This window comes from Streptomyces sp. M-16 (assembly GCF_052114405.1).
Lineage (GTDB): Bacteria > Actinomycetota > Actinomycetes > Streptomycetales > Streptomycetaceae > Streptomyces.
The window spans coordinates 1-100,076 of the sequence record NZ_JBFRER010000029.1 but is presented as its reverse complement, the minus strand read 5'-3'; the positions used below and the strand labels follow the sequence as shown (position 1 = coordinate 100,076).

General features: G+C 71.9%; 88 protein-coding genes, 1 tRNA gene and 1 pseudogene. 54 read left to right on the top strand and 36 right to left on the bottom strand.

The features are described from left to right. Window positions 1–52: 52 nt before the first annotated feature. The 3 genes from AB4039_RS16185 to AB4039_RS16175 all read right to left on the bottom strand — a co-directional run bounded on the left by AB4039_RS16185 (window position 53) and on the right by AB4039_RS16175 (window position 2,890). Window positions 53–1,279, bottom strand: coding sequence for a sensor histidine kinase (locus AB4039_RS16185; protein ID WP_266842283.1), 1,227 nt, complete (start codon window positions 1,277–1,279; stop codon window positions 53–55). Continuing rightward, complete coding sequence (locus tag AB4039_RS16180; RefSeq protein ID WP_266842285.1) at window positions 1,276–2,022, bottom strand: hypothetical protein; 747 nt, start codon at window positions 2,020–2,022, stop codon at window positions 1,276–1,278. The genes AB4039_RS16185 and AB4039_RS16180 overlap by 4 nt, the downstream gene beginning before the upstream one ends. A 220-nt stretch (window positions 2,023–2,242) precedes the next feature. Beyond that, window positions 2,243–2,890 (bottom strand): hypothetical protein, encoded by a 648-nt coding sequence (locus AB4039_RS16175; RefSeq protein ID WP_266842286.1) that lies wholly within the window; start codon window positions 2,888–2,890, stop codon window positions 2,243–2,245. Window positions 2,891–3,078: 188 nt separating this feature from the next. Here AB4039_RS16175 and AB4039_RS16170 point away from each other — a divergent pair, with 188 nt between their 5' ends. Beyond that, entirely contained in the window at window positions 3,079–3,879 is an 801-nt protein-coding gene (locus tag AB4039_RS16170) for a nuclease-related domain-containing protein (protein WP_266842288.1), read from the top strand. 188 nt (window positions 3,880–4,067) lie between these two features. Here AB4039_RS16170 and ku read toward each other — a convergent pair whose 3' ends face one another. Then, a complete protein-coding gene (gene ku / locus AB4039_RS16165; protein ID WP_266842289.1) occupies window positions 4,068–5,258 on the bottom strand; it encodes a non-homologous end joining protein Ku in 1,191 nt (396 codons plus the stop codon). 31 nt (window positions 5,259–5,289) lie between these two features. Between ku and ligD the strand changes: the two genes are divergently transcribed. Continuing rightward, complete coding sequence (ligD, locus tag AB4039_RS16160; protein WP_442271018.1) at window positions 5,290–6,174, top strand: non-homologous end-joining DNA ligase; 885 nt, start codon at window positions 5,290–5,292, stop codon at window positions 6,172–6,174. Next, entirely contained in the window at window positions 6,174–7,064 is an 891-nt protein-coding gene (locus AB4039_RS16155) for an ATP-dependent DNA ligase (protein WP_442271021.1), read from the top strand. The genes ligD and AB4039_RS16155 overlap by 1 nt, the downstream gene beginning before the upstream one ends. A 143-nt stretch (window positions 7,065–7,207) precedes the next feature. On the opposite strand, the gene AB4039_RS16150 is transcribed toward AB4039_RS16155, so the two are convergent. Both AB4039_RS16150 and AB4039_RS16145 read right to left on the bottom strand, forming a co-directional pair. Beyond that, a complete protein-coding gene (locus tag AB4039_RS16150; RefSeq protein ID WP_266842292.1) occupies window positions 7,208–7,612 on the bottom strand; it encodes a DUF6479 family protein in 405 nt (134 codons plus the stop codon). Window positions 7,613–7,739: 127 nt separating this feature from the next. Continuing rightward, window positions 7,740–8,729 (bottom strand): XdhC family protein, encoded by a 990-nt coding sequence (locus AB4039_RS16145; protein ID WP_442271017.1) that lies wholly within the window; start codon window positions 8,727–8,729, stop codon window positions 7,740–7,742. Between the two features lie 260 nt (window positions 8,730–8,989). Here AB4039_RS16145 and AB4039_RS16140 point away from each other — a divergent pair, with 260 nt between their 5' ends. The 3 genes from AB4039_RS16140 to AB4039_RS16130 all read left to right on the top strand — a co-directional run bounded on the left by AB4039_RS16140 (window position 8,990) and on the right by AB4039_RS16130 (window position 14,769). Next, a complete protein-coding gene (locus AB4039_RS16140) occupies window positions 8,990–10,207 on the top strand; it encodes an MFS transporter (protein ID WP_442271016.1) in 1,218 nt (405 codons plus the stop codon). Between the two features lie 524 nt (window positions 10,208–10,731). Further along, window positions 10,732–12,165: an ATP-binding protein gene (locus AB4039_RS16135; RefSeq protein ID WP_442271020.1), complete on the top strand. Its 1,434-nt coding sequence runs from the start codon at window positions 10,732–10,734 to the stop codon at window positions 12,163–12,165. A gap of 123 nt (window positions 12,166–12,288) precedes the next feature. After that, window positions 12,289–14,769, top strand: coding sequence for a helicase-associated domain-containing protein (locus tag AB4039_RS16130; protein WP_442271015.1), 2,481 nt, complete (start codon window positions 12,289–12,291; stop codon window positions 14,767–14,769). A 48-nt stretch (window positions 14,770–14,817) separates the two neighbouring features. Here the strand turns inward: AB4039_RS16130 and AB4039_RS16125 are convergent, their stop codons facing one another. Both AB4039_RS16125 and AB4039_RS16120 read right to left on the bottom strand, forming a co-directional pair. Then, window positions 14,818–15,165 (bottom strand): DUF6119 family protein, encoded by a 348-nt coding sequence (locus AB4039_RS16125; RefSeq protein WP_442271014.1) that lies wholly within the window; start codon window positions 15,163–15,165, stop codon window positions 14,818–14,820. A 274-nt stretch (window positions 15,166–15,439) separates the two neighbouring features. Continuing rightward, window positions 15,440–15,511: transfer RNA gene (locus tag AB4039_RS16120), tRNA-Arg, on the bottom strand. A 52-nt stretch (window positions 15,512–15,563) separates the two neighbouring features. Between AB4039_RS16120 and AB4039_RS16115 the strand changes: the two genes are divergently transcribed. The 25 genes from AB4039_RS16115 to AB4039_RS15995 all read left to right on the top strand — a co-directional run bounded on the left by AB4039_RS16115 (window position 15,564) and on the right by AB4039_RS15995 (window position 41,838). Then, window positions 15,564–16,085, top strand: coding sequence for a response regulator (locus AB4039_RS16115; protein ID WP_442271019.1), 522 nt, complete (start codon window positions 15,564–15,566; stop codon window positions 16,083–16,085). Between the two features lie 148 nt (window positions 16,086–16,233). Further along, complete coding sequence (gene nrtL / locus AB4039_RS16110; protein WP_442271013.1) at window positions 16,234–17,232, top strand: ArgS-related anticodon-binding protein NrtL; 999 nt, start codon at window positions 16,234–16,236, stop codon at window positions 17,230–17,232. Window positions 17,233–17,251: 19 nt separating this feature from the next. Continuing rightward, window positions 17,252–18,643 (top strand): diaminopimelate decarboxylase, encoded by a 1,392-nt coding sequence (gene lysA, locus AB4039_RS16105; RefSeq protein WP_442271012.1) that lies wholly within the window; start codon window positions 17,252–17,254, stop codon window positions 18,641–18,643. 169 nt (window positions 18,644–18,812) lie between these two features. Beyond that, window positions 18,813–20,105 carry a homoserine dehydrogenase gene (locus AB4039_RS16100; RefSeq protein ID WP_266842322.1) on the top strand — a complete coding sequence of 431 codons (1,293 nt, stop codon included), beginning with the start codon at window positions 18,813–18,815 and terminating at the stop codon, window positions 20,103–20,105. 6 nt (window positions 20,106–20,111) lie between these two features. After that, window positions 20,112–21,182, top strand: a complete 1,071-nt coding sequence (gene thrC / locus AB4039_RS16095) for a threonine synthase (protein WP_266842323.1) — start codon at window positions 20,112–20,114, stop codon at window positions 21,180–21,182. Window positions 21,183–21,519: 337 nt separating this feature from the next. Continuing rightward, the gene (gene thrB, locus AB4039_RS16090) at window positions 21,520–22,458 is read left to right on the top strand and encodes a homoserine kinase (protein WP_442271011.1); all 939 of its coding nucleotides are present in this window, start codon (window positions 21,520–21,522) and stop codon (window positions 22,456–22,458) included. 427 nt (window positions 22,459–22,885) lie between these two features. Continuing rightward, window positions 22,886–25,048, top strand: coding sequence for a transcription termination factor Rho (gene rho / locus AB4039_RS16085; RefSeq protein ID WP_442271010.1), 2,163 nt, complete (start codon window positions 22,886–22,888; stop codon window positions 25,046–25,048). 312 nt (window positions 25,049–25,360) lie between these two features. Beyond that, window positions 25,361–26,461: an LCP family protein gene (locus AB4039_RS16080; RefSeq protein ID WP_442271009.1), complete on the top strand. Its 1,101-nt coding sequence runs from the start codon at window positions 25,361–25,363 to the stop codon at window positions 26,459–26,461. A 172-nt stretch (window positions 26,462–26,633) separates the two neighbouring features. Continuing rightward, window positions 26,634–26,852, top strand: a complete 219-nt coding sequence (gene rpmE / locus AB4039_RS16075) for a 50S ribosomal protein L31 (RefSeq protein WP_007266580.1) — start codon at window positions 26,634–26,636, stop codon at window positions 26,850–26,852. 118 nt (window positions 26,853–26,970) lie between these two features. After that, a complete protein-coding gene (gene prfA / locus AB4039_RS16070) occupies window positions 26,971–28,050 on the top strand; it encodes a peptide chain release factor 1 (RefSeq protein ID WP_266842327.1) in 1,080 nt (359 codons plus the stop codon). Window positions 28,051–28,113: 63 nt separating this feature from the next. Next, window positions 28,114–28,959 carry a peptide chain release factor N(5)-glutamine methyltransferase gene (prmC, locus tag AB4039_RS16065; RefSeq protein ID WP_266573933.1) on the top strand — a complete coding sequence of 282 codons (846 nt, stop codon included), beginning with the start codon at window positions 28,114–28,116 and terminating at the stop codon, window positions 28,957–28,959. Window positions 28,960–29,011: 52 nt separating this feature from the next. Further along, a complete protein-coding gene (locus AB4039_RS16060) occupies window positions 29,012–29,659 on the top strand; it encodes an L-threonylcarbamoyladenylate synthase (RefSeq protein ID WP_266842328.1) in 648 nt (215 codons plus the stop codon). Further along, entirely contained in the window at window positions 29,656–30,318 is a 663-nt protein-coding gene (locus AB4039_RS16055; RefSeq protein ID WP_266842329.1) for an arsenate reductase/protein-tyrosine-phosphatase family protein, read from the top strand. Before AB4039_RS16060 ends, AB4039_RS16055 begins: the two co-directional genes overlap by 4 nt. Before the next feature lie 184 nt (window positions 30,319–30,502). After that, window positions 30,503–31,735: a serine hydroxymethyltransferase gene (glyA, locus tag AB4039_RS16050; protein WP_442271008.1), complete on the top strand. Its 1,233-nt coding sequence runs from the start codon at window positions 30,503–30,505 to the stop codon at window positions 31,733–31,735. Window positions 31,736–31,838: 103 nt separating this feature from the next. Beyond that, window positions 31,839–33,173, top strand: a complete 1,335-nt coding sequence (locus AB4039_RS16045) for an MraY family glycosyltransferase (protein ID WP_266844035.1) — start codon at window positions 31,839–31,841, stop codon at window positions 33,171–33,173. A gap of 274 nt (window positions 33,174–33,447) precedes the next feature. Beyond that, complete coding sequence (locus tag AB4039_RS16040; RefSeq protein ID WP_266842331.1) at window positions 33,448–33,885, top strand: hypothetical protein; 438 nt, start codon at window positions 33,448–33,450, stop codon at window positions 33,883–33,885. A gap of 210 nt (window positions 33,886–34,095) precedes the next feature. Then, a complete protein-coding gene (gene atpB, locus AB4039_RS16035; protein WP_266844036.1) occupies window positions 34,096–34,935 on the top strand; it encodes a F0F1 ATP synthase subunit A in 840 nt (279 codons plus the stop codon). 79 nt (window positions 34,936–35,014) lie between these two features. Further along, on the top strand, window positions 35,015–35,248 hold the full coding sequence (gene atpE, locus AB4039_RS16030) for an ATP synthase F0 subunit C (RefSeq protein ID WP_079429787.1): 234 nt from the start codon (window positions 35,015–35,017) through the stop codon (window positions 35,246–35,248). A 52-nt stretch (window positions 35,249–35,300) separates the two neighbouring features. Further along, window positions 35,301–35,831 (top strand): F0F1 ATP synthase subunit B, encoded by a 531-nt coding sequence (locus AB4039_RS16025; RefSeq protein ID WP_266573929.1) that lies wholly within the window; start codon window positions 35,301–35,303, stop codon window positions 35,829–35,831. After that, window positions 35,828–36,643 carry a F0F1 ATP synthase subunit delta gene (locus AB4039_RS16020; RefSeq protein ID WP_442271007.1) on the top strand — a complete coding sequence of 272 codons (816 nt, stop codon included), beginning with the start codon at window positions 35,828–35,830 and terminating at the stop codon, window positions 36,641–36,643. The genes AB4039_RS16025 and AB4039_RS16020 overlap by 4 nt, the downstream gene beginning before the upstream one ends. A gap of 129 nt (window positions 36,644–36,772) precedes the next feature. Next, window positions 36,773–38,368: a F0F1 ATP synthase subunit alpha gene (gene atpA / locus AB4039_RS16015; protein ID WP_442271006.1), complete on the top strand. Its 1,596-nt coding sequence runs from the start codon at window positions 36,773–36,775 to the stop codon at window positions 38,366–38,368. A 20-nt stretch (window positions 38,369–38,388) separates the two neighbouring features. After that, window positions 38,389–39,306 carry a F0F1 ATP synthase subunit gamma gene (locus AB4039_RS16010; protein ID WP_266842333.1) on the top strand — a complete coding sequence of 306 codons (918 nt, stop codon included), beginning with the start codon at window positions 38,389–38,391 and terminating at the stop codon, window positions 39,304–39,306. After that, window positions 39,306–40,748 (top strand): F0F1 ATP synthase subunit beta, encoded by a 1,443-nt coding sequence (gene atpD, locus AB4039_RS16005; RefSeq protein ID WP_266842334.1) that lies wholly within the window; start codon window positions 39,306–39,308, stop codon window positions 40,746–40,748. The genes AB4039_RS16010 and atpD overlap by 1 nt, the downstream gene beginning before the upstream one ends. Window positions 40,749–40,886: 138 nt before the next feature. Then, the gene (locus AB4039_RS16000) at window positions 40,887–41,261 is read left to right on the top strand and encodes a F0F1 ATP synthase subunit epsilon (protein ID WP_008738187.1); all 375 of its coding nucleotides are present in this window, start codon (window positions 40,887–40,889) and stop codon (window positions 41,259–41,261) included. Between the two features lie 130 nt (window positions 41,262–41,391). Further along, the gene (locus AB4039_RS15995) at window positions 41,392–41,838 is read left to right on the top strand and encodes a DUF2550 domain-containing protein (protein ID WP_266842335.1); all 447 of its coding nucleotides are present in this window, start codon (window positions 41,392–41,394) and stop codon (window positions 41,836–41,838) included. 71 nt (window positions 41,839–41,909) lie between these two features. Here AB4039_RS15995 and AB4039_RS15990 read toward each other — a convergent pair whose 3' ends face one another. The 3 genes from AB4039_RS15990 to AB4039_RS15980 form a co-directional block, all read right to left on the bottom strand. Next, on the bottom strand, window positions 41,910–43,766 hold the full coding sequence (locus tag AB4039_RS15990) for a glycosyl hydrolase family 18 protein (protein WP_442271005.1): 1,857 nt from the start codon (window positions 43,764–43,766) through the stop codon (window positions 41,910–41,912). 158 nt (window positions 43,767–43,924) lie between these two features. Next, window positions 43,925–44,611: a response regulator transcription factor gene (locus AB4039_RS15985; protein ID WP_266842337.1), complete on the bottom strand. Its 687-nt coding sequence runs from the start codon at window positions 44,609–44,611 to the stop codon at window positions 43,925–43,927. Beyond that, window positions 44,608–45,798, bottom strand: a complete 1,191-nt coding sequence (locus AB4039_RS15980; protein WP_266842338.1) for a histidine kinase — start codon at window positions 45,796–45,798, stop codon at window positions 44,608–44,610. Before AB4039_RS15980 ends, AB4039_RS15985 begins: the two co-directional genes overlap by 4 nt. A 171-nt stretch (window positions 45,799–45,969) precedes the next feature. Between AB4039_RS15980 and AB4039_RS15975 the strand changes: the two genes are divergently transcribed. Continuing rightward, complete coding sequence (locus tag AB4039_RS15975; protein ID WP_442271004.1) at window positions 45,970–46,554, top strand: hypothetical protein; 585 nt, start codon at window positions 45,970–45,972, stop codon at window positions 46,552–46,554. Window positions 46,555–46,564: 10 nt separating this feature from the next. Here AB4039_RS15975 and AB4039_RS15970 read toward each other — a convergent pair whose 3' ends face one another. Continuing rightward, entirely contained in the window at window positions 46,565–47,137 is a 573-nt protein-coding gene (locus AB4039_RS15970) for a cob(I)yrinic acid a,c-diamide adenosyltransferase (RefSeq protein ID WP_266842340.1), read from the bottom strand. A 224-nt stretch (window positions 47,138–47,361) separates the two neighbouring features. On the opposite strand from AB4039_RS15970, the gene AB4039_RS15965 reads away from it, so the two are divergent. The 3 genes from AB4039_RS15965 to AB4039_RS15955 all read left to right on the top strand — a co-directional run bounded on the left by AB4039_RS15965 (window position 47,362) and on the right by AB4039_RS15955 (window position 51,460). Next, window positions 47,362–48,210 (top strand): 3-hydroxyacyl-CoA dehydrogenase family protein, encoded by an 849-nt coding sequence (locus AB4039_RS15965; protein WP_030235820.1) that lies wholly within the window; start codon window positions 47,362–47,364, stop codon window positions 48,208–48,210. A 157-nt stretch (window positions 48,211–48,367) separates the two neighbouring features. Then, window positions 48,368–48,691, top strand: a complete 324-nt coding sequence (locus AB4039_RS15960; RefSeq protein ID WP_030235822.1) for an STAS domain-containing protein — start codon at window positions 48,368–48,370, stop codon at window positions 48,689–48,691. Between the two features lie 219 nt (window positions 48,692–48,910). Continuing rightward, window positions 48,911–51,460 carry an ATP-binding protein gene (locus AB4039_RS15955; RefSeq protein ID WP_442271003.1) on the top strand — a complete coding sequence of 850 codons (2,550 nt, stop codon included), beginning with the start codon at window positions 48,911–48,913 and terminating at the stop codon, window positions 51,458–51,460. 99 nt (window positions 51,461–51,559) lie between these two features. Here AB4039_RS15955 and nucS read toward each other — a convergent pair whose 3' ends face one another. Continuing rightward, entirely contained in the window at window positions 51,560–52,231 is a 672-nt protein-coding gene (nucS, locus tag AB4039_RS15950; protein ID WP_266842342.1) for an endonuclease NucS, read from the bottom strand. A gap of 220 nt (window positions 52,232–52,451) precedes the next feature. Between nucS and AB4039_RS15945 the strand changes: the two genes are divergently transcribed. After that, window positions 52,452–52,844 carry an SCO5389 family protein gene (locus AB4039_RS15945; protein ID WP_030235830.1) on the top strand — a complete coding sequence of 131 codons (393 nt, stop codon included), beginning with the start codon at window positions 52,452–52,454 and terminating at the stop codon, window positions 52,842–52,844. A gap of 106 nt (window positions 52,845–52,950) precedes the next feature. Here the strand turns inward: AB4039_RS15945 and AB4039_RS15940 are convergent, their stop codons facing one another. Further along, window positions 52,951–53,982, bottom strand: a complete 1,032-nt coding sequence (locus tag AB4039_RS15940) for an LLM class flavin-dependent oxidoreductase (RefSeq protein WP_266842343.1) — start codon at window positions 53,980–53,982, stop codon at window positions 52,951–52,953. A 243-nt stretch (window positions 53,983–54,225) separates the two neighbouring features. Here AB4039_RS15940 and AB4039_RS15935 point away from each other — a divergent pair, with 243 nt between their 5' ends. Beyond that, entirely contained in the window at window positions 54,226–54,552 is a 327-nt protein-coding gene (locus AB4039_RS15935; RefSeq protein WP_030235836.1) for a hypothetical protein, read from the top strand. A 12-nt stretch (window positions 54,553–54,564) separates the two neighbouring features. On the opposite strand, the gene AB4039_RS15930 is transcribed toward AB4039_RS15935, so the two are convergent. From AB4039_RS15930 to mce, 7 genes are all read right to left on the bottom strand, one after another. After that, window positions 54,565–55,419: an ABC transporter permease gene (locus AB4039_RS15930; protein WP_266842344.1), complete on the bottom strand. Its 855-nt coding sequence runs from the start codon at window positions 55,417–55,419 to the stop codon at window positions 54,565–54,567. Then, the gene (locus AB4039_RS15925; RefSeq protein WP_266842345.1) at window positions 55,416–56,540 is read right to left on the bottom strand and encodes an ABC transporter ATP-binding protein; all 1,125 of its coding nucleotides are present in this window, start codon (window positions 56,538–56,540) and stop codon (window positions 55,416–55,418) included. The genes AB4039_RS15930 and AB4039_RS15925 overlap by 4 nt, the downstream gene beginning before the upstream one ends. A gap of 179 nt (window positions 56,541–56,719) precedes the next feature. Then, window positions 56,720–57,496 carry an ABC transporter permease subunit gene (locus AB4039_RS15920; RefSeq protein WP_442271002.1) on the bottom strand — a complete coding sequence of 259 codons (777 nt, stop codon included), beginning with the start codon at window positions 57,494–57,496 and terminating at the stop codon, window positions 56,720–56,722. 2 nt (window positions 57,497–57,498) lie between these two features. After that, the gene (locus tag AB4039_RS15915) at window positions 57,499–58,491 is read right to left on the bottom strand and encodes an ABC transporter ATP-binding protein (RefSeq protein WP_442271001.1); all 993 of its coding nucleotides are present in this window, start codon (window positions 58,489–58,491) and stop codon (window positions 57,499–57,501) included. Window positions 58,492–58,569: 78 nt separating this feature from the next. Beyond that, window positions 58,570–59,508 carry a cellulose-binding protein gene (locus AB4039_RS15910; protein WP_266573907.1) on the bottom strand — a complete coding sequence of 313 codons (939 nt, stop codon included), beginning with the start codon at window positions 59,506–59,508 and terminating at the stop codon, window positions 58,570–58,572. A gap of 194 nt (window positions 59,509–59,702) precedes the next feature. Next, a complete protein-coding gene (gene scy / locus AB4039_RS15905) occupies window positions 59,703–64,358 on the bottom strand; it encodes a polarized growth protein Scy (protein ID WP_266842348.1) in 4,656 nt (1,551 codons plus the stop codon). Between the two features lie 180 nt (window positions 64,359–64,538). Beyond that, entirely contained in the window at window positions 64,539–64,967 is a 429-nt protein-coding gene (gene mce, locus AB4039_RS15900) for a methylmalonyl-CoA epimerase (protein ID WP_030235855.1), read from the bottom strand. 135 nt (window positions 64,968–65,102) lie between these two features. On the opposite strand from mce, the gene AB4039_RS15895 reads away from it, so the two are divergent. Both AB4039_RS15895 and meaB read left to right on the top strand, forming a co-directional pair. Then, complete coding sequence (locus AB4039_RS15895; protein WP_266842349.1) at window positions 65,103–66,305, top strand: acetyl-CoA C-acetyltransferase; 1,203 nt, start codon at window positions 65,103–65,105, stop codon at window positions 66,303–66,305. An 8-nt stretch (window positions 66,306–66,313) separates the two neighbouring features. Continuing rightward, window positions 66,314–67,165, top strand: a pseudogene (meaB, locus tag AB4039_RS15890) (methylmalonyl Co-A mutase-associated GTPase MeaB); the annotation flags it as partial. 119 nt (window positions 67,166–67,284) lie between these two features. On the opposite strand, the gene AB4039_RS15885 reads toward meaB, so the two are convergent. From AB4039_RS15885 to AB4039_RS15870, 4 genes are all read right to left on the bottom strand, one after another. Further along, complete coding sequence (locus AB4039_RS15885; RefSeq protein ID WP_266844038.1) at window positions 67,285–67,761, bottom strand: MarR family transcriptional regulator; 477 nt, start codon at window positions 67,759–67,761, stop codon at window positions 67,285–67,287. Between the two features lie 67 nt (window positions 67,762–67,828). Next, a complete protein-coding gene (locus AB4039_RS15880; protein WP_266844040.1) occupies window positions 67,829–68,632 on the bottom strand; it encodes an AIM24 family protein in 804 nt (267 codons plus the stop codon). 11 nt (window positions 68,633–68,643) lie between these two features. Next, on the bottom strand, window positions 68,644–69,294 hold the full coding sequence (locus AB4039_RS15875; RefSeq protein WP_442271000.1) for an AIM24 family protein: 651 nt from the start codon (window positions 69,292–69,294) through the stop codon (window positions 68,644–68,646). Further along, window positions 69,294–69,932: an AIM24 family protein gene (locus AB4039_RS15870; protein WP_266842352.1), complete on the bottom strand. Its 639-nt coding sequence runs from the start codon at window positions 69,930–69,932 to the stop codon at window positions 69,294–69,296. Before AB4039_RS15870 ends, AB4039_RS15875 begins: the two co-directional genes overlap by 1 nt. A gap of 163 nt (window positions 69,933–70,095) precedes the next feature. Between AB4039_RS15870 and AB4039_RS15865 the strand changes: the two genes are divergently transcribed. Together AB4039_RS15865 and AB4039_RS15860 are read left to right on the top strand one after the other, a co-directional pair. Further along, window positions 70,096–70,440, top strand: coding sequence for a DUF3817 domain-containing protein (locus tag AB4039_RS15865; RefSeq protein ID WP_266842353.1), 345 nt, complete (start codon window positions 70,096–70,098; stop codon window positions 70,438–70,440). After that, window positions 70,437–70,733 (top strand): MTH1187 family thiamine-binding protein, encoded by a 297-nt coding sequence (locus AB4039_RS15860; protein ID WP_266842354.1) that lies wholly within the window; start codon window positions 70,437–70,439, stop codon window positions 70,731–70,733. The genes AB4039_RS15865 and AB4039_RS15860 overlap by 4 nt, the downstream gene beginning before the upstream one ends. Window positions 70,734–70,748: 15 nt before the next feature. On the opposite strand, the gene AB4039_RS15855 is transcribed toward AB4039_RS15860, so the two are convergent. Further along, entirely contained in the window at window positions 70,749–71,747 is a 999-nt protein-coding gene (locus AB4039_RS15855) for a DUF5937 family protein (protein WP_442270999.1), read from the bottom strand. Between the two features lie 70 nt (window positions 71,748–71,817). On the opposite strand from AB4039_RS15855, the gene AB4039_RS15850 reads away from it, so the two are divergent. The 4 genes from AB4039_RS15850 (at window position 71,818) to AB4039_RS15835 (ending at window position 76,147) form a co-directional block, all read left to right on the top strand. Continuing rightward, window positions 71,818–73,422 (top strand): MFS transporter, encoded by a 1,605-nt coding sequence (locus AB4039_RS15850; RefSeq protein ID WP_442270998.1) that lies wholly within the window; start codon window positions 71,818–71,820, stop codon window positions 73,420–73,422. A gap of 43 nt (window positions 73,423–73,465) precedes the next feature. Then, window positions 73,466–74,020: a MarR family transcriptional regulator gene (locus tag AB4039_RS15845; RefSeq protein ID WP_266842356.1), complete on the top strand. Its 555-nt coding sequence runs from the start codon at window positions 73,466–73,468 to the stop codon at window positions 74,018–74,020. A gap of 10 nt (window positions 74,021–74,030) precedes the next feature. Then, window positions 74,031–74,360: a DUF3817 domain-containing protein gene (locus AB4039_RS15840; protein WP_030235898.1), complete on the top strand. Its 330-nt coding sequence runs from the start codon at window positions 74,031–74,033 to the stop codon at window positions 74,358–74,360. Window positions 74,361–74,446: 86 nt separating this feature from the next. Beyond that, complete coding sequence (locus tag AB4039_RS15835; RefSeq protein ID WP_442270997.1) at window positions 74,447–76,147, top strand: acyl-CoA mutase large subunit family protein; 1,701 nt, start codon at window positions 74,447–74,449, stop codon at window positions 76,145–76,147. A 129-nt stretch (window positions 76,148–76,276) separates the two neighbouring features. On the opposite strand, the gene AB4039_RS15830 is transcribed toward AB4039_RS15835, so the two are convergent. After that, window positions 76,277–76,915, bottom strand: coding sequence for a TetR/AcrR family transcriptional regulator (locus tag AB4039_RS15830; RefSeq protein ID WP_266842358.1), 639 nt, complete (start codon window positions 76,913–76,915; stop codon window positions 76,277–76,279). Window positions 76,916–77,153: 238 nt separating this feature from the next. On the opposite strand from AB4039_RS15830, the gene AB4039_RS15825 reads away from it, so the two are divergent. From AB4039_RS15825 to AB4039_RS15810, 4 genes are all read left to right on the top strand, one after another. Further along, the gene (locus AB4039_RS15825) at window positions 77,154–78,146 is read left to right on the top strand and encodes a tetratricopeptide repeat protein (protein ID WP_266842359.1); all 993 of its coding nucleotides are present in this window, start codon (window positions 77,154–77,156) and stop codon (window positions 78,144–78,146) included. Window positions 78,147–78,733: 587 nt separating this feature from the next. Next, on the top strand, window positions 78,734–79,384 hold the full coding sequence (locus AB4039_RS15820; protein WP_442270996.1) for a DUF6230 family protein: 651 nt from the start codon (window positions 78,734–78,736) through the stop codon (window positions 79,382–79,384). A 104-nt stretch (window positions 79,385–79,488) separates the two neighbouring features. Next, complete coding sequence (locus AB4039_RS15815) at window positions 79,489–80,043, top strand: DUF6114 domain-containing protein (RefSeq protein WP_442270995.1); 555 nt, start codon at window positions 79,489–79,491, stop codon at window positions 80,041–80,043. After that, window positions 80,033–81,355, top strand: a complete 1,323-nt coding sequence (locus AB4039_RS15810) for a hypothetical protein (protein WP_442270994.1) — start codon at window positions 80,033–80,035, stop codon at window positions 81,353–81,355. The genes AB4039_RS15815 and AB4039_RS15810 overlap by 11 nt, the downstream gene beginning before the upstream one ends. A 70-nt stretch (window positions 81,356–81,425) precedes the next feature. On the opposite strand, the gene AB4039_RS15805 is transcribed toward AB4039_RS15810, so the two are convergent. From AB4039_RS15805 to pta, 4 genes are all read right to left on the bottom strand, one after another. Next, window positions 81,426–81,761, bottom strand: coding sequence for a hypothetical protein (locus AB4039_RS15805; protein WP_442270993.1), 336 nt, complete (start codon window positions 81,759–81,761; stop codon window positions 81,426–81,428). A gap of 488 nt (window positions 81,762–82,249) precedes the next feature. Further along, complete coding sequence (pyk, locus tag AB4039_RS15800) at window positions 82,250–83,680, bottom strand: pyruvate kinase (protein WP_266842367.1); 1,431 nt, start codon at window positions 83,678–83,680, stop codon at window positions 82,250–82,252. Between the two features lie 62 nt (window positions 83,681–83,742). Then, window positions 83,743–84,957, bottom strand: coding sequence for an acetate kinase (locus AB4039_RS15795; protein WP_266842368.1), 1,215 nt, complete (start codon window positions 84,955–84,957; stop codon window positions 83,743–83,745). A 35-nt stretch (window positions 84,958–84,992) separates the two neighbouring features. After that, window positions 84,993–87,083, bottom strand: coding sequence for a phosphate acetyltransferase (gene pta, locus AB4039_RS15790; protein WP_442270992.1), 2,091 nt, complete (start codon window positions 87,081–87,083; stop codon window positions 84,993–84,995). Between the two features lie 312 nt (window positions 87,084–87,395). On the opposite strand from pta, the gene AB4039_RS15785 reads away from it, so the two are divergent. After that, a complete protein-coding gene (locus tag AB4039_RS15785) occupies window positions 87,396–88,421 on the top strand; it encodes an ATP-dependent 6-phosphofructokinase (RefSeq protein WP_266842370.1) in 1,026 nt (341 codons plus the stop codon). Between the two features lie 116 nt (window positions 88,422–88,537). Here AB4039_RS15785 and AB4039_RS15780 read toward each other — a convergent pair whose 3' ends face one another. Then, on the bottom strand, window positions 88,538–89,161 hold the full coding sequence (locus AB4039_RS15780; RefSeq protein ID WP_266844044.1) for a helix-turn-helix domain-containing protein: 624 nt from the start codon (window positions 89,159–89,161) through the stop codon (window positions 88,538–88,540). 410 nt (window positions 89,162–89,571) lie between these two features. Here AB4039_RS15780 and AB4039_RS15775 point away from each other — a divergent pair, with 410 nt between their 5' ends. Together AB4039_RS15775 and AB4039_RS15770 are read left to right on the top strand one after the other, a co-directional pair. Next, the gene (locus AB4039_RS15775) at window positions 89,572–90,012 is read left to right on the top strand and encodes a MerR family transcriptional regulator (RefSeq protein ID WP_266842371.1); all 441 of its coding nucleotides are present in this window, start codon (window positions 89,572–89,574) and stop codon (window positions 90,010–90,012) included. 36 nt (window positions 90,013–90,048) lie between these two features. Further along, window positions 90,049–90,408: a thioredoxin domain-containing protein gene (locus tag AB4039_RS15770; RefSeq protein WP_266842372.1), complete on the top strand. Its 360-nt coding sequence runs from the start codon at window positions 90,049–90,051 to the stop codon at window positions 90,406–90,408. Here AB4039_RS15770 and glgB read toward each other — a convergent pair. From glgB to AB4039_RS15750, 4 genes are all read right to left on the bottom strand, one after another. Continuing rightward, window positions 90,398–92,692: a 1,4-alpha-glucan branching enzyme gene (glgB, locus tag AB4039_RS15765; protein WP_266842373.1), complete on the bottom strand. Its 2,295-nt coding sequence runs from the start codon at window positions 92,690–92,692 to the stop codon at window positions 90,398–90,400. The two genes, AB4039_RS15770 and glgB, sit on opposite strands and share 11 nt — an antisense overlap. Beyond that, window positions 92,689–94,125: a maltokinase N-terminal cap-like domain-containing protein gene (locus AB4039_RS15760; RefSeq protein WP_266842374.1), complete on the bottom strand. Its 1,437-nt coding sequence runs from the start codon at window positions 94,123–94,125 to the stop codon at window positions 92,689–92,691. The genes glgB and AB4039_RS15760 overlap by 4 nt, the downstream gene beginning before the upstream one ends. Before the next feature lie 156 nt (window positions 94,126–94,281). Then, window positions 94,282–95,988 carry a maltose alpha-D-glucosyltransferase gene (gene treS / locus AB4039_RS15755; protein WP_266842375.1) on the bottom strand — a complete coding sequence of 569 codons (1,707 nt, stop codon included), beginning with the start codon at window positions 95,986–95,988 and terminating at the stop codon, window positions 94,282–94,284. Further along, window positions 95,985–97,979, bottom strand: a complete 1,995-nt coding sequence (locus tag AB4039_RS15750) for an alpha-1,4-glucan--maltose-1-phosphate maltosyltransferase (RefSeq protein WP_266842376.1) — start codon at window positions 97,977–97,979, stop codon at window positions 95,985–95,987. Before AB4039_RS15750 ends, treS begins: the two co-directional genes overlap by 4 nt. Window positions 97,980–98,314: 335 nt before the next feature. On the opposite strand from AB4039_RS15750, the gene AB4039_RS15745 reads away from it, so the two are divergent. Both AB4039_RS15745 and AB4039_RS15740 read left to right on the top strand, forming a co-directional pair. After that, a complete protein-coding gene (locus tag AB4039_RS15745) occupies window positions 98,315–98,899 on the top strand; it encodes a GNAT family N-acetyltransferase (RefSeq protein WP_442270991.1) in 585 nt (194 codons plus the stop codon). A 597-nt stretch (window positions 98,900–99,496) separates the two neighbouring features. Further along, window positions 99,497–100,076: hypothetical protein (locus AB4039_RS15740; RefSeq protein WP_442270990.1), on the top strand; the 580-nt coding region annotated here is incomplete at its 3' end.

The following is a 100,076-nucleotide window of genomic DNA, read 5'->3' as shown; positions in this document are numbered from 1 at the left end:
GGCTACGGCCCCGCGCCCGCCGAGGGCACCCCCCGACCCCGCCCGGCCAGGGCTACGGCAACGTCAGTACCGCCAGCGCCCCGCCCCCCTCCGCCTCCCGGAACTCCAGCCCCGCACCGATCGCCTCCGCCTGCCCCACCGCGATCGTCAGACCCAGCCCGTGCCCCTTCCCCCCGCTCCGGAACCGCTGCGGCCCGTGCGCGAGCAGGTAGTCCGGATACCCGTCCCCGTGGTCCCGTACGGTCACCACCGGCCCGTCCACCGTCACCACCACCGGCCCCCGCCCGTGCTTGTGCGCGTTCGCGACCAGGTTCCCCAGCACCCGCTCCAGCCGCCGCCGGTCCGTCTCCACGTGCGCGTCCCTGACGACGACGACCTCCGTGTCCGTCCCCGACGCCCGCACCACCCTCCGCGCCAGCCGCGCCAGCTGGTGCAGATCCGTGTCCACCCGCTCGCTCCCCGAATCCAGCCTGGAGATCTCCAGCAGGTCCTCGGTCAGCTGCCGCATCGTCCGCACGCGCTCCCGCACCAGCTGCGTCGGCCGCCCCTCCGGCAGCAGCTCCGACGCCGCCTGCAGCCCGGTCAGCGGCGTACGCAACTCGTGCGCGACATCGGCCGTGAACCGCTGCTCGCTCAGCAGCTTCGCCTGGAGGGTGCCCGCCATCGTGTCCAGTGCCCCGGCCACCGTGGAGACCTCGTCCTGGTGCCGCGAGGGATCGGTCGTGCGCCGGTCGCCGACCCGCGCGTCCAGGTCGCCGGCGGTGATCCGCCGGGCGACCGTCGCCGTCTGGTGCAGCCTGCGCGTCACGCGGGTCACGGCGAAGGCGCCCACCAGCAGCGTTCCGCCGATGGCCAGCATCGAGGAGCCGATGATGGCGTTGTCCAGCCCCCGGATCGTCCGTGCGCTCTGCCCGTAGTCGATCGCGGTGGCCAGCGCCCGCCCGTCCGCCGGGGCGGCGGCCCACATCACGGGCTCCCCCAGGTGGTCCGCGACGACGGTGGCCCGCTGCCCGCTCACCGCCAGGGCCCGCAGCTCCGGCGGCAGCCCTGGCGGATCGATGCCCGAATCGGGTGGCAGGGCCTCGCCCGCCTCGTAGGCGCGGGCGGCGTCGTGCAGTTTCGCCAGCGCCTTGTCGCGGGCGGTCGCGACGGTCTGCCGGGTCACCTCGGCGTGCACGAGCAGTCCCAGCACGGCCGCCAGCGAGCAGCACATCACCACGATGAAGCACGCCGACTTCCAGGTGAGCGTGGCCGTCCACGCGGGCAGCACCCGCCTCACGGCGCACTCCCGGCACCCGTACCGGCACCCGCACCGGCCGTCACGGACGCCCCTGGCGATGGCGCCGCGGGCACCCGTACGATCTGCTCCCACGTCGGCAGCATCGTCTTCTGCCCCTCGTCCCAGGACCAGGCGGTGATCAGTTCGTACCCCGGGTTGCCGCTCGGCGCCCGCAGGATCACGTCCCCTCCGGCCAGCTCGACGGCGATGACGGTCTGGGTGGTCGCCATGATGCGGTTGAGCCGGCCGTCGGGGTCGGCCGTGTAGACCCGCACGGACATCATCTTGTCCGGGAGCTCGATGCCCACCACGACCTCGTCCTTGCCGTTCCCCGTGAGGTCCCGGTAGTACGGCCGGCGCACCGGGCACTGCCCCGGCTCCTGGCCCGCGGTCCCGCACGCCCTGATCGCCGCAGCGGTCTCCGCCGGCATCCCGTCGGCCCCGGTCACCTTCCCGGGCCGTGCCCTCAGCTCCGCCTGGACCAGGGCCACCGGGTCGACGCCGCGCACGTCCTGGTCGACGACCCGCGGCAGGCCCTGGACGTACTCCGGCGGCGCGCCCCCGGGATCGGCGGGCGGCACCTCGGCGCCCGCCCGCTCCGGCCACAGGTGTACGGGTCCGCTCGCCGTCGGGGTGGGCCCGGCGGTGGCGAGCCCGCCGGTGTTCCCGCAGCCCGCGAGCAGCGGAAGCGGCAGCAGGAGCCCGCACAGGGCGGCACCCGCACGCGACAGCGGTATTCGCACGGTGACGGGCCCTCCTCGGCGCTGCGTACGATCGACTCCGGTCGAAGCAACCTTATGCGGAGGTACATCCCTTTTGCCGCCCTGTCCGCGGTACGGACTCCACGGCGGCCGCACCCGACGGCACCCGTCGGGCACCCGGCGACAGCGATCAGCGGGGACCGGTGCGACCCGGCGGAACCCGACGGCACCCGGCAGCCCGGGGCCCGGCCCGGCCGCGCGCTCAGCCGTCCGTCCGCCCCCGCCGCAGCATCGCGAAGCCCAGCCCGGCCGCGCCCACGGCCGCGATACCGCCGCCCGCGGCGAGCAGCAGCGCGCCGTCGCCGGGCCCGTCGGCCAGCGTGTTCAGCCGCAGGGTCTGCACGGTCCCGGTAGCCGTGCCGGTTCCCGCGCCGGTCCCCGTACCGCCCCGCCCGCCGCCGTCCTCGACGGAGGCGGGCAGCACCCGGCCGCCACCCGCACCGCTCCCGTGCCGGGTCCCGGTCTTGTACCCGTCGCCGGCCACCGCGTGGGAGCCGTCCTGCGGGCGGGTCTCGCCGACCCAGGAGGACAGCCGCCCGTCGGGCCGAAGCGCGGCGTGCAGCTCGCCGGACCCGCCGAAGCCGGTGGTTCCGTCCCGGCTGGTCAGCGTGGCCACCGTGGAGCCCGAGCGCATGATGTCGGCCTGGTACGCGTCCTTGGCGAGGCGGTACACCTTCGCGGTCGAGCGGCCGTCCGCCAGGGAGATGCTCTTGACCAGCGTCCGCTGTGCCCCCGACGCCGCCGGCCTCCCCTCGGCGACGGCCGTGGCCGCGGGCAGCGCCAGCAGACCGGCGACGCATGCGGTCACGGCGGCGGCGCGAACGGTCGAGCGGCGGCTGAGGGTACTCACGGGATTCCTTCGGCATGGGTCAGGGAGGCCCGGAGGGTCCGGGCGCCATAAAAATAGGCGCCGGCCGTTGCGGGGGAGCGATGGTCTTGTAACGGGCAGGCCGCAAGGAGCCGACGGAGCTGTTACACAACGGAGGGATTGCCGTAGGCCGCCCCGGCTGCTCCCATGGACGACGGGGGGTGAGGCCGATGAGTGGACTCAAGGTGCTTCCGAGCGGCCGGCCCGGCCGCGGCCGGCTCTACGTCAACGGTTCCGACGGCCGCGCGGTGGCCTGGTACGACCGGCGGACCAACCGGATCAGCGTCCTCGCGGACGACCGGCGCGCGGCGGTCCTGGCGGCCCTGCGCCCGTACTTGAGCGGGGACTGGACCATCGGGCCGCCGCCGGTCCCCACTGCCGCCGAACTGCTCCGGCTCACCCTCCCGCCCGACCGGGACCTGGCCCCGAACCGCCCCGGGGAGACCCTGCTCGGCGAACTCGCGTACGGATCGCCCGGCAGCCGGGCCCGGCACCGGATGCGTCAGGAACTCCAGGCGCGGCAGCGGATCGGGGCGGAATCCGACGCCCTGGAGGAAGAGGACTGGCGGGCCCTGCACGACATCCCGCTGCCGGGCCTCGGGATGCTGGACCACCTGCTCATCGGGCCCCCGGGCGTGTTCGCCGTCCGCACGGTCCCGGGGCGCCGCCAGCGCGCCAAAGTCGGCGACCTGCTGCTGACGGTGGGCCGTGCCGAGCCGCGTCCGGACCCCCGGTGGATCCGCCGGGCGGCGGCCCGCGCGGGCCGGGCGCTGACCGCCCAGGTCACTCCCGTCCTGGCGCTCGCGGACGCCTCCCGGGTCGACGTGGCCCCGACGGTCCGGGACATCCTCGTCCTCCAGCCCGCCACCTTCTCCGCCGTCCTGACGGCCGCCCCCGCCACCCTCAAACTCCCGGACGTGGAGGCCCTCTTCACCCTGGCCCGCACCCACCCCACCTGGTCCACCCCGTAGGCCGGACCACCGAGTCCGGATCCGCTCGGGCTTGGGGTCCGGGCCGGACCGCTCGGGCTTGGGGTCCGGGCCGGACCGCTCGGGCTTGGGGTCCGGGCCGGACCGCTCGGGCCTGGTGTCCGGGCCGGACCGCTCAGGCCTGGTGTCCGGGCCGGATTCCTCGGGCCCGGGGCCCGAGTCCGGACGCCTCAGGCCGAACTCCGCTTGCGGGGCGCTGCCTTCTTCGCGGCGCCCGCGCCGGAGGCCGAAGCCCTGCCGGTCCCGGCCGACTTGGCGGCCGAAGCCGATTTCGCGGTGGAGGTGGACTTGGTGGTCCGGGTCCGGGACCCCGCCCCTGCACCGCCTCCGGACTTGGCCCCCGACCCGGCCGTGCCTGCGCCCTTGGCCGTGGCGGCCCTCTTGGCCGTGGAGGTGCTCTTCTTCCCCCCGGCGGCCGCCTTCGCCCCGGCCGCCGTCTTCTTCGCCGCGCCCGTCGACGCCGTCGACTTCTTCCCGCCCACCGCCTTGGGCGCGGGAGCGCTCGCCGCCGGCGTCCTGCGGCCGCGGATCGGCGTCACCTCCGCCGGAGCCCCGGACTCCGAGGAGTCCCCGGAACCCCCGGCCCGGGACGCCCTGGCCGCCCGTACGCTGCTCTCCAGCGCCGCCATCAGGTCGATCACCTGGCCGCCGGCCGGCTCCACCACCGCCTCCGCCGGCTCGAACCCCTCGCCCGTCTTCGCCGCGAGCATGGCCTCCACGGCATCGCGGTAGTCGTCGTGCAGCGAGGCGATCTCCACCTCGCCCAGGGTGGCCATCAGGGCGTCGGCCAGGTCGAGTTCGGCCTCCCGTACGGTCACCGACGCCTCGGGGGCCACGCCCTCAGGCTGCCGGATCTCGTCCGGCCACAGCAGCCCGTGCATGGCGATCACGTCGTCGACGACCCGCAGCATGCCGAGCCGCTCCCGCCCCCGCAGCGCGTACTTGGCGATCGCCACCTTCCGGCTCCGCTTCAGCGCCTCCCGCAACAGCGTGTACGGCTTCGCCGCCGTGGCGCCGTTCGCCGCGAGGTAGTAGGCGGCGTCCATCTGCAACGGATCGATCTCCTCGGCCGGCACGAACGACACGATCTCGATCGTCTTCGCGGTCGGGATCGGCAGCCGCGCCAGGTCCTCGTCCGTGATCGGGACGATCGACCCGTCGGCCTCCTCGTACCCCTTGCCGATCTCGGCGGCCGGCACCTCCTCGCCGTCGAGTTCGCACACCTTGCGGTAGCGGACGCGGCCGCCGTCGGTCACATGGATCTGACGGAAGGAGATCGAGTGGCTCTCGGTGGCGTTGACGAGCTTGATCGGAATGCTGACCAAGCCGAAGGAGATCGCCCCGTTCCAAATGGATCGCACGGTTCCTCCTGATTCGTGGCAATCTCATCGTATGACGCCGATCACCATGGTGGAGGGGCGTCGCATCGCGCTCAGCAACCTGGACAAGGTCCTGTACCCGCGGACCGGCTTCACCAAGGGCGAGGTGCTGCACTACTACGCCACGGTCGCGGACTCCCTCCTCGCGCACATCCGCGACCGGCCGGTCTCCTTCCTGCGTTATCCCGACGGTCCGGACGGACAGCTCTTCTTCACCAAGAACCCGCCACCCGGTACGCCCGCCTGGGTGAGGACCACCCCCGTGCCCCGCTCCGAGGACGAACGGGCCGAACAGGTGGTCGTCCGCGACCTGCCCACCCTCATGTGGGCCGCCAACCTCGTCGTGGAGTTCCACACCCCCCAGTGGACGGCCGGCCGGCCCGCCGTCGCCGACCGGATCGTCTTCGACCTCGACCCCGGCCCGCCCGCCACCGTCGTCGAGTGCTGCGCCGCCGCCCGCTGGCTGCGCGGGCGCCTCGCCGCCGACGGCCTCGACGCCTACGCCAAGACCTCCGGCTCCAAGGGCCTGCACCTGGCCGTCCCGATCGAGCCGACCCCGTCCGCGCGCGTGTCCGCGTACGCCAAGACCCTCGCCCAGGAGGCCGAGGCGGCCCTCCCCGGCCTGGTCGTGCACCGGATGGCCAAGGCCCTGCGCCCCGGGAAGGTGTTCGTGGACCACAGCCAGAACGCCGCCGCCAAGACCAYCGCCGCCCCCTACACCCTGCGCGCGCGGGAGCTGCCCACCGTCTCCGCACCCGTCTCCTGGGAGGAGGTCGAGGGCTGTCGGACCGCCGCCGACCTGGTCTTCCTCGCCGACGACATGGCGCCCCGGCTGGCCCGCGACGGCGATCTGCTGGCCCCCCTGACCGACCCCGCCCGTGCCGGGAGGCTGCCGTGATCCGGGTGGCGCTGGCCGCGGCCGTGCGCACCCTGCCGCGCGGGGCAGGGCTGGCGTACGAGCCGAAGTTCGACGGGCACCGCCTCGTCGTCGTGCGCACGGCGCAGGACGTGGTCCTCCAGGCCCGATCCGGCCGGATCGTGACCGCCGCCTTCCCCGACCTGGCCGCCGCCGCCCGGGAACTGCCCGCCGGGACCGTACTGGACGGGGAGGTGGTGGTGTGGCACGCGGGCCGTACGGACTTCGCGCTGGTCCAGCGGCGCGCCGCGGCCCCGAGCGCGGCCCGCGCGGCGGTGCTCGCGCAACGCCTGCCGGCCTCGTACGCGGCCTTCGACGTGCTGGAACTGGCCGGACTCGACGTCCGCGCCCGCCCCTACGAACGCCGCCGGGCGCTCCTGGTCGATCTGCTCCTGCCCCTGGGCCCGCCGTTCCAGCCGGTGCCGATGACCACCGACCCCGAGCTCGCCGAGACCTGGTACGCGACCCTGCCCGCCAGCGGCATCGAGGGCCTGGTCGTGAAGCGGCTCGACGAGTCCTACCCCGCCGGCCGGCGCTCCTGGCGCAAGCTGCGCCACACCGACATCGCGGACGCGGCGGTGATCGGCTTCACCGGCACCCCGCGCCGCCCGCTGGCCCTCGTCCTGGTGCTGCCGGGAGAGGACGACGAGGCGCCGCTGGTGTCGAGCCCGCTCTCCGCCGGGCTGCGTACGGAGATGGCGGCGGCCGTCGCGACCCTCGGGGAGGTGGCCCCCGCCGCGGCCACGGTCACCGCGATCGGGCTCGGCGAAGTACCGTTCCGCCCGCTGGACCCGCCCCTGGCCGCCGAGGTCCGGCGCAGCTCGGCCCGGCATCCGCCGCCGGAGGTGCTCCGGCTCCGGACGGACCTCTGACCCGCGGGGCCGCGGGTCAGAGGCCGGAGCGCGAAGGTCGCCGGGCGCGGGTCGGGTCGGGTCGGTCGGACGCGGGCCGGTCGGGCGCGGGCCGGCTCAGGCGTGGGCCGGCTCAGGCGTGGGCCGGTCGGGCGCGGGCCGGCTCAGGCGTGGGCGCCGCGCCCCGCGTTCGGGGGAGATCCGGGCTGCGCGTGCGGTCCGGGCCCCTTGGGGAGCTCGTAGCCGGCCTCCCGCTCGGCGCGGGCGTCGTCCGGATGGCTGTGRGTGCGGGAGCCGAAGTTGCCGTACCCCTGCATTTCGTGGGGGCGCAGGCCGCCCTCGGGGATCTCGACGTAGTCCCGCTCCTCGCGCACCTCGTACACCGCACCGCCGTCGGGCAGGTGGGGCTGGCTCTCGGGGGTGGGGGGCGGGGGTTCGTGGTCGCGCACCCTCCGGCCCAGTGCGAAGCCGCCGAGCAGGACTCCGACGACGCCGAGCCCGACGAACAGGAACCATGCGATCTGGCCCAGTGTCGTGTCCGCCGCGAGGGGGATCAGGGTCGTATTCATACGTCCTATTTTCCCGCGTTTGGTCGGATTTCATGCAATCGGCCGAAAGAATCTTCGAACCGCGGGGGAGCGGACCGCCGGGCCGGCCCCGTCCGGTCCGCCCGCCCCTGCCCCCTCGACGGATCCGTCACCTCAACGGTCCGTCGGAATCCCGCAGCCCCTGCGCCTCCCGCCCGCCGAGCACCCCGAGGATCTCGGCGCAGATCGCCAGGGCGGTCTCCGCCGGGGTCTTGGCGCCCAGATCGAGCCCGATCGGCCCGTGCACCCGGGCCAGTTCCGCCTCCCGGATTCCGGCCGCGACCAGCCCCTCCCGGCGCCGCGCGGTGGTCCGCCGCGACCCGAGCGCCCCCACGTACGGGATCCCGAGCGCGAGCGCCGTCCGCAGGGCCGGCACGTCGAAGTCGGGCTCGTGGCTGAGCAGCACCAGGCAGGCGGCGTCCCGGTGGGCGGTCAGCACCTTCTCCGCCTCGGCCGCGCCCTCCACGCACACCGCCTCCCAGCCCAGCAGCGCCGCCTGGGCCGAGATGACGTCGGCCAGCTCCCCGGCCCCGCCGATCACCACGTGCGGCGCCGACGGGTACGCCTCCACGAGCACCAGCCCGGATCCCCCGTACAGCGCGTCCCGGCCGGGCCGGCGCGTACCGAGCAGCTCCCCGGCCCGGCGCTCGGCGTCGTCGCCGGGCGTCCCGCCGGCCCGCACGACCCGGCTCTCCGCCCGGTCGGCGTCCTCGTTCAGCCGGGTCACCAGCGCCACCCCGGCCCCCGCCCCGAGCAGCTCCCACCACTCGGCCGGGATCGCCGCGAGCGGCTGCAACAGCACCTCCGCCTGCCCGCCGCAGGTCAGCCGGGCCTCCACGGCCTCGCCCGCCCCGACGGACAGCTCGCACACCCGGGCCCCCTCCGCGTTCCCGGCCGCGCCCAGCGCCGCCGCCTCGGCGACGAGCTCGGCGTCGAACACCCCGCGGTACAGGGCCCCCACGCACTCGCCCCGCGCGTCCACGAGCACGGCCCCGGCCGGATCGCGCGGCCCGAACCCCTGCTCGGTCACCGGCCGCGCCAGGAACGCGACCCGCCCCTCCGCCACCCACTGCCGTGCGGTCTCCGTCAGCTCACGCATCCTCGTCGCCCCATCCTCCACGCGCTGCTTTCCCGCAAATGCCCTGGTCAGCGGCACAATGCGGCCTGTCCGACCACCCTACGCAGGCCCCCGCCCCGCACCCACCCCCCAAACCCACCAACCCCGCCCCACCCCCCTCGTACGGACCACCGGAAGTGGCCGGAACACCGTCACGAGAAAGAATCGAGTGGGCGGGACCACCGTGTTCCCAGGTGTGCCGCCGAGCCCGTGCGGCGCCGTGGAAGGGGAACAGCCGAACCGTGGAGACCTTGAGACGCACCTTCCAGTCCCTCTCGGTGCGCAACTTCCGGCTGTTCGTCCTCGGACAGCTCCTCTCCGTCACGTGCACCTGGATGATGGTCATCGCCCAGGACTGGCTGGTCCTGGAACGCTCCGGCGACTCGGGCACCGCCCTGGGGATGGTGACGGCCCTGCAGTTCACCCCCGTCCTCCTGCTGACCCTGTACGGGGGCCGGCTCGCCGACCGGCACAGCAAACGCAGCCTCCTGATGCTCGCCAACGGCGCGTCCGGGGTGCTCGCGCTGGCGCTGGGCCTGTGGATCCTCCTGGGCGAGGTGCGGCTCTGGCACATCTGGCTCTTCGCCCTGGCCCTGGGCACCGTCAACGCGGTGGAGGCTCCCACCCGGATCTCGTTCGTCGGCGAGATGGTCGGCGGCGAACTCCTGCCGAACGCCTCGGCGATGAGCGCGGCCTACTTCAACGTCGCCCGCGTGGTGGGCCCGGCGATCGCGGGCTTCCTCATAGCCCGCCTCGACGTCGCGGCCGTCGTCCTGATCAACGCCGTCAGCTACCTCGGCACGGTCGCCAGCGTCGCCCTGATGCGCCCGGCGGAACTGCACGTACCGGCGGCGCGGCCGGCCGCGCCCAAGGTCGCGGACGGACTGCGCTACGTCGGCCGGCGCCCCGACCTCGTACTGCCGCTGGCACTCCTCGGCGTGGTGGGCCTGGCCGGGTTCAACTTCCAGCTGACCCTGCCCCTGCTGGCCAAGACGGAGTTCCACACCGACTCCACCGCCTTCGGCCTGCTCGGCAGCTCCCTCGCGGCGGGCTCCCTGCTGGCCGCCTTCGCCACCACCGCCCGCCGCGGCCGCCCGTCGGCCCTGGTGGTGACCGGCTCGGCACTGGCCTTCGGCGCGACGGAGGCCCTCGCGGGCCTGGCCCCGACCCTGACCACGGCCTGCCTGCTCCTGACCCTGACCGGCTTCACGATGATGTACTTCGCCCAGGCGTCGAACCACCGCGTCCAACTGGGCACCGACCCGGCCTACCGGGGCCGGGTGATGGCCCTCTACACGGTGATCTTCCAAGGCGGCACCCCCCTGGGCGCCCTCCTCACGGGCCTGCTCGCGGAACACCACGGCCCCCGCTGGGCCCTCGCCACAGGCGGCCTCATCACCCTGACCGCGGCAGCCGCCACCCTGGCCACCCGCCCCCGCCCGGCGTCCCCCACCACGTAAGCCCCCTGACCTCCGTTCGGCAGCCTGCCGCGTGCGCGGGCCGCGCCACAACACAGCGGTGGAGCCGGACGAAGCCGCCCCGGGCCGCCACGCCCCGTACGGGTCGCGGCGTGACGACCGCTGAGGCGGGCCGATTCCTCAAGCGCTGTAGCCGGAGAGTGCGCAATGGGTCCGCAACACCCACCCCAAGGAGCCGGGTTACACCTGGAGTGACGGCTTCCATCACCTCGGCCTGCGTGAGCCCGAGACATTCGTCGAGGGCCTGCGCATCGGCGGCCTCTGCCGTGGCGACACCAAGCCGCCCGAACGCCGGGCGGTCCAGTTCTGCACGAACATCTCCGCACGCGCGTTCCAGCCCGGCACCACCCGCATCTATCCCGGGCGGGCAGCGACGCAAACATCGACAAGCCGCCGGGGAGCCACTGAGGTGCTGGGGGTGTCCCGGAAGCGAGCTAGTATCTAAGTAAGATTCAATCTACGTAATATCGAATATATGTTTCATGGGCGCTGGGGATGTGACGCTGATGGAGTTCAAGGGCAGGTCTGCTGACCTGGACCAGCTGGCTCGGCAGCTGGGCCTGGTGGCCGATGGTACGGGCGCCACCCGCGGTCGGGCTGTGATCGTGACGGGGCGGCGCCGGGTGGGCAAGTCTCGTCTGGTCCAGGAGTTCTGCGACCGTTCCGGGCTCCCGTACGTGGTCTTCCAGGCGACCCGGGGACGCAACGCCGTGACCGAGCGGGCGGACTTCGCCGCGACGCTGGCACATTCCGCTCTGCCCGGGGCAGAGCTGGTGGCCGGGCTGCAGGCCGCCGACTGGAACCAGGCCCTGCGTTCCCTGGCGGTCGCGGTTCCGGACGACACCCCGAGCATTGCGGTGATCGACGAGGTGCCGTGGCTGGTGGAACAGGACGGCGAGTTCGAGGGGGCGCTGCAGACGGTCTGGGACCGGCACCTGTCCGCCAAGCCGGTCCTGCTGATCCTGGTCGGCAGTGACATGTCGGTGATGGAGGCGCTGCAGTCCTATGGCCGCCCGTTCTTCGGCCGGGCGGCCAAGATGACCGTACGGCCGCTGCATCTGGCCGATGTGCAGGCGATGACCGGTCTGGACGCGGCGGAAGCGGTGGACGCGCTGCTGATCACCGGAGGGTTCCCGGAGATCGTTCAGTCCTGGCGGCCGGGGATGGGCCGCAGAGATTTCCTGCGCGAGGCTGTGTCCAACCCACTTGCGCCGCTGTTGGTGGCGGGCGAGCTGTCGCTGCTGGGGGAGTTTCCCGAGGCGTCCCACTCGCGCGCGATCCTGGAAGCGGTCGGCAGTGGCGAGCGGACCTTCTCCACCATTGCCGCGCAAGCCGGTGGTGCCGGCGCGCTGCCCTCGGGCACGCTGTCTCCGCTGTTGAACACGCTGCTGGCCAAGCGGGTCCTGGCCGCTGACCTGCCGCTCTCAATCAAGGCGGACAGCAAGAACAAGCGCTACCGCATCGCCGATCCCTATCTCCGGTTCTGGCTGGCCTTCCTGCAGCGCGGGATCCCGCTCATCGAGCGCGGCCGCGGTGATCTGGCGCTGGAGCGCATTGAGCGGTCGTGGACGACCTGGCGGGGCCGGGCCGTCGAGCCGGTCGTCCGTGAGTCGCTGCTGCGCCTGCTGCCCGATGAGAGGTGGCCGCAGACGGAGGCGGTCGGCGGTTGGTGGAACCGGCAGAACAACCCGGAGATCGACCTGATCGGAGCCGACCGTGAACCCGTGGCAGGGCGGGTCCACTTCATCGGCTCGGTGAAGTGGTTGGAGTCGCAGCCGTTCGGCCGGCGTGAGTACGACGCTCTGGTGCGGGACATGCTCGCCGTGCCCGGCGCCGAGCCGGGCACGGCGCTGGTGGCGGTGTCCCGTTCTGGTGTCGAGGCCGGTCTGCCTCTTGCGGCGCACTGGGGTCCGGAAGACCTTGTTCGTGCTTGGCAGTAGTCAGGGAAACCGCCGGGGCAGGCATGGTGATGTACCTGCGCCGCCACTGAGCGCGGCGGTCTGAGGGGACGGGCACGGCCGGTTCACCCCCGAGGGGTGATCGGGCGGCGCTAGCCTGGCCGGGTGAATGCGCGTACCGCCCTCGCGAAATGGCTGGGCACCCTGGACCCCGAGCGGCTGACCGCGTTGCTGGAGGAGCGGGATCTGCCGCTCGCCGCCGGGTACCGACGGATCACCACCCTCCGCGAGCTCGCCGAACACTTGCTCACCGACGAGTCGGTGGGCCAGGGCCTGATGGCGGGCACCGCCGGAGAACTGGAATTGCTCGCTTCCATCGCCGCCCTTGCTCTGGAGCGGCACGGCCCCGCAGTCGGTGGCGAGGCCGAGGACGGGCCCGGATATCCCTGGCAACAGCGGAAGCCCGTTCCCCCGGTGGAACCCGCGGACCGACTGGTGCCCGAGCGGGACGTACTGGCCTGGTTCGAGCCGGGGGAGAAGCGGCAGCGGGCGGAACACACACTCACCCGACTGCGGGAGCGCGCGCTGTTGCTCCCCGCGCCCAAGGGGAAACTGGCGCTGCCGCCGCTGTTGCTTGTTCGGGCCACGGGGTTCGACGGTTACGGGCGCACCGCCAACCGGCTGCTGACCTGCGCCTACAACGCCCCCGAGATCAAGCGGATCGCCGCAAACCTCTTCGGCGAGGGCGCGGCCCGTACCCGTGACGAGGCCCAGGAGCTGATCGTCGCTCTGCTCGCCGATCCCGTCCGGGTGCGGGTACTGGTGGCGGACGCCCCGGCCCGGGCACTGGAGTTGCTGGACCACCTGGTACCCGGTCCGCCGCTGCTGCGGACCCACTGCTTCGTCGGCCGGTACGGGTCGCAGTACGCGGGCCCGGACGCCAAGTACGTCTTCCGGGAGGGCGGCAGCGGCGACGAGGGCACCGACTGGCTGGCCGAGCGCGGACTACTGGTCCCCGTCGATCTCGACCTGGTGGAGCTTCCGTACGAGGTCGCCCGTGCGCTCCGCGAAGGTGGCGCGGCACCCAGCCCCCGGCTGGAACCAGAGCCGTTCACCGCCACCGCGCCGCTGCCGTCCGGCTGGGAGGGTGAGGGCGGCACGGCCGCCGCGGCGGCCGCCTGGCGGGCCGAACTGGTCCTGCGGGCGCTGGCCGCCGAGCCGGTCGCGATCCGGAAGGCGGGCGGGATCGCCGTACGGGACACCCGGAGGCTGGCCAAGGCGGCCGGGGCCGATGAGGTCGGCACCCGGCTGTGGCTGGACCTCGCGGTGAACGCAGGCCTGGCCGCGCCGCAGGACGACGAACCGGCCCCCGCTCCCCGGGGCCGCCGGAACCCCAAGGCCCCCAAGCCCTCCGCCCGGCTGCTGCCCAGCGACCGCTACGACGCCTGGGCCGCCGCTTCGCCCGCGGGCAAACTGCTGCCGCTCCTGGCAGCCTGGGCCGTGGTCCCCGAAGTACTCAGCCACTGGCCGGACCCCGACGAGACCCCGGTCGCGCTCATCAGCCCGCAGGACGAGGACGCCGTGACCCTCCGCGCCGGGGTCCTGCGAGCGCTTGCCATCCTCCCCGACGGACACGGGCTGACCGCGAACGCGCGCGGATACACCGAACTGCTCGCCCTGGCCGCATGGTTCCAGCCCGCCCTGCGCGCTCACCTGGCCGCAGACGCCACGGGGGAACTGACCGGCCTGGACGGAGTCCTCGACCGCATGGCGGCCACCCTGGCAGAGGCGGCCCTGCTCGGCGTGGTCGCTCACGGCGCGCTCACCCCCGTCGGGCGGGCCCTGTGCCGACTGCTGGAGGCGGGAGCCGCCCACCACTACCCGGCAGTGCCCGGCGCGGACTCCGACCCGTCCGCCCGTGGCTCGGAGGGCCTGGGCGAAGACCTCTCCCTCCGCCCCACCCTGGCGAAGGCGGTGACCACCCTCCGCGAGGAGCTGTACGCAGCGCTGCCCGAGCCCAGCGACACGGCCCGGTTCCAGAGCGACCTGACCGCCACGGTCACCGGGGCGCCCGCGCCCGCCCTCGCCGACCTGCTCTCTGCGGTCGGGGACATCGAGTCCGAGGGTCACGCGGTGGTCTGGCGCATCACGGCAACCTCCATCCGCCGGGCCCTGGACGCCGGCTGGAGCGCAGACGAACTACTCGACCGCCTCACGGCGGCAAGCGAGCGCGACACCCCCCTCCCCCAACCACTGGCCTACACGATCAAAGACACCGCCCGCACCCACGGACAACTCAAGGTCGTCCGCTCCGCCTGCTGCATCCGCTCGGACGACACCGCCCTGATCGCCGAGGTGGCCCAGGCCCGCGGCCTGGCCAAACTCCGCCTGCGCCGCATCGCCCCCACGGTCCTGATCTCCACAGCACCCCCCGAGGAGACCCTCACCGCCCTCCGTACCGCGGGCTACGCCCCCACCCAGGAGGCCGAAACCGGCACCACGCTCCTCGACCGCGCCCCCACCGACCGCGCCCCGAGCCTCTTGCCCACCCTGGACCAGGCTCACGCCGTCTACGGTGAACCGGCCCGCGGCGTCCCCGCGAGCGCCCGCGTGCTGGCCGCCGCACTCACCTCGGTCGGCCACTGAGGTTGAACTCGTGGAGGAAGGCGGTCCAAGTGGCGCGCTTCACATGGATCAGGGTGCCGACCGGGGCCAGGAGGTCAGCCGCCTCAAAACCGTCTGGATGCTGGGGGTCCTGATGAGTTGTCGGTTCAGCCAGAGGTAACCGTGTTTCGCCGCCTCCAGGTTGTAGACACCCTCCGTCTTGAACTCGGACGTCCAGGCCGGGAGCCGAGACCGGCCGGAGTCGTCAGCAGGGTGTCGACTTCCCGCCATGCCTTCCAGGTGCTGATCCCCGAACTCGAACCAGCGCCCCTCGTGGTGGAAGTAGCGGCTGGAACCGAGCGAGATCTCGGCCGCGATCCACTTGTGCGCCTTCACCAGGGCGCTCACGAGGTCGGCGCCCTCTTCGTCCCGGCGCATCTGTATGTACCCGTCCGACCGAGGGGCGGGGCAGCGGGGTCCTTCATGCCACCCGCCCGTCCGTGCCTGGCGCAAGGCCCGCGAACTCGCCTTCTTGCCGGGCTTGGTGGCGCCACCCCTTGCCGCCCGCCCTTGCGACCTGTGTGACTCGACCCTGTACACCTGGCTGAACGCCGGTGTCGATCCCACCGAGATCGCCGAACGCGCGGGTAAACAGAAAGCCCCCGACTTGCATTTCTGCAGGTCAGGGGCTTCTTGGGCACTTCTTGCGAAGTGCCCCCGGCAGGATTCGAACCTGCGCACACGGCTCCGGAGGCCGTTGCTCTATCCCCTGAGCTACGGGGGCGTGTCGTTCGCGTTGCGGCGACGGGTTGAACACTACCAGCTTCCGTGGGGTGATCAGGAACCCATTTGGGCGGGAGAGGGGGGTCGGTCGCCCGGAGGGGGTGGAAGTGGCGAAAACCCGGACGCGGGGGCTTAGGGCGACCTACCCTCAAGTTGTGCCAGGCGCCTCGGGCCGGGTGCTTGTTGTCGACGACAACAAGGTCATCCGGCAGCTGATCAAGGTCAATCTCGAGCTGGAGGGCTTCGAGGTCGTGACCGCGAGCGATGGTGCCGAGTGTCTGGACATCGTTCACCGGGTGCAGCCCGATGCGATCACCCTTGATGTGGTCATGCCGCGGCTGGACGGGTTCGGGGCGGCCGCGCAGTTGCGGGCCGATCCGCGGACGCGGCACCTGCCCGTCGCCATCGTGAGTGCCTGCACCCAGCACGAGGTCGAGGCCGGGATCGCCGCCGGGGTCGACGCGTTCCTCGCCAAGCCCTTCGAGCCCGCCGAGCTGGTGCGCATCGTGCGCAGGCTCGTCGAGCGCAAGGACCGCCGTGAGCGGAAGGGCGCGCCGGCCGGCAGAGGGGCCTGAGGGCTCCTTTTCGCGCGGCCGGCCGGGGGCGGTTCGGGGGGCGGTTCAGGGGTCTGTTCGGGGGTCTGGTCCCGGGTCCGTTCACATGGCTGTTCACATGGCGAAACCCGGTGCGGGCCGACGGGGCTTCTCCCCTAGGCTGGGTGACGTGATCCCCGCCGACCTCTCTCGTGCCGTCGTACACGCCGTACGCCGTGCCGTCGAGAGCGGTGAGCTGGGCGGTGGGTGCGTGCCCGAGCGGGTCGTCGTCGAGCGGACGCGGCCCGGCGGGGTGGGGGAGTACGCCACACCCGTCGCCTTCCACGTGGCCAAGGGGGCCGCCCGCGTCCCCCGCGACGTGGCGGACGTGCTGGCCCGGCTGCTCGCCGAGGAGCCCGGGATCGCACACGTCGACGTCACCGGAGCCGGGTTCCTGAACTTCACCCTCGCCGCCCGCTCCGAGGCCGCCCTCGTACGCGAGGTCCTGAGCGCCGGGAACCGGTACGGGTACGCGGACGGCGGCGGCGAGGCCGACCCCTTCTGCTGGGCTCCCCGCGTCGGGCCGCGCGAACGGGCCGTGCGCGAGGCCGTCGGGCGGATCATGAGGTCCCAGGGGCAGGAGCAGGGCTCCGGGATCACCCCCCTGGCCCCCGTCGCCCGGCGTGACGGCGACGTGATCGCCGCCTACGGGCAGGACGCCGCCCGCTGGGCCATGCTCTGCGTCCCGGCCCGGGAGACCCCCGCCTTCGGGCCCGGCCTCCTCGTCCAGGACGAGTCCAACGAGCTCTTCCGGGTGCGGTACGCCCACGCCCGCGCCCGCGCCCTGGGCCGCAACGCCGCTCTGCTCGGGTTCGAGGCCGAACCCGGAGAGAGCGGAGAGAGCGGAGAGAGCGGAGAGAGTGGAGTCGGTCGCGAGCTGGTGCGGGTGATCGCCGAGTACCCGCTCGTCCTCGAAGCCGCCGCGCACCACCGGGCCCCCGAGCGGCTCGTCCGGCACCTCGTCACCGTCGCCGACGTGCTCCTCGACCACCAGCACCACGTCCTGCCCCGAGGGGACGAGAAACCCTCGGCCGCCCACCGTGCCCGGCTGGCCCTCGCCGAAGCCGCCGGGACGGTGCTGGCCGGCGGCCTGGCCCTGCTCGGCGTAGACGCCCCCGACTTCCTGTGACCCGCGAAGAGAGATTCCGATGAGCCGTTCCGCGCACCCCGCCGGGCCCCGCCACGCCGACGTCCTGCCCGAGGGCCACTACGCCCCGCCGCCCGCCGACCTGAACGTGCTGGACGAGAAGGTCTGGGCGCGTACCGTCACCCGCAACGACGACGGGGTGGTCCGCGTCGGCGGGATGGAAGTGACCCGGCTGGCCGAGGAGTTCGGGACCCCCGCCTACTTCCTCGACGAAGAGGACTTCCGTGCCCGCTGCCGCGCCTGGGCGCACGCCTTCGGCAAGGACGCGGACGTCTTCTACGCCGGCAAGGCGTTCCTCTCCAAGGCCGTCGTGAAGTGGCTGAAGGAAGAGGGGCTGAACCTGGACGTGTGTTCCGGCGGCGAACTGGCGACCGCCCTCGCCGCCGAGATGCCCGCCGCGCGGATCGCCTTCCACGGCAACAACAAGTCCGAGGCCGAGATCCGCCGGGCCGTCGAGGCCGGCGTCGGCCGTATCGTCCTCGACTCCTTCCAGGAGATCGCCCGCGTCGCGCACATCGCCCGTGAGCTGGGCGTGCGCCAGCCCGTGCAGATCCGGGTGACCGTGGGCGTGGAAGCGCACACGCACGAGTTCATCGCGACCGCGCACGAGGACCAGAAGTTCGGCATCGCCGTGGCCGACGGGTCCGCCGCCGAGGCCGTGCGGCGGGCGCTCGGGCACGAGAGCCTCGACCTGCTCGGGGTCCACTCCCACATCGGCTCCCAGATCTTCGACATGGCCGGCTTCGAGGTGTCCGCCAAGCGGGTCATCCAGCTGCTGGCCGCCGTACGCGACGAGCACGGCGTCGAGCTGCCCGAGATCGACCTCGGCGGTGGCCTCGGCATCGCCTACACCTCCGCCGACGACCCCCGCGAGCCGCACGAGATCGCCAAGGCCCTCACCGAGATCGTGGCGCGGGAGTGCGAGAGCGCCGGGCTCAAGGCGCCCCGCATCTCCGTCGAACCCGGCCGCGCGATCGTCGGCCCGACGGCGTTCACCCTGTACGAGGTGGGCACGATCAAGCCCCTCGAAGGCCTGCGCACCTACGTCTCCGTCGACGGCGGCATGTCCGACAACATCCGCACCGCCCTCTACGACGCCGAGTACGGGGTCACCCTCGTCTCCCGCGTCTCCGACGCCGAGCCCATGCTGGTCCGCGTCGTCGGCAAGCACTGCGAGAGCGGCGACATCGTGGTGAAGGACGCGTTCCTGCCGGCCGACCTCGCGCCCGGGGACCTCCTCGCCGTGCCCGCCACCGGGGCGTACTGCCGCTCCATGGCCAGCAACTACAACCACGCCCTGCGCCCGCCCGTCGTCGCCGTGCGCGACGGCGGGGCGCGGGTGATCGTCCGGCGCGAGACGGAGGAAGATCTCCTGCGTCTCGACCTCGGATGATTCCCATATTTCTGGGGAAAGCCCCCGGACCCCCAAAATAGGTATCTCAACGGGTGTCTCACTCAATGGACCGAGGATGGAAAGTCCTGTCCATTGAGTGAGACTGGTTCAGGACCCGCGCGCAATCCGCGCACGGGTTACGGATGGAAGATCGAAAGGCGTAGGTCGAATGATGCGTACGCGTCCGCTGAAGGTGGCGCTGCTGGGCTGTGGAGTGGTCGGCTCAGAGGTGGCGCGCATCATGACGACGCACGCCGACGATCTGACAGCCAGGATCGGCGCGCCCGTCGAACTCGCCGGCGTGGCTGTGCGCCGTCCCTCCAAGGTGCGCGAGGGCATCGACCCGGCGCTCGTCACCACCGACGCCACCGCCCTCCTCAAACGCGGCGACATCGACGTGGCCATCGAGGTCATCGGCGGCATCGAGCCCGCCCGCACGCTGATCACCACCGCCTTCGAGAACGGCATCTCCGTCGTCTCCGCGAACAAGGCGCTGCTCGCCCAGGACGGCGCCGCGCTGCACGCCGCGGCCGAGACGCACGGGCTCGACCTCTACTACGAGGCCGCCGTCGCCGGCGCCATCCCGCTGGTCCGCCCGATGCGCGAGTCCCTCGCGGGCGACAAGATCAACCGCGTGATGGGCATCGTCAACGGCACGACGAACTTCATCCTCGACAAGATGGACTCGACCGGCGCCGGCTACCAGGAGGCCCTCGACGAGGCCACCGCCCTCGGCTACGCCGAAGCCGACCCGACCGCCGACGTAGAGGGCTACGACGCTGCCGCCAAGGCCGCGATCCTGGCCGGCATCGCCTTCCACACCCGGGTCCGCCTGGACGACGTGTACCGCGAGGGCATGACCGAGGTCAGCGCCGCGGACTTCGCCTCCGCCAAGCGGATGGGCTGCACCATCAAGCTCCTCGCGATCCTGGAGCGCGCCGCGGACGGCGAGTCCGTCACCGCCCGCGTGCACCCGGCGATGATCCCGCTCAGCCACCCGCTCGCCTCCGTCCGCGAGGCGTACAACGCCGTCTTCGTCGAGGCGGAGGCCGCCGGGCGGCTCATGTTCTACGGACCCGGCGCGGGCGGCGCTCCGACCGCGTCCGCGGTCCTCGGCGACCTCGTCGCGGTCTGCCGCAACAAGCTCGCCCAGGCAACGGGGCCCGGCGAGTCGGCATACACCCAGCTGCCGGTCAGCCCCATGGGGGACGTCGTCACCCGCTACCACATCAGCCTCGATGTGGCGGACAAGCCGGGCGTCCTCGCCCAGGTGGCGACGACCTTCGCGGAGCACGGTGTGTCCATCGACACCGTCCGTCAGCAGGGCAAGGACGGCGAGGCCTCCCTCGTCGTCGTCACCCACCGCGCGCCCGACGCCGCCCTTTCGGGGACCGTCGAGGCGCTGCGGAAGCTGGACACCGTGCGCGGTGTCGCCAGCATCATGCGTGTTGAAGGGGAGTAAGGACCCATGAGCAGCAATCGCACCCACCAGTGGCGCGGCATCATCGAGGAGTACCGGGACCGCCTGCCGGTGACGGACACGACCCCGGTGGTCACGCTCCGCGAGGGCGGCACTCCCCTCGTCCCCGCCCAGGTGCTCTCCGAGCGCACCGGCTGTGAGGTGCACCTCAAGGTGGAGGGCGCGAACCCCACGGGGTCCTTCAAGGACCGCGGCATGACCATGGCCATCACCAAGGCCAAGGAGGACGGCGCCAAGGCCGTCATCTGCGCCTCCACGGGCAACACCTCGGCCTCCGCCGCCGCCTACGCGGTGCGCGCCGGCATGGTCTGCGCGGTGCTCGTGCCCCGCGGCAAGATCGCGCTCGGCAAGATGGGCCAGGCGCTCGTGCACGGCGCGAAGATCCTGCAGGTTGACGGCAACTTCGACGACTGCCTGGACCTGGCCCGCGCGCTGTCCGACAACTATCCGGTGGCGCTGGTCAATTCCGTCAATCCGGTCCGCATCGAGGGCCAGAAGACGGCCGCGTTCGAGATCGTGGACGCGCTCGGCGACGCCCCCGACATCCACGTCCTGCCGGTGGGCAACGCGGGCAACATCACCGCGTACTGGAAGGGCTTCAAGGAGTACAAGGCCGACGGCCTGGCCTCCCGCACGCCCCGTGTGTGGGGTTTCCAGGCCTCGGGCTCCGCGCCGATCGTGCGCGGCGAGGTCGTCAAGGAGCCGCACACCATCGCCACCGCGATCCGCATCGGCAACCCGGCCTCCTGGGACTACGCCCTGCAGGCCCGGGACGAGTCGGGCGGCTTCATCGACGAGGTGACGGACCGCCAGATCCTGGCCGCCTACCGCCTGTTGGCCGCGCAGGAGGGCGTCTTCGTCGAGCCCGCCTCGGCCGCGTCCGTGGCCGGTCTGCTGAAGGCCGCCGAGGCCGGTCTCGTCGACCCCGGCCAGAAGATCGTGTGCACGGTCACCGGCAACGGCCTGAAGGACCCTGATTGGGCGGTCGCCGGTGCTCCGCAGCCGGTCACCATTCCGGTGGACGCCGAGGCCGCGGCCGCCCGTCTCGGCCTGGTCTGACCCCTGGGCGGGGRGGGCCGGGGCCTCGGCCCCGGCCTCCCCGCCCGCCGCCCCGTTGCCGGATTCCGGAAGTCCGCGGAATCCGGCAACTCGGCTCGTACGACACCAAAAGTCAAGGCGGAACCGGGGAAGACCGCGACACGCATCGTGCGCCTCCTGTGCGCCCTATGTCGCGAGGGAACCTTCCTTCGATACGCTGTACTTACATCCGCCACCGCGCATATGACGCGGTGCTGCCCCAAGGGCCTTCGGGTGTCGTACGTTCTCCAGTACATTCGCAGCGAAGATCCCGCACCGACACCAGATCTCGCACAGTCACAAGGAGTGTCATCGACCGATGGCAGGTCCAGCGTTCCGCGCCGCCGCCGTACGGGTGCGCGTCCCCGCCAGCAGTGCCAACCTCGGCCCCGGCTTCGATGCCCTCGGCCTGGCCCTGGGGCTCTACGACGACGTGGTCGTCCGGGTCGCCGACTCCGGCCTGAACATCGACATCGCGGGTGAGGGTGCCGACACCCTCCCGAGGGACGAGAGCCACCTCCTCGTACGTTCCATGCGCACGGCCTTCGACCTGCTGGGCGGGCAGCCGCGCGGCCTGGAGGTCGTCTGCGCCAACCGCATCCCGCACGGCCGCGGGCTCGGCTCCTCGTCCGCCGCGATCTGCGCCGGCATCGTCGCCGCCCGCGCCGTGACCATAGGCGGCGAGGCCAGGCTCGACGACGCGGCGCTGCTGGAGCTCGCCACCGAGATCGAGGGCCACCCCGACAACGTCGCCGCCTGTCTGCTCGGCGGCTTCACCCTGGCCTGGATGGACGGGGGCAGTGCCAAGGCGATCCGGATGGACCCCGCCGATTCCATCGTTCCGGTGGTCTTCGTGCCGTCCAAGCCGGTCCTGACCGAGACCGCGCGGGGACTGCTGCCGCGCACCGTGCCGCACGTGGACGCGGCCGTGAACGCGGGCCGTGCGGCCCTGCTCGTGGAGGCCATGACCAGGCGTCCCGAGTTCCTGCTGCCCGCCACCGAGGACCGGCTGCACCAGGACTACCGGTCCCCCGCGATGCCCGAGAGCGTGGCACTCGTGGGCCGACTGCGGGCGGACGGCATCCCCGCGGTCATCTCCGGCGCGGGCCCCACGGTCCTCGCGCTGGTCGACAACGACGCGGCCGACAAGGTCGCGCAGCTCGCGGGCGAAGGGTGGGCGGCCAACCGGCTCGCACTCGACGCCGCGGGCGCGAGCGTCCTTCCGCTGGGTGCCCAGGGCGGGCAGTCCGTGTCGTGACGACACGGCCCGCCGGGGCGGGCGGCCGGGCAGGCCGCCCACCTGCGGAAGGGGCTATTGCCGGTGATTGAGAGGGGGAATAACTGTTGGATCCGGTAGTGTTAGTCTCAAGTGCGCATCCGAAGTCGCCATGGCTCGGTGCTCAGTGTCCCCATCCGGGACCACCTTTCTTCCGGGAGCCTCCCCGACTGCTTTGATCGCTGCCAGCAGTTTCGGGCACGCTCCGGAATCGGCGTGACATTCCCACGCTTCCAGCTCGGGGCTTCTCGCCGGAACCACCCACGCACGTTTCTCTCCGCCGTACATCGATCGGCGGACCACCGCCCCGGCTGCGGTCCATGACCCATCAGGTCATGCTCCGTCGTCGGACAGCACAACCGGTCGCCGAGCCAGACAGGCCGACGTCCGCTCCAGGGAAGGACCCTTCGTGAGCGACACCACCGATCTGATGGGCGCTGCCGACACCAACGTCGACACCAGTGCCCCCGCCGCGGGCGCCGCACCCAAGCGCCGCCGCTCCGGCACCGGCCTTGAGGGCATGGTCCTGGCCGAGCTGCAGCAGGTCGCGTCGGGCCTCGGGATCAGGGGCACCGCGCGGATGCGCAAGAGCCAGCTGATCGAGGTCATCAAGGAGGCGCAGGGCGGCAGCGCCCCCAAGGCCGCGGCCCCCGCCGCCGACGCCGCCGAGGCCAAGCCGAAGCGCCGCGCCACCAGCAAGGCCCGTACGGGCGAGGCCGCCGCCGCGGCGCCCGCCGCCGAGAAGCCCGCCGTCCAGGCGCAGATCGACATCCCGGGTCAGCCCGCGGGTGGCCCCTCCCGCGCGAGCGAAGCCGAGCGGGCAGAGGACGCCCCGGTCGGCGAGCGCCGCCGCCGTCGGGCGACCGCGCCCTCCGGCAGCCCGGAGTCCTCGGCACCCGCCGTCGTGGCGGTCGAGCAGAAGACCGAGGCCGCTCCGGCGGTCCAGGCCGAGCCCCAGGCCGAGGCGGCGACCGCCGTCACCGCCCAGGGCCAGGCGCAGGAGGCCGGCGAGGGCCGTACCCGCCGTGACCGCCGTGACCGCGGCGAGCGCGGTGACCGTGCCGAGCGCGGTGACCGTGCCGAGCGCGGTGACCGTGCCGAGCGGGGCGAGCGCCAGCAGAGCCGCCGCGAGCGCGGCGCCAAGGCCGACGACCAGGGCCAGGGCGGCCAGGGCCAGGGCGCTCAGAGCCAGGGCCAGGGTCAGGGCCAGGGTCAGGGCCAGGGCGGCGGCCGGCAGGACCGCGCCGACCGTCAGCAGCAGGGCGGCCGGGGCCAGGGCCAGCAGGGTCGTCAGGACCGTCAGGACAACGGCCCGCAGGACGACTTCGACGGCGAGGACGGCCGCCGTGGCCGTCGCGGCCGCTACCGCGACCGCCGTGGCCGTCGTGGCCGCGACGAGTTCGCGCCGGCCGAGCCGCAGGTCGCCGACGACGACGTGCTGATCCCCGTCGCGGGCATCCTCGACATCCTCGACAACTACGCGTTCATCCGGACCTCGGGCTACCTGCCCGGCCCGAACGACGTGTACGTCTCCCTCGCCCAGGTCCGCAAGGCGGGTCTGCGCAAGGGCGACCACACCACCGGTGCCGTGCGCCAGCCCAAGGACGGCGAGCGTCGCGAGAAGTTCAACGCCCTCGTGCGGCTGGACTCGGTGAACGGCATGGCGCCCGAATCCGGCCGCGGCCGACCGGAGTTCCAGAAGCTGACCCCGCTGTACCCCCAGGACCGCCTCCGTCTGGAGACCGACCCGGGTGTGCTGACGACCCGCATCATCGACCTCGTGTCGCCGATCGGCAAGGGCCAGCGAGGCCTGATCGTGGCCCCGCCGAAGACCGGCAAGACCATGATCATGCAGGCGATCGCCAACGCGATCACGGTCAACAACCCCGAGTGCCACCTGATGGTCGTCCTGGTCGACGAGCGTCCGGAAGAGGTCACCGACATGCAGCGGTCGGTCAAGGGCGAGGTCATCTCCTCGACCTTCGACCGCCCGGCCGAGGACCACACCACCGTCGCCGAGCTGGCCATCGAGCGCGCCAAGCGCCTCGTCGAGCTGGGTCACGACGTGGTCGTCCTGCTGGACTCCATCACCCGTCTGGGCCGCGCGTACAACCTCGCGGCGCCCGCCTCCGGCCGCATCCTGTCCGGTGGTGTCGACTCGACCGCGCTGTACCCGCCGAAGCGCTTCTTCGGTGCGGCGCGCAACATCGAGGACGGCGGTTCGCTGACCATCCTGGCCACCGCGCTCGTCGACACCGGCTCGCGCATGGACGAGGTGATCTTCGAGGAGTTCAAGGGCACCGGCAACATGGAGCTCAAGCTCGACCGCAAGCTCGCCGACAAGCGGATCTTCCCGGCCGTCGACGTCGACCCGTCGGGCACCCGCAAGGAGGAGATCCTCCTCAACAGCGAGGAGCTCGCCATCGTCTGGAAGCTGCGCCGGGTGCTGCACGCGCTCGACTCGCAGCAGGCGATCGAGCTGCTTCTCGACAAGATGAAGCAGACGAAGTCGAACGCCGAGTTCCTGATGCAGATCGCGAAGACGACCCCGGCCGGCAAGAACGACGACTGACCGGGTCCGCCTCACCGAAGCCGCCCCCGCCGCACCCGCGGCGGGGGCGGCTTCGTGTCGTCCCGCCCCACGGTTTCCGCGTTCGGGGCCTGTGCGACCTTCGCCACATTCGTGCCTCGGAATGAACCCTTCCACAGGCTCGTACGTTCTCGATCCGAACCCCGGGTGGCCGCCGCGTCACGCGCTGTCCACCCCCGTCGGGGGGAGCCGCCCCCGGGGTTCCGTACGCCCCGCGCGCCGTGGAACCCTGGAACGCACTCGTCCGTCTGAGTGAGAGATACAGCGGGCAACGCACGCAGGACTGAGGAGAGCATGAGCGAGGAAAGCAAGGGCCGCGGCCGCCGCGCCGTCACCCGGCGCCGCCGGAAACCGCCGCGGCGCCGTCGCGCCCTCACCATCGCCGCGTGGACCGCAGCGGGCGTCGTCCTGCTCGGAGGCGGTGGCCTCGGCTGGTTCTACTTCAAGCTCAACGGCAACCTGAAGACCGTCGACATCGACCAGGCCCTCGGCAAGGACCGCCCGCCGAACGTCGACAACGGCTCCATGGACATCCTCGTCCTCGGCTCCGACTCCCGCGACGGGGCCAACAGCGAATACGGCGCGGACGACGGCGGCTCCGCCCGCTCCGACACCGCGATGATCGTCCACCTCTACGACGGCCACAAGCAGGCCAGCGTCGTGTCGATCCCGCGCGACACCATGCTCCCCAGACCCGCCTGCGCCGTCGGCAAGGGCAAGACCGACCCCGGCAGCAGGCGCGCGCAGTTCAACGAGGCCTTCACCATCGGCGGGGCCGCCTGCGCGGTCAAGACGGTCGAGACGATGTCGGGGATCCGCATGGACCACTACATCGAGGTCGACTTCACCGGCTTCAAGAAGATCATCGACAACCTCGGCGGGGTCCAGCTCACGACCACCAAGCCGATCAAGGACCACGGCAGTCACCTCGATCTGCCGGCCGGCTCCCACAAGCTCAACGGCGAGCAGTCCCTCGGCCTCGTCCGCACGCGCAAGAGCGTCGGCGACGGCGGCGACCTGGGCCGAATACAGCTCCAGCAGGCCTTCATCAAGGCGCTGATCAAGCAGGTCAAGGGCGTCGGCGTCTTCGACAGCCCGAAGAAGCTCTACGGCCTCGCCGACTCCGCGACGAAGGCGATCACCACCGACAAGGCCCTCGGCGACGTGAAGTCCCTCGCGGGCTTCGCCCAGGGCCTCCAGGGCATCGGCGCCGAGAACATGCACATGATCACCCTGCCGGTCGGGCAGGACCCGCTCGACAAGGACCGCGTGGTGGCCCTGCCCAAGGGCTCCAAGATGGTCTGGGACGCCCTGCTGGCCGACCAGCCCATCCCCGCCGCCGCCACCGAGAACTCCACCGGGGACAAGAGCACGGCCGGCTCCATCGTCCAGTGACGGCTCCCGCCGGACCGGGCCGGAATAGATGCGCGGCCCTCCCGGTTGAGGGGAGCGTCCTCAGAATTTTGACAGGCGGCCCGGTCCTGGCAGACTGGTCTGTCGGCCCCGGTTCACGCAGTGCGCAATTCGGCTCCTGCGACCCGGCGCCCTCCCGAATCTAGGAGACACCTTGAAGCGCGATGTTCACCCCGAGTACGTCGAGACCCAGGTCAGCTGCACCTGTGGCGCGTCGTTCACCACCCGTAGCACCCTGACCGAGGGCACCATCCGTGCCGAGGTCTGCTCCGAGTGCCACCCGTTCTACACGGGCAAGCAGAAGATCCTCGACACCGGTGGCCGTGTGGCCCGCTTCGAGGCCCGCTTCGGCAAGGGTGCGGCCAAGAAGTAGCGCGACCCAGGCGCCGGTCACCGGCCGCCCCCTGACCACGCGGGGGCGGCCGGACCGGCGCCTTTGTCGTCGTTCAGCCGAACCCGCCCATTTTTGACTTTCACCACAGGAGCACCCGATGTTCGAAGCGGTCGAGGAATTGGTCGGCGAACACGCCGATCTGGAGACGAAGCTCGCCGACCCTTCGGTCCACTCGGATCAGGCCAACGCGCGCAAGCTCAACAAGCGCTACGCGGAACTGACCCCGATCGTCGCGACCTTCCGAGCCTGGAAGCAGTCGGCCGAGGACATCGAGACGGCCAAGGAGCTGGCGGCCGACGACCCGGACTTCGCCGCCGAGGTCAAGGAAATGAGCGCCCAGCGCGAAGAGCTCACCGAGAAGCTCCGCCTGCTGCTCGTCCCGCGCGACCCCAGCGACGACAAGGACGTGCTCCTGGAGGTCAAGGCCGGCGCCGGGGGCGACGAGTCCGCCCTGTTCGCGGGCGACCTGCTGCGCATGTACCTGCGCTACGCCGAGCGCGTGGGCTGGAAGACCGAGATCATCGACGCCACCGAGTCCGAGCTCGGCGGCTACAAGGACGTCCAGGTCTCCGTCCGCACCAAGGGCGGCAACGGCGCGACCGAGCCCGGCCAGGGCGTCTGGGCCCGCCTGAAGTACGAGGGCGGCGTGCACCGCGTGCAGCGCGTTCCGGCCACCGAGTCGCAGGGCCGCATCCACACCTCCGCCGCCGGCGTGCTCGTCACCCCGGAGGCCGAGGAGGTCGAGGTCGAGATCAACATGAACGACCTGCGCATCGACGTGTACCGCTCCTCCGGCCCCGGCGGCCAGTCCGTCAACACCACCGACTCGGCCGTGCGCATCACGCACCTCCCGACCGGTGTGGTCGCCTCCTGCCAGAACGAGAAGAGCCAGCTCCAGAACAAGGAGCAGGCCATGCGCATCCTGCGCTCGCGCCTGCTGGCCGCCGCCCAGGAGGCCGCCGAGCAGGAGGCCTCCGACGTGCGCCGCAGCCAGGTGCGCAGCGTGGACCGCTCGGAGAAGATCCGTACGTACAACTACCCGGAAAACCGGATCTCGGACCACCGGACCGGTTTCAAGGCGTACAACTTGGACCAGGTGCTCGACGGCGACCTCGACGCGGTCATCCAGGCCTGCGTCGACACGGACTCCGCGGCCAAGCTCGCCGCCGCGCACTGATCCGGCCCGACCCCGTCTGATCCCCGCACCACCCCCCGTACGACAGCAGCCCGGAGGACCAGCGTGAACTTGCTGCTTGCCGAGGTGGCCCAGGCCACCCAGCGGCTGGCCGCCGCCGGCGTGCCCTCTCCGCGTTTCGACGCGGAGGAGCTCGCGGCCTTCGTGCACGGCGTCAAGCGGGGGGAACTGCACCACGTCAAGGACGCGGACTTCGACGCCCGCTACTGGGAGGCCGTCGCCCGCCGCGAGGCCCGCGAGCCGCTCCAGCACATCACCGGCCGTGCCTTCTTCCGCTACCTGGAGCTCCAGGTCGGCCCCGGGGTGTTCGTGCCCCGGCCCGAGACCGAGTCGGTCGTGGACTGGGCCATACACGCCGTCCGGGCGATGGACGTCGTCGAGCCGCTGATCGTGGACCTGTGCACCGGCTCCGGCGCCATCGCCCTCGCCATGGCCCAGGAGGTGCCGCGCTCGCGCGTGCACGCCGTGGAGCTGTCCGAGGACGCCCTGCGCTGGACCCGCAAGAACGCCGAGGGCTCCCGGGTCACCGTCCACCAGGGCGACGCGCTGAGCGCGCTGCCCGAGCTGGACGGCCAGGTCGACCTGGTGATCTCCAACCCGCCGTACATCCCGCTCACCGAGTGGGAGTACGTGGCTCCGGAGGCCCGCGACCACGACCCCGAGATGGCGCTGTTCTCCGGTGAGGACGGCCTCGACACCATCCGCGGGATCGAGCGCACCGCCCACCGGCTGCTGCGGCCCGGCGGCATCGTCGTCATCGAGCACGCCGACACCCAGGGCGGGCAGGTGCCGTGGATCTTCGCCGACGAGCGCGGCTGGGCAGACTCCGCCGACCACCCCGACCTGAACAACCGCCCGCGCTTCGCGACCGCCCGCAAGGCGATGCCGTGACCGGCGCGATCCCCCTTCCCGCCACCACCCCGCTGTACGAGGAGGCCCGCTGATGGCCCGGCGATACGACTGCAACGACGCGACGGACCGCAAGACCGGTCTGCGTGAAGCGGCATCCGCCGTACGCCGCGGCGAACTCGTCGTGCTGCCGACCGACACCCTCTACGGGATCGGTGCGGACGCCTTCAGCAAGGAGGCCGTCGGGGACCTGCTCGCCGCCAAGGGCCGGGGCCGCAACATGCCCACCCCCGTTCTCATCGGCTCCCCGAACACCCTGCACGGCCTCGTCACCGACTTCTCCGAGCAGGCCTGGGAGCTCGTCGACGCCTTCTGGCCGGGCGGGCTGACGCTCGTCGCCAAGCACCAGCCCTCGCTGGCCTGGGACCTGGGGGAGACCCGCGGGACCGTCGCCGTACGCATGCCCCTGCACCCCGTCGCGATCGAGCTGCTGACGGATGTCGGCCCGATGGCGGTCTCGTCCGCCAACCTGTCCGGGCACCCGGCGCCCGAGGACTGCGATGCGGCGCGCGCCATGCTGGGCGACTCCGTCTCCGTGTACCTGGACGGCGGCCCGACGCCCAGCACCCTGCCGTCGTCGATCGTCGACGTCACCGGGAAGGTTCCCGTCCTGCTGCGTGCCGGGGCGCTGACCGCCGAGCAGCTGCGGGAGGTCGTACCCGACCTCGAGGTGGCCCCGTGAGCCCTGAGGGGCGTGGCATAGCCAGGGGGCACCTGCCGGCCGCGGCCGGGGGAGACTCCTTCCGCATACTCCACGTCAGCACCGGCAACGTGTGCCGCTCGCCCATCACCGAGCGGCTGACCCGGCACGCCCTGACGCACCGGCTGGGCGCCCTCGGTCTCGTGGCCGGCGACCTCATCGTCGAGAGCGCGGGCACGTGGGGCCACGAAGGGGCTCCGATGGAGGCGAACGCCGCCGCCGTCCTCGCGGACTTCGGCGCCGACGCCTCCGGCTTCACCGGGCGCGAGCTGCTGGACGAGCACGTCATACGCGCCGACCTGGTGCTGACGGCCACGCGGGACCACCGGGCGCAGGTCATCTCGATGGGCCACTCGGCGGGGCTGCGGACCTTCACGCTGAAGGAGTTCACCCGGCTCGTGCGGGCGATAGACCCGGCGACGCTGCCCCCGCTCGACGACGGCATGGCCGAGCGCGCCCGTGCGCTGGTGCGGGCCGCCGCCGCGCTGCGGGGCTGGCTGCTGGCGCCGTCCGCCGACGCGGACGAGGTGTACGACCCGTACGGGGCGCCGATCACCTTCTTCCGCTCGATCGGCGACGAGATCAACCAGGCCCTGGACCCCGTGGTCACGGCGCTGACGGGCGTCACCGCCCCGCGCTGACCGGGCGAGGAGGGCCGCGACCGGGCCCTGGACCCCGTGGTCACGGCCCTGACGGGCGCCACCGCCAACCCACGCCGGCCCCACGGCCGACGGGCCACGCCGACGGCCGTGGCGCGGGCGGGCACACGGAGGGGGCCGGGGCTATCGTGGCTGGTACCTGACGGGTCGCCCCTGGAGCCGCGCCATGAGCGTCATCACCCCGGCCACGGACCTGCTGCGGCAGCAGGATCCGCAGATGGCCGATGTCCTCGCGGGGGAGCGGCAGCGCCAGGCCGAGACCCTGCAGCTCAGCGCCGCCGAGAACTTCACCTCGCCCGCCGTGCTCGCCGCCCTCGGTTCCGCCCTCGCCAACAAGTACGCCGAGGGGTACCCGGGCGCCCGCCACCACGGTGGCTGCGAGTACGCCGACCTCGCCGAGCGGGTGGCCGTGGAACGGGCCAAGGCGCTGTTCGGGGTCGAGCACGCGAACGTACAGCCGCATTCCGGCTCCTCGGCCGTCCTCGCCGCGTACGCCGCGCTGCTGCGCCCGGGCGACACGGTCCTGGCGATGGGGCTCGCGTACGGCGGGCACCTCACGCACGGCTCGCCCGCGAACTTCTCCGGCCGCTGGTTCGACTTCGTCGGTTACGGGGTCGACGCCGAGAGCGGGCTCATCGACTACGCGCAGGTGCAGGAGCTCGCCCGTAGCCGCCGGCCGAAAGCCATCGTGTGCGGGTCGATCTCCTACCCCCGCCATCCCGAGTACTCGGCGTTCCGGGAGATCGCCGACGAGGTGGGGGCCTACCTCATCGCCGACGCCGCGCACCCGATCGGGCTGGTCGCGGGCGGGGCCGCCCCGAGCCCCGTCCCGTACGCGGACCTGGTGTGCGCGACCACGCACAAGGTGCTGCGCGGCCCGCGCGGCGGGATGGTCCTGTGCGGAGCGGAGTTCGCGGAGCGCGTCGACCGGGCGGTGTTCCCCTTCACCCAGGGCGGCGCGCAGATGCACACCATCGCGGCGAAGGCGGTGGCCTTCGGGGAGGCGGCCGGGCCGGCCTACACGCAGTACGCGCACCGGGTCGTGGCCAATGCCCGCGCCCTGGCGCGGGCCCTGGAGGACCGCGGCTTCACGCTCACCACCGGCGGCACGGACACCCACCTGATCAGCGCCGATCCGGCGCGGCTCGGGATCGACGGGCCGACGGCCCGCGGCCGGCTCGCGGCAGCCGGGATCGTCCTGGACACCTGTGCGCTGCCGTACGGGGACCAGCGCGGGATCCGTCTCGGCACGGCGGCGGTGACCACGCAGGGGATGGGTGAGCCGGAGATGGTCCGGATCGCCGGGCTGTTCACGGCCGCGCTGCGCGGTGGGGAGGCCGCGCAGACCCGTAAGGAGGTCGCCGAGCTGACCGGTGCATTTGCCCCGTACGGGGATTGAAGGGGCATGCGGCGCGTACCGCAACCAGGAAGGGGTACCCGCGCGTCCTCTTGACCGGTGACATCGCGGCTAATGTGTGGGGCTGAGATGGCCGGCGATACATCTGGGGCAGCCAGTGCGTGAATATCTGCTGACGCTTTGCGTCACGGTCGCGGTGACCTACCTGCTGACCGGGCCCGTGCGGAAGTTCGCGATCGCGGTCGGGGCGATGCCGGAGATCCGCGCCCGCGACGTGCACCGGGAGCCGACGCCACGGCTGGGCGGCATCGCGATGTTCGGCGGTCTGTGCGCGGGCCTGCTGGTCGCCGACCACCTGCGCAACCTCAACGGGGTCTTCGAGCTGTCGAACGAGCCGCGCGCGCTGCTCTCCGGGGCGGCGCTGATCTGGCTGGTCGGCGTACTGGACGACAAGTTCGAGCTCGACGCCCTGATCAAGCTGGGCGCGCAGATGATCGCGGCCGGCGTGATGGTGATGCAGGGCCTGACCATCCTGTTCCTCCCCGTCCCGGGCATCGGGACGGTCGCCCTCACCCAGTGGCAGGGCAACCTGCTGACCGTCGCCCTCGTCGTGATCACGATCAACGCCGTGAACTTCGTGGACGGCCTCGACGGCCTCGCGGCCGGCATGGTCTGCATCGCGTCCGCGGCGTTCTTCCTCTACGGCTACCGGATCTGGTTCGGCTACGGCATCGAGGCGGCCGCACCGGCGACGCTCTTCGCCGCGATCCTGATGGGCATGTGCCTGGGATTCCTGCCGCACAACATGCATCCCGCGCGCATCTTCATGGGCGACTCCGGCTCGATGCTCATCGGCCTCGTGCTGGCCGCCTCGACCATTTCCATTACCGGTCAGGTGGACCCCGACACGATGGCGCTCTTCGCCGGTGGTGAGCGCAACGCGACGCACGCGATGCTGCCCGCCTTCATTCCGCTGGTGCTGCCGCTGAGCATCGTCGCGATTCCCGTCGCGGACCTCGTCCTGGCGATCGTGCGGCGCACCTGGAAGGGGCAGTCGCCCTTCGCCGCAGACCGTGGGCACCTGCACCACCGGCTGCTGGAACTCGGACATTCCCACAGCCGTGCCGTACTCATCATGTATTTCTGGTCGGGCCTGATCGCATTCGGTGCGGTGGCCTATTCGGTGCATTCCACCTCGATGTGGATCGTGCTCGCCATCGCCGCGCTGAGCGGGCTGGGTCTCGTCCTGCTCCTGCTGCCGCGGTTCACCCCGCGGGCGCCGCGCTGGGCGGAGGCGCTGGTGCCGCCGCGCTACCGGCACGCGGAGCGGGCGGCGGAGGCGGCCGTACGGGAGGACGCGGCGACGGAGCCGGAGCCGGCGCGGCCGATCGCGGCCGGAGTCTCGGGCGTCAACGGCGCTACCGCCATTGGCCCCCGTTCGCGCTTCCCCGACCGGCGGAAGGCTGGATCCGCGCGCTGACGGGCGGGGTGCATGTCCGACATGAACGCCCTTTACCAGACAACCCGCTTGAGTGTCGCGCACACACGCGCAGGGTCACTCTCATGTGTGACAGTCAGCACACCGGACAGGTAAAGCTCTCATCAAATAGTTTGTGATACCGTTCACTAAACCCGGCGACAGAGCCGAAGGACCGTAGTGCGACGGTCCATTGGCCCGAGGCTCTCACTCGGACCGGGCTTACGCTCGTCCCGTACGAGTCCCGTGCCCCCACCACCACGCGGAGCAAACCGCCATGCGGTCAGATGACGTCCGATCCCTCCTGCAAACCGCCGTACCCACAGCTGTAGCCGGCGCTGTAGCCGCCGTGATCAGCGCGTTGGTCGTAGGCGGCAAGGGGGCCGTCGGGGCCATCGTGGCGACCGTGGTCGTGATTCTCTTCATGGGCATCGGATTCGTGGTTCTGCAGCGCACCGCGAAATCCCTTCCGCACCTGTTCCAGGCCATGGGTCTCATGCTCTACGCGACCCAGATCCTGTTGCTCTTCGTCTTTCTCGCCGTGTTCAAGAACACGACGTTGTTCAACCCCCGGGCGTTCGCGATCACGCTTGTGGCCACCACCCTCGTGTGGATCGGCGCACAGACGCGCGCTCACATGAAAGCCAAGATCCTCTACGTCGAGCCCGACTCGTCGAAGGCCGAAAAGCCCGAAGATCCGGGGTCGAAGTCGTGAGGGGTAGGGCCGGGATAAGGGCGCGTTCGAGATCCTGCTATCGTCCGGTTCCAACTGCGGCACTGCGGGCGCGGGCATCTGAGCTGACGCCTGTTCCATCGCGAGGCTCGATGCCTGACTGCCGCCCCCACATCCGTTACACCAGTCCAGTGCCGAACCGCGGCTGTGCGCCGCGCCGACACAACGAGGTTGCCGTACCTATGCGCCACGCTGAAGGAGCCCGCGGTGAGTGCTGACCCGACTCAGGTGCTCGCCTTCGAGACCGACTGTCACATCTTCGACGGATGTGGCTTCCCCGGCCCGGGCCTGCACTCGTTCCTCTTCGAGCCGCTGTGGGGCGAAGCTGGCCTGACCAGCGCTTACTTCAACAAGCCGATGCTGCTCGCCCTGCTGGGCTCGATCATCATCGTGGGCTTCTTCTGGGCCGCCTTCGGCAAGCCGAAGATGGTCCCCGGCAAGCTTCAGATGGTCGCCGAGGCCGGCTACGACTTCGTCCGCCGCGGCATCGTCTACGAGACGCTGGGCAAGAAGGAGGGCGAGAAGTACGTCCCTCTGATGGTCTCGCTGTTCTTCTTCGTCTGGATCCTGAACGTCTGGTCGATCGTCCCCGTGGCCCAGTTCCCGGTGACCTCGATCATCGCGTACCCGGCGATCCTGGCCCTGATCGTCTACTTCGTGTGGATGTCGGTCACCTTCAAGCGCCACGGCTTCGTCGGCGGCCTGAAGAACCTGACGGGCTACGACAAGAGCCTCGGCGGCGTGCTGCCGCTCGTCATGGTCATCGAGTTCTTCTCGAACGTCCTGGTGCGCCCGTTCACCCACGCGGTCCGACTGTTCGCGAACATGTTCGCCGGTCACACCCTGCTGCTGCTCTTCACGATCGCCAGCTGGTACCTGCTGAACGGCATCGGCATCGCCTACGCGGGTGTCTCGTTCGTGATGGTCATCGTGATGACCGCCTTCGAGCTCTTCATCCAGGCCGTCCAGGCGTACGTCTTCGTCCTCCTGGCCTGCAGCTACATCCAGGGCGCGCTCGCCGAGCACCACTGAGCCAGGCCCGCCCCCGCTCAGCCCCCATTCGTCCGGTGGCCAACCCCCACCGGTCCGTGAAAGAGAAGGAAGAACTGGCATGTCCCAGACCCTTGCCGCCGTCACCGGCTCCCTCAGCTCCGTTGGTTACGGTCTCGCGGCCATCGGCCCCGGCGTCGGCGTCGGCATCATCTTCGGTAACGGCACCCAGGCCCTCGCCCGCCAGCCCGAGGCTGCCGGCCTGATCCGCGCCAACCAGATCCTCGGCTTCGCCTTCTGTGAGGCGCTCGCCCTGATCGGTCTGGTCATGCCGTTCGTTTACCCGACCTCCTGATTCTCGGTCTCGACGAACAGCTCATTAGACGAAAGGCACTGATGTGAACCTCATGGTTCTCGCGGCAGAGACGGAAAACCCGCTCTTCCCGCCGATCCCCGAGCTCGTCATCGGTCTGATCGCCTTCGTCATCGTCTTCGGCTTCCTCGCCAAGAAGCTCCTCCCGAACATCAACAAGGTTCTGGACGAGCGCCGCGAGGCCATCGAGGGCGGTATCGAGAAGGCGGAAGCCGCTCAGACCGAGGCCCAGAGCGTGCTGGAGCAGTACAAGGCCCAGCTCGCCGAAGCCCGGCACGAGGCCGCGCGCCTGCGCCAGGACGCGCTGGAGCAGGGCACTGCGCTCAAGGAAGAACTGCGCGCAGAGGGCCARCGGCAGCGTGAGGAGATCATCGCTGCCGGCCACGCCCAGATCGCCGCGGACCGCAAGGCCGCGTCTCAGGCGCTGCGTCAGGACGTGGGCAAGCTCGCCACCGACCTGGCCGGAAAGCTCGTCGGCGAGTCCCTTGAGGACCACGCCCGGCAGAGCCGCACGATCGACCGCTTCCTCAGCGAGCTTGAGGAGAAGGCCGAGGCGGCCCGATGAACGGAGCGAGCCGCGAGGCGCTGGCCTCCGCGCGCGAGCGTCTCGACGCGCTGACGGACAACACGTCCGTCGACGCGGCGAAGCTCGCCGGTGAGCTGGCAGCCGTCACCGCGCTGCTCGACCGTGAGGTCTCGCTGCGTCGGGTCATCACGGACCCGGCGCAGTCCGGCGAGGCCAAGGCCGAGCTGGTCGGCCGGCTGCTGTCCGGCCAGGTGGGCGGGGAGACCCTCGACCTGGTGTCCGGCATGGCGCGGTCCCGCTGGTCGCAGTCCCGCGACCTGGTGGACGCGCTGGAGGAGCTGGCGGCCACCGCCGACCTCACCGCGGCCCAGCAGGGCGGCGCGCTCGACAACGTCGAGGACGAGGTTTTCCGGTTCGGCCGGATCGTCGTCTCGAACACCGAGCTGCGCTCCGCGCTGACCGACCGCGCGGCCGCCGCCTCCGCCAAGAGCGAGCTGCTGCGCAGCCTGCTCGGCGGAAAGGCGAACCCGGTCACCGAGCGCCTGGTCACCCGTCTTGTCACGCACCCGCGTGGACGTAGCCTGGAAGCGGGACTGGAGTCCCTTTCCAAGCTCGCCGCCGAGCGCCGGGATCGTATGGTCGCCACTGTGACCAGCGCGGTTCCGCTCAGCGACGTGCAGAAGCAGCGTCTCGGCGCGGTGCTGGCCAAGCTGTACGGCCGCCAGATGCACCTGAACCTCGACGTGGACCCCGAGGTCCTCGGCGGGATCTCGGTGCGAGTCGGCGACGAGGTCATCGACGGCACCATCGCGGACCGCCTCTCCGAGGCGACCCGCCGCATGGCCGGCTGACCAGCCACCAATAGAACAACGCATTCCTAGCGGCCCGGTTGGGCCGTGCAGAACTTGCAGAAGATTCCTGGGGGTCACCCCCAGACCCCTAAGAAGCTTCAGGCCCAACAAGGAGAGCAGGGAACCCAGATGGCGGAGCTCACGATCCGGCCGGAGGAGATCCGGGACGCACTGGAGAACTTTGTCCAGTCGTACCAGCCGGACGCGGCCTCGCGCGAGGAGGTCGGAACGGTCAGCGTTGCCGGCGACGGCATCGCGAAGGTGGAGGGCCTGCCCTCCGCCATGGCGAACGAGCTGCTGAAGTTCGAGGACGGCACCCTCGGTCTCGCCCTCAACCTCGAGGAGCGCGAGATCGGTGCGGTCGTCCTCGGCGAGTTCAGCGGTATCGAGGAGGGCCAGCCGGTGCAGCGCACCGGTGAGGTGCTCTCCGTCGGCGTCGGCGAGGGCTACCTCGGCCGTGTCGTCGACCCGCTCGGCAACCCGATCGACGGTCTCGGCGAGATCGCGACCGAAGGCCGTCGCGCCCTGGAGCTGCAGGCTCCGGGCGTCATGGTCCGCAAGTCGGTCCACGAGCCCATGCAGACCGGCTACAAGGCCATCGACGCCATGGTGCCCGTCGGCCGCGGCCAGCGTCAGCTGATCATTGGTGACCGTCAGACGGGTAAGACCGCTCTGGCCGTCGACACGATCATCAACCAGCGCGACAACTGGCGCTCGGGCGACGTGAACAAGCAGGTCCGCTGCATCTACGTCGCCATCGGCCAGAAGGGCTCGACCATCGCGTCCGTTCGCGGCGCCCTGGAAGACGCCGGCGCGCTGGAGTACACGACGATCGTCGCCGCCCCGGCGTCCGACCCGGCCGGCTTCAAGTACCTGGCGCCGTACACCGGTTCCGCCATCGGCCAGCACTGGATGTACGCCGGCAAGCACGTCCTGATCATCTTCGACGACCTGTCGAAGCAGGCCGAYGCCTACCGCGCSRTSTCGCTGCTGCTGCGYCGCCCGCCGGGCCGCGAGGCCTACCCGGGTGACGTCTTCTACCTGCACTCCCGTCTGCTGGAGCGCTGCGCGAAGCTGTCCGACGACATGGGTGCCGGTTCGATGACCGGTCTGCCGATCGTCGAGACCAAGGCGAACGACGTGTCGGCGTTCATCCCGACCAACGTCATCTCCATCACCGACGGCCAGTGCTTCCTGGAGTCCGACCTGTTCAACGCGGGCCAGCGCCCGGCGCTGAACGTCGGTATCTCGGTTTCCCGCGTCGGTGGCTCCGCCCAGCACAAGGCGATGAAGCAGGTTTCCGGCCGTCTGCGCCTGGACCTGGCCCAGTACCGCGAGCTGGAGGCGTTCGCCGCCTTCGGTTCCGACCTGGACGCCGCGTCGAAGGCCTCGCTGGAGCGCGGCAAGCGTCTGGTCGAGCTGCTGAAGCAGGGCCAGTACCAGCCGATGCCCGTCGAGGAGCAGGTCGTCTCCGTCTGGGCCGGCACCACCGGCAAGATGGACGACGTCCCGGTCAACGACATCCGTCGCTTCGAGTCGGAGCTGCTGGAGCACCTGCGCCGCGAGCGCAAGGACCTCCTCACCTCCATCGCCGACGGCGGCAAGATGTCGGACGACACCCTGTCCTCCATCGCGGACGCCATCGCCGGCTTCAAGCAGCAGTTCGAGACCTCGGACGGCAAGCTCCTGGGCGAGGACGCGCCGGCCGTCAACGTCTCCAAGTGACGACGGAAGGGACCTGACTCATGGGAGCGCAGCTCCGGGTCTACAAGCGTCGCATCCGTGCCGTCACGGCGACCAAGAAGATCACCAAGGCGATGGAGATGATCGCCGCCTCGCGCATCGTCAAGGCGCAGCGCAAGGTGGCGGCATCGATGCCGTACGCGACCGAGCTCACCCGTGCGGTGACCGCGGTGGCGACCGGCTCGAACACCAAGCACGCCCTGACGACCGAGGTCGAGCAGCCGACCCGTGCCGCGATCCTGCTCATCACGAGCGACCGCGGTCTGGCCGGCGGCTACTCCTCGAACGCCATCAAGCAGGCGGAGCGGCTCACCGAGCGGCTGCGCGGCGAGGGCAAGGACGTCGACACGTACATCGTCGGCCGTAAGGGTCTGGCCTACTACGGCTTCCGCGAGCGCAAGGTCGCGGATTCGTGGACCGGCTTCACCGACAGCCCGGCCTACGCCGACGCCAAGCGCGTCGCCGGGCCGCTGATCGAGGCCATCCAGACCGAGACGGCCGAGGGTGGCGTCGACGAGCTGCACATCATCTACACGGAATTCGTGTCGATGATGACGCAGAACGCGGTCGACGGCCGGATGCTGCCGCTCAGCCTCGACCAGGCTCAGGAGGAGGACGGTGCGAAGGGCGAGATCCTTCCGCTGTTCGAGTTCGAGCCGTCGGCGGAGGACGTCCTCGACGCCCTGCTGCCGCGCTACGTCGAGAGCCGCATCTACAACGCACTGCTGCAGTCGGCCGCTTCCGAGCACGCCGCCCGCCGCCGCGCGATGAAGTCGGCGACCGACAACGCCGGAGACCTCATCAAGAGCCTCTCCCGGCTTGCCAACGCGGCCCGCCAGGCCGAAATCACCCAGGAAATCAGCGAGATCGTCGGTGGCGCGAGCGCCATGGCTGACGCGACCGCGGGGAGTGACAAGTAATGACGACCACTGTTGAGACGGCCGCCGCCACGGGCCGCGTCGCCCGGGTCATCGGCCCGGTCGTCGACGTGGAGTTCCCCGTCGACGCCATGCCCGAGATCTACAACGCCCTCAAGGTCCAGGTCGCAGACCCGGCCGAGGACGGCAAGCTCAAGACCCTGACCCTTGAGGTCGCGCAGCACCTGGGTGACGGCCTCGTCCGTACCATCTCGATGCAGCCGACCGACGGTCTGGTCCGCCAGGCCCCGGTGACCGACACGGGCGAGGGCATCACCGTCCCCGTCGGTGACTTCACCAAGGGCAAGGTGTTCAACACCCTGGGTGAGGTGCTCAACTACCCCGAGGCGAACGCCGAGGTCACCGAGCGCTGGCCGATCCACCGCAAGGCCCCTCGCTTCGACGAGCTCGAGTCGAAGACCGAGATGTTCGAGACCGGCGTCAAGGTCATCGACCTTCTCACCCCGTACGTCAAGGGTGGAAAGATCGGTCTGTTCGGTGGTGCCGGTGTCGGCAAGACCGTTCTGATCCAGGAAATGATCTACCGCGTCGCCAACAACCACGACGGTGTGTCGGTGTTCGCGGGTGTCGGTGAGCGTACCCGTGAGGGCAACGACCTCATCGAGGAAATGGCCGACTCCGGCGTCATCGACAAGACGGCGCTCGTCTTCGGCCAGATGGACGAGCCCCCGGGCACCCGTCTGCGCGTCGCGCTTGCCGGTCTGACCATGGCGGAGTACTTCCGCGATGTGCAGAAGCAGGACGTGCTCTTCTTCATCGACAACATCTTCCGGTACACCCAGGCGGGTTCCGAGGTGTCGACCCTGCTCGGCCGTATGCCCTCCGCGGTGGGTTACCAGCCGAACCTGGCCGACGAGATGGGTCTCCTCCAGGAGCGCATCACCTCGACCCGTGGTCACTCGATCACCTCGATGCAGGCGATCTACGTCCCCGCGGACGACCTGACCGACCCGGCGCCGGCGACCACCTTCGCCCACCTCGACGCGACGACGGTTCTTTCCCGTCCGATCTCCGAGAAGGGCATCTACCCGGCCGTGGACCCGCTGGACTCGACGTCCCGCATCCTCGACCCGCGGTACATCGCGGCGGACCACTACGCCACGGCGATGCGCGTCAAGGGGATCCTGCAGAAGTACAAGGACCTCCAGGACATCATCGCGATCCTCGGTATCGACGAGCTGGGCGAGGAGGACAAGCTCGTTGTCCACCGTGCCCGTCGTGTCGAGCGCTTCCTGTCGCAGAACACCCACGTCGCCAAGCAGTTCACCGGCGTGGACGGTTCGGACGTTCCGCTCGACGAGTCGATCACCGCGTTCAACGCGATCTGCGACGGTGACTACGACCACTTCCCCGAGCAGGCGTTCTTCCTGTGCGGTGGCATCGAGGACCTGAAGGCCAACGCCAAGGAGCTGGGCGTCTCCTAGTCGGCCGCGTTCCGCGGAACGCAGTCTTCGAAGAACGAAAAGGAGAGGGGCGGGGTACGTCCCGTCCCTCTCCCCACGCCCATTAGAATTTGACCCAACACCCGGCTGACCCGCCGGGTGGTGACCCGAGGAGCCACCTTGGCTGCTGAGCTGCACGTCGAGCTGGTCGCGGCGGACCGCAATGTCTGGTCCGGCGAGGCCACCCTTGTTGTCGCCCGCACCACGTCCGGCGACATCGGCGTCATGCCCGGTCACCAGCCGCTTCTCGGTGTGCTGGAATCGGGCCCGGTGACCATCCGCACCAGCGAGGGCAACACCGTTGTCGCCGCGGTGCACGGCGGATTCATCTCGTTCGCGGACAACAAGCTGTCCCTGCTGGCCGAGATCGCCGAGCTCGCGGACGAGATCGACGTCCAGCGGGCGGAGCGGGCACTGGAGCGCGCGAAGTCGGAGGCCGACGCGGCCGCCGAACGTCGCGCCGATGTCCGGCTGCGCGCGGTGACGGGGCACTGAGCTCCGTACCGAAGAGTGTGTGACCTCAGCCGCGGTCCGTGCTGGAATTTTCCAGACCGGGTCGCGGCTGAGGCGATGCGGATCCGTTTTGTTTTTTGCGGGATTTCGATGAGCGAGGAGGTCGGTGAAGATGCTCCTCGCTCTGCTTGTGAGCGGCCTGGTCGTAGCCCTGGTGGTGATCGGGCTGTTTGTCTTCGGCCTGCGCCGCAGACTCATCCAGCGTTCCGGCGGCACCTTCGACTGCAGCCTGCGCTGGGGCATGGCCGAGGAGCCCGACGTCTCCGGCAAGGGCTGGGTCTACGGGGTCGCCCGCTACAGCGGTGACCGCATCGAGTGGTTCCGGGTGTTCTCGTACTCCCCGCGCCCGCGCCGGCTGCTGGAGCGTTCCTCGATCGAGGTGCTCGCCCGCCGGGCTCCCGAGGGTGAGGAGGAGCTGGCGCTGCTGTCCGACGCGATCGTGCTCGGCTGTTCCCACCGGGGGACGCGCCTGGAGCTGGCGATGAGCGAGGACGCGCTGACCGGGTTCCTGGCCTGGCTGGAGGCGGCGCCTCCCGGCCAGCGGGTGAACGTCGCGTAGGACACGCGGAAGAAGCCGGGGGGACGGGGGCGGACCCGTCACCCCGGCTTCGTCGTGTCCGGGGGCCGCGGCTACTGAAGGCCGGCGTGGATGGCGTCGGCGAGCTCGCCGTTCGCGGTGTCGCCGCTGAACTCCCAGAAGAAGGCGCCCTTGAGGCCCTGCTGCTTGGCCCAGGCCATCTTCCCGGCGATGGTGGCGGGGGTGTCGTAGCTCCACCAGTTGCTTCCGCACTTGGCGTAGGCGGTGCCGGCGACGGTGCCGGTGGTGGGGCAGCTGCTCTTGAGGACCTTGTAGTCCTCGATGCCCTGCTCGTAGGTGCCGGGCGCGGGGCCGGTGGCGGTGCCGCCGGGGGCGTCCTGGGTCACCCCGGTCCAGCCGCGGCCGTAGAAGCCGATGCCGAGGTTGAGCTTGGAGCCGGGGACGCCCTTGCCCTTGAGCTTGGTGATGGCGGCCTCGGAGTTGAAGCCGGCGATCGGGATGCCGGCGTAGGAGGTCAGCGGGGAGTGCGGGGCGGTCGGGCCCTTGGCGTCCCAGGCCCCGAAGAAGTCGTACGTCATGACGTTGTAGAAGTCGACGTACTGGGCGGCGCCGCCGTAGTCGGCGAGGTCGAGCTTGCCGCCGTTGGAGCCGTCGGCGGAGATCGCGGCGGTGACCAGGCCGGAGCCGCCGAACTTGGCGCGAAGGGCCGACATCAGGTTCTTGAAGGAGGCGGCGCCGCTGGTGTCGCAGGACAGCCCGCAGGCGTTCGGGTACTCCCAGTCGATGTCGATCCCGTCGAAGACGTCCGCCCAGCGGGGGTCCTCGACCAGGTCGTAGCAGGACTGGGCGAAGGCGGCCGGGTTCTGGGCGGCCTGGCCGAAGCCACCGGACCAGGTCCAGCCGCCGAAGGAGTAGATGACCTTGATGTTCGGGTACTTGGCCTTCAGCTTGCGCAGCTGGTTGAAGTTGCCGCGCAGGGGCTGGTCCCAGGTGTCGGCGACGCCGTCGACGCTCTGGTCGGCGGTGTAGGCCTTGTCGTAGTCGGCGTAGGAGTCACCGATGGTGCACTTGCCGTTCTGGACGTTGCCGAAGGCGTAGTTGATGTGGGTGATCTTGGCCGCCGTGCCGGAGGTGACCAGGTTCTTCACGTGGTAGTTGCGCTGGTAGACGCCCCAGTCGGTGAAGTAGCCGAGCTTGACCTTGGCGCCCGGGTCGGGGCCGGGGCCCGGGTCCGTGCCGCCGCCCGGGGTGGTGACGGAGAGGGCGCCGGAGGAGGGGCCGGTCTGGTCGGCGGTGTCACGGGCGGTGACCGTGTAGCTGTACGTGGTGCCCTTGGTCAGGCCGCTGTCGTTGAAGGTGGTTCCGGTGACGGTGGTGAGCTTGGTGCCGCTCCGGTAGACGTCGTAGTTCTTGACGCCCTTGTCGTCGGTGGCAGCCGACCAGGACAGGGTCAGCGCGGTCTCGGTGACTCCCGTGGCGGTGGGGGTGCCGGGGGCCGAGGGCGGGGTGTCGGTGGGGGTGGTGCCGCCCTCGCAGGAGCCCCCGTTGACCTTGCAGCCGGAGGGGGCTCCGGGGCCCGCGCCGTTGAAGCCGAAGCTGGCGGTGGCGCCCGGGGCGAGGGTGCCGTTCCAGCCGACGTTCCTGGCCGTCCAGTGGGTGCCGGAGCTGGTGACGGTGGCGTCCCAGGCGGAGGTGACCGAGGTGCCGGAGGGGTAGTCCCACTCCACGGTCCAGCTGCTGAGCGTGGTGGTGCCGGTGTTCTTCACCGTCCACTTGCCCTCGAAGCCGGAGCCCCAGTCGGAAACCTTGGTGAAGGTGGCGGTCGCGGAGGCGGCGGCCTGCGCGGGGCCGGCCAGGCCGACGAGGCCGGCGACGGGCAGGGCGAGGGCGGCCGCCGTGGCGGCCAGCCTCCGGAACAGGCGGATGCGTCGTGGGGGTGCTGTGCTCAAGGGTGCTCCTCCGTAGGTCCGTAGCAGTCGCGGGGCCGACTGCTACATGGGGGTGGGACCTGCGCCGCCCGTGAGCACGCGGTGTCGTCGGCCGGGGCCTTTGACATGGCACGCTCACCACAGTGTTGCGGTGAGAGTAGAAAGGTCTGGACCAAGCGTCAAGAGGTCCAGACCTCACCCCCAGCGCCGGGCTCGATCCCCAACTCCCTTGCCAGTACGGCCGCTTGGACCCGACTGCGCAGGCCCAGTTTGTTCAGGAGGCGGCTGACGTGCGTCTTCGCCGTCGCCTCCGCCATGTCCAGCCGGACGGCGATCTCCGCGTTCGACAGCCCCGCGCCCAGTGCGCCGAGCACCTCCCCCTCGCGCCGCGTCAGCGACCGGACCGCCGCCGCCGTCTCCGGGCGCACGGAGCTCCGTACCGGCTGCGGCGTCGCGAACTCGGCGATCAGGCGGCGGGTCACCGCCGGGGCGATCAGTCCCTCGCCGCGCGCCACCGTCCGCACCGCCGTGATCAGCTCCGCCGCGTCCGCGTCCTTCAGCAGGAAGCCGCTGGCCCCGGCGCGCAGCGCCCCGAAGACGTACTCGTCCAGGTCGAAGGTGGTCAGGACGAGGACGTCGGCCAGCCCCTCCGCGACCACCTGACGGGTGGCCGAAACCCCGTCCAGACGCGGCATCTGCACGTCCATGAGGACGAGGTCCGGCCGCAGCTCGCGGGCCAGGCGCACCGCCTCCTCGCCGTCTGCCGCCTCGCCCACCACCTCGACGTCCCCGGCGCTGCGCAGGATCAGCACGAGGCCGGCCCGTACCGCGCTCTGGTCCTCGGCCACCACGACCCTGATGCTCACTCCCGTACCGCCTTCTCCTCGGCGGGCAGGACCGCCCGCACCCGCCAGACGGAACCCGCCGGGCCCGCCGTGAACGTGCCGCCGAGCAGTTCCGTCCGCTCGCGCATGCCGATCAGCCCCGCCCCGGAGCCGGGGGCGCGGGGGCCGGACCGGTCTGCGTAGGGGGAGTCCACGCCCACCGTCAGCAGCATCCCGTCGTCCTCGTGGGCCACCCGGACCGCGACCGTGCCGGGGGCCGCGTGCTTGAGGGCGTTGGTCAGCGACTCCTGCACGATCCGGTACGCCGCCAGCTCCACCGGGACCGGCGGCGCGGGCCCGTCCTTCCGGGCGTCGTCGAGCACGAAGTCCAGCCCGCTCGCCGCCCCGTTGGTGCGGGCCTGCCCGACCAGTGCGTCCAGTGCGTCCAGCGAGGGCACGGCCACCGCCGCCTGCCCGGCGCCCGGATCGCGCAGCAGACCGATCAGGCGGCGCATTTCGGCCAGTCCTTGGACGCTGTTCTCGCGGATCACGCCGAGGGCCTCCCGACTCGTGGCGGGGGAGTCGATGGACAGGGCGGCGGTCGAGTGGATGGCGATCGCCGAGAGGTGGTTGGCCACCATGTCGTGCAGCTCCCGGGCCATCCGGGCCCGCTCGCCCGCCACCGCCTGCGCACGGTCCGCCTCGGCCAGCAGCGCCGTCTGCTCGGCGCGCAGCCGGGCGGCCTCGGCGGCCTCCCGGTGGTGGCGCAGGGTGGCGCCCGTCAGCGCGGGGGCGAAGCTGACGATGCCGGTGATCACACCGATCAGCAGGGCCTGCGGGGTGCGCAGCCAGGCGACGGCGGCGACGGTGACGACGACGGTGATCAGGCCGGTGCTGACCGGCAGCCGGCGGGCCATGGCGGGCTTGCCGTAGACCACCGCCGCGTACATCAGGTCGGTGAAGATCACGACGGTGGCCAGGCTGCCCACGGTGAACTGGTCCGCGATCACGCCGATCGTGCCGGCGAAGAGGGTGAGGTGCGGCAGGGTGCGGCGCACCAGTTCCAGGGAGCCGAGCACCAGCAGCGGGACCAGCGCCGCCCAGGCGGGCAGGAGGTCGCGCCCGCTCGCGCTGTGGACCCCGAGCGACCAGAGCAGCAGGCCGGTCAGGACGCTGGCCACCGCGAGCAGGACGTCGTCGCGGTGCGGGGGAGGGATCTTGGGGAGCACGGTCCCATCCAACAGGGCGGACGGCGCCGCTGCCTCGCCGCGGGGGCGGAGGGGCCGCTACATCGAAGGATGCAGTCGGCTTTCGTCACGGGGGACGAGGTCGCGGCGCCCGCCGGCCGGGACGCTGGAGGGGAACCCGTGACCCCGCCCCACCGGAACGGAGCGTGCGCCGTGCTCGTCCCCCTGATCATCGCCTGCGAGGTCGGCTTCTGGGTGCTGCTCGCCGGCGGACTGGCGCTGCGCTACCTCGCCGGGATGCCGCGGCTCGGGGCCGCCGTCCTGCTGTGCGAGCCGCTGCTGGAGCTGGCCCTGCTGGCCGCCTCCGTGGTCGACCTCAGGAACGGCGGCGAGCCGGGCTGGAGGCACGGCCTGGCCGCCCTCTACCTCGGTTACACCGTCGGCTACGGGCACTACACCCTGAAGTGGCTCGACCGGCACGCCGCCCACCGCCTCGCCGGTGGCCCGAAACCGCCGGGCGCGAAGCACGGCCGGGAGCGCGCCGTCCACGAGTGGAAGCTGTGGGCGCGGACCCTGGCGGGCGCCGCCGTCGCGCTCGCCCTGCTCCAGGCCGGCGTCTGGTACGTCGGCGACGCCGCCGACACCGGCGCCCTGCGGTCCTGGCAGTTCGTGGCCCTGCGGGTCCTGGGCATCCAGGCGCTGGTCGCCGCGACCTACTCGATCTGGCCGCGCAAGGCCCCGGCGGGCGCGGACCCGGCCGCCGGCGAGGCGGGGGCCCTGGCCGGAAAGGACCGCTAGGACCTGTCGCCTAGCGCTCGCCGCCGGGCACCCACAGCACGTCGCCGATCTCCTTGTTGGCCGTACGGGCCAGGATGAACAGGAGGTCGGAGAGGCGGTTGAGGTAGGTGGCCGTCAGCGGGTTCATCACCTCGCCGTGCTCCTCCAGCGCCGCCCACGTGGAGCGCTCGGCGCGCCGGACCACCGTGCAGGCCTGGTGCAGCAGGGCCGCGCCCGGGGTGCCGCCGGGCAGGATGAAGCTGCGCAGCTTCTCCAGTTCCTCGTTGAAGGCGTCGCAGTCGGCCTCCAGCTTGTCGACGTAGAACTGCTCCACGCGCAGCGGCGGGTACTGGGGGTCCTCGACCACCGGCGTGCACAGGTCGGCGCCGACGTCGAAGAGGTCGTTCTGGATCCGGACGAGCACCTTCACGACCGGGTCCGGCAGGGAACCCAGCGCGATGGCGGTGCCGATCGCGGCGTTGGCCTCGTTGGTGTCGGCGTACGCGGAGATGCGCAGGTCGGTCTTGCGCGTACGGCTCATGTCGCCGAGGGCGGTCGTGCCCTGGTCGCCGGTACGGGTGTAGATACGCGTCAGGTTCACCATGCCGCCAGGGTAGTGCGGGGCCGCCGGGGACCCGAACGGCCGCCGCCCCGCCGGCGGCGGCGGGTGAACTGGGGGGCGGCGCACGGGTGCTGGGCCGTACCAGTGTGATGTCCGTCATCTGAGACGTGACGCGTGTTACTTCACGGTCACACCGTCCCTCACGGACGCTAGTCTCCGCCGGAGAGGCCATGAGACTGGCCCGCATGGGAAACGAGGGGTGTGCAGTGGCTGGGAAGCTCGCCGTCATCGGTGCCGGACTGATGGGTTCCGGGATCGCTCAGGTCTCCGCTCAGGCGGGTTGGGACGTCGTCCTGCGGGACGTCACCGACGCCGCGCTGACCCGTGGCACCGACGGGATCAAGGCCTCGTACGACCGGTTCGTCGCCAAGGGCAAGATGACGGCCGAGGACGCCGAGGCGGCGCTCGCCCGGATCACGACGACCACCGACCTCGACGCGGTCGCGGACGTGGACATCGTGGTCGAGGCCGTCTTCGAGAAGCTGGAGGTCAAGCACGAGATCTTCCGCACCCTGGACGACCTGGTGCGCGAGGACGCGGTCCTGGCCTCCAACACCTCCGCCATCCCGATCACCAAGATCGCGGCCGTGACGAAGCGTCCGGAGCGGGTCGTCGGCGCGCACTTCTTCTCGCCCGTGCCGATGATGCAGCTCTGCGAGCTGGTGCGCGGCTACAAGACGAGCGACGAGACCCTCGCCACCACCCGCGCGTTCGCCGAGTCCGTCGGCAAGACCTGCATCGTCGTCAACCGCGACGTCGCCGGATTCGTGACGACCCGTCTGATCTCCGCGCTCGTCGTCGAGGCCGCGAAGCTCTACGAATCGGGCGTCGCCTCCGCCGAGGACATCGACATCGCCTGCAAGCTGGGCTTCGGCCACGCGATGGGGCCGCTGGCCACCGCCGACCTCACCGGCGTCGACATCCTGCTGCACGCCACCAGCAACATCTACACCGAGTCGCAGGACGAGAAGTTCGCGCCGCCGGAGCTGATGCGCCGCATGGTCGACGCGGGCGACATCGGCCGCAAGAGCGGACAGGGCTTCTACAAGCACTGAGAACGACCGTTCGAATCTCCGCACCCTACGGGGTGAATTAGGTATCGGTTCGCTCACGGTCGGCAACTTCCCCGCCCGCGGGGCAGTCAGTTGCAGTGAGAGTTGCCGACCACGGATCAGTCGGACCAGACGCACGCAGTACATCCGGGGAGTACACATGCACATCAGGGGCGACCACGCCGAACTCGCTGTCGGGGGTCGTCTCGACGTGCGCAGCGCGGCGGACGCCCGTACGGTCCTGCACACCGCCCTCGACGACGGCCACGGCGACCTCGTGCTCGACCTGACCGGCCTGGACTCCTGGGACGCGACCGGACTCGGCGTGATCATGGGAGCCCACCGGCGGGCCGGGCGCAGCGGCCGGCGCCTCGTCCTGCGCGGGGTGCCGGACCGGATGCAGCGCCTCCTGGTGGCGACCCGGCTGCACCGGATCCTGGCGATCGAGGGCGGCCTGGAAGCGGAATCCCTGCCCCGGGTCTGAGCGCCCGTCCGCCCTTCCGCCCCCCTCCGTTCCACCCCGGACGTATCCGGAGGAAACGTAACGGTCCGGTGGTGAAGACACCCCTGCGGTTCCCGCGCGCCCGGCCACGGTCTAGGGTTCGGGCGGAAACCGGACGAGTAGCGACAGCGGCGCGAGCGAAGGCCGGGCGTAATGACGGCGGCGACGGCGGCGCGCGCGACGCGATCGGGGGACTTGGTCATGGACCGTACGGACGGTACACAGGGGCAGCCCGAGCCGGGCGGACCGGCCGCGCACCAGAGCGCGGGCGGGCCGGCCGGGTCACCCCCGGCCCCCCTGGCACCCGCCCGGATCGTGACCCTGACCGCGGGGGACTTCACCCTCACCGTCAACCCCGTCGACGGCAGCGAGATCGAGCCCCTGCGCCCCACCGCGGCCCCCGCCGCCGGCCGTGGCCCCGCCAAGCGCGACGCGGCCTCCCGCGCCGCCCGGGGCACCGCCGCGCGGCCCCCCGTGCTCCCGGGTCCGCCCGTCCCCGCCGTCCCCCTCCTGGGCCGCGCCGAGGAACGGGAGCGGATCGTCCGGCTGCTGGGGCGCGGACGCTCCGTCCGGCTGACCGGGCCCGCAGGATCCGGCCGCTCCGCCCTCCTCGACGTGGTCGCCAGGGACTGCGCCGGCCTCGCCCCCGACGGCGTCGTCCGGCTGAGCGGGTACGGCCTCCAGCAGCCGGCCGAGCTGCTGTACGCCCTCTACGCCGCCGTGTACGAGGCCCCCGACCGGCGCCCCGACCGTACGGAACTCCTCGCGCGGGCCGGCGAGATCGGTGCCGTCGTCCTCCTGGACGACCTGGAGCTGGGCGGCGCCGCCCTCGACGAACTGCTGCGCGCCACCCCCGAGTGCGCCTACCTGCTCGCCGCCGCCCCCGACACCAAGTCCCCCTCCGACGACGTGCACCTGGAGGAGGTCTTCCTCGGCGGCCTCGGCCGCGCCGACTGCGTGACCCTGCTGGAGGCGCGCACCGGCAGGCCGCTGACCGACGAGGAGACCGCCTGGGCGGGCGACCTGCGCTTCGCCTCCGAGGGGCTGCCGCTGCGCTTCGTCCAGGCCGCCGCCCTGCTGCGGCAGCGCGACGAGATCAACCGGATGTCCGCCCCGGACGAGGACGAGGAACCGGGCGTCTTCGAGGAACGCCCCCGCGACCCCGCCCACGTGCCGCTGCCCACCCTCGCGGAGGGCGCGGCCCCCGCCGAACTGCTGGCCTCCCGGGTCAGCGAGTCGGCACGGGCCGCCCTGCGGATCGCCTGCGCGCTGGGCGGCGAACTCCCGCACCACGCGCACCTGCCCGCGCTGGTCGGTGACACGCACGCCGACTCCGCCGTCGCGGAACTGCTGGGCTGCGGGCTGGTCACCCCCGTCGGGCCGCGCCACCGCCTCGCGGAGGGGGTCGCCCGGCAGCTGGAGGAGGCCGGGTACGGGGACACCGCCGCCGAGGAGGCCCGCACCGCCGCCCGGCACTACGCCTGGTGGACCGGGCACGCCTCGGTGACTCCGGAGCGGGTCGCGGCCGAGGCCGACGCGGTGCTGGCCGCGCTGGCCGGGGCCGATGTGGTGGCGGCCGTACTCCTGGCCCGCACGGCGGCGCCGGCCTTCGCCGCCTCCCTGCACTGGGAGGCGTGGGAGCGGGTGCTGCGGGCGGGTGCGGAGGCCGCGCGGAAGGCGGGGGAGGTCGCCGAGCAGGCCTACTTCCACCACGAACTCGGCGTGCTCGCGCTGTGCGAGGGACGACTGGACCGGGCCCGTGCGGAGCTGGAGGCCTCCATCGGGCTGCGCGGCGCGCTCGCGGACAAGCGCGGGACGGTCTCCGGGCGGCGGGCCCTGGCGCTGGTCACCGACCGGGAGGCCCTCGGGGTGGAGGTGTCGCCGCCGCTGCGGCTGGAGGCGCCGGTGAACCTCCCGGGGGCCGCTCCGGCCGCCTTCCCCGGGGCCGCGATACCGGCCCGGACGCCGGCTCCGGCCCTGGGTCCGGCCCTGGGTCCGGCACCGACGGCCCCGATGGCCGCGACGACGCCCGTCTCGATGGTGAAGCCGCACGCCGTCGCGCCCGTGGGGCCCGTGACCCCCGAGGGCTCCGAGGCCGTCACCCGGATCACCCCGGTGATCGGGCGGCCGTCGTCGCAGACGTCCACGCCGACGACCCTGTCGCAGGTGTTCGAGGACGCCTTCCCGAAGCTCCCGCAGCCCGCGCCGCCGACCGGCCCCGGCCGTTCGGAGCCCGAACCGGCGGGACGGCGCAAGACGGTGCTGCTGGCCGCCGCCGGCGCGCTCACGGTGGTCGCGCTCGGCACCGTCGTCGGCCTGGCGCTGGCCTCCGGGGACCCGGAGCAGCCGCAGGCTCCCGCCGTGTCCTCGACCCCGGACAGCCCGCCGGCGGTCCAGCCGCAGGTGCCGGGCGGCGGAGGGAACGATCCGGCACCCGAGCCGGGCGTCTCCTCGCCCCCGCCGCCGTCGGCGCCTTCCGCACCCGGGCCGGGCACGGGGGAGTCCGGGAAGCCGACCCCGCCCGCCCGTACGACCGGTCCGCAGCGGCCCCCGGTGACCCCGCCCGCGACGAAGCCGGCCCCGTCCCCGCCGACGACGCCCCCGGCCACCTCGGAGCCGCCGGTCACGCACTCGCCGCCGACGCCGACCGATCCCCCGACGGCCACCTCGCCCGCGACGCCCCCGGCCACCTCGACGGCGGCCCAGTCCCCGACCGCGCCCCAGTCCCCGTCAGCGGCGGCGACCGCCTGACACGACGACGGCCCCCCGAGCACTCGCTCGGGGGGCCGTCGCACACATCGGGAGGGCCGGCCGGGAGGGCCGGCCGGCGGGACCGGCCCGCAGACCGGCTCAGAAGAGGCGGAGCTTGTCGTCCTCGATGCCGCGCAGGGCGTTGTAGTCGAGGACCACGCAGTCCATGCCGCGGTCGTTGGCGAGCACCCGCGCCTGCGGCTTGATCTCCTGGGCCGCGAAGATGCCCCGGACCGGTGCCAGGTGCGGGTCGCGGTTGAGGAGCTCCAGGTACCGGGTGAGCTGCTCGACGCCGTCGATCTCCCCACGGCGCTTGATCTCCACCGCCACCGTCGCACCCGACGCGTCCCGGCACAGGATGTCCACGGGGCCGATCGCCGTCATGTACTCGCGCCGGATCAGGGTGTAGCCGTCGCCCAGGGTGTCGATGCGGTCGGCGAGCAGTTCCTGGAGGTGCGCCTCGACGCCGTCCTTGATGAGCCCGGGGTCGGTGCCCAGCTCGTGGGAGGAGTCGTGGAGGACCTCTTCCATGGTGATGATGAGCTTCTCGCCCGCCTTGTTGACGACGGTCCAGACGCCCGTGTCATCTCCCGTCCCCTCCTTGAGGGTGCACGGAGGCGACATCCAGTTGAGCGGTTTGTACGCTCGGTCGTCCGCGTGGATCGAGACACTGCCGTCGGCCTTCACGAGGATCAGACGGGGTGCCGAGGGCAGATGGGCGGTGAGCCGGCCCGCGTAGTCGACGGAGCAGCGGGCAATGACGAGACGCATGGTCGGCAACGCTACTCGACCGACGGGCCTCCACGCGATTCGCCCCTGAAAGCCCCGTTCGCCGATGGCGCGTTGTATGCGCATTCTCCTGGTGCGGCACCCGGTGGGCGCCTACCGTGGTGAGCGGGAGGTTGCCGAGCGTGCACGCTGCGTCGCGGCCTCCCTCCCTGCCCGTAAGACTCCGGCAACCCAATCGTCCGGGGTCACGAGAGGAGAACCCATGTCGCTCGACGTCTCACCGGCCCTACTCGAACAGGCCGAGCGAGGCGAGGTCGACGAAGCCGCATTCGTCGACTGCGTCCGGACCTCCCTGCCCTACGCATGGGAGATGATCAGCTCGTTGACGGCCCAGCTGGAGGTTGAGGGCGGAGAGTTCGCCGACAACCAGACGCCGCCGCCGGACGAGCAGGCCCGTGGGCAGCTGCTGCGCGCGCTCGCGAGTGACGCGATACGCGGTGCGCTGCAGCGGCACTTCGGGGTGCGCCTGGCATTCCAGAACTGCCACCGGGTAGCGGTGTTCCCGCTCGATCCCTCGGTGGACGACCGGCTGGCCAAGTTCACGTCGATCCGCGGCCAGCTGCTCAACCAGTCGCCGGAACTGCGCGACTGCTAGCGGGACCGTACTTCGCTGCCGCTCCGTGTCGCGGGAGGTGCGACTGACACCGGAGCGGCAGCCCAGGCCCGCCCCCCGCCCCCGGGCCCGCCGCGTCCCGCCCGCGTCACACCAGCAGCGGCAGGACCTCCGTGCCGAGCCGCCGGACGTTCTCCTCCGTCGCCGCGAGGTCGCCGGAGCCCTCGGTCAGCAGGGCGAAGCGCGTGATCCCGGTGCGCTCGGCCGTCGCCGCCAGCCGGTCCGCCGCCAGGGTGGGGCTGCCGACCGGATGCAGGTCACACAGGAGTTCCGTGTACGCGACGGGGTCGCGCATCGCGCGCTGCCGGCCGTCCACCGTCACATGGGCGTCCAGACCCTGCCGGAACCAGCCCGGCATCGCCTTGAGCAGGGCTTCCCGGGCGTCCGCCGTGTGGTCCGCCAGCTGGCACACCCCGGCCGACACGTGCCCGGCCGCCCGTACGGTCTCGGGGGAGTGGCCCGCCTCCAGCGCGGTCCGCCCCCACAGCGCGACCATCTCCGCCTTCTCCTCGTCCCCGCTGTGCATGCCCAGCAGCATCGGCAGCCCCCGCTCGGCGGCGAGGCGCACGGACGTCGGGGAGGTGCAGGCGACGATCACTTCCGGCCCACTCCCGTCCCCGTCCAGGGCCTGCGCCGGGCACGGTACGACGGCCACCTCGCGGAAGCGGTGCCGGGCGCCGCCCGCGCCCACCCGGGGCTCGGTCAGCCAGCGCCGCAGCAGGTCGAGGTCCTCGGGGAAACCCGTCTCGTACGCCTCCAGGCCGCCCCCGAACACCTCCAGGTCCACCCACGGACCGCCCCGTCCCACCCCCAGGGTGAACCGCCCGCCCGAGGTGACGTGGAGCAGGGCCGCCTGCTCCCCGAGGGCCACCGGGTGCGTGCTGGGCAGCACGCTCACCGCCGTGCCGACCCGCAGCCGCCGGGTCCGCCCCAGCAGCAGGGCCGCCAGGGTCACCGCCGACGGGCAGACCCCGTACGGCACGAAATGGTGCTCGGCGAGCCAGACCGAGTCCAGTCCGGACTCCTCGCCCACCTCGGCGGTCCGCACCGCCCGGTGCAGTGCCTCGCCCTGTCCCTGGCCCGGGAACTGGGCCGCCAGTACAAACGCTCCTACGCGCATCGCCTTAGCCTCCTCGCGGCTGACGCGGCCTCCCCAGGTGGACCGACTCGTTGATGACATCAACATCTGATGGCAACAACGTCTGACACGTGCCAAAGGCACGGCCTGACAGCAAAGTTATTGAGATTGTCGGGCCGGTCCTCCCATGGAGGTCGGCCGTCCTCCGCCACCCTGCGGGTACCCCGGCTCGCTGCGCGTAGTCTGGGAGAAAGTCACTGTCGGCCGCCCATTCGTGAGGTATACGTGTCACCGCGCCACAACCGCCCCAGGGGCGGCGAGACTCCGGACGAACGACCCGCCACCGGCCTCGACCGGTACGGCTTGGAGCGGACCGAGGAGTACCAGGGCGAGGAGTGGAAGGTCCGGCACGTGGCGGGGGCGAGCGCGGCGGGCAAGCGTTACCGCTGCCCCGGCTGCGACCAGGAGATCCCCTCGGGCACCCCGCACCTGGTGGCCTGGCCCGAGTACGGCGGCGTGGACGACCGGCGGCACTGGCACAAGGCCTGCTGGAACGCGAAGGACCGCCGCACCTCGAAGGTGCAGCGGTCCCGCAACGCGCCGAGGTACTGACCGGCCCGGGGCTCAGACGTCGCGGCGGCGCACCACCGCGTACGAGGCCGTCACGGCGAGCGCGGTGACCAGGACCAGCAGCCCCAGCTGGGCCAGGTCGCTGGGGTTCGGGCTGCCGTCCATGCCGCTGTTGGGCACCCCGAAGAGCTGGATCAGCCCCACCGGCGCGTTGTAGCGGACCACGGCCAGACCGAGGCCCCTGCTGACGGGCCACGTCGTCAGGATCATCCCGAGGACCGGGGGCATGGTGACCAGGCCGAGCATGACGGCGATCGCGCCGGCCGAGTGCCGTACGAGGGCGCCGACGGCGAGTGCGAGGACGCCCAGCAGGGTCACGTAGAGGCAGCCGCCCAGGGCGCCCAGCCACTCGCCGCCACCGTGGTGGCCGGCGTCGGGGCCGCTGTGCAGGAGGGCGGCGGCGATGCCCACGAACCCCACCGAGCCCAGGGTGACGCCGAAGGCGACCGTGCCGAAGACGAGGTACTTCGCGGTGAGCACCCGCAGCCGGTCCGGGGAGGCGGTGAAGGTGGTCCGGATCAGGCCGGTGCCGTACTCGGAGGTGATGGTCAGCACCCCGAGCACGATCACGGCGAGGTGGCCGACCATCATGCCGAAGAGGGCGGGCGCGACGAAGGGGATCGACTTGTAGTCGCCGGAATCGGTCTGGAGCACGGCGAGCACGCCGATGCCGACGACCAGGGCCACGAGGGAGCCGAGGGTCCACACGGTGGAGCGCACGGAGGTCAGCTTGGTCCACTCCGAGGCCAGGGCGTGGCCGAGGTGGGGTCGTGGGGTGGGCAGCGGCGAGCTGTAGCCGTCGGCCCGCCCCGCGCTCGCGGGCGAAGTCGCGTCGGCGGTGGCGGTCATCGGGGTTCCTCGGGGCTGTTCCGGGCGGTGGGGGCGAGATCGGCGGCGCTGCCGGGCATCAGGAAGGGCTGCGTGCCGGAGCCGGGGGGCGGGGGAGCGAAGAAGCTCGCCGCGGTCTCGGCGGGGACCACGGGGGCCTGCGCCTCCTCCTCCCATTCCGGGACGGTCAGCGGCTCGGGCTCCCACAGCTCCGCGCGCGGGTCGTCGGTGGAGGTGTACTCGACGGAGGACTGCGTCATCCGCATGTAGGCCTCCTCCAGCGAGGCCCGGTGCGGGGACAGCTCCCAGAGCCGTACGCCGGTCTCGTGCGCGAGGTCACTGATGCGGGGCAGCTCCAGCCCGGTCACCCGCAGGGCGCCGTCGGGCTCCTGGAGCACCCGGCCGCCCGCCTTCGTCAGTGCCGTCCCCAGGATGACCCGGCCGTCGGGGCCGTTGCCCGCCGCGCGGACCCGGGCGAATCCGGCCGAGTTGTGCGTGATGAAGTCCTGGGTGCTCATGTCGGACAACAGCCGCCCCCGGCCGATCACGATCAGGTGGTCGGCGGTCAGGGCCATCTCGCTCATCAGGTGTGAGGAGACGAACACGGTGCGGCCCTCGGAGGCGAGCCGGCGCATCAGGTTGCGGACCCAGAGGATGCCCTCGGGGTCGAGGCCGTTGACCGGTTCGTCGAAGAGCAGGACCTGCGGGTCGCCGAGGAGCGCGGTGGCGATGCCGAGCCGCTGCCCCATGCCGAGGGAGAAGCCCTTCGTGCGCTGGCGGGCCGCGTCCTGGAGCCCGACCACGCCCAGGACCTCGTCGACCCGCTTCTCGGGGATCCCGGAGAGCTGGGCGACGGACAGCAGGTGCGCGCGGGCCCGGCGGCCGCCGTGCGCGGCCTTGGCGTCGAGCAGGGCTCCGACGTGCCGCTGGGCGTTCGGCAGCTCCCGGAAGGGGAGGCCGTTGATCGTCACCTGCCCGGCGGTGGGCCGGTCCAGGCCGACGATCATGCGCATGGTGGTGGATTTCCCGGAGCCGTTGGGCCCGAGGAATCCGGTGACGTGACCCGGCTTGACCTGGAAGGAAAGCCCGTCGACGGCGGTCTTGGCGCCGTAGCGCTTGGTCAGGCCGACTGCCTCGATCATCGTGCTGCCCCTTGCCAGGCCGGGACGGCTCTCGCCCGCGTACGCCTTAAGAGGATATCGAGTCCTCCCCGGTTCCCTCCCGGAGCGGATCCCTGAGCTCTCCCTGAGATCCGGCTCCGGGATGTCCCGTAGTACGGGAGGCGTCCGTCACGAGGAGGACGCCGGGCCGCTCCCGTCCCTCACGCGTCGCGCTTCTTGAGCACCAGGTACCCGCCGAGTACGGCCGCCAGCACCCAGAGGGCCATGATCCCGAGGCCGCCCCAGGGGCCGTAGGGAGCCTGGACCTTGTTCGTGGTGTCCGTGACGGTCTCCATGATCTTGGAGCCGGCCTGGTCCGGGAAGTACTGGGCGACCTTCCGGGTCGCCTCGAAGGCCCTGAGGATCGTCGAGATCAGGAAGAAGAACGGCATCAGGATGCCGAGCGCCAGGATYGAGCTGCGCAGGACGGCGGTGACGCCCATCGAGAACAGCGCGATCAGGGCCATGTACACGCCGGCCCCGGCCACCGCGCGCAGGACGTTGTCCTCGCCGAGGCCGATGCCGTGGTCGCCGAGCAGCGCCTGGCCGAGGAAGAAGGACAGGAAGCTGGTGGCGAGGCCCACGAGCAGCGCCAGGGCGGTGGCCACCGCGAACTTGCCGAAGAGGAAGCTCGCGCGCCGGGGCACGGCGGCCAGCGAGGTGCGGATCATGCCCGAGCTGTACTCGGTGCCGACCACCAGGACACCGAAGACGATCATGGCCAGCTGGCCGAGGGACATGCCCGCGAAGCTGGTCATGGTCGGGTCGAAGGCGAGCTTCTCGGCGGCGGACATGTCCTTGAAGCGGGACGAGACGAAGGAGCAGAGCAGTGCGCTGATGCCGACGGTGACCAGCAGGGCGCAGGCCAGGGTCCAGGTGGTGGAGGCGACCGTGCGGATCTTGGTCCACTCGGACTTGAGGACGGCGGAGAAGGCCATGGTCACTTGCCGCCTTCGCGCGTCGCTTCGTAGCCGGCGCCCCAGGCGGGCGCGGCGGTGGGCGCGCCCGCGGGCGCGGGGGTTCCCGGCGCGTGGGCGTGGTACTCGACGGAGTCCGCCGTCATCCGCATGAACGCTTCCTCCAGTGACGCCCGTTGCGGGCTGAGTTCGTGCAGCACGATCTGGTGCTGGGCGGCCAGCTCGCCGAGCCGCTCGGCCGGGACGCCGTCGATCTCCAGCGCCCCGGTGGCGGGCACGCTGACGGCGTCGATCCCGGCCCCGTGCAGGACGTCCTTCAGCCGTTCCTGCTGCGGGGAGCGCAGGCGCACGTAACTGCGGGAGTTCTGCTGGATGAAATCGGACATCGACAAGTCGGCAAGGAGCTTTCCTCGTCCGATCACCACCAAATGGTCCGCGGTCAGGGCCATTTCGCTCATCAGATGGGAGGAGACGAAGATCGTCCTCCCCTCTGCGGCCAGCCCCTTCATAAGATTGCGGATCCAGAGAATTCCCTCCGGGTCCAGACCATTGACGGGTTCGTCGAACATCAGGATCTCCGGATCGCCGAGCAGCGCGGAGGCGATTCCCAGCCTCTGGCCCATCCCGAGCGAAAATCCTTTCGACTTCTTCTTGGCCACCGGGGTCAGGCCGACGAGGTCCAGTACCTCGGCCACCCGGCTCCGCGGGATCCGGTTCGACTCGGCCAGGCAGAGGAGGTTGTTGTACGCGCTGCGGCCGCCGTGCATGGCCTTCGCGTCCAGCAGCGCCCCGATGTGCTTCAGCGGTTCCGGCAGTTCCCGGTAGTGCTTGCCGTCGATCCGGACCGTACCGCTGGTCGGGTTGTCGAGGTCGAGCATCATGCGCATGGTCGTGGACTTCCCCGCCCCGTTGGGGCCGAGGAAGCCGGTGACCACCCCCGGTCTGACCTGGAAGCTGAGGTTGTCCACGGCGGTCTTCGCGCCGAATCGTTTGGTTAGTCCCTCAAGCTCGATCATGCGGCCACGCTAGAACGCCGAAGGGCCGTACGCCACCTCAAAAGAGTGACGTACGGCCCAACGCCGTGCGGTCGTGTACTAGCGGCTCTGCTGGGCCGGCACGCCCCGCGTCACGGGCTCGTCGTCGACGATCGGGTTGGCCGCGGCCACGGCCGCGCCGGTCAACGTCGCCAGCATCTCGCGGACGTTGGTCAGCTGCGCGTTGATGGAGTCGCGGCGGTTGGTGAGCGCCGCCAGCTCGCGCTCGGACTCGCTGCGGATCCGGTCGGCCTTCGCGTTCGCGTCGGCGACGATGTCCTCGGCCTGGCGCTGCGCGGTCTCCACGGTCTGGCGGGCCCGGCGCTCGGCGTCCGTACGGAGCTTCTCGGCCTCCAGGCGCAGCTGCTCCGCCCGGTGCTCGATCTCCGCGAGGCGCTTCTCGGCCTTCTGCTGACGCGAGGCCAGGTCGCGCTCGGACTGCTCGCGCCGCTTGGCCAGGTTGGTCTCGAAGTCCGCGGCGGCCTGGGCGGCCTTGGCGCGGGTCTCCTCGAACAGGGCGTCGGCCTCCTCGCGCTTGGAGGCCGCGTCCTTCTGGGCCTCGGCGCGCAGGGTGGAGGCGTCGCCCTTGGCCTTCTCGACGATGCGGACGCCCTCGTCCTCCGCCTTCGACTTGCGGTCCGCCGCGAACGACTCGGCGTCGTTGCGCACCTGCTGGGCGGCCGACTCCGCCAGCTCGCGGTGCTGCTCGGCCGCGCGACGGGCCTCCTCGCGCAGGTCCTTCGCCTCCTCCTCGGCCAGTCGCAGGATCTTCTCGACCCGGGCGCCCAGACCGGCGTACGACGGCTCGGCGTCGCTCACCTGGGCCTGGGCGTTCTGCGTTTCGAGGTGTAGCTCCTCGATCCGCTTTTCCAGAGAGTTGATGCGTCCAAGTGCGCTGTCGCGGTCGGAGACCAGCTTGGTAATGCGGTCGTCCACCTGACCGCGGTCGTAACCACGCCGCACGAGCTCGAAGCCGAAGGGGGAGGAAGTGTCGCTCATGGGGTTCCTGTCGAATGAGACCGATGAGGTGCTACGTGAGGTGTTAAGGGGAATCCTAGGCGCCCGGACGGCGTGTCATCGAGTCAATCCGGGTTTGCCCTGGACAATGACACCCCTTTTGAGTGGCAAGACGGCAGAATGCTTGTCACTCCTTCGCCTGAACTTCCCTCAAAAGCACACATCCCGTGTCCTGACTACCCCTCTGACGCCTTGCCACCCGAACGAGTGGAACCCGCTGTCACCCCGGCCTTCACGCCCCCCGCGCCCTGGCCACCCAATGCGGGCTTTCCGCCACCCGACGGTGCCTCGAATGATTCCAACGCCTCAAGAACGTCCTGGACACGGGAGATCTCCGCCTGAATGTCCTCGCGCCTGCGCACCAGGACGTCCAGCTCACGGCGGCCCTCGTCGACGAGCCGTTCGGCCTCCGCCTGTGCCTCGGCGAGCGCCTTCTCCGCCTGCCGCGACAGTTCCGCCTTCTTCTGCTCGGCCTCCTTGAGCAGCGCCTCGGCCTTGCGCACCGCCGCGATGCGGACCTTGCTCGCCTCGCTGCTCGCGTCCGACACCAGCTCCTTGGCCTTGGCCTCCGCCTCGATGCTCTGCTCCGTCGCCGCGCGCACCAGCTTGTCCACGCGCTCGCCGGCCGACTTCATCTGCTCCGCCGACTCCCGGCGGGCGCGCTCGTGCAGCTCCTCGACCTCGGACTCCACCCGGCCGCGCAGGTCCTCCGCCCGCTCCCTTATGGCCGCGGCGTCCGTACGCGCCCCGACCAGCAGCTCGTCGGCGTCGGTACGGGCCTTCTCCACCATGGAGTTGCCCTCGACGGTCGCCTCCGAGGTGATCCGCTCGGCCTCCTTGCGCGCCGCGTCGACCATCGCGTCGGCCTGCTCCTCGGCCGCCGTGGTGGCGGCGAGKGCCTGCAGACCCGCCTCGGAGGTGAGCTTCTCGGCTTCCGCCGCCGCCTCCGTGATGAGCCGGTCCACCTGCTCCGCGGCCTCGGTGCGGCGCTTGTTGGCCGCCTCGCGCGCCTCGTCCAGCAGCCGCTCCGACTCCGTACGGGCCTCGGTGCGCGTGCGCTCCGCTTCGCTCGCCGCCTCCGCCTTGACCCGCTCCGCCTCGGACCGGGTACGCGTCGCGTGCTCCTGCGCCGAGGCCAGCGCCTCCGCCGCCTCGGCGCGCAGCCGCTCGGCCTCGTTCTGGGCCTCGCCGACCGTCCGGTCGTTGTCCTTGCGGGTCTGCTCGGTGAGCTTCTCCGCCTCGGTGACGGCCTCGGTGATGAGCCGGTCCGCCTGCTCGGCGGCCTCGGTGCGGACCCGGCCCGCCTCGGTGCGGGCCTCGTCGAGCGTCTGCTCGGCCTCCCGCTCCGCGCCCGCCAGGGTCTCGTTCGCCGCGACCGTGACGCGCTCCGCCTCCGCGGTGGCCTCGCCGATGATCCGGCCGCCCTCCGCACGGGCCTCGTCCAGGGTCTGCGCCGCCTCGGCGCGCAGCCGCTCGGCCTCCGCAGCGGCCTCGCCGACCGTCAGCTCGTTGGCCGCGCGGGTCTCCTCGACCAGCCGGTCGCCCTCGGCACGGGAGTCGACCAGGATCCTCGCCGAATCCCGCTCGGCCGCGGCCAGGGTCTGCGCCGCCTGCGCCGTGAGCTTCTCCGCCTCGGTCGCGGCCTCGGTGATGAGCCGGTCCGCCTGCTCGGCGGCCTCCGTACGGAGCCGGTTGGCCTCGGCGCGGGCCTCGTCGAGGGTGGCCGCCGCCTCGGCGCGCAGCGCGTCGGCCGCCTCCTGCGCCTCGCCGACCGTCAGCTCGTTGGCCGTACGGGTCTCCTCCGTGAGCCGCTCCGCCTCGGCGGTGGCCTCGGTGATGAGCCGGTCCGCCTGCTCGGCGGCCTCCGTACGGAGGCGGTTGGCCTCGGCGCGGGCCTCGTCCAGGGTGACCGCGGCCTCGGCGCGGGTGGCCTCGGCCGCCTGCTCCGCCTCCGAGGTCAGCCGCTCGGCCTCCGCCCGTGCCTCCTCGACCGTCAGCGCGTTCGCGGCCAGGGTCTCCTCGGTGAGGCGCTCCGCCTCCGCGGTCGCCTCGGTGACGATCCGGCCGCCCTCGGCGCGCGAGGCCTCCAAGGACTCCGCCGCCTCGCCACGGATCCGGTTCGCGTCCTCGCGGGCGTCCGCCCGGGTCCGCGCCGCGTCGCGCTCGGACGCCGCCAGGGCGTCCGTCGCCTCCGTGCGCACCCGCTGCGCGTACTCCGCCGTATCGGCGCGCAGCTGCTCGGCCTCGGCGATCGCGTCGCCGACCGTGCGCTCCGCCAGGGCCTTCGCCGCGTCCGTCTCGACACGGGCCTCGCTGCGCAGGCGCGCCGCGTCCTCGGCCGCCCGCTCGCGGTCCGCGCGGGCTTCGGCGCGGACCCGGTCCGCCTCCTCCTCGGCCTCGGTACGCGTACGGTCCGCCGCGTGCTCGGCCGCACTGCGCAGCCCCGCGACCTCCTCCTCGGCCTGCTCGTGCAGGCCGGCCACGGAGTCCCGCACCTGCTGGGCGGTGGCCTCCGCCGCCGCGACCAGCTCCGCGGCGCGGCTCTCCGCCTCCTCGGTCAGCCAGACCGCTTCGGCCTGCGCCTCCTCCGAGCGCTTGCGCGCCTGCGCCAGCAGTTCCTCGCTCTGCTCACGGGCCTGGGCCCGCTCGTTGCCCGCGTCCGTACGGGCCGCCGACAGGGTCTCCTCGGCCTCCCGGCGACGCCGCGCGGCCTCCTCCTGGGCGGCCGCGAGGGCCTCCGCGGCCTCCGCCGCGACCCGTTCGGCGGCGGCCTTGGCCTCGGCGCGCAGCCGGTCCGCGGTCTCCTGCGCCTCGGCGCGCAGCCGCTCCGACTCGGTCTCCGCCTCGGCGCGCAGCCGCACGGACACCTGCTCGGCCTCCGCGCGGACCCGGCCCGCGTCCTGCGCGGCCTCCGTGCGCAGCTGCTCGGCCTCGGCCTCCGACTGGGCCTGGAGGGTGCGGATCCGCTCCGCCGCCTCGGCGCGCAGCCGGTCGTTCTCCTCGGTGGTCTCCTTGCGGATGCCCTCCGCCGCGGCGCGGGCGTCACGCAGCGTCTGCTCCGCGGTGGCCAGCCGTCCCTCGGCGTCGGTGTGCAGGCGTACGAGCTCCTGATCGGCCTCCGCCCGCTTCGCGGCCAGCGCCTGCTCGGTCTCCTCGCGCCGCGCCCGTACGGCCGCGTCCGCCTCGGCGGCCAGGGCCTCGGCGTGCTCCTCGGCGTCCGCGCGCAGCCGCTCGGCCTCCGCGCGGGTGCGCTCCAGCGTCTCCTCGGCCTGCCGGCGCAGGGTCGTCGCCCGCTCCACGGCCTCGGCGCGGACCCGCTCGCTCTCGGCGGTCGCGCCGCCGCGCAGCTCGTCCGCGTCCGACTTGGCCTTACCCAGCAGTTCCTCGGCGGTCCGGGCCGCCTCCTCGATCTGCTGGACCGCCTCGCGGCGGGCCTCCCCGCGGATCCGCTCGCCCTCGGCCACGGCCTCCGCGCGCAGCTGCTCTGCCTCGCCGCGCAGCCGCCGGGCCTCCTCCTGGAGTTCGACGGTACGGGCCCGGTACTCCTCGGTGTCGTCCTTCGCCGCGCCCTTGAGCTCGTCGGCCGTGGCCGCCGCCTGCAGGCGCAGCCGGTCGGCCTCGGACTGCGCCTCGCGGCGGATCCGCTCGGCCTCCTCGGACGCGGCACGGGTGGTGGCGCGGGCGTCCTCCGAGGCCTTGTTGAGTACGTCCTCGGCGGTACGGGCCGCCTTCGCCAGCTGCGCCGCGGTGTCCTCGGCGGCGGCCGTACGGGCCTGTTCGCCGGCTTCGGTGCGCAGCCGCTCCGCCTCGGCGCGGGCGTCGGCCAGCGCCTGCTCGGCCTCGGCCTTGAGGGCCTCGGTCTGCTTGGTGGCCTCGCCGACCAGCCGGGCGACCTGCTCCTTCGCCGTGCGGGTGCGCTGCTCGTTGACGGACTCCGCCGAGGCGAGCTGCCGGGCGGCGCTCTCCTTGGCGTCCGCGAGCAGGGTCTCGGCCTCCGCGCGGGCCGCGCGCAGCGCCCCGTCGGCCTCCTGCACCCGTGCCTCGGCCACCCGGCCGAGGTCCAGGGTCTGCTGGCGGGTCTGCTCGGCCTCGGCGGCGGTGCTGCTGCGCAGCCGCTCCGCGTGCTCGGTGGCCTCCTGGGCCTGCGCCGAGGCGGCGGCGAGCAGCCGCTCGGCCTCCTTGCGGGCGCGCAGCAGCGTGGACTCGGCCTCGGCTCGGGTGGCCTCCGTGTCGGCGGCGAGCCGGCGGCGGGCCTCCTCCACGGTCCGGGCGGCCTCGGCGCGGGCGGCGTTCAGCGCCTGCTCGGCCTCGGCGCGGGACTCGTCCATGAGCCGGCGGGCCTGGGACTCGGTCCGGGCGCGCAGCTGCTCGGCCCAGGCGACGTTCTCGTTGACGTGCGCCTCGACGGTCTGGCGGCGCTCGTTGAGCTCCTGGTCCAGGCGCTGGCGCCGGTTGACGGCCTCCGAGTGCAGCTCGGCCTGGAGGCGCGCCTGGTGCTCGGCGTGCTCCTGGAGGATGCGCTGGGTCTGGGCCCGGGCGTCGCGCAGCTCGCGCTCGGCGTCGGAGCGCATCTGGTCGGCCTGCACCTGGGCATTGCGGAGCAGCTGCTCCGCCTGGTACCCCATGTCCGCGCCGTCGTACGCGGGGCGGGACGCGAGATTGCGGCGCACCTCATGCAGCTTGGCGCGCAGCACCTCGACCTGGTATCCCAGGTCTTCCGCGTGCTGGACGGCCTTCCCGCGTTCCTTCTTCAGCCGCTCCATCTCGGCCTCGAAGAGCGAGAGATGGTCGGCCTCGGCCTGATGGCTCTCCTGGCTTTCGTAGCCCCGCACAGCGCGGTCCCATCCGTCCCCTGGTCGCAAGCTCACTCCCAATTGAGCATCGCTCGCCCGCTGAACGACGCCCCCGGGGAATGGTGTCAGATGCCGGGGCAGGGGTTCGGGCCCCGACCCCGTCTCCGCACCGAACCCCGGCCGAGCCAGTGCCACTCTACCGGCCGGGGAATGGGGGCATCAGTGATCAGGGTTGGAGGTGACCAGTTCGGTGAGGACTCCGTGGCAGTCCTTGGGGTGGAGGAAGGTGATCCGGGAGCCCATGGAGCCGGTTCGCGGCTCGTCGTAGAGGACCCGGACGCCCTTGCCGCGGATGGCTTCGGAGTCGCCGTCGACGTCCGCGGTGCCGAAGGCGATGTGGTGGACGCCCTCGCCGTTCTTGGCCAGCCACTTGCCCACCGCGGAGTCCTCGCGGGTGGGCTCCAGGAGCTGGAGGTAGGAGGCTCCGCCGTCGGAGGTCTCGTTGATCTTGAGCATGGCCTCGCGCACGCCCTGCTCTTCGTTGATCTCGGTGTGGAACACCTCGAAGCCGTACGTGGCACGGTAGAACTCGACGGTCTTGTCGAGGTCGAAGCAGGCGATCCCGATGTGGTCGATTCTTGTCAGCATGGGACCAGTGCACCGCCGCGGAGGGTGGTTACGCAACGTGCCAGCGATCACACCGACTGCCCGGTGACGGCGCGGGTACTGCTCAGTACATTCAGGTAAACCCTCGTTCACTCCTCATCCAAGGGGCTGTGCCTCATGTCCGGAACGAACAACACCACTTCAGTGATCGTCGCCGGGGCCCGCACGCCCATGGGGCGTCTGCTCGGCTCGCTGAAGTCCTTCTCGGGCGCCGACCTCGGCGGATTCGCCATCAAGTCGGCGCTGGAACGGGCCGGCATCTCCGGCGACCAGGTCCAGTACGTGATCATGGGCCAGGTGCTCCAGGCCGGCGCGGGCCAGATCCCCGCCCGCCAGGCCGCCGTCAAGGCGGGCATCCCGATGAACGTGCCCGCGCTCACCATCAACAAGGTGTGCCTCTCGGGCCTCGACGCGATCGCGCTGGCCGACCAGCTCATCCGCGCGGGCGAATTCGACATCGTGGTCGCGGGCGGCCAGGAGTCGATGACCAACGCCCCACACCTGCTGCCGAAGTCCCGCGAGGGCTTCAAGTACGGCGCCATCGGGATGCTGGACGCGATGGCCCACGACGGCCTCACCGACGCCTTCGAGAACATCGCGATGGGCGAGTCCACCGAGAAGCACAACACCCGGCTGGGCATCGAGCGCGCCCCGCAGGACGCGTTCGCGGCCGCCTCCCACCAGCGGGCCGCCGCCGCGCAGAAGAACGGCGTCTTCGAGGCCGAGATCACCCCAGTCGAGATCCCGCAGCGCAAGGGCGACCCGGTGCTGTTCGCGGCGGACGAGGGCATCCGCGCGGAGACCACCGTGGAGTCGCTCGGCAAGCTGCGGCCGGCCTTCGCCAAGGACGGGACGATCACCGCCGGCACCTCCTCGCAGATCTCCGACGGCGCGGCCGCCGTGGTCGTGATGAGCAAGGCCAAGGCCGAGGAGCTGGGCCTGGAGTGGATCGCCGAGATCGGCGCCCACGGCAACGTGGCCGGTCCGGACAACTCCCTCCAGTCGCAGCCCTCGAACGCGATCCTGCACGCCCTGAAGAAGGAGGGCCTGGAGGTCTCCGACCTGGACCTCATCGAGATCAACGAGGCCTTCGCGGCGGTCGCCGTGCAGTCAATGAAGGACCTCGGCGTGACCCCGGAAAAGGTGAACGTCAACGGTGGCGCCATTGCCCTGGGGCACCCCATCGGCATGTCCGGTGCCCGCGTGGTGCTGCACCTGGCGCTGGAGCTCAAGCGCCGGGGCGGCGGCGTGGGCGCGGCCGCGCTGTGCGGTGGCGGCGGCCAGGGCGACGCCCTCGTGATCCGCGTCCCGAAGGCGTAGGTGCGCGGATGACGACGGTGGACGTCCCCACGCTGGTGGCGCAGGCCCGCGAGGGCCGGCCGCGTGCCGTGGCCCGGCTGATCTCACTGGTCGAGGGGGCGTCCCCGCACCTGCGCGAGGTGATGGCCGCCCTGGCCCCGCTGACCGGTGGCGCGTACGTGGTCGGTCTGACCGGCTCGCCCGGCGTCGGCAAGTCGACCTCGACCTCGGCGCTGGTCACGGCCTACCGCAAGGCCGGCAAGCGGGTCGGCGTGCTCGCCGTGGACCCGTCCTCGCCCTTCTCGGGCGGGGCGCTCCTCGGCGACCGGGTCCGGATGTCGGACCACGCCTCCGACCCGGGGGTCTACATCCGCTCGATGGCGACCCGCGGGCACCTCGGCGGCCTGGCCTGGGCCGCCCCGCAGGCGATCCGGGTGCTGGACGCGGCGGGCTGCGACGTGATCCTGGTCGAGACGGTGGGCGTCGGTCAGTCCGAGGTGGAGATCGCCTCGCAGGCCGACACCTCGGTGGTGCTGCTGGCGCCCGGCATGGGCGACGGGATCCAGGCCGCGAAGGCCGGAATCCTGGAGATCGGCGACGTGTACGCGGTGAACAAGGCGGACCGGGACGGCGCGGACGCGACGGCCCGGGAGCTCAACCACATGCTGGGGCTCGGCGAGTCCCGGGGACCGGACGACTGGCGGCCGCCGATCGTCAAGACGGTCGCGGCGCGCGGCCAGGGCATCGACGAGCTGGTCGAGGCCCTGGAGAAGCACCGGGCCTGGATGGACGAGCACGGGGTGCTGGACGGGCGCCGCGCGGCGCGTGCGGCCCGCGAGGTGGAGACGATCGCGATCGTGCGGGGGCGGCGGCCGATCGGCCGCCGCCCCCGCACTGCCGTTCCGGGCGGGTCGGCGGTCGTCGTGCTCGTCGTCCCCGTCGAGGGACACGATCTTGCCGGGGTGGGCGGCCGGCGCCGGCCGGGGCGCGACGCGTCCGGCTACACCTTCCCGCGGTTCTCGCGCAGGTGCTCCGCGACGGGGCGCAGCGATTCGCGCAGGGCCGCCAGGGCCTGGGGCGGCAGCAGGTCGATGAAGTGCTCCCGCACCGATGCCACGTGGTGCGGGGCCACCTTGCGCATGGTGTCCATGCCCTCCTCCGTGAGCACCGCGTACAGGCCGCGGCGGTCGGACTCGCAGTTCACCCGACGCACCAGGCCCGCCGTCTCCATGCGGGTGATCTGGTGGGACAGCCGGCTCTTGGACTGCAGCGTGGCGGTGGCCAGATCGCTCATGCGCATCCGGTGGCCGTCCGACTCCGAGAGGTTCACGAGGATCTCGTAGTCGTTGTTGGTGAGCCCGAAGGGCTGGAGATCCTTTTCCAGCTGGTGCATCAGCAGTCTGCTGACGTCCAGATGGGTGCGCCAGGCGCACTGCTCGGCGTCGGTCAGCCAGCGGGTGGCCGTCTCGGTCTCGATGGTCTCCATGAATGAACTCTACCTAAGAAGTTGAATTACGTACAAAAATAGGAAGATGTGCGGAGTCTCACAGTCCGAGCCGCCGCTGGAGGTCGCCCAGTTGCCCCGGCATCCGCGGCACGCCCAGCTGGCCCAGCGGGCCCTGGCCGGCCCCCGGAACGCCCTGGGCGTTGCCCGTGGCCGCACCGGCGCCCACCGCGCCCACCGACTGCTCCGCCATCAGCATCTCCGACGACTGGAGCAGCACCGTCCCCGCCCCGACGAACTCGAACTGGTGCTCCTCGCCCGAGGTGCCGCCGAGTCCCGTGAGCGAGCGCAGTCCGCCCATCACGCCCGTCATGTATCCGTGGTCGTAGTGGTGGCACGGGGACGGGCAGTCCGCCCAGCCCACCAGGGCCTGCGGGTCCACGCGCAGCGGCGGTTCCATGAACACCACCGGTCCGTTGGACGCCGCCACGAACTTCCCGGTTCCGATCAGCGTCAGGAAGCCCGGGACGATGGACTGCTTGAGGGCGAGCGTGGGCTGGTAGGCGAGGAGGTTCCCCGACCGGATGGTCAGGTTGCCGTCGTCCAGGTCGTACGAGTTCACGTCGAAGGCGCGGTCGGCCAGCAGCATCTTGCCCTGCCCCTCGGCCACCACCCAGTCGCTCGCGTGCAGGGGCGAGTGGAAGCTGGTGCGCAGCAGTCGGTCGAAGCGGCCGTTGCCGATCCCGTTGAAGTCGATGCGCCCGTAGTAGGCGATCATCTTGCCCTTCTGCAGGAACCACTGGCTCCCCTTGAGCTCCACGCAGAAGGTGTAGGAGTTCACGTTGTCGTCGGAGGGCAGGGCGTGCGGGTCGAAGACCGTCGGGCCGCCCGGTCCGCCGGTCACGGGACCAAAGTTCACAGCTTCTCCTCCGAGGCCTGTACGAAGACGGCGCCCTGGCCGGACAGCTCCAGCTGGAACGCCTCGCCCGAACCGCGGCCGACCATGTCCCGCCAGCCCAGGGCGGCGGAGAGCTTGTTCCTGACGTCCCCGTGGTGGGCCACGTACGCCTGCGGGTCGACGTGGACCGGCCGGTTCGGGGTGATGGGGAGTTCCAGGACTCCGCCGTGGGCCATCACGGCGACCGCGCCGTGGCCCTTGAGGGTGGTGGTGAACAGGCCCTGGCCGGTCACCTGGCCGCGCACCATGCCCATGACACCGCCCTGCGAGCCCATGAACATCGTCCCCTGCTGGAGGGTGCCGTCGAAGGCGAGCAGCCGGTCGGCCTCCACGTAGAGGGTCTCGCCCGAGAGGTTGACGACCTGGACGTGGTGGCCGCCGTGGCCGAACATCACGGTGCCGCTGCCCTCCACGGCCATCAGCGGCGTCTRCTCGTTCGCCACCCGGCGTCCGATCATGCCCATCACGCCGCCCTGACCGCCCGTCAGGCTCGGGGTGAAGGAGACGTCGCCGCGGTAGGCCAGCATCGCCCCGCGCTGGCTGTACAGCTTCTGCCCGGGGATGACCTGGGCCTCGATCATCTTCGAGTTGATCTCGCGGAACGGCATCAGACGTCGCCCCCGATGGTGTTGCGCTCGCTGGGCTGCACGTAGACCAGGCCCTCGCCCTCGAAGCGGATCTGGAAGGCCTCTCCGGACCCCTCGCCGATCAGGGTGCGGAAGGTCACGCCGGACTGGAAGGACTGCTGGAGGTTCCCGGTGTGCGCGATGTACGCGCCCGGGTCCACCGACAGGGGGTACTGGGCGCTGACGCGCAGCACCACCGCCGGGCCGTCGGACATGATCGCCGCCTGGCCCGAGCCCTCGACCGTCGTCGTGAACAGGCCGTTGCCCGTGGTCGCGCCGCGCAGGCCGGTGAACGTGGTGCCGGTGCGCAGGCCGGCGTCGGTGCACAGCAGGTTGCTGGACTCGACGTGGAGCTTCTCGCCGCGCAGATTGACCAGATTGATCTCACTCGCCCGGTCCGCGAAGTAGCAGGTGCCGTGTCCCTGCACCTCCATCACGGTCATCTGTTCACCCGTCAGGCGACGGGTCACCATTCCGCGGAGGCCTTCGCCACCGCCGGTCATCTTCTTGAAGGCCATCTGGCCGTCGTACGCGACCATGGCGCCGTTTTTGGCTTTCACGGCGTCACCGGTCAGGTCGACGGCGAGCACCTTGCTGCCTTGGAGTCGGAACTGAGCCACGGGGACGAAGGTATCGGCAGCGGGCGGGCCCGAACAGTGTCCCGTGGCCGATATGCGCCACACTCTCCCGACTCCGGGGGATCCGGGGGGACCCGCCACAAGATCTTCCGTGACGGCTGAGACACTGGGACGGACCCCCGGCCTCCACCCGCGAAGGTTCCACGTGGACATCAAGACCGCTTCCGCCCTGCACCGGCTGCGCCTCATCTCCGTTCCGGAAGCCCTGTCGTTCCCGGCGCTGCTGATCTTCGGCTCGCTGCTCAGCCGGGTGTCGGACATCGACTACCTGATGATGCCGCTCGGGATCCTGCACGGGATCCTGTTCGTGATCTACGCGATCTTCCTGCTCGACGTGTGGAACAAGGCGAAGTGGCCGGCCAAGAAGGTGGCCCTGTTCTTCCTGTTCGCGCTGCTGCCCTTCGGCGGCCTGTACGGGGACAAGCTGCTCAAGCGCGAAGAGGCCGACAGCGTCATCGCGGCCCGCGCCCGCCAGGCGGCCGACGCGTGATCGTCGCGTTCTCGGTGACCCCGCTGGGGGTCGGCGAAGAGGTCGGCGAGTACGTCGCCGACGCGGTCCGCGTGGTGCGCGAGTCCGGGCTGCCGAACCGCACCGACGCCATGTTCACCACCGTGGAAGGACCTTGGGACGAGGTGATGGACGTGGTCCGGCGCGCGGTGGCCGCCGTGGAGGCACGGGCCCCGAGGGTGTCCTTCATCCTCAAGGCCGACATCCGGCCCGGCGTCACCGACGGGATGACCTCGAAGATCGAGACGGTGGAACGCCACCTCGCCGAGGGCTGAGCGCCGCGGCGCCGGCTACGGGGCGCAGCCGGCCGCCAGCGCGATGGCCAGCGGCGTGCGTTCGTAGAGGACCTGGTGGCCGTGGCGGGACGGGATCAGCAGCCCCGCCGCGCGCAGCGCCTTCAGGTGGGCCGAGACCGTCGAGGGCGCCAGGCCCAGGCGGTGCGCGAGGGCCGTCGTGGAGGYGGGCTCGTGCAGTGCGCACAGCACCTCGGCGCGGGCCCGGCCCAACAGCCCGGCCAGCGCGCTCGGGGCCGGTCCGTCCGAGGCCGCCCACAGGGCGCCGATGCCCCGGGCCGGATACACCAGCGTGGGCTGCCACGGGGGGTCGTAGCCGCCGACCACCTCCGGCCAGACGAAGGCGCTCGGCATCAGGAGCAGCCCCTGGCCGCCGAGTTCGCGGTCGTGGTGGGCCCGGCGCTCGACGGTCAGCGTGTTCGTCCCGCCGTCCCAGCGCAGATCGGGGTGGAGGCCGTCGAACAACGCCTCCAGCCCGCCCGCCGCCAGCCGCCGGGAGTGGAACAGGACGTCCGCCTCCAGCAGGGCCCGCAGCCGGGGCCAGTGCGGGGCGACCAGGGCCCGCCAGGCCGCCTCGGTCAGATCGGCCAGCTCCGCCACCGCCCGGCCCGGATCCGCCAGCATCCGCCGCCCGGCGGCGCTCTCCAGGGCGCCCGGGGTGCAGGCCAGGGAGCGGCGCAGGTCCTCGTGGGCCGCCTCCGGCTCCCCGGCCGCCGCGCGCACCCGCGCCATCTCCTCCTCGAAGCTCGGGGACGGGCCCGTCGGGGGCGGGCTCAGCAGGTCGGGGTGGTGCCCCCGGCGCGGCATCAGCAGCCACAGCGGACGCAGGTCCAGGCCGGCCGCGGCGGCGCGGATCCGGCTCAGCCAGGGCAGGTGGTACCCCTGCCGCTCCGGGCGCATCAGGACCCGTACCGCCTCCTGCGTCTCCCAGCGCGGGGAGATGCCGAAGCGGCAGCGCAGCAGATCGGCCGGGCCGAAGCGGAAGTGGTTCACCATGGCGGCCCCTTCGATTCGCCCGGTGCCGAATGTCTACCGGCCCACCTTAGGCGGGCCGAGGCTGACCCCCATGCCCACTCCCGCCCCTCCCCCCGGCCCCGCCCGGCCACCGGCCCCGCCGTCCCCGGCGCCCGACTCCGCGCCGGTCTCCGGCCCCGTCTCCGCCCGGGGCTCCGAGCCCGCTCCGTCCCCGGCGCCCGACTCCGCGCCGGTCTCCGGCCCCGTCTCCGCCCGGGGCTCCGAGCCTGTCTCCGCCCGGGGCTCCGAGCCCGCTCCGTCCCCGGTGCCCGCCTCCGGCACGGAACCCGGTCCCGTCTCCGCCCGGGGCTCCGCGCCCGCGCCGGCCGTCGGTCCCGTCTCCGCGCAGGCCGGCCGGCCCGGTGCCGGTTCCGTGGCCGTGGCGGGTCCGGCCGCGCCCGGCCCCGGGGTCGTACCGCGCCGGCGGGGCGACGGGTACCGGGCGGCGTTCCGGGTCCGGGAGTTCCGGGTCGTGTTCCTCGCGCACCTGCTGTCGCTGCTCGGGGTCGTCGTCGCCGAGATCTCCCTCACCGTCCTGGTCTACCGCGCCACCGGCTCCGCCCTGATGAGCGCGCTCACCTTCGCCCTCGGCTTCCTCCCCCACGCCCTCGGCGGCACCCTCCTCGCCCCCCTCGCCGACCGCCACCCCGCCCGCAGGGTCCTCGTCGCCTGCGACCTGCTGTGCGCCGGCTGCGCGGCGGCGATGGTCTGGCCGGGGACCCCGGTCGCCGCGATCCTCGTCCTGCGCTGCGCCATGGCCTTCGTCGCCCCGCTGTTCCAGGGCGCCCGCAGCGCCTCCCTCGCCGACATCCTCGGCACCGGCGAGGCCTTCGTCCTGGGCCGCTCGCTGCTGCGCATGGTCTCCCAGGGCGCCCAGCTCGCCGGCTTCGGCCTCGGCGGGTTCCTGCTCACCGTCCTCGCCCCGCGCGCGGCGATCGCCCTCACCGCGGCGGGGTTCCTCGCCTCCGCGTCGCTGCTGCGCCTCGGCACCCGCGACCGGCCCGCCCGTGCCGACACCGCCGGGGCCGCCGCCGGCGCGTCCCCCCTCGACGGGCTCCGCGCCGTGTTCGGGGACCGGCGGCTGCGCGTCCTGACCCTGCTGTGCTGGCTGCCGCCCGCCTTCGCCGTCGTGCCCGAGGCCCTCCTGACGCCCTACGCAGACGGCATCGGGGCCGGCACCGCCACCCTCGGGGTGCTCATGTGCGCGCTGCCCGTCGGCGCCGTCGCCGGTGAACTCTGGGCCGGCTCGGCCCTCACCGCCCGAACGCGCTCGCGGATCACCGCCCCGCTGGCCGCCGTCGCGTTCCTCCCGCTCCTCGTCTACGCCGTCCGGCCCGGCGCCCCCGTCCTCCTCGGGGCGCTCCTCCTGTCCGGGCTCACCCACGCGCACACCATCGGCCTCGACCGGATGTACGTGGACGCCGTCCCCGACGCGCTGCGCGGCCGGGCGATGACCCTGCTCAGCACCGGCCTGATGACCCTCCAGGGTGTCGGCATGGCGCTCGCCGGGGCCGCCGCCGAGTTCCTCCCGGCGCACGTGGTGGTCACCGGCGCCGCCGTGCTCGGTACGGCCGTCGTCCTCCTGCTGCTCTCCGGACTGCGCGCCACCGCGCCCCGCGCGCCCCGTGCGCTCCGCACGCCCCGGGCCGAGGAGTGAGACGGGGCTGACCGCCAAATGACCGCCCGGTAGGGTCTGGTGGATGCCCAAGCCGCTCAGCCTCCCCTTCGACCCCATCGCCCGCGCCGACGAACTCTGGCGCCGGCGCTGGGGTCCCGTGCCCTCCATGGCCGCGATCACCTCGATCATGCGGGCCCACCAGATCCTGCTGGCCGAGGTCGACGCGGTGGTGAAGCCGTACGGACTGACCTTCGCCCGCTACGAGGCGCTGGTGCTGCTGACCTTCTCCCAGGAGGGGGAGCTCCCGATGTCGAAGATCGGCGAGCGCCTGATGGTCCACCCGACCTCGGTGACGAACACCGTGGACCGGCTGATGCGGTCCGGCCTGGTGGCCAAGCGCCCCAACCCGCAGGACGGCCGCGGCACGCTCGCGTCCATCACGGACAAGGGCCGGGAGGTCGTCGAGGCGGCGACGAAGGACCTGATGGACATCGACTTCGGCCTGGGCGCGTACGACGCCGAGGAGTGTGCGGAGATCTTCGCGCTGCTGCGCCCGCTGCGGGTGGCGGCCGCGGACTTCGAGGAGAACCAGCCCCGGGCCGGGGCCGCGTCAAGATCGCGCAAAACGGACGGTTAGGCTCGTGGCCATGAAACGAAGCGTGCTGACCCGCTACCGCGTCATGGCCTACGTGACCGCGGTCATGCTCCTGATCCTCTGTGCCTGCATGGTGGCCAAGTACGGCTTCGACACCGGCGCCGACCTGACCCTGGCGGTCTCGCAGGTCCACGGTGTGCTGTTCATGATCTACCTGGTCTTCGCCTTCGACCTGGGCTCCAAGGCGAAGTGGCCCTTCGGCAAGCTGCTGTGGGTGCTGGCGTCGGGGACCATCCCGCTGGCCGCCTTCTTCGTCGAGCGCACCGTCCGCGCGGACGTCGAGCCGCTGGTCGAGGACGCCCTCGCGCCCGCGAAGGCCTAGAGCCCCACTCGGCCGGACGCCCCGGGGAAGGACTCCCCGGGGTTTCCCATCGACATTTACTAGGACGTCCTAGTAAATTTGTCGGTATGGACGCTGACGCCATCGAGGAGGGCCGCCGACGCTGGCAGGCCCGGTATGACAAGGCCCGCAAGCGCGAGGCCGATTTCACGACGCTCTCCGGAGATGACGTCGACCCCGTCTACGGGCCCCGCCCGGGTGACTCGTACGAGGGATTCGAGCGCATCGGCTGGCCCGGGGAGTACCCCTACACCCGCGGTCTGCACGCCACCGGCTACCGCGGCCGGACCTGGACCATCCGGCAGTTCGCCGGGTTCGGCAACGCCGAGCAGACCAACGAGCGCTACAAGATGATCCTGGCCGCCGGCGGCGGCGGCCTCTCCGTCGCCTTCGACATGCCCACCCTCATGGGCCGCGACTCCGACGACCCCCGCGCCCTCGGCGAGGTCGGCCACTGCGGCGTGGCCATCGACTCCGCCGCCGACATGGAGGTCCTCTTCAAGGACATCCCGCTCGGCGACGTCACCACCTCGATGACCATCTCCGGGCCCGCCGTACCCGCCTTCTGCATGTACCTGGTCGCCGCCGAGCGCCAGGGAGTCGACCCGGCCGTGCTCAACGGCACGCTCCAGACCGACATCTTCAAGGAGTACATCGCCCAGAAGGAGTGGCTCTTCGAACCCGAGCCGCACCTGCGCCTCATCGGCGACCTCATGGAGTACTGCGCGAACGGCATCCCGGCCTACAAGCCGCTGTCCGTCTCCGGCTACCACATCCGCGAGGCCGGGGCCACGGCGGCGCAGGAGCTCGCCTACACCCTCGCCGACGGCTTCGGCTACGTGGAGCTCGGCCTCTCCCGCGGACTGGACGTCGACCACTTCGCCTCGGGCCTCTCCTTCTTCTTCGACGCGCACCTCGACTTCTTCGAGGAGATCGCCAAGTTCCGCGCCGCCCGCCGCATCTGGGCCCGCTGGATGAAGGAGGTCTACGGGGCGAAGTCCGACAAGGCCATGTGGCTGCGCTTCCACACCCAGACGGCCGGTGTCTCCCTCACCGCCCAACAGCCGTACAACAACGTCGTGCGCACCGCCGTCGAAGCCCTCGCGGCCGTCCTCGGCGGCACCAACTCCCTGCACACCAACGCCCTCGACGAGACCCTCGCCCTCCCCAGCGAGCAGGCCGCCGAGATCGCGCTGCGCACGCAGCAGGTGCTGATGGAGGAGACCGGCGTCGCCAACGTGGCCGACCCGCTGGGCGGCTCCTGGTACGTCGAGCAGCTCACCGACCGCATCGAGGCCGACGCCGAGAAGATCTTCGAACAGATCAAGGAGCGCGGCCTGCGCGCCCACCCGGACGGGCAGCACCCGATCGGGCCGATCACCTCGGGCATCCTGCGCGGCATCGAGGACGGCTGGTTCACCGGGGAGATCGCCGAGTCGGCCTTCCAGTACCAGCGCGCCCTGGAGAAGGGCGACAAGCGGGTCGTCGGCGTCAACGTCCACCACGGCTCGGTCACCGGCGACCTGGAGATCCTCCGCGTCAGCCACGAGGTGGAGCGGGTCCAGGTCCAGGAGCTGGCCGAGCGCAAGGGCCACCGCGACGACGCCAAGGTGAGCGCGGCGCTCGAATCGATGCTCGCCGCCGCCCGCGACGGCTCGAACATGATCCCGGCCATGCTGGACGCCGTACGGGCCGAGGCCACGCTCGGCGAGATCTGCAACGTCCTGCGCGACGAGTGGGGCACCTACACCGAGCCGCCCGGCTTCTGACGGACGGTCCGCGAGGCCGGTCACGCCCCCGCCGCACGGCGGGGGAGGTGGCCGGCCTTCCGCGTTTCCGGGGGCGCGGCCGGGTCCGGGCCGGGCCGGGCGGGGCCGACGGGCCGGGCCGACGGGGCCTCAGGCGGAAGCGGCGCCCCGCAGGCCGTGCATCAGCAGCGAGGTGAAGGCGGACACCCAGAGCTCGTCCACCGGCTCGCAGCTGACCAGGGCGCGGTGCACCACCGTGCCCGCGATCACGTCGAAGATCAGGTCCGTGGCAAGGCCGGAGAGGGCCTCGTCCTCCTCGTACGGAAGTTCCCCGCGCGCCTGGGCCCGTTCGCGCCCCAGTACGACGAGACGTTTCTGCCGGTCCACGATCGCCGACCGGATCCGCCCCCGCAGCGCCTCGTCCCGGGTGGATTCGGCGACCACCGCCATCAGGGCGGTACGCGCCTCGGGGCGCCGCAGCAGCTGCGCGAACTGCAGGACCACGTACTCGATGTCGGCTTCGAGCGAGCCCCGGTCCGGGAGTTCCAGCGCGTCGAACAACTCCGCGACCGCGTCCACGACCAGCTCGCTCTTGCCCGCCCAGCGCCGGTAGAGGGTGGTCTTCGCGACGCCCGCACGGGCCGAGACGTCCCCCATCGTCAGCTTCGACCAGCCCAGCTCCACCAGCGCGTCCCGCGTCGCCGCGAGGATCGCGGTGTCCGCCGCCGCGCTGCGGGGGCGGCCGGTGCGGCCGGGCGGGGGGTTCGTGCAAGGGCTGGGGTTGCGCATGGCCGAGACCATACCCGTCAGTAGCGGAACCGGCGGGGGGTCGTTCGCTGTGGTTCAGATCACGGGGCGCCGGGGGCCCGGGGGAGTTACGCTACGGCTCGTAGCGAAAGAGCGACAACCACGCGAAGGCTACTGGCGCCAGGTGGGGACCCGGCGCCGCACAACGGTTCCACCGATCAGCGGGACGATCTTTCGGGATCCTTTTCGCCGGCGCGCGCACACGGGGGAGGATGTACGCATGCAGCCCAGAAACATGTCCATGAGCGGCGTCGTCGACCTCGCCGCGGTGAAGGCGGCCGGCGAAGCCAAGGCCAAGGCCGAGCAGGCGCGTGCGGAGGCCGCCCGGCAGGGCGGCGCCGGCGCGGGCGCCGTTCCCGGTGGCGCCGTACCGCCGTCCGCGCTCGTGATCGACGTCGACGAGGCCGGCTTCGAAAGCGACGTTCTCCAGCTCTCCAACGAGGTTCCGGTCGTCCTCGACTTCTGGGCCGAGTGGTGCGAGCCCTGCAAGCAGCTCAGCCCGCTCCTGGAGCGGCTGACCGCCGAGGCGAACGGCCGCTTCGTCCTGGCGAAGATCGACGTCGACGCCAATCAGATGCTGATGCAGCAGTTCGGCATCCAGGGCATCCCGGCCGTCTTCGCCGTCGTCGCCGGCCAGGTGTTGCCGCTGTTCCAGGGCGTGGCCCCGGAGCAGCAGATCCGCGAGACCCTCGCCCAGCTGGTCCAGGTCGCCGAGGAGCGCTTCGGCCTCATCGGCCTCCAGGTGGACCCGGGTGCGCAGGGTGTGGCGGCCGAGCGGGCCCCCGAGCCGGCCGGTCCGTACGACGCCCTGCTGGAAGCGGCCGTCGTCGCGCTGGACGCGGGCGACCTGGGCGGGGCCGTGCAGGCGTACAAGAACGTGCTCGCCGACGACCCGGCCAACACCGAGGCGAAGCTGGGCCTGGCCCAGGCCGAGCTGCTGTCCCGGGTGCAGCACCTGAACCCGCAGACCGTGCGCACCGAGGCGGCCGCCAACCCGAAGGACCCGGCCGCGCAGATGGCGGCGGCCGATCTGGACCTGGCCGGCGGGCACGTCGCCGATGCCTTCGGGCGCCTGGTGGACACCGTCCGGGTCACCTTCGGTGACGAGCGGGACGCCGTCCGGGTCAGGCTCCTGGAGCTCTTCGAGGTCATCGGCGCGGACGACCCCCGGGTCGCCGCCGCCCGTACCGCGCTGGCGCGCGTGCTGTTCTAGGCAGGTGCCGGGCGCCCCTCCGGGCACCGGCGATTTGTTGACACGTTGCTGAACAGCGGCCGCGCTTTACCAAAACTTGGTAATCGCGGCCGCTGTTACTCGCAGTAAAGCGAATCCCGTGAACTGTCCGGTTGGTTCGTTCTTCTCCCCTTCTGTCGTGGCCCTGGGTGACACCCTGTGTGGCCACTCGACGGCACCGGGTCGCACCCCGGTTATCCAGCCGTTACCCGCCAGTAACGAACCCCCTTGTGCCCCGGCCGCGAATGGACCACGATCGGCGACGCTCGGTCCTTCCCGCAGAGCCGCTCATCCGGAGCCGCGGTGGAGGGTCCCCACCGGGCCGGCCGGTGGCAGTGGCACCGGCCGTGGGACAGGGGGGTCTCCACCACACCCGGCGGAGCCTGTCCTCCAGGTTGCGCGAACGCGTGGCCCAGTGGTTGTCGCTCGGGGGTGATCGCCGGTGTACGGGACGTGGCCCAGCCACACCCCGGTCTCCTGCGCTCCTTCCCGAGGACGTAGCACTTCTCCCATCCCAGGACGGGCACGGCCCGGACCGGAGATGTACGTCCGAGAAGGAGGAACGAAGTATGAGTTCTCAGGTTCGTGGCGGGACCAGATGGAAGCGCTTCGCGCTCGTCATGGTGCCGAGCATCGCGGCCACGGCCGCGGTCGGTGTGGGTCTGGCGCAGGGTGCCCTCGCGGCGTCCTTCAGCGTCTCCGGCCAGGACTTCAAGGTCTCGGCCGACAAGCTCGACGGTGACAACCTGCTCCAGTACGGCAGCGTCGCCAAGGGCAAGGGCCTGGACGGCAAGGACGCGGCGCACCCGGTCACGATCTCCGGGTTCAGCCGCGCCGAGATCACCAACATGTGCCAGTCGCTGGTCACCCCGATCCCGGGCCTCGGCAACATCACGATGCAGCTGCGCACCGGCAACAAGGGCACGCCGGCCGTCGCAACGAACATCTACCTGGATGTCGCTGAGCTCGACACCGACGCCGAGTTCAAGGACCTGGACATCGGTGTCGCGGTGGACGCGGCCAAGGACGAGGCGCACCCCACCGGGCCCCAGGACAGGACGGTGGCGAACGGCGCCCTGTTCTCGCAGCGCGCCAAGAAGGCCGTGCTGACGAAGGTGCGTCAGAAGGCGTGGGCGACGACGGCGGGCACCTTCACGCTGCCCGACCTCAAGCTGCGTCTGCTCAGCGGCGACCAGCCGTGCTACCAGGACGAGAAGTAGTCGATCCCGGTCGAGCGGCCGCGGGGGCGGGCGGCGGACGCCGCCTTCCGCCCCCGCGGGCTCCACAGAGTTTCCGTACCACCGTTTCCAGGGAGCTGTTGTCCATGAACCCCCAGGCCCCGGTTCGCGCCGCAGACGACGCTTGGTTCACCGTGGTGTACTACCGCTTCCGTGCCTGGAGGGGGGAACGGCCCTTCTGGGCGGGTCTCTTCACCGCCGTGGGTGGCGTTCCGATCGCCTACTTCCCCTACGCGGACCTCCGGCTGGGCAACATCACCATCGCGATGGCGACCACCGCCGGCGCGGGATCGCTGATCATCGGCATCCTGCTGATCACCCTCGGCATCGCCCTCTGGTTCCAGCAGGGCATGCGGGTGTTCGCCGGTGTCGCTGCGATCCTCCTCGCGCTGGTCTCCCTGCCGGTCTCCAACCTGGGCGGTTTCTTCCTCGGATTCCTCTTCTCCCTGCTCGGTGGAGCGCTCGCGCTGTCCTGGGCCCCGGGGAAGCCGGTCGAGGAGGAGCCCGAGGTCAATACGGAGGACAAGGCTCAGGAGCCGGTGCACGGCCTCTTGGGGGTCCCCGGTCCCCGCGACATGGAAACGGCTTACGCGACCGAGACCAATGCCCACGCCGATGGCGGGAGGAACAGTGCGGGGTGACGAGACGCAGAGGGGCGTGGCCCCTGGCGCAGAGTCCCGCGACAGGAAGGGCCCGCGCCACGCGGCGCCCAGGAAGTCGCTGCTGAACAAGCTCCAGATACCCGTCGGCAAGACGATGGCGCTGGCGGCGATGCCGACGGCCGTGTTCGTCGGGATGGGCATGGCCCCGAAGATGGCCCTGGCCGACGACAAGGACATCCCCTTCGCGCCCGGCCCCTGTGTGACCCGGTCCGACGAGCCCACCGAGTCGGCCTCGCCGTCGCCGTCCAAGACGCCCTCGCCGAGCACGTCGCCCACCACGACGCCCTCGCCCGGTGCGAGCGGGACCCCGAAGCCGGTCACCACCCCCGCGCCCGCCGCGTCCGGCTCCCCCAAGAAGGAAGCGGACAAGCAGGCGCCGTCGGCCCCCAAGCCGTCCGCGAGCGCGAGCACCTCGCCCTCCCCGTCCCCTTCGGCGACCAAGAGCACGAACCCGCTCGACCCGCTGGGAGTGGGCGACGCCCTCAAGGGTCTCGTCGACGCGCTCGGCAGGCCGGTCAAGGACGCGCAGAAGCCGGCCACCCCGACGACGCCCGCGCCCACCCCGAGCGGCGCGGCGAAGACCGCGGACCCGGCCGCGGACGCGATCCGCGAGGCGGCGAAGAAGGYCGGCGTCGAGGTCAAGGAACTGCCCCAGGACGTCAAGGACACCGTCAAGACCCCGAAGGACGAGACGGGCAAGGCCGCCGACCCGAAGAAGACCGCCGACGAGACCGACCCCGAGGCCTCGCCGTCGCCCTCTCCCTCGACCTCGGCGACCACGGACCCGGACGGCAAGCAGCCCTTCCCGTGCCCGACCTACGACGCCAAGGCCCTGGCCGACGCGAAGCTGGAGCCGGGCATCCCGCTGCTGCCGGACGAGCCCTGGTACCTGGACAGCTCGCTGCTGACCCTCTACGGCCTGGACTACGCTGGCATCGTCGAGGTGAAGACGGCGGGCGGCAAGGTCAAGAAGGTCCTGAAGTTCACCGCGGACTCCCTGGACATCAAGGACCTGTACCAAACCGTCGGAACGGGCGACAACATCGCGCACCTGAAGTCCCGTCCGGGCTCCACGTCCAAGATCCGCGGGGCCAAGGTGACGATGTACACGGAGAGCCTCAAGGGCAACCTCTTCGGGCTGATCCCGATCGAGTTCACCCCGAACAGCCCGCCGCCCCTGAACGTCCCCTTCGCGTTCTTCACGAACGTCAAGGTCGTCCAGGCCGGCCAGTTCGGCGGCAACCTCACCGTCCCGGGCCTGAAGAACTACATCGGCCCGGCGGAGAAGTAGCCGCGTACGCCGTACACACACCCGAGGCCCGCTCCCTTTAGGAAGCGGGCCTCGGTCGTGCGTGCGGTGCTCAGACGTCGAACCGGGGCAGGACGTCGGTGTTCATGCCGTACTCGTCGAAGATGCCCACCAGCGCCCGGGTCATGGAGTCCACGCCGGGCTCGCGGACGATCACCAGATCCTGGACCTGGAAGTAGGAGCCGTCGGCGCATTCGCCGGTGGTCGACCAGACGTCCATGACCCGGGCGACCTCGTCGAGGGTCAGGAGCGTGGCACTCCAGCGCGTTCCGTCGGGTGCCGTGACAATCGCGTCGGTGTTCTTCACGGTCCGAGGATCGTCTTCGGCGCTGAGGATGTAGGTGATGGAGAACCGGGCCGTCTCCACGGTGTGGAAGGGCTCATCCATACAGCTTCTTCAGTTCCTTGGTCACGTTCGGCTCATGCCTCTTGTCGGTCATCGCGACGACATCGTAGGTGTCCCCGAACCCTGCGGAACAACAGCCTTCCACCGTTCTTGGCCCGCAGGTACATGACTTCGTTGGCCTTCAGGTTTGCGGTGCCCAGTCCCTGAGGGGGCTCGGTGAACGGCCCGTTGGGCGGATTGTCCCTCAGCTTGGCTTCGAGCGAGTTGAAGTCCCGGGCCATGTCCCGGTTCTGGTCTCAAGGAGCTTGCGCATCCGCTCCAGGGTGAAGCGGGCCCGGAACTCGTCGACGGCACGACTGACCTGTGCGGCGATGCGGCGGAACTCCGTGTTCACCGCGTGCGGAATCTCCACAGCCGAAGCCGAAGCCGGGACGCCGCCGCGGAACGCACCGAGGGCGGCGCTCCCGGTCCCCGTGGGGGAGTCGGGGGCGCCGCCCTCGGTCTCTGTGCGGCAGAGGTCGGTCGGTGGGTCAGGCCTGGGTGGCGCTGCCCACGTGGTGGACGCGGACCATGTTGGTCGTGCCCGGGACGCCGGGGGGCGAGCCGGCCGTGATGATCATGGTGTCGCCGGCGGCGTAGCGGCCCAGCTTGAGCAGCTCGCCGTCCACCAGGTCGACCATCGCGTCCGTGTTGTCCACGTGCGGGACGACGTAGGAGTCGACGCCCCAGCTCAGGGTGAGCTGGTTGCGGGTGTTCACGTCCGTGGTGAAGGCCAGGATCGGCTGCGTGGCGCGGTAGCGCGACAGGCGGCGGGCCGTGTCGCCGGACTGGGTGAAGGCGATGAGCGCCTTGCCGTCGAGGAAGTCGGCGATCTCGCAGGCCGCGCGGGCGACGGAGCCGCCCTGGGTGCGCGGCTTCTTGCCCGGGACCAGCGGCTGGAGGCCCTTGGAGAGCAGCTCCTCCTCGGCCGCCGCGACGATCTTCGACATCGTCTTGACGGTCTCGATCGGGTAGGCGCCCACCGAGGACTCCGCGGAGAGCATGACCGCGTCCGCCCCGTCCAGGATCGCGTTGGCCACGTCGGAGGCCTCGGCGCGGGTCGGACGGGAGTTGGTGATCATCGACTCCATCATCTGGGTCGCGACGATCACCGGCTTGGCGTTGCGGCGGCACATCTCGATGAGCCGCTTCTGGACCAGCGGGACCTTTTCGAGCGGGTACTCGACGGCGAGGTCGCCGCGGGCCACCATGACCGCGTCGAAGGCGTCGACGACCGCCGCCATGTTCTCGACGGCCTGGGGCTTCTCGACCTTGGCGATGACGGGGACGCGGCGGCCCTCCTCGTCCATCACCTTGTGGACGTCCTTGACGTCGCTGGCGTCGCGGACGAAGGAGAGGGCGACCATGTCGCAGCCCATCCGCAGGGCGAAGCGCAGGTCGTCGACGTCCTTCTCCGACAGGGCGGGGACGTTCACGGCGGCACCCGGCAGGTTGATGCCCTTGTGGTCCGAGATGACACCGCCCTCGATGACGATGGTCTTGACCCGCGGGCCCTCGACCTCCGTCACCCGCAGTTCGACGTTGCCGTCGTTGATCAGGATCTGGTCACCCATGGCGACGTCGCCCGGGAGGCCCTTGTAGGTGGTGCCGCAGATGGACTTGTCGCCCGGGACGTCCTCGGTGGTGATGGTGAACTCGTCACCGCGCACCAGCTCGACGGGACCCTCGGCGAAGGTCTCCAGACGGATCTTCGGGCCCTGGAGGTCGGCGAGCACGCCGACCGCGCGCCCGGTGTCCTCGGAGACCTTCCGGACGCGGTCGTACCGCTCCTGGTGTTCTGCCTGGGATCCGTGGCTGAAGTTGAATCGGGCCACGTTCATACCTGCCTCGATGAGCGCTTTCAGCTGCTCATACGAGTCGACGGCGGGGCCCAGCGTGCAGACGATTTTGGAACGGCGCATGAAGCGGATCCTATCCGTTTGTTTCGTAGCGGAATATTCCGTCTGGTGGAAAGTCCAAGTGACTACTGGGTAACCAGCGCGTACGCCTGCGTGGCGATCTCCAGTTCCTCATCGGTCGGGACCACGGCCACGGCCACCCGGGCGTGCTCCGCCGACACCAGCCGGGGCTCGGCGGACCGGACGGCATTGGCTTCGGGGTCCAGCACGAGACCCAGCTCCTCCAGTCCCGCCACCGCAGCCTCCCGGACGCCGGCCGCGTTCTCCCCGACGCCCGCCGTGAACACCACCGCGTCCACCCGGCCGAGTACCGCCGTATAGGCGCCGATGTACTTCTTCAGCCGGTGCACGTACGCGGCCAGCGCGAGCCGGGCCGCCGGGTCGCCCCCGTCCGCCCGCCGCTGCACCTCGCGCATGTCGTTGTCGCCGCACAGACCCAGCAGACCGCTCTTCTTGTTCAGCAGCGAGTCGATCTCGTCGACGGACAGGCCGCCGACCCGGGCCAGGTGGAAGACGACCGCGGGGTCCACGTCGCCCGAACGGGTCCCCATGACCAGGCCCTCCAGCGGGGTCAGACCCATCGAGGTCTCCTCGCACACCCCGCCCCGGACGGCCGAGGCGGAGGCCCCGTTGCCCAGGTGGAGCACGATCACGTTGACGTCCTCGACCGGCTTGCCCAGCAGCGCCGCCGTCGCCCGGGAGACGTAGGCGTGCGAGGTGCCGTGGAAGCCGTAGCGCCGGATGGCGTACTTGTCGGCCGTCGCCGCGTCGATCGCGTACCGGGCCACGTGCTCCGGCATCGTCGAGTGGAAGGCCGTGTCGAAGACGGCGACCTGCGGGACGTCCGCGCGCAGCGAGCGGGCCACCTCGATGCCGGTCGCGTTCGCCGGGTTGTGCAGCGGGGCCAGCGGGATCAGGCTGCGGATCTCCGCGAGCACCTCGTCGTCGATCACCGTCGGCTGCGTGAAGCGGGTCCCGCCGTGCACCACCCGGTGCCCGACCGCGGCCAGCTCCGGGGAGTCCAGGCCCGTGCCGTCGGCGGCCAGCTCCGCGGCGACCGCCTTCAGGGCGGCCCCGTGGTCGGCGATCGGGCCGACCCGCTCGCGCCTGCCGGCCGCGGCGCCGGGGCCGGTGAGGGGTTCGTGCACGAGCCGGGAGGTCTCCTCGCCGATCCGCTCCACCAGCCCCGCCGCGAGGCGGGACCGGTCCGCCATGTCGAGGAGCTGGTATTTGACCGACGAGGAGCCGGAGTTGAGGACGAGTACGCGCGATGCGGTCACGGTGGCGGTCTTTCCTTCTTGCGGACGGAGGGAGGTCAGGCGGAGGCGGACGGCGCGCCCTGGGTCTGCGCCTGGATCGCGGTGATGGCCACGGTGGTGACGATGTCCTGCACCAGCGCGCCCCGCGAGAGGTCGTTGACCGGCTTGCGCAGACCCTGGAGCACCGGGCCGACCGCGACGGCGCCCGCCGAACGCTGCACGGCCTTGTACGTGTTGTTGCCCGTGTTGAGGTCGGGGAAGATCAGCACGCTCGCCCGGCCGGCCACCTCGGAGTCCGGCAGCTTGGTCGCCGCGACCGACGGTTCCACGGCGGCGTCGTACTGGATCGGACCCTCCACGGCCAGGTCGGGGCGCTGGGCGCGGACGGTCTCGGTGGCCTTGCGGACCTTGTCCACGTCCGCGCCCGAACCGGAGGTGCCGGTCGAGTACGAGAGCATCGCGATCCGCGGCTCCACGCCGAAGGCGGCGGCGGTCGCGGCGGACTGGACGGCGATGTCGGCGAGCTGCTCGGCGTTGGGGTCCGGGTTGACGGCGCAGTCGCCGTAGACGAGGACCTTGTCGGCCAGGCACATGAAGAAGACCGAGGAGACGATGGAGGCCTCCGGCTTGGTCTTGATGATCTCGAAGGCCGGCCGGATGGTCGCGGCGGTGGAGTGCACCGAGCCGGAGACCATGCCGTCGGCGAGCCCCTGCTGGACCATCAGGGTGCCGAAGTAGTTGACGTCGGTGACCACGTCGGCGGCCAGTTCGACGGTCATGCCCTTGTGGGCGCGGGCCTGGGCGTAGTACTCGGAGAACCGTTCCCGCAGGGGGGAGGTCGCCGGGTCGATCAGCTGCGCGCCCGAGATGTCGAGGCCCAGGTCGCCGGCCTTCTTCAGGATCGCCTGCTCCTCGCCGAGCAGGGTCAGGTCGCAGACCCCGCGGCGCAGCACCACGTCGGCCGCGCGCAGCACGCGCTCCTCGGTGCCCTCGGGCAGGACGACGCGACGCCGCTCGGACCGGGCCCGCTCCAGCAGCTCGTGCTCGAACATCATCGGGGTGACCCGCTCGGACCGGGCCACGGACAGCAGCCCGCGCAGTTCGGCGGTGTCCACGTGCCGTTCGAAGAGACCGAGGGCCGTCTCCAGCTTGCGCGGGGTCGCGGAGTTCAACCGGCTCTGCAGCGAGAAGAGTTCGGCGGCCGTCGGGAAGCTGTTGCCGGCCACCGACACCACCGGGGTGCCCGGTGCCAGCTTCGAGGCCAGGGTCAGGACCTCGTCGGTCGGGCGCTCGTTCAGGGTCAGCAGCACGCCCGCGATCGGCGGGGTCCCGGAGGTGTGCGCGGCCAGCGCCCCCACGACCAGGTCCGAGCGGTCCCCGGGGGTGACGACCAGGCAGCCCGGGGTCAGGGCGTTCAGGAAGTTCGGCAGCATCGCGCCGCCGAAGACGAAGTCCAGGGCGTCGCGCGCCAGCCCGGCCTCGTCGCCGAGGAGCACCTCGCCGCCGAGCGCCCGGGTGATCTGGGCGACGGTGGGGGCCGACAGGGACTTGTCGTCGGGCAGCACGTAGCAGGGCACCGGCAGCCGGGCCGCGAGCCGCTCGGCTATGACGTCGCGGTCCTCGGCGGCCACCCGGTTGACGACCATCGCCACGACGTGGCAGCCCAGGCTCTCGTAGGCCCGGTGGGCGTTGCGCGCCTCGGCGCGCACGGCCTCGGCGAGGTGCTTGGTGCCGCCCACCACGGGGACGACGACGGCGCCGAGCTCGTTGGCGAGCCGGGCGTTCAGCGCGAGCTCGTCCGGGAGGTTCGTGTCGGCGTAGTCGGTGCCGAGGACCAGCATGACCTCGTAGTCGCGGGCCACCCGGTGGTAGCGGTCGACCAGCCGGGACACCAGCTCGTCGGTGCCCTTCTCGGCGAGGATGGCGGAGGCCTCCTCGTACTCCATGCCGTACGCCGTCGCGGCGTCCTGGTCGATCCGGTAGCGGGCCTTGAGGAGGTCGAAGAGCCGGTCGGGGCCGTCGTGAAGCAGCGGCCGGTACACGCCGACCCGGCCCGTCTGACGCGTCAGGAGCTCCATGATCCCCAGCTCGACGACCTGGCGGCCGTCCCCCCGCTCGATACCGGTCACGTACACGCTGCGCGTCACGCGTGCTCTCCGTCCCATGATGTGTGTGCCGGGCCGGCCCCGCCGCGGAGCGGGGAGATCTTCGGCCTGGTTGTCCCGATTGGTGTGGGCTTGACCTCTTGACAATACCTCTGGGGATGGATGGGGCGCCCGCCGGGCAAAAGGCCTGGTGGGGAGGGTCGAAAGGCCCGGTGGGCGGATCGGCGCGGCGAGCGCGCCCTCCTCGGACCGTGGAACAATCGGACGGGGTGCACCATTACGCCCTTCATCTTGTACGGCCGTACGCCCGCACGCGCCCGGCCGGGTACGACCAGGAGCAGGAGACACAGCACGATGCGTATCGGAGTTCTCACCGCAGGCGGCGACTGCCCGGGCCTGAACGCTGTCATCCGGTCGGTCGTACACCGCGCCGTGGTCGGTCACGGGGACGAGGTCATCGGTTTCGAAGATGGTTTCAAGGGCCTCCTCGACGGTCACTACCGCCCCCTCGACATCAACGCCGTCAGCGGCATCCTGGCCCGCGGCGGCACCATCCTCGGCTCGGCGCGCATGGAGCGCGCCCGGCTCCACGAAGCGGCCGAGAACGCGGCCGAGTTGGCCCGGCGCTACGAGCTCGACGCGCTGATCCCGATCGGCGGCGAGGGCACCCTGACGGCCGCCCGGATGCTGTCCGAAGCCGGGATGCCGGTGGTCGGCGTACCGAAGACCATCGACAACGACATCTCCGCCACCGACCGCACCTTCGGCTTCGACACCGCCGTCATGGTCGCCACCGAGGCCATAGACCGCCTCAAGACCACCGCCGAATCGCACCAGCGCGTGATGGTGGTCGAGGTCATGGGCCGCCACGCGGGCTGGATCGCCCTGGAGTCCGGCATGGCCGGCGGCGCCCACGGCATCTGCCTGCCGGAGCGCCCGTTCGAGGTGGAGGCCCTGGTCAAGATGGTGGAGGAACGATTCTCCCGGGGCAAGAAGTTCGCCGTCATCTGCGTGGCGGAGGGCGCGCACCCGGCCGAGGGATCCATGCCCTACGAGAAGGGCGAGATCGACGCCTACGGTCACGAGCGCTTCGCCGGCATCGGCAACCGCCTCGCCGTCGAGCTGGAACACCGCCTGGGCAAGGAGGCCCGCCCGGTCATCCTCGGCCACGTCCAGCGCGGCGGCACCCCCACCGCCTACGACCGCGTCCTCGCGACCCGCTTCGGCTGGCACGCGGTGGAGGCCGTCCACCGCGGCGAGTACGGCAACATGACCGCCCTGCGCGGCACCGACATCGTGATGGCCCCGCTCGCCCACGCGGTCACCGAGCTGAAGACCGTCCCGGAGAACCGGATGTACGAGGCCGAATCGGTCTTCTGACCCGGACCGGCAGGCCCCGCCCGGCGGGACCTTCGACCCCACTTGCGCGCCGAACGGCCCCGGGCGTCTCCCTCGCGGAGCGCCCGGGGCCGTTTCGTCGCAGGAGGGGGCGTGGCCTATCCCGCACCGCCGGCCAGCGCCCAGAACCGGTCCACGATCTCCGCGAGGAACTCCCGGCCCGCGTCCCCGGTCCCGGCCGCGCCCCCGCCGCCGCCCCAGCTCAGGGTGGCCACCATCCGCGACTGGTAGTCGTTGTGCATCGTCTCCAGGACCCGCTCCAGGTGGGCCTTGGGTACCGGCAGCAGCTTGGCCAGCGGTTTCGTGTACGCCTGCCAGCGGGTGGTGACCGCGCTGCGCAGCAGTCCGGCGAGCTCCTCCTCCTTGCCGGTAGCCGCCACGAACTGGGCCAGGGTCAGGCCGAGCACCGAGGCGAGGGCCGCGGACTGCCGTTCGTTGCCCTTCCAGCGCCCGGTGTCCTCCATCTTCTGGTAGGAGTTCGCGTCCAGCCCGATCCGCCGGGCCAGGTCGTCGGGGTCCAGGCCGCGCGCCATGCGGTGTTCGCGCAGGGAGACGGGCTCGGCGAGCAGCTCGCCGGGGGCGCACCAGAGCACGCCGGCAAGGGCCGTGAGCTCGGCGGCGGTGGGGGACTGTTCCCCCCGCTCCCACGCCATCACGGTTTCGGGCGCGACAAGCAGTCCGTACTGGGCGCGCAGGCCATAGGCGACATGACCGGGAGCCATGCCCAGGGCCGCGCGCAGACGACGCGCGGCGGGGGCATTGAAAGGTGGGCTGGAGTGCACATGGCACACCGTAGGAGTGGCCGAGGCGTGGCGACTACCAACCAATCAAACAAGCTCATAACTCGTAGGAAAGTCCTATGGAGTTTGACGCTTTGGGCCGGTTTCCCTGCGACTGTCCGGTAATCGGATTAAGGGAAGATCCAATATCAGCGTACGGATTCAGCCACTCCATTGCAGGCGCCTTCCGCATACTCGCGAAGTGATCCCCGTCACATGCCCCGAACCGGACATCCACCCCGTACGTGATCCATGGCGGGGACCCTCGCACACGGGGGTGGCGAGGGTCCCCGGGATTCCCGGCCCGCGCCCGCCCTTGCCTTGACGTCGGCGTCAAGCCCTACGGTCGGTCCATGCGCATCGGCGAACTGGCGGAGCGGGCCGGGACCAGCACACGGACCCTCAGGTACTACGAATCACGCGGGCTGCTGGCCGCCCGGCGGACCGGCAACGGCTACCGCGACTACGACGAGGATGACCTGCGGCTGCTGCGGCAGATCCGCACCCTCCAGGACTTCGGCTTCGAACTGGAGGAGACCCGCCCCTTCGTCGACTGCCTGCGCGCCGGCCATCCGGCCGGGGATTCCTGCCCGGCCTCCCTCGCCGTCTACCGGCGCAAGCTCGACGAGCTCGACGGCCTCATCGGCCAGCTGGCCGGCGTCCGCGAGCAGGTGGCCCGGCAGCTGGCCGCCGCCGAGGAAGCGGCCGGGGCCGGCGCCGGGGCCCTCCCCGGGGCCGGCGACGGGGAGGGCCCCGGGGAACCGCCCGCGCCGCGCTGCGAGATGACCGGCTGACCCGCGACCGAACCACCCGCACGAGAGGGGAACCACATGATCCACGCCCAGGGCGTACCCGAAGTGACCGACGCCGACTTCACCGCGGAGGTACTGGAGGAACGGGGCCGGCCCGTCCTCGTGGAGTTCACCGCGGACTGGTGCGGACCCTGCCGCCAGCTCGCCCCCGTCCTGTCCGCCGTCGCCGCCGAGGAGACGGACCGGCTCAAGGTCGTCCAGATCGACGTCGACCGCAACCCGGCCACCGCCGCCCGCTACGGCGTCCTGGCCACACCGATGCTGTTCGTCTTCCAGGGCGGCGAACCCGTACGCCAGCTCGTCGGCGCCCGCGCCAAGCGGAAGCTGCTCCAGGAACTCGAAGAGCACCTGGAGCAGCGGCCGGCCGCTACGGCCTGAGCCAGACCGTCGCCATCGGCGGGAGCGTCATCCGCAGGCTCGCCGCACGCCCCTGGGCCGGAACCGGCTCGGGGCGCAGCGCGCGGGCGTGGTGGACGCCGCTCCCGCCGTACGGTTCGAGGTCGGTGTTGAGGACCTCGCGCCACTGACCCACCTCCTGCGGCACCCCGATCCGGTAGCCGTGCCGCACCACCGGGGAGAAGTTCGACACGCACAGCAGCGGCGAGCCGTCCCGCGCGAACCGGAGGAACGCGAACACGTTGTCGTCGGCGGCGTCCGCCTCCACCCACGCGAAGCCCTCCGGCACGCTGTCGCGCTCCCACAGCGCCGGCGAGGCCGTGTACGTGCGGTTCAGGTCGCGCACCAGGTTCCGTACGCCCAGGTGGTCACCGGCCGCCGGGTACGAGGAGTCCAGCACCCACCAGTCCGGGCCGTACGTCTCCGACCACTCCGAACCCTGCGCGAACTCCTGCCCCATGAACAACAGCTGCTTGCCCGGATGGGCCCACATGAAGCCCAGGTACGCCCGGTGCGTGGCCCGCTGCTGCCACCAGTCGCCCGGCATCTTCGACACCAGCGAACGCTTGCCGTGCACCACCTCGTCGTGCGAGATCGGCAGCACGTAGTTCTCGCTGAACGCGTACACCATGCCGAAGGTCATGTCGTGGTGGTGGTACTTGCGGTGCACCGGCTCCTTCGACACGTACCGCAGCGTGTCGTGCATCCAGCCCATGTTCCACTTCAGCCCGAAGCCCAGCCCGCCCGCGTCCGTCGGCCGCGTCACCCCGTCCCAGGCCGTCGACTCCTCCGCGATCGTCATCACCCCCGGGCAGCGCCGGTACACCGTGGCGTTCATCTCCTGGAGCAGCGCCACCGCGTCCAGGTCCTCCCGGCCGCCGTGCGCGTTCGGCGACCAGTCGCCCTCGTCGCGCGAGTAGTCCAGGTACAGCATCGAGGCCACCGCGTCCACGCGCAGCCCGTCCACGTGGAACTCCTGGCACCAGTACACGGCGTTGGCGACCAGGAAGTTGCGGACCTCCTTGCGGCCGTAGTCGAACTCCAGCGTCCCCCAGTCCGGGTGCGCCGCCCGGCGCGGGTCCTGGTGCTCGTACAGCGGCCGCCCGTCGAACTCGGCCAGCGCCCAGTCGTCGCGCGGGAAGTGCGCGGGGACCCAGTCGACGATCACCCCGATCCCGGCCCGGTGCAGCGCGTCGACGAGGAGGCGGAAATCGTCCGGCGTGCCCATCCGCGAGGTCGGCGCGTAGAACCCGGTGACCTGGTAGCCCCAGGACCCGCCGAAGGGGTGCTCGGCGACCGGCATCAGCTCCACGTGCGTGAACCCCAGCTCCTTCACGTACGCGGGCAGCTGCTCCGCCAGCTGCCGGTACGAGAGCCCCGGCCGCCAGGACGCCAGGTGCAGCTCGTACACCGACAGCGGCGCCTGGTGCGGCGCCCGCGCTCCGCGCCGCGCCATCCACTCCGCGTCCTGCCACACGTACCGGGAGGCGGTCACGATCGAGGCGTTGGCCGGCGGGACCTCCGCGTACCGGGCCATCGGGTCGGCGCGCAGGGTGTGGCCGCCGTCCGGGCGCGTGATCTCGTACTTGTACAGGGTGCCCTCGGCCACCCCCGGCAGGAACAGTTCCCACACGCCGCTCGCACCCAGCGAGCGCATCGGGTACGCGACCGCGTCCCAGTACGAGAAGTCCCCGGTCACCCGCACGCCCAGGGCGTTGGGCGCCCACACCGTGAACCGGGTGCCCGCCACCCCCTGGTGCTCCATCGGCTGCGAGCCGAGCGCCGTCCACAGCTCCTCGTGCCGGCCCTCGCCGATCAGGTGCAGGTCCAGCTCGCCGAGGGCGGGCAGGAACCGGTAGGGGTCGTGGACCTCGATCTCGTCGCTGTCGTACGTCACCAGCAGCCGGTAGTCCGGCACCCCGGTCAGCGGCAGCAGCCCGGAGAACAGCCCGTCCCCGTCGTCGAAGAGCTCCGCCCGCAGCCCCTTGGCGACCACCGTGACGGCCTTCGCGTACGGGCGCAGCACCCGGAAGGCCACCCCGCCGCGCTGCGTGCGGGCCCCCAGCACCGCGTGCGGGTCGTGGTGGCGGCCCTCCAGCAGCCGGGCCCGTTCCTCCGCGGCCAGCGCGGGGGCCGGCCGCACGCCGTGGGGCGGGGCGGCGCGGCGGGCCCGGGGGGTGCGGGACCCCTTCGGTGCGGCTGGAGCGGCGGGCTCGGGTGCGGCCTTGTCGCGGACGGTCGGTGACGGCTGTCGTGCGGCGCTCACGCGAGCGGCCTCCTCGGGGGCTTCGGGTGGGGAGTGGTGCCGGGGATGACCGGCGGGGGCATGCGGTGGGCGGGTCGCTGGGGTTCCGACAGCCGGCGGATGGCCGCCATCGGGACGTGCAGCCAGTCGGGGCGGTGCCGGGACTCGTAACGGGCCTCGTACACCGCCTTGTCGGTCTCGTACGCGCGCAGCAGCACCGGGTCCTCGCGGGGGTCGCGGCCGGTGGTGCGGGCGTAGCCCTCGCAGAACGCGGACCGGCAGGCGTCCGCCCAGGCGGGGGCGAACGGCCGGTGCGAGCGGGCGGCGTAGTCGAAGGAGCGCAGTATCCCGGCGATGTCGCGCACGGCCGGTTCGGGCCGGCGCCGGTCGGCCAGCGGCCGCGCGGGCTCCCCCTCGAAGTCGATCAGCGCCCAGCTGCCGTCGGCGGTGCGCAGGGTCTGTCCCAGGTGCAGGTCGCCGTGGATGCGCTGGGCGGGGACCCCGGCGCCCCGGGAGGCGGCCAGGGCGTCGAAGGCCCCGCGCAGCCCGGCCTCGTAGGGCTGGAGGGCGGGTACCTCGCGGACGGTGGCGGCGAGCCGTGCGGTCATCCCGGCGGCGAGCCGGGCCGTCTGCTCGGGGCCGAGCGCCAGGGTGGGCAGGGCGGCGGCCAGCGCGCTGTGCACCTCGGCGGTGGCCCGGCCCAGCGCGTGCGCCTCGGCGGTGAAGTCGGCCCCGGCGCCGAGCCGGCGCAGCGCCAGCTGCCAGCCGTCGTCGGAGCCGCGCAGGTAGGGCTGGAGGACGCCCAGGGTCAACGGTTCTCCACCGGGCAGTTCGGCCTCGTACCAGGCGACGGGCGCGGGCACCCGGGCGCAGCCGGCGGCGGCCAGCGCTCTGGGCAGTTCCAGGTCGGGGTTGACCCCGGGGCCGACCCGGCGGAACACCTTCAGGATGTACGAATCCCCGTAGATCAGCGAGGAGTTGGTCTGTTCCCCGGACAGCGGCCGGGGAGTGAGTCCGGCCGGGACCGGGGCCCCGGGGTCCCGGTCGAAGCGCAGCGGCCCCAGGGTGCCGGGGGAGCGCAGCCGCTCCAGCAGCATCGAGGCGAGCCGCGGGTCGCCCAGCGCCTCGTAGACCGTGCGGCCCGCGTACGGCCCGGACTCGACGTGCCCGATCAGGGCGGGGCCGAGGGCGGGCGGCAGGGGTGACGGGCGGATCCCGAGCAGGAGTTGGTAACAGTCCCCGTCCACGTCGAGGAGCAGGTGCAGCAGGCCGGGGGTGGATCCCGGCGGCAGCAGCTCGGCCGCGGAGACGGCCCTGAGCCTGCTGATGGCGCGGCCCTTGCCCGCGAACCAGCGCTGGGCGGGCAGCCAGGCCCGCAGCATCGGTTCCAGCGGGGCGATCCCGGCGGCCCGGTCGGCCGTCAGCCGGCTCCGGGCGGATGCAGCCTCCGACATGGCGTCGCGTCCTTTCCCCGGGCCGTCACAGAATGCGCAGAGTGTCCCGGATGTGCGGCAGTTGCTTCTCCGGTATGGGCGAGTGTCGGGTCAGGATGATCCGTACAGGGGCGGGCGATTGACCCAAATGAGTGCCCGCCCCGTACATCGGCCCCGTCAGTCGGCGCGCTGGTCGCTCCGCAGGCGGAACCAGTAGAAGCCGTGGCCCGCCAGGGTCAGCAGGTACGGCCACTCGCCGATCGGCGGGAAGCGCACGTCACCCGTGAGCTCCACCGGGACCCGCCCGTTGAACGACCGCAGATCGAGCTCGGTGGGCTGCGCGAAGCGCGAGAAGTTGTGCACGCACAGCACCAGGTCGTCCCCGTACTCGCGCAGGAACGCGAGCACCGCCGGGTTCGACGACGGCAGTTCGGTGTACGAGCCGAGTCCGAAGGCCGGGTTCGCCTTGCGGATCTCGATCAGCCGACGGGTCCAGTGCAGCAGTGAGGAGGGCGACGCCATGGCCGCCTCGACATTGGTGACCTGGTACCCGTGGACCGGGTCCATGATGACCGGCAGGTTCAGCCTGCCCGGATCGCAGGAGGAGAAACCGGCGTTGCGGTCCGGGGTCCACTGCATCGGGGTGCGGACCCCGTCGCGGTCGCCGAGCCAGATGTTGTCGCCCATGCCGATCTCGTCGCCGTAGTAGAGCACCGGCGAGCCGGGCAGCGACAGCAGCAGGGCCGTGAACAGCTCCATCTGGTTGCGGTCGTTGTCCAGGAGCGGGGCGAGCCGGCGCCGGATGCCGATGTTGGCCCGCATCCGCGGGTCCTTGGCGTACTCGGCGTACATGTAGTCGCGCTCTTCGTCCGTGACCATTTCGAGGGTGAGCTCGTCGTGGTTGCGCAGGAAGATGCCCCACTGGCAGCGGTCCGGGATCGCCGGGGTCTTGGCCAGGATTTCGGAGACGGGGTAGCGGGACTCTCTTCGGACCGCCATGAAGATGCGCGGCATGACGGGGAAGTGGAACGCCATGTGGCACTCGTCCCCGCCCTTCGCGTAGTCGCCGAAGTAGTCGACGACGTCCTCGGGCCACTGGTTGGCCTCGGCGAGCAGCACCGTGTCCGGGTAGTGCGCGTCGATCTCCGCCCGGACCCGCTTGAGGAGCCGGTGGGTGCGCGGCAGGTTCTCGCAGTTGGTGCCCTCCTCGGCGTACAGGTAGGGCACGGCGTCGAGGCGGAAGCCGTCGATGCCGAGGTCCAGCCAGAAGCGCAGGGCGGAGACGATCTCCTCCACCACCGCCGGGTTCTCGTAGTTGAGGTCCGGCTGGTGCGAGAAGAAGCGGTGCCAGTAGTACTGCTTGCGTACGGGGTCGTACGTCCAGTTCGAGGTTTCGGTGTCGACGAAGATGATGCGGGCGTCCTGGTACTGCTTGTCGTTGTCGGCCCACATGTAGTAGTCGCCGTACGGTCCGTCCGGGTCCTTGCGCGACTGCTGGAACCACTCGTGCTGGTCGCTCGTGTGGTTCATGACGAAGTCGATGATCACCCGCATGCCGCGGGTGTGGGCCGCGTCCACGAACTCCACGAAGTCGGCGAGGTCGCCGAACTCGGGCAGCACGGACGTGTAGTCGGAGACGTCGTAACCCCCGTCGCGCAGGGGCGAGGCGAAGAACGGCGGCAGCCACAGGCAGTCGACGCCGAGCCACTGGAGGTAGTCCAGCTTCGCGGTGAGCCCCTTGAGGTCACCCACGCCGTCGCCGTTGCTGTCGTGGAAGGAGCGGACGAGCACCTCGTAGAAGACCGCCCGCTTGAACCAGTCGGGATCGCGGTCCTTGGCGGGGGTGTCCTCGAAGGTGTCGTGGACGGGATCGTTGATCATCATGTGGTGGGTGACCCTCCGGTGGGCGGGGACGGTCGCAGGGCGGCCAGTACGTGCGCGGGCGTGCGGCCCGGTTCCAGCCGCACGTAGTTCGCCCTGCCCCAGTGGTAGGTCTCGCCGGTGAGCTCGTCGCGCACCGCGAGGGACCCGTGCCAGTCGAGGCCGAGTACCGGCATGTCCAACGAGACCGTCGCCTCCTGGGTGTGGTGCGGGTCGAGGTTGACGACCACCAGTACGGAATTGCCTCCGGCATGCTTCGAAAAGGCGATCACCTGTTCGTTGTCGGTCGTGTGGAAGTGGATGTCGCGCAATTGCTGGAGGGCGGGGTTGCGCCGGCGCAGCCGGTTCAGGGTGGTGATCAGCGGGGCGATGGAGCGGCCCTCGCGGTCGGCGGCGGCCCAGTCGCGGGGCCGCAGCTCGTACTTCTCGGAGTTGCGGTACTCCTCGCTGCCCTCGCGCACCGGCTCGTTCTCGCAGAGCTCGTAGCCGGCGTAGACGCCCCAGGTGGGGGAGAGGGTGGCGGCGAGGACCGCCCGGACCTCGAAGGCCGGCCGACCGCCCTTCTGCAGGTACTCGTGCAGGATGTCGGGCGTGTTCACGAAGAAGTTCGGCCGCATCACGGAGGCCGAACGGGTGCCGGACAGCTCCGTCAGGTACTCGGTCAGCTCCGCCTTGGTGTTGCGCCAGGTGAAGTACGTGTACGACTGCTGGAAGCCCACCGCCGCGAGCGCGCGCATCATGGCGGGGCGGGTGAAGGCCTCCGCCAGGAAGATCACGTCGGGGTCGGACTTGTTGATGTCCGCGATCACCTTCTGCCAGAACACGACCGGCTTGGTGTGCGGGTTGTCCACGCGGAAGATCCGGACGCCGTGATCCATCCAGTGCCGCAGGATCCGGACCGTCTCCGCGACGATGCCGGCCATGTCGGCGTCGAAGTGGATCGGGTAGATGTCCTGGTACTTCTTCGGCGGGTTCTCGGCGTAGGCGATCGTCCCGTCCGCGCGGTGGCGGAACCACTCCGGGTGCTTCTCCACCCACGGGTGGTCCGGGGAGCACTGGAGGGCGAAGTCGAGCGCGATCTCCATGCGCAGCTCACGGGCGCGCGCGACGAAGGCGTCGAAGTCCTCGATGGTGCCGAGCTCGGGGTGGACGGCGTCGTGCCCGCCCTCCGTGGAGCCGATCGCCCACGGCACGCCCGGGTCCCAACTACCCGCAGACAGCGTGTTGTTCGGGCCCTTGCGATAGGTGGACCCGATGGGGTGGACTGGGGGCAGGTAGACCACGTCGAAGCCCATGGCGGCGATGGCCGGCAGCCGCTCCGCGGCCGTCCGGAAGGTGCCGCTGACCGGAGCCTCGCCCGGCTCGACCACCGCGCCCTCCGAGCGCGGGAACATCTCGTACCAGGAACCGAAGAGGGCCCGCTTGCGTTCGACCTGCAGGGGCAGCGGCTTGGCCGCGGTGACCAGCTCGCGGTACGGGCGCTTGGCGAGCGCCGCGTCGACCGCCGGGGCGAGCGCGGCCGCGTACCGCCGCTCCACCGGCCGGTCCTCGTCGCGCATCGCGTCGGCCGCCGCCAGCACGGCCTCGCGGCCGTCGCGCTTGGGGATCTTGGCCGCGGCGCGGGTGTACAGCTCCGCGCCTTCGAGCAGGGTCAGCCCGGTGTCGAGGCCCGCCGGGATCTTGATGGCGGCGTGGGCGCGCCAGGTGGCGACCGGATCGCTCCACGCCTCGACGGTGTAGGTCCACCTCCCCTCGATCTCGGCGGACACCCGGGCCCCCCACCGGTCGGTGCCGGGGGCGAGCTCGTTCATGGGGACGGGCGGGCGCAGCCGCCCGCTGGGATCGCGCAGGACGACGTGCGCGGCAACGGCGTCGTGGCCCTCGCGGAACACGGTGGCGGAGATTTCGAAGACCTCGTCCACGACCGCCTTGGCGGGTCTGGCGCCGCAGTCGACGGCAGGGCGGACGTCCAGCACGGGAATGCGACCGATCATGATGGGATCACCTGGGGGCAGTTCGCGGGGCTCGGTGACAACAGGCCAGCCGCGATGGCGGCTGGTAGTGCACGCTCTGTTCGCTCTGTTTCTAGCCGCTCGGAAGACGGCTGGGCTGCGGGCATGGCCGCTCCTGTCCGCGTTCACTCGGGTGGCGGGGAAAGGTTGAGGGCGGGTGCGCCGTGCGTGTACCGCGCGTACCCGCAGAGCCCTGCCCCACTCACACCCCGCCCAATCCGTGCTGTTGGTTAACTACTCGTACGTAGTGGCACGCGGAACTCCAAGGGATGGATCGACATCCGCCGAGGCTCCGTCAAGTCGGCGAGGAGCAGCCGTTGTACAGCGAGATAACCCCCGTCCCACCCGCCTCCAAGGCCCCACAGCCGGTGTTCGCGCTGCCCTGCGGGATGGAGCTGCGACCCTGGCGGGAGGCGGACGCCCCGGTCCTCGTGGAGGCCTACGGGGACCCCGGCATCCGGCACTGGAACCGGCCCCAACCGGAGTCCCCGGAGTCGGCCGTCGCCCGCGTCCGGCGGTGGGGTCTGCGCTGGGAGTCGGGGGAGGCCGCGGTGTGGGCGCTGGCCGACCCGGGCCCGGCCCCGGCCGTCGGGCTCGTCGGCCTCGGCGACATCGATGTGAGCGGTGGCAGCGCGGAGTTCCTGTACTGGCTCCTGCCCCGCGGCCGCGGGCGCGGCGCCACGGTGCAGGGCGTACGGGCCGTCTCCCGGTGGGCCTTCGACGGCCTCGGCCTGCACCGGCTGCGGATCTGCCACTCGGTGGCCAACCCGGCCTCCTGCGCCGTCGCCGTCCGGGCGGGCTTCCCCCTGGAGGGCACGATGCGCGGCGCGCTGCACCACGCGGACGGCTGGCACGACGAGCACCTGCACGCCCGGCTGGCGACGGACCCGGAGACGGTGTAGCCGGTGGCCGCCCCCGCCGCCGGACCACCGCCGCCCCTGTTCCCGTACGTCGGCCCGCCGGGCCCGGCCGCCCTCGCCCGCCCCGGGGTGCGCGGGCGGGCCGTGCGCGGCCCCGCGGGACCCGGACCCCCTCCCTGGCGACCCGGGCGGGCCCTGCACCCACGTGGTCGACCGGGAGGGGGTCCTGCGGATCGCCCCCCGGCGCAGCGAGCGCGTCGTCCGCGGGCGGTGAACCGGTACGGGCGGCGGGGGAGATGGGCTTCCCGCGGACCGTCACCGGGTCGTGGACGGTGGACTCGGTGAGCAACCCGTCCACCGGCTCCTGCCCCGGCCCGACGACCCGACGACCCGACGACCCGACGGCCCGGCGGGCCGTCGCCGCCGCCCTGGACCGGGCCGGGATCGGCCGCCCCGAGGGCTTCACCCACACACGGTGGTCTTCCGCCGGTGCGAGAACTGCCGGGAGTGCGACGTCGTCCGGGAGGCCGGTACGTGTGCGCCCCGTGCGACGCCGACCTGCCACCCGGGTGGGGCGCCGGCCACGGGACCTGACGCCGGCGGTCCGCCGCGCCCCGCGCACGCGGCACAATGCCCGGCATGGGTCTGACGGAGCAGCTCGGACATCCCGACCCCCGGCAACGGGAGGACGCCGCACGCCGGGTGGCGCGGCGGGTGTGGGAGCCGGAGGCGGAGGAGGCGATCGGCGCCGCGCTCGTGCGGGCCGTCGGCGCCGAGACGGAACCCGGCGCGCTCGCGGCGCAGCTCGACGTGCTGCCCGCCGTCGAAGCGGGACTCACCGACGAGGGCCTGCACCGGCTCGGCCTGGTCCGCTCCGCGTCCCCCGTGCTGGCCCGGCTCCTCGCGCGGGCCGGCCGGCTCCAGATCTCCGCGCCCGTACGGGCGAGCGGCGCCGCCACCCTCGCCGTCGTGCGCTGCCTGCGCGGCGCCCCGCGCACCGGGCTGCGGCTGCGCACCCCGGACGGGGCGTGGACCGTGCTGGAGCGCATCGAGCTCTACGGCCGGGCCGTCGACCGCCTCGACTCCGGGTGCACCGGGCGGGTGCTGCTCTCCGGCCCCGGGGCGCGCGGCCTGGGGGAGTGGGAGCGCCTCGACGCCGACCCCCGCCCGCGGGAGTGCGTACGCGGGCTGCGCGCGCCCGACCCCCGCGTCCGCGCGC

Excerpts from the sequence above, each read along its gene's own strand:
- lysA (WP_442271012.1), top strand. The coding sequence starts at position 17,252 with ATGAGCCGTTCCGCGCACCCCGCCGGGCCCCGCCACGCCGACGTCCTG.
- AB4039_RS16040 (WP_266842331.1), top strand. The coding sequence starts at position 33,448 with ATGCGGTCAGATGACGTCCGATCCCTCCTGCAAACCGCCGTACCCACA.
- AB4039_RS15830 (WP_266842358.1), bottom strand. The coding sequence starts at position 76,915 with ATGCGCAACCCCAGCCCTTGCACGAACCCCCCGCCCGGCCGCACCGGC.
- atpE (WP_079429787.1), top strand. The coding sequence starts at position 35,015 with ATGTCCCAGACCCTTGCCGCCGTCACCGGCTCCCTCAGCTCCGTTGGT.
- thrC (WP_266842323.1), top strand. The coding sequence starts at position 20,112 with ATGAGCAGCAATCGCACCCACCAGTGGCGCGGCATCATCGAGGAGTAC.
- AB4039_RS15955 (WP_442271003.1), top strand. The coding sequence starts at position 48,911 with ATGGACCGTACGGACGGTACACAGGGGCAGCCCGAGCCGGGCGGACCG.
- AB4039_RS15970 (WP_266842340.1), bottom strand. The coding sequence starts at position 47,137 with ATGGTGAACCTGACGCGTATCTACACCCGTACCGGCGACCAGGGCACG.
- AB4039_RS15840 (WP_030235898.1), top strand. The coding sequence starts at position 74,031 with ATGAAACGAAGCGTGCTGACCCGCTACCGCGTCATGGCCTACGTGACC.
- AB4039_RS15760 (WP_266842374.1), bottom strand. The coding sequence starts at position 94,125 with ATGTCGGAGGCTGCATCCGCCCGGAGCCGGCTGACGGCCGACCGGGCC.
- AB4039_RS15925 (WP_266842345.1), bottom strand. The coding sequence starts at position 56,540 with ATGATCGAGGCAGTCGGCCTGACCAAGCGCTACGGCGCCAAGACCGCC.
- AB4039_RS15895 (WP_266842349.1), top strand. The coding sequence starts at position 65,103 with ATGTCCGGAACGAACAACACCACTTCAGTGATCGTCGCCGGGGCCCGC.
- AB4039_RS15850 (WP_442270998.1), top strand. The coding sequence starts at position 71,818 with ATGCCCACTCCCGCCCCTCCCCCCGGCCCCGCCCGGCCACCGGCCCCG.
- AB4039_RS16020 (WP_442271007.1), top strand. The coding sequence starts at position 35,828 with ATGAACGGAGCGAGCCGCGAGGCGCTGGCCTCCGCGCGCGAGCGTCTC.
- AB4039_RS15820 (WP_442270996.1), top strand. The coding sequence starts at position 78,734 with ATGAGTTCTCAGGTTCGTGGCGGGACCAGATGGAAGCGCTTCGCGCTC.
- AB4039_RS15915 (WP_442271001.1), bottom strand. The coding sequence starts at position 58,491 with ATGATCGAGCTTGAGGGACTAACCAAACGATTCGGCGCGAAGACCGCC.
- AB4039_RS15960 (WP_030235822.1), top strand. The coding sequence starts at position 48,368 with ATGCACATCAGGGGCGACCACGCCGAACTCGCTGTCGGGGGTCGTCTC.
- mce (WP_030235855.1), bottom strand. The coding sequence starts at position 64,967 with ATGCTGACAAGAATCGACCACATCGGGATCGCCTGCTTCGACCTCGAC.
- AB4039_RS15995 (WP_266842335.1), top strand. The coding sequence starts at position 41,392 with ATGCTCCTCGCTCTGCTTGTGAGCGGCCTGGTCGTAGCCCTGGTGGTG.
- AB4039_RS15835 (WP_442270997.1), top strand. The coding sequence starts at position 74,447 with ATGGACGCTGACGCCATCGAGGAGGGCCGCCGACGCTGGCAGGCCCGG.
- glyA (WP_442271008.1), top strand. The coding sequence starts at position 30,503 with ATGAGCGTCATCACCCCGGCCACGGACCTGCTGCGGCAGCAGGATCCG.
- AB4039_RS15780 (WP_266844044.1), bottom strand. The coding sequence starts at position 89,161 with ATGGCTCCCGGTCATGTCGCCTATGGCCTGCGCGCCCAGTACGGACTG.
- AB4039_RS15910 (WP_266573907.1), bottom strand. The coding sequence starts at position 59,508 with ATGAGCGACACTTCCTCCCCCTTCGGCTTCGAGCTCGTGCGGCGTGGT.
- atpD (WP_266842334.1), top strand. The coding sequence starts at position 39,306 with ATGACGACCACTGTTGAGACGGCCGCCGCCACGGGCCGCGTCGCCCGG.
- AB4039_RS15945 (WP_030235830.1), top strand. The coding sequence starts at position 52,452 with ATGTCGCTCGACGTCTCACCGGCCCTACTCGAACAGGCCGAGCGAGGC.
- AB4039_RS15750 (WP_266842376.1), bottom strand. The coding sequence starts at position 97,979 with ATGATCGGTCGCATTCCCGTGCTGGACGTCCGCCCTGCCGTCGACTGC.
- AB4039_RS16080 (WP_442271009.1), top strand. The coding sequence starts at position 25,361 with ATGAGCGAGGAAAGCAAGGGCCGCGGCCGCCGCGCCGTCACCCGGCGC.
- AB4039_RS15845 (WP_266842356.1), top strand. The coding sequence starts at position 73,466 with ATGCCCAAGCCGCTCAGCCTCCCCTTCGACCCCATCGCCCGCGCCGAC.
- AB4039_RS16170 (WP_266842288.1), top strand. The coding sequence starts at position 3,079 with ATGAGTGGACTCAAGGTGCTTCCGAGCGGCCGGCCCGGCCGCGGCCGG.
- AB4039_RS15940 (WP_266842343.1), bottom strand. The coding sequence starts at position 53,982 with ATGCGCGTAGGAGCGTTTGTACTGGCGGCCCAGTTCCCGGGCCAGGGA.
- AB4039_RS15775 (WP_266842371.1), top strand. The coding sequence starts at position 89,572 with ATGCGCATCGGCGAACTGGCGGAGCGGGCCGGGACCAGCACACGGACC.
- AB4039_RS15815 (WP_442270995.1), top strand. The coding sequence starts at position 79,489 with ATGAACCCCCAGGCCCCGGTTCGCGCCGCAGACGACGCTTGGTTCACC.
- AB4039_RS16100 (WP_266842322.1), top strand. The coding sequence starts at position 18,813 with ATGATGCGTACGCGTCCGCTGAAGGTGGCGCTGCTGGGCTGTGGAGTG.
- AB4039_RS15825 (WP_266842359.1), top strand. The coding sequence starts at position 77,154 with ATGCAGCCCAGAAACATGTCCATGAGCGGCGTCGTCGACCTCGCCGCG.
- AB4039_RS16125 (WP_442271014.1), bottom strand. The coding sequence starts at position 15,165 with ATGCGCCGGGACGAAGAGGGCGCCGACCTCGTGAGCGCCCTGGTGAAG.
- pyk (WP_266842367.1), bottom strand. The coding sequence starts at position 83,680 with ATGCGCCGTTCCAAAATCGTCTGCACGCTGGGCCCCGCCGTCGACTCG.
- prfA (WP_266842327.1), top strand. The coding sequence starts at position 26,971 with ATGTTCGAAGCGGTCGAGGAATTGGTCGGCGAACACGCCGATCTGGAG.
- AB4039_RS16060 (WP_266842328.1), top strand. The coding sequence starts at position 29,012 with ATGGCCCGGCGATACGACTGCAACGACGCGACGGACCGCAAGACCGGT.
- AB4039_RS15930 (WP_266842344.1), bottom strand. The coding sequence starts at position 55,419 with ATGACCGCCACCGCCGACGCGACTTCGCCCGCGAGCGCGGGGCGGGCC.
- AB4039_RS15805 (WP_442270993.1), bottom strand. The coding sequence starts at position 81,761 with ATGGATGAGCCCTTCCACACCGTGGAGACGGCCCGGTTCTCCATCACC.
- AB4039_RS16135 (WP_442271020.1), top strand. The coding sequence starts at position 10,732 with ATGGAGTTCAAGGGCAGGTCTGCTGACCTGGACCAGCTGGCTCGGCAG.
- AB4039_RS15770 (WP_266842372.1), top strand. The coding sequence starts at position 90,049 with ATGATCCACGCCCAGGGCGTACCCGAAGTGACCGACGCCGACTTCACC.
- AB4039_RS16145 (WP_442271017.1), bottom strand. The coding sequence starts at position 8,729 with ATGCGTGAGCTGACGGAGACCGCACGGCAGTGGGTGGCGGAGGGGCGG.
- thrB (WP_442271011.1), top strand. The coding sequence starts at position 21,520 with ATGGCAGGTCCAGCGTTCCGCGCCGCCGCCGTACGGGTGCGCGTCCCC.
- nucS (WP_266842342.1), bottom strand. The coding sequence starts at position 52,231 with ATGCGTCTCGTCATTGCCCGCTGCTCCGTCGACTACGCGGGCCGGCTC.
- AB4039_RS15785 (WP_266842370.1), top strand. The coding sequence starts at position 87,396 with ATGCGTATCGGAGTTCTCACCGCAGGCGGCGACTGCCCGGGCCTGAAC.
- treS (WP_266842375.1), bottom strand. The coding sequence starts at position 95,988 with ATGATGATCAACGATCCCGTCCACGACACCTTCGAGGACACCCCCGCC.
- AB4039_RS16010 (WP_266842333.1), top strand. The coding sequence starts at position 38,389 with ATGGGAGCGCAGCTCCGGGTCTACAAGCGTCGCATCCGTGCCGTCACG.